Raw genomic sequence first — 104,066 nt, forward strand, 5'->3', positions numbered from 1 at the left:
GAAGAGGGATAGTCGAGAATCACCGTATCCCGTGTGCGCATCGCGTAGCGAACAAGTGACTCTGGTAGCGCGGCGGCGTTGCTTGCACGGTGTTGCCCTACATGGACGGCCAGGTCCTTCCCGTACGCCGTGGCTTCCGCATCGATCTGCAGTTCCTCGCCGTTGGGGGAAATCAGGAGGCCCCGCTCAGCGCCGGCGTGCTCGACAGCCAAGCGCATGAGCCTGTCGACCAGCTTTTCCAAGATCATCTCGCTCGAGATTGCCTGAGAGACTTCGATGACCGTCGCGAGATCGAGATGCTCGACGGGTGCGGTGATCGTAGACGTAGGGGCGGGGGTCGGCTGCTCATGCTTGAGATCAGGGTACAACCGCTCGAGTTGCCTCACTTTTCCATCCGCGCCCCAGCGGAGATAGCCGTAACGGGCATCTCGTAGATACGCGTGCGCAACGGTTTCGAAGCCGCGGGCAGCCCAGAATCGCGCGGCCAGTTCGTTGGCCAGCGCTTCCGTGTGAATAAAGCTTTGCTCCCGTGCCAAGCGTACCGCTTGCTCGTAAAGTCGCATCGCTTCGTCTTCTCGTCCTTCGAGTCGAGCCAATTCGGCGCCGAGCAGCGCTGCCCGATTAGCGAAATTCTCAGGCCCGTTCTGTGACCATACGGCGATTTGCCCCTTGTGGGCCCTCAACTCCTGCAATGCTTGGTGCCGCTCCTCGGCTGCGGTGGAGTCACAATGCCCTGCCCAAGCAAGAGCCGCATAGAAATGATATTCGGGCAGCTCCTGTTGAGCTGGCAGCGTCCACAACAGCGATGCTGACTTCGAGGCAGCTTCCACCGCGGCGGCGTAGTCGCCGGCATGGACTTTGGCTTGCAGCTTTCGAATCCAGTACCGCGATGCCGCGATGGCCAGGCGGGCGTCGCCTTCCAGATGTTGCTCGAAGTCGCTCTCGCGAAATTCCTCGTCATCGAACGAGCCTAGGTTGGGGGTTTGTCCGCGCAGCGTCCGAATAAGACCAAGCTGCGTCACGATGACATCGCCAATCAGTCCGAACCCTACACTTTGCACGAAAGCGAGCGCGCTTTTTGCCTCTCGCTCTACGGCGTCAAGCGCCTCTCCAGTTGCCAGAAGATTGGTGACCAAGTCGACGCGGGCGAAGGACGCGATCGTGAGATCCCCGACATCGCGAGCGGCTTCGAAGGCGCGTCGGAACAATCCTTGGCAGGTGGCCAGGGGCTGCGTCCAGTGTGCCGTGAACAGGGTAAATCCATAGTAGGCCATACCTCTGATACGGTCGAACCCGTGTCTCTCGACAAGATCCAGCGCCATTTTGCCGACGCGAAAGCCGGCCTGGGATTGGTCCGGATAGAAACTTGGCACGCTGCCAAGCACAGCGTAGGCGAGGCACGAACCTTCGATGTTGCCGTGTTCAAGGCTGAGGGCCACCATCCGAATGATGATGAGATGGAAGAGATTCAAGTCAGTGAACTGCGCCGCCCCAATCAGCGCGGTGAGCACATTCATTGTCGCCCGCTGCTCTGGATCGCTCATCAATGGCAGATCGAGCAACGCCTCGATCGAGCGGGCTTCGATCCGCCGCCATAATCGACTGCACTCCTGCCTGACCCCTTCGGATGTCGGATGCAGCGACCATCGAGGTTGATGCTGCCTCAGATATGCAAGGCCGATGACGACGGCATCGTCGCTTCGGTCCAGCACCATGTAGAGATTGACCTGCAGATGGACGACGGCGCCAGAGTCGGTGGCATTTTGCGCCTTCCTCGACAGCGCTGTGAGGCGTTGCTCCGCGTCCGCCAGCCGACCGATAAGATACTCGCACTCCGCAAGATGAAGCTCAAGGTCGAAGACGAGCCTGTACTGTCGTGTCCATCCGTCGTTCCCGAGCAAGGACCGGCCGGTCGCGAGATACCGCAACGCATCGCTGGCGGCGCTTGCCGCCTTGGCCCGCTTGCCCGCGATCAGGTTGAATGCGGCGACCTGCTCGCGTTCCTCCTCATCAGTGATCAATGTCCCGGCTCGATCGAACTGGCTGGCGATGGTGAAGATTTCGTCATCTTGCCGTTCTGGGGGGATATGCGCCGCGAGCAGTCGCCCTATTCGCAAATGCGCCAAGGAGCGCGGCTCCTCGGGGATCAATGCGTAAGCGGCTTCCTGCACACGGTCGTGCACGAACTTGTAGGTACGATCCAGACGGTCGATCAATTGTTGTCCCAGGCCCTCCCACAGAGTCGCATGCACCTGTTCCTCTGGCATCTGCAGAACCAGCGAGAGCGTTGCGAGATCAGCAGTGTTGCCCAGGCAAGCGAGCTGGCGCAAAGCGGTCTGCGTATCGAGCGGTAGTCGCGTCAGCTGTGGCGCCAGGAACTCGACAACGTTGTCCGTGTATTGTTTGGCGTGGATGCCAGCGAGATTCCAGGACCATCGCCCCTGCACGTGTTCGAAGACTAAAAGATCCTCCTCGGCCAGCGCCTGAAGGAATTGGATCACGAAGAATGGATTGCCATCGGTTTTCGCATGCACCAGCTGTGCGAGCGGGGTGGCGTGCTCCGCAGTGCAATGAAGCGAGTCGGCGACAAGCCTTCCCAAATCTTCGACCGTCAGCGGATTGAGCCTGATGCTTTGAACACGGCCGGTTGCCCGAATAGCCTCCAGTTTAGCCATGAGAGGATGTGATGCCGTGACTTCATTGTCGCGGTAGGCGCCAATAAGCAAGAGATTGCGCAGGTCACGACTTAACAGGTCTTCCAACAGATCGAGCGTTGCCGCGTCGAGCCATTGCAGGTCATCCAGGAAAAGCGCCAACGGATGCTCGGGCCGAGCGAAGAGTTCGATGAATCGTTGGAACACCAGCTGGAAACGCCGTTGCGTTTCCTGTGGCGGAAGCTCAGGGATCGGTGGTGGCTCTCCGATGATGAGCTTCACTTCAGGGACGAGATCGACAATCAGTCCTGCATTCGGTCCGAGTGCCGCCCGCAATGCCTCGCGCCAGGACGCGAGGTCGGCCTCGCTTTTGCCAAGCAGCGGCCGGAGGAGGCTTTGAAAGGCCTGTGCCAACGTCGCGTAAGGAATGTTGCGGTTGTACTGATCGAATTTGCCGGAAGCGAAAAGGCCGCGTGGTGGTACCAGCACCGGCTGCAATTCATTGACGACTGAAGACTTGCCGATACCGGAATAGCCCGACACAAGGACCAATTCCAGCGGGCCGCCTTTGACGACGCGATCAAAGGAAGCGAGCAGGGTCTCCACTTCGCGCCGCCGCCCGTAGAGTTTTTCTGGAATCAGCAGCCGGTCGGGCGTGTCGTGTTCGCCAAGCGAAAAGTCGTTAGCCCGGCGCTGTGCCTGCCATTCCCTCTGGCAGCGGCGAAGATCGCGTTCGAGGCCGGTGGCCGTGTGATAGCGGTCTTCCGCCCTTTTCGCGAGCAGCTTCATGACGATCGCCGAGACGACGCCTGGAATTTCTTTGAGCCGTTCGGTAGGTGCCATCGGCCGCCTGGCCAGATGACAGTGGACCCATTCCATAGGATCCGAAGCGGCAAACGGCAAAACGCCGGTGAGCATTTGGTAGAACGTGACGCCGAGTGCGTAGAGGTCGCTGCGGGAGTCGATTGACCGGTTCATCCGTCCCGTCTGCTCTGGCGCCATAAAGGCGAGCGTGCCGGCGATGGTCTCCGGAGGGTGAGGCGGCTGCCGCTCGCGCGATAGGCGAGAGGCGATGCCGAACCCGGTCAGCCGCACCTCGTTGCTCGGCGCGTTGACCAGAATATTGGCTGGCTTGATGTCCTTGTGGACGAGACTGCGCTGATGGAGCTTGCCAATCGCCGTCGCGATTGCGATGGCGAGGCCCAGGAAATGTCCCATCTCCATGGGGACGCCAAGCAGCGTGTCGAGTGGCTCGCCACCTGCATCTTCGAGTACCAGCACGACGCGGCCGGCGCCGTGCACAAGGTCCAATGGCCGCGCTGCCCACGTCTCGTCGAGCTGATCCTTGAGTTCGTATTCATGGGCGAGACGATCAAGGCTTGAACGGGAAGGGTGGTCGGTTGCGGGCTGCACAAACAGCACAGCGTGCTGCCTTCCGCTCTCATCCGGTCGCCAGCCACGGCGGAAAACGCGTTCGCCGTCCTCCCAGACGGCCTGAGAGCCGATACCCGCACGCGCGCCACTGGGTGGATCGGACACCATATCGCGAACTCCGGCGGCCACGGATGGAGCCAGGCCACTCAGGAGAAATCGTATCGCGTTGCCGGGGAAATGCCAGTCGTCCGTTGCTTTGCCGGTCGCCCCATATGCCTCTCTCTCTCTCTCGAGAGCAACGAATTTGCGCGATCCTTTGCGTCTCTTCGTCCCTCGGAATCTTGGCTGGGAAGATTAGGCCGTATCGATCAATGTGCGCGCCGAGGTCCGCAATTGCTCACGCTGTCCAAGCCGGCAAAATAGGTCTCGGAAGCGACACCAGCCCGTTGAATACCGTGGCTGATCGACCTGGGATAATCGCCGGCGCGTGGAGGTTCCCGCGCGTGCATCCAACGTCGACCGATATATAACGCATCATCGCACTCCAAGGGTGGAATCGTGTACACCTACCACAGGACGTTAGCCGAGACGGTCGTGGACGTCAGCGGACCCATACCTAGCCCGGTTGTGGCGGCCGCCGGAAGACGAGTTGCCTGACAATCATTACCTGAACGACCTCATCCTTCTGGTTGAACGTCTCGATTTTCAAGGTGAGCATGCCGCGGTCGGGCTTTGACCGCGAAGGCTGGACGTCGACAATTTCCCCGGTCGCCCGCAGAACGTCGCCCGGTCGGGTGGGCCTGGGCCAGGATATCTCAGCTCCCGCCCCGATGTTGCCACCTGCTATCGGAAGCCCGCTGCTGACGATAAGCCGCATCGTTATGGCAACTACTTGCCAGCCGCTGGCGGCGAGGCCATGGAAGAAGGTGTTGTTCGCGGCCTCCTCATCGAGATGAAACGGCTGCGGATCGTATTCGGCGGCGAACCGCTTGATCTGGGATGAATCGATGAGATGCGTGCCGGTGGCAAACCGACGGCCTACGGCCAAGTCATCAAGATAGAGCTGCTCCTGCATGATTTACCCGCGATGGTTACATTCGATCCGCCGGGAGTTCCGGCCGCTTTTCATACGGGGATCAGTTTGTCGGCCCGCGCGTCAAGCCGTTATTGGGACGTGCTCTTCAGATAGGCGATTACATTTTTTACATCATCGGAATTTCTGAGCCCGGCGAAAGTCATGCTGTTGCCGGGGACTTTGGTCTTTGGGCTTGCCAGAAATTCGGCCAGCGCAGCCTCGTTCCAAACCAGCCCATTCGCTCCGGCTTCCTTCATCTTTTGGGAAAAACTGAAGCCGGGCAGACTACCTGCGTTCCGGCCGACGACCCCCTTGAGGGTCGGGCCGATCTTGTTGCTGTCAGATTCCGCATTGTGACAGGCACTGCATCTCTTGAAGACAGTTTTGCCCGCCTCGACGTCCTGGGCGCGGGCAATCGCCGGCAGCAGGACCAGCCCCGCAGCAAGCGCCATGACAAATTCGCCCCGCATTAGTGATAACGAGATTGCCGACATGACTTCCCTTTTTGGATGAACGGTTTGGCTACCCACATAGTTTGAGGTTCGGCGAACGGATTCAATTACACTTAGGTGTATGCAGTACCTTTGAATTGATCTTACCGCGCTCAATGCGCGCCCCCCTGCCGCCAAGTTGGATTCTCGGTGAAGAGCAGCTGCGTGACCGATGCTGGTCGCCAGGGCGCTCAAATCGGGATTGGGAAGGCTGCGCAAACAGATCGACCAAGAGCCGCCGCAAATCCATTGCAGGAAGGTATCCGTGACGTCTTCGTGTCTGTTCAGATTGGCCGACCATGCAAAGAACCAGAACCGACACCAAGGGACTATAGACGCGGACAGAGCAGCAGCGCACTGTCACAGGCGCACATGCAGCTGATGAGGACGGCAATGGCGATCGAATTCGGTGGCCGCGAGCCCGACAGCGCCATGACTTGCTCGCGCTGTTTTTTGCCAGTCCGTCTTACGCTCTTGCAGCCCGGTCCGGCACCGTGTGTCTGATGCTTGGAGAAGCCATTGAACGGTCGCAGGGTCTTGGCCGTCAGTTTGATTTCAAACCGCAGCCTAAACCATTCCGACGCCGTCGCACTGAAGGGCAGGGCACTTTGAAGCAGTCAGCAGGGCCATCGACTTCGCACGACCGAAGAATAGCCCGAGCGGTCAGTTTCGCTGTTTGCGAGGCCTTCCAGAACAAAATCACGACCGATGACGCTGACGCCACGGGCGCCCTCGTCAGCAGGACCAAAAAAATGGTGGAGATTCATGAACGCTAGGCGTCCGGTTGTGTGCGTTGTCGATGACGACGAGTCTATACGCGAGTCTTTGCCGGATCTTGTCAAGGAGCTTGGTTATGGCGCTAAAGTTTTCTCTTCGGCGGAAGAGTTTTTGGCCTCGGATGGTATTGGAACCGCCGGCTGCCTTCTCCTTGACGTCGGTATGCCTGGCATGACAGGCCCAGAATTGCTGCGGGAACTGGTGCGCCTCGGCCGATCCATTCCCATTGTTTTCATCACTGCCCAGAGAGATGATGCAGTGCGCCAACGTCTTATAAGACTGGGCGCGGTGGAATGCCTGTTCAAGCCTTTCAGCGATATAGAGCTTAAGCACGCGCTGAACTTGGCATTACGCTAGGGTCAATCACTGGAGGATGGCTGCGATGCATTCGGAGACCGCACGAAACGAAGGGGGAACGGCATCCATGCCAGGAGAGACGCCTATTGTGTTTATCGTCGACGACGACATTTCTGTTCGCGAATCCCTGGAACTGGTAGTCCGCTCGGCAGGCTGGCAGCCGGAAATTTTCGGGTCCGCACGGCAATTCCTCGCTCACCCACGGGTGACAGTCCCGAATTGCCTGGTCCTGGACGTAAACCTTCCCGATCTCAATGGTTTCGATTTGCAGAAAATGGTTTCCGTTGAGCGCGCGGACATGCCGATTATCTTTCTCACCGGCTATGGTGACGTGCCGATGACTGTGCGGGCGATGAAAGCCGGAGCGGTGGAGTTTCTGACAAAGCCCTTCTCTGACGATGTTCTGTTGGCTGCAATCGAGCAGGCAATCGACCGCAGTCGAATTGCACTTGCCGCCAGTGCCGAGATGCAGTCGCTGCGCGACCATTACGCCTCTCTCAGCCGCCGTGAGCAGGAGGTTATGGCGCTTGTGGTCACTGGCCTTTTGAACAAGCAGGTCGCCTTCGAACTCGGGATCAGCGAGATCACCGTAAAGGCGCACCGGGGCCGGGTCATGCGCAAGATGGACGCCAACTCCCTTGCCGACCTTGTCAATATCGCCGCCAAGCTCGACATCGGGCACTAGAAGGTCTCTTCCGCGCCCAAGCGGGTGGCTCACACGATGGCCTAGGAGCCTCCTGCGGTCGGACATGCTGACAAACACCGCCCAATACCAAGGTATCGCCGACACCATCGTACAATCGATCCATGCGTGCTGCTCCTGCATCCTCGCATCAACGCGCGAGCCGCTCTCGCCACTATAGGGTCCAGGGAGGAAGCCATGCCCTTCGCCATCAAAGTCAACGGTGAGACGCACAACGTCGATGTCGATGACGACACGCCGCTTCTTTGGGTGTTGCGTGACGTGCTCGGAATGACAGGCACGAAATTCGGATGCGGCAAGGCGCTGTGTGGTGCGTGCACCGTGCATGTCGACGGCGAGCCACTCCGCTCATGCATCACCACAATCGACAGCATCGGCGAATCGTCGATCACGACAATCGAAGCGGTCGGTAAGACGGCGACAGGCGCCAAGATACAGCAGGCCTGGCTCGACCTCGAAGTGCCACAGTGCGGTTACTGCCAGTCGGGACAGATCATGTCCGCGGCGGCGTTGCTTGCCAGCAACCCCCATCCGACAGACAGCGACATCGATGACGCGATGTCAGGAAACATCTGCCGCTGTGGGACTTATGTTCGCATCCGCGATGCGATCAAACAGGCCGCCGCAGGTTGAGGGGAGGGTAGTCATGATCAGTCACGGTGAAGCTCAAGTTACCCCTCGGCATCAACCAAGGGTAAACGGCATCTCGCGGCGGGGCTTTTTGCAAGTAGCCGCGGCTGCGGGAGGCGGCCTGGTTCTCGGTCTTGGCCTGCCAATGGCAAACGGCGAGGCCGAGGCAGCCGACGCCGGCACGTTCATCCCCAATGCCTTCATCCGCGTCGGCAGCGATGGGCAGATCGTGCTGACGATGCCCTATGTCGAAATGGGGCAGGGAACCTACACGTCGATTCCGATGCTCATCGCCGAAGAGCTGGAGGTCGAATTGGGGCAGGTGAGGCTGGAACATGCGCCGCCCAATGAGAAGCTCTACGCCAACCCGCTCATCGGGGTTCAGGCGACCGGCAATTCGAATGCGATCCGAGGAGCCTGGAAGCCGCTTCGCCAGGCCGGCGCGGCCGCGCGTCAAATGCTAATCTCGGCGGCGGCAACGCGCTGGAATGTCGATCCCGCGACTTGCCATGCCGAGCGTGGTGAAGTGATCCATGCCGCGACAGGGCGACGTCTCGGCTTCGGCGAACTCGGCACCGACGCGGCGCGAATGCCAATTCCAGAAAACGTTGCATTGAAGCTGCCGCACGAGTTCAAGCTCATCGGCACACCGGCCAAACGTCTTGACCTGCCGGCCAAAGTGAATGGAACCGCGGTCTTCGGCATCGACGCCCGCCCGCCGGGCGTGAAGATCGTAACGCTATCGCAATCGCCTGTATTCGGCGGCCGTGTGAGGAGCGTGAACGATACCGCGGCAAAGGCGGTCAGCGGCGTGCGACAGATCGTTCGGCTCGCGGATGCCGTTGCCGTTGTGGCGGATCACATGGGTGCCGCGAAAAAGGGCCTCGATGCGCTGGTGATCGAATGGGATGATGGACCCAACGCCGCCCTGACCACGGAAGCAGTCGCCGCTGCGCTGGAGCAGGCGATACTGGGTCCGGGCACCGTTGCGCAGACGGTCGGTGACGTCGATGCGGCGATGGCGGGCGCTCTCGTCAAAGTTGAAGCAGGCTACCAGGTACCGTTCCTCGCGCATGCGACAATGGAGCCGATGAATTGCACTGTCCATCTGCACAAGGATGGCTGCGAAATCTGGGTGGGCAGCCAGGTTCTAGGACGCGTTCAGGCTGTCGCCGCGAAGGTGGCGGGTCTGCCGCTTGATCGGGTCGTCGTACACAATCACCTGATCGGCGGCGGTTTCGGTCGTAGGCTCGAAGTCGATGGTGTCGCTCGTGCCGTCGAGATCGCTAAACAGGTCGATGGACCGATCAAGGTCATATGGACGCGTGAGGAAGACATTCAGCACGACATGTACCGTCCAATGTTCGTCGACCGGCTGTCTGCCGGTCTCGACAAGGCAGGAATGCCGGTCGCCTGGAGCAACCGTTTTGCTGGTTCCTCGGTGATCGCGAGATGGGCGCCTCCCGTGTTCAAGAACGGGCTCGATTCCGACACCACCGAGGGCGCGATAGATCTTGTCTATGATCTACCCAATTTGCACGTCGAATATGTTCGGGTGGAGCCGCCAGGCATTCAGACCGCGTTTTGGCGCAGTGTCGGACCGTCCCACAATGTGTTCGTGACCGAGAGCTTCATGGACGAGCTTGCCGCAGCCGCGAAGCAGGACCCGGTGGCTTACCGGCTATCCCTTCTCGACAAAACGCCTCGCGCGAAGGCCGTGCTGCAATTGGCTGCTGAAAAAGCCGGCTGGGGCGAGAAGCTACCCGAACGTGTCGGTCGCGGCGCATCGGTCCAGCATGCATTCGCCAGCTATCTCGCACAGATTGCCGAGGTCGAAGTCTCGAAAGACGGCAAGGTTCGCGTCAGGCGCGTGGTCTGCGCAGTCGATTGCGGGATGGTCGTTAATCCCAACACGGTCGAGGCACAGATTCAGAGCGCAGTCATGTTTGGCATCACGGCGGCATTTCATGGCGAGATAACCCTGAAGAATGGCCGGGTCGAACAGTCTAACTTCGATACATATGAAATTCTTCGCATAGACGAAGCTCCGACCGTCGAAGTTCACATCATCCCCAGCACCGAAGCGCCAGGCGGGATGGGCGAGACCGGAACCTCGGCGATCGTCCCAGCCGTGGCCAACGCAATCTTTGCCGCCACGGGAAAACGCCTCCGAAAGATGCCGATCGACAGCAGCGCTCTCAAGCTCCCGGCCTGACCACCTACAGGCAGAAAGTCTCTGCACGCCATCTGGTCCGATCGCCGGCAACGACGACCAGAAGAACTTCGAGCGATCCCATTCTTCCGCCCGGCTTGGAGGCTTGCATCTGCGCCTCCGGGCTATGGCCGGCAGTGTCGATCTCGGGATTGACCTCCGATGTGCCATGGCAGGCGGATCGGGTCATTTGCTGCCACGCAAATCGAAAAGACAAGGGCTAGTGATCAGGCTCCATTGCATCGGTTTCATCGACTCATTCGAAAGTATCATCGACACCATCGTGTAATAGATTTCCCGTCGCTGACAGTTATATCCGTACCGAACAGATCGAATGTCTAGGAGAACGTTATGTCAGTAACTTCGTTACCGGCGACTCGCCGCGAAGTTGTCGCCGCCGCGGCTGCCGCCGCTGCTTTGGGACTATTCCCCAAAGCGCTTCACGCCGCACAAATTCAAAAGGAGAAGGGTATGGCCCAGGCAAGTGCAACAAAGGTCGCCGGGCAATCAGCCGGCAAGGATGCAATTCGTCCGTTTCATATACATTTTTCGGACGCGGAATTGACCGATTTGCGCCGGCGGATCAAGGCAAACAAGTGGCCAGACCAGGAGACTGTCTCAGACACATCGCAAGGCGTGCAACTCGCCACGATGCAGCAACTCGCGCGCTATTGGGCTACAGAGCACGATTGGCGAAAGATCGAGGCGCGGCTGAACGACCTGCCGCAGTTCGTGACCGAGATCGATGGACTCGACATTCACTTCATTCATGTGCGGTCGAAGCATGAAGGTGCCCTGCCGCTGATCGTCACGCATGGTTGGCCAGGGTCCATCATCGAGCAACTGAAGATCATCGATCCGCTCACCAATCCGACAGCCCATGGCGGGACCGCCTCTGATGCCTTCGATCTGGTAATCCCGTCGCTTCCGGGGCATGGCTTTTCAGGCAAGCCGACGGCGCCTGGTTGGCACCCAGTGCGCATCGCCATGGCTTGGGCCACGCTCATGCAACGCCTTGGCTATACGAAGTACGTGGCGCAGGGCGGCGATTGGGGGAACGCCGTCACGGAGCTGATGGCCCTGCAGCAGCCGCCGGGATTGCTCGGTATCCACACCAACATGGCGGCCACTGTTCCGGCAAACATCTCGAAAGCGCTCGCGTTCCACGAGCCGCCGCCTGCCGATCTGACGGCCGAGGAGCGCAAGGCCTGGGACCAGTTGAGCCTCTTCTACGGCAAAGGACTGGGCTACGCGATCGAGATGGGCAACCGCCCGCAGACGCTCTACAGCATCGCCGACTCGCCGATCGGCCTCGCGGCTTGGATGATCGATCACGACGACGCCAGCGAGAAACTGATCGCCCGCGTGTTTGCCGGTCAGTCCGAAGGGCTGACGCGCGACGACATCCTCGACAACGTCACGCTCTATTGGCTTACAAACACTGCCATCTCCTCGGCGCGTCTCTACTGGGACACCACACAGGTCTCGAACGGAGGCGGCTTCTTCGATGTAAGGGGCGTCCAGATCCCGGTCGCTGTAAGTGCTTTCGCCGACGAAATCTATCAAGTCCCGCAGAGCTGGGCGAAGCAGGCCTATCCCAAGCTTATCCACTACAACAAGATTGCCAAGGGCACGCACTTTGCCGCCTGGGAACAGCCGAAAGTCTTCTGTGACGAGTTGAGGACAGCCTTCCGGCCGCTACGCCAGGAAATCTGAAGTGAATGGGGTGCTTGCACCCCAGTCACCTCTCAGGGGGCGGACAGGGACGGTGGGCAAGGGCAGGGCCTGGTCACCGAACAGCGTCTGTATCAATTGATCCGTCAACCGACGCCGATCGCCGATCGAGAGTTCGAAATCCAGTTTTCCGGCCCCAGCGTGGAGGTCTTTGCCTTCACATTCGGCTAGAGCCTGTTCCATTCCGATAGAACCGGAATGAGGCCTATCTGTCTGTTTGATCATGATCCTCCGCCAAACCGGTACACTTCGGAGTCATGTCCTGGCCGTTCCGCAATCATCAGTGACGGGAGTGTCCAATGCAGCCGTTCGCAATAAACAAACATCGCCGCTACTTCTTTGGCTTGGCAGCGCTTTCGGTCGCCATGCTTCAATTCGGCAAGGTGACATCTGCCGCGACAACAGCTGCAACAGCGGCGCCTGCGGTCGGGGCTGGAGCCAGAGCATCGTTCGGAACGCTGAAGCAGATCAACGCCGGGCCGCTGAATGTCGGATACGCCGAAGCAGGCCCTCGCGACGGGCCTGCGGTCCTCCTCTTGCACGGCTGGCCCTACGACATTCATACTTATGTCGACGTGGCGCCGCTGCTGGCTGCGAAAGGGTACCGGGTGATCGTGCCCTATCTGCGCGGTCACGGATCGACACGCTTCCGGTCGAATGAGACAGCGCGCAATGGGCAGCAGTCGGTAATCGCCGCTGATGTGATCGCGTTAATGGACGCGCTTGGCATCGAAAAGGCCACGATCGGTGGCTGCGACTGGGGTGCGAGAACCGCGAACATCGTTGCCGCGCTCTGGCCGGAGCGCTGCCAATCGATGGTTTCAGTGAGTGGCTACCTGATCGGCAATCAGCAACTCGGCATGGTGCCTTTGCCGCCCAAGGCAGAGCTGCAATGGTGGTACCAGTACTACTTTGCCACCGATCGTGGCCGCGCCGGCTATGAGAAATACAGGCGCGATTTCGCGAGACTGATCTGGCAGACGGCTTCTCCGCGGTGGAACTTTGACAATCCGGATCATGTCCCAATAGTGATTCACAACTATCGCTGGCGGTTAGGCCTGGCTGACGGCGAACCGCAATACGATGAGTTGGAGCGGCGGTTGGCGAGGGCGCCGGTTATCACCGTTCCCACGATCACACTCGAGGGCGACGCAAATGGCGCTCCCCATCCGGACGCCAGCGCTTACGCCAAAATGTTCACCGGGAAGTATTCGCACCGCCCGATCAAGGGTGGCATCGGACACAATCTGCCACAGGAAGCACCGCAGGCTTTCGCCGAGGCTGTCATTGACGTCGGTCGCTTGTGACTTTGGGAAAACAGACCGCCTCGATGGATGGACGCCGCAGAGAGCAGCAGATTGCTGTTCGGCACGGGGACGTTGGCGGGATACTCGGAGATGTTGGGAAGTGCCCGCGAAATCGGCACCATTCGGTTGTGTCGGAGTTGGAATCAGGATCCCCGACAAGGCTTGATGAATTCAAGCCGTGAACCGTGGCAGCGGGACACGGGGGACGGCGGCCTTGCCCGCGCGGGAGAATGACGTCCGAAGGCGGTAGCGGTCGCCAGCGTAGCGGATTGTCGAGGACAGGAGCGGCCGACCGGCCGAATCGACGATGAGTTGGCGCATCACAAGGGTGGATTTGCCGACGTCAAGGTCGAGATGGCGCGCGAGTGCAGGATCGGCGCCGCGCGCTTCGATCGTGGTTTCGGCGCGCGCCAGGTCGACGCCGGCATCGATCAGCAGGCCGAACAGCGACGCATTCCGAAAGTCGATACGGCCAAGATCGGGAAAGAGGGCGACGGCGAAGAACGAGGTATCGACGGCGACTGGAACCTGGTCCAGGCGTCGGATTCTTTCCAGATGGAACAAGGTCGCGCCGGGCGCGATCGAGAGCTCCTCGGCCTCGTCCAGCGAGGCTGGCGCTTCCTCGGCGCGCAACACATCGGAGGAGGGCGTCAGGCCAAGACGTCTTGCGGTCTCGCTGAAGGATTCAAGCGTGTTGGGAAATTCCTTCGGCACCTTGGCTGATACATACCAGCCACGCCCATGCGAAGGAGTAAGCACACCCTCCTCGACGAGGCTCTGCAGCGCCCGGCGCAGGGTGACCCGGCTGATCGACATGCGCGTGAACAGATCGCGCTCGGGCGGCAGGCGCGCGCCTGAAGCAAGCTTGCCGGTAGCAATCTCATGCAGGATCGCGTCGGCCGCCAGCCGCCACAGCGGCTCTGGCCCATCCGACTGCAGCGGAGCGCCCTCCATCTCAGTCATCCATCCGCCTTTACCCTTTCCCACACGCCCGTTCGCATCGACCGATAGCAGGCGTCAATTATCTGGTTGACGACGACACCGTCCTCGAAGGTCTCTGACGGCGCCGTGCCTGTCGCGAAATGGTCGCAGAAGTGCCGCATCTGCTGCGAAAAGCCGTACGCCCTTGTTTCCTCCGGAACGGGATACACCCAACCGGTCTCGGCGTCCGCTTTCTCCACGAGGTAACCCACCGGTTTCTCGATGAAGCCCCAAACCGGACCGACGGACGTGTCCGTGACGATACGGCCGGCGGAGCCAACCAATTCGTGGCGCAGCTGCATGCCGCCTTTCTCGATCCAGGACGATTCGATGGTGGCGAGCTGGCCGCCTGCGAATTTCAACAGCGCGATCGCCGTATCTTCTCCCGTGGTCTTGTCACCATGGACCATGGTGGCGCCCCAAGCCATCACCTCGGTCACGAGATTATCCTTGCCGAAGAAATGGCGGGCGCTTTCGACGGTGTGACAGCCCATGTCGAGCAGTGCACCGCCGCCAGCGAGCTCAGCGTTCCAGAAGTGCGGCGCATGCGGCCCCGAATGCGCCTCGCGGGCCCTCATGGTCAGCAGGTCGCCGATGCCGCCTGCCTTCACCATTTGATATGCCTTTTCGATGTTGGGCGAGAAAACGGCGCTTTCGGCATAGCCGTGCCAGACGCCGGCACGCCGGACGATCTCAAGAATTTCCTGGGCTTCCCTTCCCGTGCGCGCCAGCGGCTTGGTGCAGATGACGGCTTTGGCGTGGCGCGCGGCGATCCTGACGGCTTCGAGATGGATCTCGTTGGGCAGCGCGATGACCACAAGGTCGACTGCAGGATCGATGCAAAGCGCCTCCATGTCTTTGTGGGCGGTGACCTTGGGGCCCCATTTCGTGGCGAAGGCGGCGGCACGCTCGAAGCCGCGCGAAGAGCACGCCACGAGTTCGGCGTTGCGCGCGTCGAGCAGGGAGTCCGCATAAGTCTCGGCAATGAAGCCCGAGCCTAGAATTCCAACTCCAATCATCAATTCCTCCTCAGAAATTCCATTCCAGTAGCGCGGCGATCCGGCTGTGTTCGACCCGAACGAGGTGGGCGCTGCAAAAAGACAACACAATACCACTTGTCACAAGATGTATCAGTAGGTATGGTCCGAGGCAACAGTGCAAAATCGTGAATCCACACGAAGCACCGTGTTGAGGGAGGAGCCCCAAAATGCGTTCGATACGGACAGCAATCCCGCTGGCAACGACGTTTGGCGTAATGTTTTCCGGCGGCGTCGGTATGGCCTATGCCGACCCTGTCACCATCACCTTGAACAGCTGGCGCACCGAGGACATCGCGGTCTGGCAGGACACCATCCTGCCCGCCTTCGAGGCCAAGCATCCCGACATCAAGGTCGAGTTCGCGCCCATCAACACCAACGAATACAATGCCGCCATCCAGTCGCAGATCGAAGGCGGCGCCGGCGGCGACCTGATCACCTGCCGCCCCTTCGACGTGAATCGCGAATGGATCAAGCGCGGCTATTTCGAGCCGCTGGAAGGGCTTCCGGGTCTGGCAAATTTCGACAAGACCTCCAGGGCGGCCTGGACCGGCGCCGACGACAAAACCTATTGCTTGCCGGTCGCCGCGGTGCTCGCCGGTTTCTACTACAACGCCGACATCTTCAAGGAACTCGGCCTCAAGGTGCCGACCACCAGTGCCGAGTTCATCGATGTGCTGCAGGCGATCAAGAAGGACGGCCGCTACACGCCGTTGGCCTACGGTTCGGCGGAGTCCTGGCAACTGGCCTATAATGGGCTCTACAGCATCGGCCCGGCCTACTGGAAAGGCGAGGAGGGACGGCTTGGCCTGATCGATGGCAAGAAGAAGCTGACGGATCCTGAGTTCGTCGATGCCATCGCCGCTTTCGAGGCCTGGAAGCCGTTCCTGCCCGCCGGCCAGGAGAGCCTGAACTATGCCGACATGACGCAGTTGTTCACGCTCGGCAAGGCGGCGATCCTTCCCGACGGCTCATGGGACATCAACCAGGCAACCTCGACCGGCCTCAACATTGGCGTGTTCGGGCCGCCGGTGCCCAAGACTGGCGACCAGCGCTATCTGCAGGAAATGCCCGACATGGGCATCGGCATCAACGCCAAGAGCACGCACAAGGATGCAGCAAAAACCTTCCTCGACTGGGTCGCCGGACCGGAGTTCCAGGAACTGTACGTCAACGCGGCCCCGGGCTTCTTTGCCATGAGCAGCAAACCGGTCACCTACAAGAACAAGCTGGCGCAGGATTTCGCCGATCTCAAGAAGGGTGCTCAACTGACCCCGCGCTTGGCTCTGGACCGCCTGAGTGCCGGTACGCCGCCGCTCGACGACGAGACCTGGCGTCTCCTGCAGGTGATGTTCACCAAGTCCGACGTCACGCCGCAGCAGGTTGCGACCGAACTCCAGGCGGGTCTTGCCTCTTGGTACGGGCCGCAGAAGAAGTAATCCGGCAATGCTTCGCGCATGCCTTGCCAGGTGGCGGGGCATGCGCAAGCTCCGGCACGCCGAAGCCATCCACGCCGGCGTGAACATGAGGTTCCCAGTTGATATCTCCTGCTGCCGCCCACCGAAACCTGCTGCTGTTCGTACTGCCGGCTCTGGCCGTCTATCTGGTCTTTGCAGTGCTGCCGCTGGCGACGTCGATCGTCATGAGCTTCTTCCAGACCAGCGGCGTCTCGGGTGACGTTTTTGTCGGCCTCGCCAATTACGAACGCCTGTTCACACACCCGACCATCAGTGCCCGTTTCTGGAATGCGTTGCTCAACAACATGCAGTATTTCGCCATCCATTTGATTGTCGAAGTGCCGATGGGGCTGCTGCTGGCTGCGTTGCTCACATCGGGCAAGCTGGCGCGCTCGGAAGGCATCTACCGCACGCTGCTGTTCATCCCGGCGACACTGTCGGTGGTCATCGTCGGCTTCGTCTGGCGTCTGATCATCAACCCGCTATGGGGTCTGGTCGGCTTTCCGTTGCTGGGAACGGAATCGACCGCGCTCACCACCATCTCGTTGATGTCGGTCTGGCAATATTTCGGCATTCCCATGGTCTTCCTTTACAGCGCCCTGCTGGCGGTGCCCAACGAACTCGTCGAGGCCGCCAACATCGATGGCGCCGGCGGCTGGACGACCTTCTGGAAGATCAAGTTTCCGCTGATCGCACCACAATTCGGCTTGATCGCCATCCTCACATACATCTGGACGTTCAATGGTTTCGACCTGGTGTTCGCGCTTAACGGTTCGGCGCCCGGCCCGAACTACAGCACCGATATTCTCGGTACCTATTTCTACCGGACCTTCTTCGGTTCGAGCGGACAGCTTGCCGATCTTGATCTGGGTGCCGCGGTCGCGACGGTCATTTTCTTCACGGTGTTGTTGGTGACCGCGGCCTATTTCCGGCTGATCCAGCGTCGCCTGAAATCCTATTCGGTCTAGGAGCTGGGATGAGCACCCCTGGCAGTATATCCGATCTCACAATACCGGCCGCCCGCCGCCAGCACCGCGAACCGTGGACGATGGAGCACGTGATCGTGCATGCGCTGCTGATCGTTTTCGTGCTGCTTGCTATCGGGCCGGTACTGATCGTCATCGTCAACTCGCTGAAGACGACGCCGGCGATCTTCGGCGGGCCGTTCGACCTGCCGACGGCCAAGAGCTTCAGCCTCGAAGGCTATAAGCGGGTCCTTACGCGGGGCAATTTCATCGTCAATTACCGCAATAGCCTGATCGTCACGGTGACGACGATCGTGCTGACGGTGGTGCTGTCGACGCTCGCTGCCTTTGCCCTGGTCGAATACCGCATTCGGCTGGCGTCGCTGCTCGGCGGCCTATTCGTGCTCGGCATCATGCTGCCGATCCGGCTCGGCACCATCCCGCTGATCCAGATGATGCTCGCCTGGAAGCTGATGGACACGCTCGCCGCGCTCATCCTCGTCTACACCGCCATGAGCATCCCGATCGCGGTGACGCTGATGGTCACCTATTTCCGCACCGTGCCCACCGATCTCAAGGAAGCGGCTCGCATGGATGGCGCGAGTGAGCTGCGCACCTTCTGGATCGTGGTGCCCCTTGTCAGGCCGGGCCTCGCGGCTGTTGCCGCGCTGACCATGCTGCCGGTCTGGAACGACCTCTGGTTCCCATTGATCCTGGCGCCAAGCCGGCAGAACCAGACGGTGACGCTCGGCGTGCAGCAGTTCGTTGGCCAGTTCATGAACGACTATCCAGCACTGCTCGCCGCACTCACGCTGGGTGCGGTGCCGCTGGTTCTGCTGTTCACTCTGTTCTCGCGGCAATTCATCAGCGGCCTCAGCAAGGGCTACAGCAAATAATTTCCCACGCACCAGCAATTTCGAACTGATGGAACACCAAGATGCAGATAGGCAATTACATCCGACGGCAGCCTTCAACCCTAACCGATCTACCCGCCGCGATCGGTGCGGATCTCGCCAGCTTCGACAGCCTGCGCCAGAGGCCGGCGCGGATTGTGCTACTCGGCACTGGCTCCTCCATGAATGCACTGCTGGCCGGCGCCGAGGCGCTGGAGGAGGGCACAGGCGCTTCGATAATCGCCAAGGAGCCGGAGGCTTTCTTGCGTCTGCCGCCAAAGGCATCGGACCAGCGCACGCTGGTTCTGGCCGCCTCACAATCCGGCATGAGCATCACCACGATCGAGGCGGTGCGCCTGTCGGTGGAGCGCGGCTTCCCGACGCTCGTCATCACCGGCGAGGCCGACAGCCTCATCACCCGGGCGGGTGCCGAGGTCATCGTCATGCCGATCGGTCCGGAAACGGTCGGGCCCAAGACCATGGGTTACACCGCAACCGTCATTTCGGTGCTGGCGGTCGCCGCAAAGCTTGCCAACAAGACGGTCGATCTGTCGGAGCTGCTCGCGCAACTGGAGCAGACGGCCGAAACCGGTCTTGCGGCAGCTAAGGATCTGGTCGCCCGGTTTGGTGTACCCGACTACATCCTGGTCGCCGGACAGGCGACACATCTCGGCACCGCGCTCGAGGCATCGCTCAAGATCGCCGAGATCAGTGGCGTACCGACCGCGGCCTTCGACACCGAGGAGGCTTTGCACGGGCATGTCTACGGCACAACCGACAAGAGCCTGGTGATCGCCATCGCGCAGACCGAGATCGAGGCGAAGGTCGCCGCCAATCTGGGCGAAGCCCTGGCCGAACTCGGGCCGCGCGCTGTCGTTCTCAACCTTTCCGGCCATCCGACCCGCTTCGACCTGGATGTCAGTTGGCCGCTCGCGCCGGAACAGCAATGGCTCGCCGGCTGCTGGGCGCCCATCCCGCTGCAATGGTATGGCTGCGAGCTGGCGATCGCGCGCGGTATCGATCCGGACAAGATGATCTACCCCAACCTGGGAAAGCGGCTCAACGTGCGCATCCGCAAGGAGGCCTGATGGTAACCGCGATCGGAATCGATATCGGCGGCAGTCTGGTCAAGCTCGGCGTGGTCGACGGTTCGGGCAAGGTCCTGGCGCGCGACACAGTCCCTGTGCATCGCGACATCGAATTCGCCGATTTCGTTCATCTGGTTACCGAGGCGACCGAAAAGCTGAGCAAGGCGCATCCCGGCATCGCCGCGATCGGCATCGGCGTTCCAGGCACGCCAAATCCCGAGACCGGCATGCTCAACGGGCGCTGTCCCGCGATCCCGGCGCTGCTCAAGGGGTCGCTGTCGAAACTGTTCGCCATTCGCTTCGGCGTGCCAGCCGTCGTCCGCAACGATGCCGTCAGCGCCACCCATGGCGAAATGCGCCACGGCGCCGGACGTCCGTTCTCACGCTTTGCGTTTCTCACGCTCGGCACCGGAATCGGTGGCGCCATGGTCATCGAGCGCAAGGTCATCGACGGCCCGGATGGGCTGCCGCCGCAGTTCGGCTGCATCTCGCTCGACCCGGCCCGCACCGATATCGCCGATCCGGTGCCGGGCATGGTCGAGAATCTAGCCAGCGCCCGCGCCCTGGTCAACCGCTACCGCCAACTGGAGCCGGACACCGACGCAAGGAACGCCAAGACCGTCGTCGACCTCGCCAAGGATGGCGATGCGGTCGCGCTGCAGGTGGTCGACGAGGTGGCACGCTGGCTCGGCCAGATGATCGGCATCATGTCGAACATGCTCAACATCGAGGCGGCGATCATCGGCGGCGGCCTGTCGCTGGCCGGTCCCTTCTTCACCGACCGCATCGCACTGAACGTCAGGGATTTCGTGCTGCTCAAGCCCGGACGCCCGCCGGTGATCGTGGCTGCCGAGCACGGCAATGATGCCGGCGTGATCGGAACCGCGGCACTGGCGCTCGACATGTTCGCGCCCACGGCAAAGGAATAGCGCCATGTCCGACGTCGAACTACGCAAGATTTCCAAGAGCTTCCAGAATCTGAAGGTCGTGCACGATATCGATCTCGACATCGACAAGGGCGAATTCGTCGTTCTCGTCGGACCGTCCGGATGCGGCAAGTCGACGACATTACGCATGGTGGCTGGACTGGAGAGGCCAAGCGGCGGCGAGATCCATATTGGCGGCAAGCTGGTCAACAACGTCCAGGCCAGGGATCGCGATATCGCGATGGTGTTCCAGAGCTATGCGCTCTATCCTCAGATGACGGTGGCGCAGAACATGGCTTTCGGCCTGCGCATCCGCAAGGTGCCGGAAGCGGAGGTGACACAGCGCATCGCCCGCGTCGCCGACATCCTCGACCTCAGCGAACTCCTGCAGCGCAAACCGCACCAATTATCCGGAGGTCAGCGCCAGCGTGTCGCCATGGGCCGCGCCATGGTGCGGCAGCCGAAAGTTTTCCTGTTCGACGAGCCGCTCTCCAATCTCGATGCCAAGCTCCGGGTCAAGATGCGCGCCGAGATCAAGAAGCTGCACCAGATGGTCGCCACCACCACCGTCTATGTCACGCACGACCAGGTCGAGGCGATGACGCTGGCCGACCGTGTCGTGGTGATGAACAAGGGCCGCATTGAACAGATCGGGCCGCCCAATGAGCTCTACCACGAGCCGGCCAGCCGCTTTGTCGCCGGCTTCATCGGCAGCCCCGGCATGAACTTCTTCAAATGCCGGCTGGAGGCGCGCGGCGACGGGCTGGCGGTGGTGCTGGGCGACGACACCGCGCTCGCCGTGCCGGCTTCCCGCACCGCGCGCTATGCTGGCCATGTCGGGCGCGAGCTCGAATTCGGCCTGAGGCCCGAGCACATCACCGAGCATCGCGAGCGGCCTGACACCGTCGGCATCAAGGTGCCGGTCGATGTCGTCGAGCCGATGGGTATGGAGACGCTGCTGCATGTTCTGATCGCCGGCGCCGAGGCGACGGCGCGCATCGACCCGGCGGCGACGCCGAAACCGGGCGAGATGGCGACGCTGTCGCTCGGCATGGGCCACATGCACCTTCTCGATCCCGAAAGTGGCAAGGTGCTCTGAAGGCTCCGCACAGACGACAACGGCTCCGCCACACTTTCACGTGTCAAAACCCAAAAACAATATATTATCCGTTGACAAATATAATTTTGGAGCGAATTTTTAGATGCGGCGCCAGACGACCGTGATGACCTTCGACGAGAGGGCCATCTCCATGCAGTCCCAGGAATGTGCCGGTCATGATCGACATCCAGAGCGTGTCAAAATCCTTCGTGACCAGGGACGCCGATCCGGTCCGCGCGCTGAATGAAGTCAGCCTGGAGATCTACGACAACGAGTTCTTCACGCTGCTCGGCCCGTCGGGCTGCGGCAAGACAACCTTGTTGCGCCTGATCGCCGGCTTCGAAGCGCCGAGTTCAGGCGCCATCCGCATCGCTGGCAGCGACGTCGCCGCGCTGCCGCCGCAGAAGCGACCGGTCAACACGGTGTTCCAGAGCTACGCGCTGTTCCCGCATATGAGCGTGGCCGAGAATGTCGCGTTCGGGCTGGAAATGCAGAACGCGCCGAAATCGCTGATCGATGACCGCGTCAGAGAAGCGCTTGAAATGGTGCGGCTGCAAGGCTTCGCCGCGCGGCGCCCGGCGCAATTGTCGGGTGGCCAGCAGCAGCGCGTCGCGGTGGCGCGCGCGCTGGCGCCGAAGCCCAGCGTGCTTCTGCTCGACGAGCCGCTTTCGGCGCTCGATCTCAAGCTGCGCAAGGGCATGCAGAGCGAATTGAAGCGGCTGCAGCGCGAAACCGGCATCACCTTCGTGCTGGTCACCCACGACCAGGAGGAGGCGCTGGCCATGTCCGACCGCATCGCCGTGATGTGCGGCGGCGACGTGCTGCAGATCGGTACGCCCAAGGATATCTACGACAATCCGCAGGACCGCTTCGTCGCCGACTTCATCGGCGAGTCCAACCTTTTGCCGGGTGCCGCCCTTGGCCGCGATCCGGCAAAGACGATTGTCGTGCGGCCTGAACACATCGTCGTCTCGCCGGCCTTGGATGGCGTCCGGGGACATGCCAGGGGCGCGGTCTCGGCCATCACCTTCCTTGGCTCCGACACGCTCTACGAGATTGTGCTGGAGGAGGGAGCAAAACTGCATTCGCGCACGCGCGGCGGTGCGACGCTGTCGACAGGCGACAGCGTCGTCGTCGACTGGGCGCGCCATGTCGAACGCGAACTGGCGAACTGAGATGGGTCCGAACCGCACCTATCTTTTGATTGCGCCGGCCATGCTGGTCATCGGCATCTTCATGGTCCTGCCGCTGTTCCTGGCGGTCGGTTATTCCTTCATGACCGCCAACCCCTATGGCGGCGTAACCCAGCCGCCAACTTTTGACGCCTATCTGCAATTCCTCTACCAGCGCGATTTCGACGACAGCCTGGTGTTCTCGCCGAGCTATGCGCTGATCATCCTGCGCTCGGTCTATCTCGCTGTCGCCACCACCTTGATCTGCCTCGTGCTCGGCCTGCCGGTCGCATGGTATATCGTCTGCCAGACGCCAGAGCGGCGTCGGGTGCTTCTGTTCGCCGTCACGCTGCCGTTCTGGATCAACACGCTGATCCGCACCTATTGCTGGATCCTGATCCTGCGCGACGAGGGCCTGGCCAATGGCGCGCTGCGTCATGCCGGGATCATCTCCGATCCGTTGCCGCTGCTCTACAATGACGGGTCGATCCTGCTCGGTCTCGTCTACACCTTCCTGCCTTTCATGGTGCTGCCGATCTATTCGACGCTGGAGCGCCTCGACTCCAGGCTGATCGAGGCCGCTTACGATCTCTACGCCAGCCGCACCGCCGTCTTCCGCCGCATCGTTTGGCCGCTGGCGAGACCCGGCGCGCTGGCCGGGGCTACCCTTGTCTTCGCGCCGGCGCTTGGCTCGTTCCTGGCGCCGGACCTGCTCGGCGGCGGCAAGAAGCTGCTGATCGGCAGTCTGATCCAGATGCAGTTCACCTCGTCGCGCAACTGGCCTTTTGGTGCAGCGCTTTCAACCGTGGTTACTGTCGTCGTGCTGACCGTCTTTGTCATCCGCTCGCGCAAAGCTGGGGAGCAACGGCGATGAATGGCGCAAAACCGTTCGACTGGCGGCACACGCCGGGCCTGTCGGTCTACACTGCTCTGATATTCGTGTTCTTCTACGCGCCGCTGCTGATCCTGGTGATCTACGCCTTCAATTCGAGCCGGCTGGTCACCGTGTGGTCCGGCTTCAGTTTCAAATGGTTCATCGCGGTCGCCAACAATGGCGCGATCCGCGATGCCGCCTTTAACAGCCTCATCATCGCTATCGTTGCCACCATCGCCTCGACGGCCATCGCCACGGCCGGTGCTCTGGCGCTCGAACGCGGCCGGCTGCGTTTCGGGCGCGGCGCGGCAACCGCCCTGATCGCCATGCCGCTGGTGGTGCCGGAGATCGTGGTGGCGATCACCACATTGATCTTCTTTTCCGGGCTCGGCATGCATCACGGGCTGATCAACCTGATGATCGCCCATACCGTCTTTTGCATCCCGTTCGCGTTGCTGCCGATCCAGGCGCGGCTGCGCGACATGGGCGGCACGCTGGAGGAGGCGGGACGCGACCTCTATGCCGACGAGTGGCGGCTGTTTCGCCGGATCACGCTGCCCTTGCTGACCCCGGCGATTCTGGCAGGCGCCATCATGGCCTTCGTCGTCTCGCTCGATGATTTCCTGATCTCGATGATGGTGTCGAGCGCCGGCTCGACCACTCTGCCGGTCTACATCTACGGCATGATGCGGCTTGGCGTGACGCCCGAGGTGAACGCCATCTCCACCATCCTTCTTACCGTTTCCATCATCTTCGTCGCGGCGGCCCTGCTCGTCGGACGGCGCAACCGATTTGCCTGACCATGATCCTGAAAAGTGGGAACCGGTTTTCGGAGGAGATCATGGTCAAACAAGAAGTCACAACAAAGAAACCAGTCAGAGGAGAACGACCGTGACCAAATGGAAGGAAGGACTTTCGAAAACAGCCTTGGCCGCCGCCATGCTGGGGGCGATCACCACCACCGCACTCGCCGATGCCGGTGAACTGCATATCTACAACTGGACCGACTATACCTCGGACGAAATGATCAAGAAGTTCGAGGCAGAGACCGGGATCAAGGTCACCATCGACACCTACGATTCCAACGAGACCGCACTCGCCAAGCTGAGTTCGGGTGCTGCCGGCTATGACGTGATGATCATCAGCAACGACTTCGTGCCGATCTTCGTCAAGCAGAAGCTGTTCCAAGAAGTCGATGCGGGCGCGATGCCGAATTTTAAAAACGTCGATCCGAAATGGCAGCACCGTCCCTGGGATCCCGATGCTAAATACACCGTGCCATGGGTGTGGGGTACCACCTCCTATTCGGTCGACACATCAGTCTACAAAGGCCCGACCGACAGCCTGAAACCGCTGTTCGATCCGCCGGCGGAACTCAAGGGCAAGGTCGGCATGTTCGGCTCGCCGACCGAAGTGATGTCGCTGGCGCTGGTCTATCTCGGCAAGGACCAGTGCAACAGCAATCCAGCCGACCTCAAGGAACTTGACGCCTTGCTCGAGGCGCAGAAGCCCTTTGTGAAGGTCTACAATTCCGATGGTATCGTCGAGCGCCAGGTTGCCGGCGAGACGGTCATGCACGAGCAATGGTCGGGCAAGGCGCTGGCGACGCGACAGCAGAAATCGACGGTCAAATACGTCTATCCCAAGGAAGGCGTTGTCGGCTGGATGGATAATGTCGCCGTGCCGACCAGCGCGCCCAATGTCGAGAACGCCAAGAAGTTCCTCAATTTCCTGATGGATCCGCAAAACATCGCGCTGCAGCAGAAATATACGGGCTACCAGAGCGCGATCGCCGGATCGAACAAGCTCCTGGCGCCGGATGTCGGCGGCTCGCCCGAATTCAATCCGCCGGCCGATCTCAAGATCACCTTCGCGCCGTCATGCGGCGAGAAGGCGATCCGCGCCTATGATCGCATCTGGACCAATCTGCGACAGTAGGCGGCGATGCAAAACGCCGTCCAGTTGCACGGACGGCGTTTTGTACTTCCGGAGAAAGTTGGATGAAACGCTACGCCCGCACCGTCGTCTTGCGCGCCGGAAGGTCGGAGGTCTCCGCCGCAAGCAGGATGTCGGTGGTGACAGCCAGATGCGCCGCCAGCAGTTCGGCTGCCTTTTCTGCATCGCGGTCGAGCACGGCAGCGGCGAGGTCCTGATGTTCCTTGCCGATGTTGCGGGCTCTTGGCGCCAGCGAGACCGAACGGCGGCGGTAGCGCTCGCTCTGGTCGTAAAGCTGGTCGCGCAGGCGCAGCAGCCAATGGCTATCGCAGCCGGCGACAAGCGCCTTGTGGAAGGCTGCGTGCGCGGTCGCCCATTCGTCGCTCGAATGCACGGGATCGTCGGGCGTGTGCTCGGGGGTGCGCGACAGCCTGTGGAGAGCGGCCACCAGTTGCGATTCCCAGACGACGTCGCCAACCTCGATGGCGCGGCGGATGCACAAAGTCTCGATCTGGATGCGCGTCTTGGTAAGATCGAGCAGGTCCTCGGCCGAGATCGGAGCGGCACGAAAGCCACGCTGCGGTTCGGCCACGACGAGGCCCTCGGAGGTCAGCCGCGACAGCGCCTCGCGTATAGCGCCAAGGCTGACGGACAGCCTGTCGCAGAGCTCCTGGACCTTGAGCCGGCTGCCCGGTTCGATCCGGCACGACAAGAGATCGGCGCGCAAATCTTCATACGCGCCCTGGGTGAGATTGATCGAGCCTTCCCTAGCCATCCGTTTGCCTGCGGGCGAATCCGTCCATCGAGGAGCCTTGATACATTATCTCTGGCAGAAGTCAGAATGCAAAATAATATATTCTATGTTGACAGATATATAATTTCTCAACAAAGTCCAGCCTTCAGAAGCGAGGAAAAGACCAGTGCGATTTGCAGCCTATAAATCGCCGCGGGGACCTGGGCTGGCGATCGCCTTGCCGGCAGGCGAGTTCCGCGGTATCGACGCAAGCGACGCGATGTTTCCAGGATGGCTTGACGAATTGATCGCTGATGGCGTGCAGGCGTTGCATGCCGCTGGCGGGCGGCTGGCCTGCGGGCGCCGGATCGATCCGGAATCGGTAGAATGGCTGCCGCCGATCTCAAGGCCCGGCAAGATCATCTGTGTCGGCCTGAACTATGTCGATCATTCGATCGAGAGCGGCTTCGTGCCGCCGACCTATCCCACCTTGTTCGCCCGCTTCTCGACGAGCCTGATCGGGCATGGTGCTGCCATCCGCCGTCCGGAAGCGTCGATCCAGCTCGACTATGAGGGCGAGATGGTGGCCGTCATCGGCAAGGCCGGCCGCCACATCGCGCCATCCCAGGCGTTGAGCCACGTCGCCGGCTATTCCATCTTCAACGATGCCTCTATCCGCGACTTCCAGACCAAGGCGCCGCAATGGACCGTCGGCAAGAATTTCGACGGCACCGGCTGTTTCGGTCCGATCTTCGTGACATCAGACGAGTTGCCGCCGGGCGGCAAGGGCCTGCGCATCCAGACGCGTCTCAACGGTGAGGTCGTCCAGAACGCCTCGACCGACGACATGATCTTCGACGTCGTCTCGCTGATCTCGATCATCAGCGAAGCCATCACGCTGGAGCCGGGCGACATTCTCGTCACCGGCACGCCATCGGGCGTCGGCGTGGCGCGCAAGCCGCAGTTGTTCATGAAGCATGGCGATGTCTGCGAGGTCGAACTCGAAGGCGTCGGCATCCTCTCCAATGTCGTGGCCGACGACGTCGCCGCCCGGCAAGCCGTCAACCAATAACCCCGCCAAACCCGAAAGGACGATGTCATGACAAGAGTGATGTTTAGAAATGCCATGATCTGGGACGGCACGGGCGCCGACGCCTATCCGGCCGATCTGCTGGTCGACAATGGCCGCATCGTCACCATTGCGCACACGCCAGGTCAATTGTCCGGCGACGGTGCGACGACGGTTGAATGCCGCGGTATGACGCTGATGCCTGGCCTCGTCGAAGGCCATGCCCATATCTCCTTTGGCGGCGCGATCAAGGATTCCGACCTCGGCCTGATCCCGCCCGAGGAGCATCTTCTGCTCACCATGCGCAATGCCAAGACCTTGCTCGACCATGGTTTCACCAGTGCCTATAGTGCGGCAACCTCGAAGCTCAGGCTCGACATCGTCATCCGCAATGAGATCAATGCCGGCCGCTTGCCGGGTCCGCGCATGCGCGCCGGCAGTCCGGAGATTACGGTCACCGGCGGCCTCGGCGACGAGCGCCAGCAGCATATGTACCACGAGAGCTTCGGCATGATCGCCGATGGCGTCGAGGAGATCACCAAGGCGGTGCGGCTCTGCTGCCGCGAAGGCGCCGACAACATCAAGATCAATATCTCCGGCGATGATCTGAGCCCGGCGGCGCATGGTGGCCTCACCGTCATGAGCGAGGCCGAAGTGCGGACGGCGGTGCAGGTGGCGCGTGACTTCGGCAAGAAGATCAACTGCCATGCCCGCGCAGCCGGCTCGGTCAAGCGCGCGGTGAAGTGTGGCGTCGACGTCATCTACCACTGCGAATCCGCCGACGAGGAGGCGCTGGACGCGCTGGAATCGGCCAAGGACCGCATCTTCGTCGGCCCGGCCATCGGCATCATCTACGGCACGCTCTATGAGGGCGAGCCCTTCGGCTTCACGCATGAGATGGCGGTGAAGTTCGGCATGCAGCGCATCCTGGACGACAGCCGCAAGGTTTACACGGAACTCCGCAAGCGCGGCGTGCGCGCGCTGATCGGCGGCGACTACGGCTTCGCGCAGACGCCGCAGGGCACCAATGCGCGCGACCTCAAGCATTTCGTCGACCTGCTCGGCTATTCGCCCAGCGAAGCCTTGCAGTGCGGCACACGGCTCGGCGGCCAGGTGATGGGCCTTGGCGATGAGCTTGGCATGGTCAAGGAAGGCTTCATCGCCGATCTCCTGCTGGTCAATGGCGACCCGCTGAAGGACCTCGACATGATGGTGCATGAGAAGAACCTCGTCGTCATCATGAAGGATGGCGAGCTTTACAAGGATCAGTCCGCCTCCGTCGCCGCGCAGCGGCAGGCAGCCTGAGATCATGCAGCCGCAAGTTCCGATCGATGTCGATGAGACAAGCGGCATCTGGCGGACCGACGAGCTGCCCATGGTCTATCTGCCTAGGCACTTTCTGGTGAACAATCATCTCGCGGTCGAGGAAGCCCTCGGTCGCGAGACCTACCGCGCCATCCTGCGTCAGGCGACGGCAAAGTCCGCCATCGAATGGTGCGAGGCGCAAGTCCGTGGCAAGGGGCTCGATCGCGAGGCGACATTCCGCCACTATTTCCAGCGCCTGTCGCAGCGCGGCTGGGGCCAGTTCTCGATCGATATGTTGGACGTTGCCGGCAGTCGCGGAAGCATCAGCCTCAGGAATTCGATCTTTGCCCTCGAGGCCGGGCACCAACCCGGCCAGCGCGTCTGCTACATGTTCGAGGGCTTTGTCACCGGCGCGCTTTCGTTTCTGCTTCGTCACTCGGCGGCGAAGTCGGGCAAGATCGAAGCGGAGGAGATACACTGCGCCTGCGAAGGCCAGCACGATCATTGCCGTTTCGACTTCTCGTTAACGCCATAAAATCGCACCACGAAGTGTATCTTCCGCGTTCTCGACTTCGCCCTTCAAGATTTCGGGATACTGCTTGGTCAGAAAGACGCGAACCTTGCACTGCAACGGGGATTGAGCGCTGCCAGCCTTCGCGGATCCAGACTGGCCCGCGCGAGGGGAAGCTTCAAGACAATCGAACACATCGCGGTGGCGCTTGTGATCGTACGGCAGCGGCCGGGGAGAAAAAGCTACCTGATAGCGACACCATCGATCGGGACGAACCAGACGGCAATTTCCGCGAGCCTTTCTGTTTTGACGTCGCCAAGTGTTGACCAAGCGATGGCCAGCGATGCGGGGCAGATTGCTCGGGAATGGCGTCAGAAGCCCGAGAGGGCATCGGACACGTTCTATCGCGTTCTCGCGTGTACATCGCACAAGGCGTCTGACGCGTGCTTCGGCGCGGACGGCAGACAGATTGTGCAATAGCCCGGACCCTGTTCGCGACGAGTTGCGTGGCTCGAACTCCGGTGACAGATCTACTGGCGTTCGCCAGGATCGGAGCAACTCGGCCATCAGCCGTTGGGAATTCCGGCGGCTACGCTGCGCGTAAACGGCGTATCGGACACTCCAGAGCATGATTTCAAGGCTGTCCCAAGGCACCGGAAGGGATTTGCGTCAGATCTGACCGGCTCAAGACATACTTTCAGTCATTATTTCATTGATCACTATGCATTTCTTTTAGTTATACGCAACTCCTACACTATCTCTCGCCGCCAACCCTGACGGTGATGTCAGACAAGGAGTGGGACCACCGACCGTTTGAGAAATAAAGCCGTTCGACTGGTGCGGATTTCTATCGAGTTGAATTACGTGACGCGACCAGAATGGCCGCCAATACCGTAGCAACGGAGAGGGAGAGGGTGCTCGATCTCGACGGTTCGATGCGAGACCGCGATGTCAGGTCCAGTATGCCGAGCAACGTCTGCAACTGCGCTTGAGCCTGGCGCAGCGTGAACGGCTAGCCGCAACCAAATGCCCCAAACCCGAACCCTTTCAGGAGGCGGCCATCGGAAGCCCTTCGAAGGGCGTCATGCCCTACACAGGGCCACAAAGGAGACCAGCAGTGATTATCACCACTATCCAGAACGACGGCTCCGGGCCGCCGACCATCCGAGAGCATCTATCCCGCCTCTTGAAGTTCATCTCTCTGTTTGCAGGAGCCACGATCATGACCCAATCTGCCCTTGCCGCCCCGAACGTCGTCAGCGACCCGAACATTGATCCGCAGGTTCGTTCGTTCCTGGAGCAGATCAACAAGGACCCTAGCCCCTTCTGGGAACTGCCTCAGCCGAAGCCGCAGGAGATTCTGACGGGACTCCAGAACCAGACGCAGGTTGACATGTCCGGCGTCACCACGGCGGAGAAGACCATCACGCAGAACGGGCACCAAGTGAAGCTTTACGTCATGAAGCCTGAGAAGGTGAGTGGGAAGACGGGTGTCTTGCTCTTTATCCATGGTGGCGTTTGGATTGTCGGCAACTACGAGAACCATAAGCGCCTGCTGCGCGATCTGGTGGTTGGATCGGGCCAGATTGGTGTGTTCGTCGAATATACGCCGCTGCCGACGGCCAAATTCCCGACCCAATTGGAGGAGTCCTACGCCGCGCTCCAGTGGGTTGCTGCCCATGCCGGCGAGTTCGGTGCTGATGGGAAGCACATCGCGGTCGCTGGCAACTCGGTCGGCGGCAATATGACTGCAGCCCTGTCACTGATGGCGAAAGATCGCAATGGTCCGAAAATCAGCTATCAGGTGCTGCTCATCCCCGCTACGGACGCCAGCGTCGATACCCAGTCCTATCTGGACTATGGCACGGACCGCTTTCTGGCGCGCTCATTCATGAAGTACGGCTGGGATCTCTATGCACCCGACGCCAAGACACGCGACAATCCTTACGTCTCGCCGCTACGCGCCACGCTCGATCAGCTGAAGGGCTTGCCACCAGCGCTCGTCATCACCGCCGAAAACGATCCTCTTCGCGACGAAGGGGAGGCCTATGCCCACAAGCTGGAGCAGGCCGGCGTCGACGTAGCTGCCGTGCGCTACAATGGTACGATACACGATTTCGTGCTTCTGAACGCGCTACGTCATGTTCCATCGACGGATGCAGCATTGCGGCAAATCGCCGATGGCATTCGCGAGCATATCGCAAAGTAGAGGAGCGATCCGGGGCGACACGGTTTGTCTCCGTGTCGTCTCTTTCGCTAGATGAGATTTTGGTTGGAGTGGTTTGGAAATCCATCTGGGAGATGCACTCAATCCACTTTAGGCGGGCACTAGCCTACCCGCATGGTATGTGCACGACGAACGCCGACGTTATCAACCAGGACCTGCTGGCCTTTGTGAAACGCTAGATCGCCGCGCGCTCTATCGGGCGCAAAGTGGGGATCCAGTTCTTAAGACGCGCCGAGGACGCGATTGCTGATGTGCCTATGTTTCTGCATCAGACGGTCAATTCCTGTACGAAATCTAGAAAGGCGCGAACTTTGGCGGAGACTAAATTCGACGCATGATGATAGGCATAGAGAGGGAAAGTCTCGTCTACCCAGTCCGGAAGCAACTGGACAACTCGCCCCTCCGAGAGCAGATCTTTGACATAGAGCTCCAGCAATTGCGCGATGCCAACTCCCCCGACGCAAGCCCCAACTAAGGAGGCTGTGTCGTTGACCATCAGCCGCCCGGGAGCCTCGAATGGAACAACTTCCCGGCCTCGCTGAAACTCCCACTCAAAGGGACGCCCCGTCGTCGGATCGCGGATTAATATGCATTGATGTCCTTTCTCCAAATCCCTCGGATGCTTGGGCTCGCCTCGGCGCGCAAGATAGGCGGTGGAAGCACACGTCAGGACACGCGTTTCGAGCAATAACCTAGCTTTTAGGGAAGAGGACTCCGGTTCTCCGAAACGGATCGCGACGTCGAAGCCGTCTGCGACCAGATCGCCCATTCTGTCGCGCACACTTATTTCGACGGAAAGATCAGGGAAACGGTCAAGGAATTCGTTCATTCGCCGCGCTAATATATAGTGACCGAATGTACCATCCGTGTTGACTCTTAGCCGCCCTCGAACAACCGCCTTTGACCCGCTGGCCGTCACTGATGCATCCTCGATGCCGGCGAGAAGTGGCGCGATTGCTTCATAGAAGCGCCGACCTTCGTCAGTTAGCGAGATAGCACGAGAGGTGCGATTGAAGATTCGGATGCCGACCCGCTCCTCTAGGCGAGCTACGGCGCGACTCACCGCGGGCTGAGTTAGGCCCATGGCTTCGCCTGCTCGGGCGAAACTGCCAGCCTCGACCACGGCTGAGAGAACGCCGACCCCGCTCAGCAATCTAGTGTCGAAAGCCATATAGGCATACTTTCAGTTATCCTTTCAGTGAAAGTTATGCATTTTTTTTAGCCTCACTCAAGTCCTAGATTGCTCCCGGCCACCGCCTTTGATGGCGATGCAAGACATGAAGGAGCAACACATGAGCAAGACTGGAAAGGTTGCACTAATCACCGGCTCATCGCGCGGTATCGGTGCAGAACTCGCCCTTCACCTCGCGATGAACGGGTTTAAGATCGTCGTGAATTATGCTGGCAGTGCGGGTCCAGCCCGGGAAGTTGCCGACAAGATTGCAGCGTCGGGCGGCGAAGCGATCGTCGCACAGGCTGACGTCGCCAATCCCGCGGCGGTCATCGCTATGTTCGACGCGGCCGAGAATGCCTTTGGCGGGGTCGATGTTGTCGTCAACTGTGCCGGCATCCTGAAGCTCGCTAAAATCGCCGACCTCGACGACAAGACATTCGACCAGACCATCGCAATCAATCTAAAGGGCACGTTCAACGTCTGCCGTGAAGCGGCAAAGCGCTTGCGAGTCGGTGGACGCATTATCAATTTCTCATCCAGTGTCATCGGCGCTCGCCTGCCGACCTATGGGGTTTATATCGCTACCAAGGCCGCTGTCGAAGGCCTGACCCAGGTCTTAGCTCAGGAAATGCGCGGCCGCGGCATCAGTGTGAACGCGATCGCGCCCGGTCCTGTCGCCACTGACCTCTTCCTGAGCGGAAAGAGCCCGGAACTCATCGATCACATGGCGAAGATGAATCCGCTCGAACGTCTCGGCCAGCCCCAGGATATTGCGCGCGTCGTCGGCTTTCTCGCTGGCCTTGAGGGCGGCTGGATCAACGGCCAGACGATTCGCGCGAACGGTGGAATGTGCTGACGGGAACCCCCTCAAGCTTATCCCCACTCACTGTCTAGGAGCCTCACCATGAAAGAAGTGATCCTTGTCACCGGCGCATCTAGCGGCTTCGGCCTGCTGTCCGCCCGAGCACTCGCTCAAGCGGGCCACACGGTCTACGCTTCAATGCGGGAGACCACCGGGCGCAACGCGCCGCGAGTTGCAGAGGTTGAGGCTTATGCAAAGGAGTTGGGCGTCGACCTGAGGACGGTCGAACTTGACGTCAGTTCTGATCCGTCCGTGACCGCCGGGGTTACCAAGATAATCGCGGACAATGGCCGGCTCGACGTTATCGTGCATAACGCTGGCCATATGGTGTTTGGACCAGCAGAGGCCTTCACGCCCGAGCAATATGCTGAACTATATGACATCAACGTTCTTTCGACGCAGCGCATCAACCGGGTGGCGTTGCCGCAGCTTCGCAAACAGGGGCGTGGCCTGTTGGTCTGGGTTTCGTCCTCATCCACGCGCGGTGGGACACCGCCGTTTCTAGCACCGTATTTCGCCGCCAAAGCTGCTATGGATTCGCTCGCTGTATCCTATGCGAGCGAAGTCGCACGCTGGGGCGTTGAAACCTCAATCGTGGTTCCGGGCGCCTTCACCAAGGGCACTAACCACTTCGCTCATTCTGGCACGCCGGCCGATAAAGGCGTGGTCGCGGCCTATGAGGGCGGCCCTTATGCGGGGGTCGCTGACCAGGCGCTGAAAGGTTTGGCCGCATTGGAACCCGCAGACGCCGATGCCTCGGCTGTCGCGATAGCAATTGCCGACGTCGTGAATGCGCCATTCGGAAAACGGCCCTATCGCGTCTTCGTTGATCCCTCACAGGATGGGGCTGAAGAAGTGTTCAGGATCGGCGATCGCATGCGCCGCGAGATGTTTCGAAACATCGGTCTCAAAGATCTTCTCGCTCCACACATTAACGGTTGAAAGACCACTGCGGCACACGCCTTCGCATCCGCCGCTCGGCGGCGACCGAGAGCGGGACATGGGGACATCAGCTTAATGCCGCGCCCATCCGCTTGGAAATCGAAACGATCCATGCGCGCAGTTCCGGGCCGAAGGGCTTTTGCAAGGCTGCACGGTCCCAGGCAAGGAAATAGGCCTGAGACAATTTTAGCCGCTGATCGAAAGGGACAATGAGCCGGCCGGATGCAATATCCTCGGCGGCCATCGAAAGTTGCGCCAGCACTATGCCCCTTCCGTTCGTCGCGGCATCGATCGCGGCGCTCGACAAGGAGAAGGCGACTTCGCCCGAAACCTTTCGGTACGATGCCCCGATGCTTGCGGCCCATTCCGCCCAACCTGGCGGCGAGCGGTGGTCGCGGGCCCACTCTATGCTGAGAAGCGGCAGATCGAGAATGTCGGCGGGTTTACGCACAGGATGCTTGGCGAGCAGCGCTGGCGAGCATGCCGGCACCACCCAATCCGTGAACAGTTCGGTGTAGTGGTTGAAATCACGATACTTGTCACCGTAGGAAATACGGAAATCAAACTCTTCTGTGTCCAATCGGGGCTCTGTCTCGGCGCCAACCAGGCGCACCGTCGCGCCGGCATGGCTGGCCTGCCAATCCAGCAGTTGCGGGCCGATCCATTTGCTGGCCAGCGATGGCAGGCAGGAGATGGTCAAAGTGTCCGCGGAGCGGGCCCGTTCGATGACATCCTGAGCCTCGCGAATCTGTTCGAATCCGACGGAAACCGCTGCGTGATAGACACGGCCCAACGCCGTGAGGGCCACGCTCCTGCCGCGCCGTTCCAACAGCCTCGCCTCCAGGGCATCTTCGGCCTTGCGTATCTGTTGGCTGACGGCGCCGACCGACACTCCAAGCTCGTTTGCCGCGGCGGTCACGCTGCCGCACCTGCCGAAAGCCTCGAAGGCCTGTATCGCACGCAACGGGGGCGTCTTGTTCACCTGGGCAACGATCCTGAGGTCAGCTTGATTTAGTTTTTCTAAAATAGAACGCAGATGCAAGCCCTATGTCGCCCCAGGCTCGCACGATATTCGTTTTCGTGTTCACAAGCTGGGGAGGACGCCATGTTTCTTCGAAACTGCTGGTACGTTGCCGCATGGGATCATGAGGTCGCCGACCGGCTGGTGCCAACCCGAATCCTCGGCGAGGACATTGTCCTCTACCGACGGACCGATGGCCAGGTGGCGGCGCTCGAAGACGCATGTCCGCATCGCAAGCTGCCTTTGTCCATGGGCCGCATCAAGGGCGACACGGTCGAATGCGGCTATCACGGCCTGACCTTCGACAGCACGGGAACCTGCACGCGTGTGCCGGGCGCGGAAAAGATACCGCATGTCGCATGCGTCCGCTCCTATCCGATCGCCGAACGCTACGGACTGCTCTGGATATGGATGGGCGAGGCGGCCAAGGCCGATCCCGCCTTGATTTTCGAGGTCGACCACTGGGGCGATCCGGCATGGGGCGTCAACCGCGGCGAGTCGATGTCGCTGGATTGCAATTATCTCTACATGACCGATAATTTGCTCGATCCCTCGCATGTGTCATGGGTCCACCAATCCTCCTTCGGCGGCGTCCAGGCTATGGAGGATGCGCCGCTCGAAACGACGGTCGGCGCGGACGGTGTGACCGTGTGGCGCTGGGTGGTCGATGCCGAGCCGGCGCCTTTCTATGCGCCCTTCCTCAAATTCACCGGCAAATGCGACCGCAAGCAGCATTATGAGGTGCGTTACCCCTCAAACGCGATCATCAAGGCGATCTTCGTGCCGGCCCGCACCGGCGGCGAAGGCAAGCCGCTGCACGAGGACGTGTTCCTCATGGACAGCTACAATTTCATGACGCCGGTCGATGAGAACCAGACGAAATACCACTGGTTCCAGATGCGCAACTTCGCGCCCGACGATCTGGAGGTTTCGCGCCAGTTCGCCACATCCGTGCGTGGCGCCTTCGACGAGGATCGCGTCGTGCTCAATGCCGTGCACAAGGGCATGGCCGACAAGCGCACGCCCAATCTCGATCTCAAGATCGATGTCGGTCCGCTGCGCTTCCGTCGCAACCTCGCCAAGCTGATCGCCAGCGAGAGCCAGGAATTGGCGGCCGCCGAATGAACGCATTCACCGCCCGCGACACTATCGCAAGCAGCGGGTTTCGTGACCTGAAGGTGGTCGCGAAGGTGAAGGAAAGCGCTGTCATCACGTCGTTTCATTTCGAGCCGGTCAATCCACGCGACTGGCGCGCTTTCGAGCCGGGCCAGTTCCTGGTGTTCCGCATTCCGGTGCCCGGGAGTGCCGCCGGCGAAAGGGGATACGTGCTGCGCAACTACAGCGTCTCCTGTTCGCCGGCCAGCGAGGCCCGTTACCGCATCAGCGTCAAGCGCGAGGTCGCACCCGCCCCGGGGCTTCGCGACGGGACAGGCTCGTGCTTCCTGCATGACCAGGTCGACGTCGGCGATGTGCTCCAGGCGGAAGGGCCGCGCGGCGATTTCGTGCTCGACAGGACCAGCCCCCGTCCGGTCGTGCTGCTCAGCGGCGGCGTCGGGCTGACGCCGATGGTGTCGATGCTGCATGCGCTGGCCTCGATGCCGGGCCGCCGTGCCGTCTTTATCCATGCTTGCGAGAATGGCGACGTGCATGCCTTGCGCGACGAGGTGGCGGGCCTTGTCGCCACCCGGCCCGGGCTGATCGCCCATTACTGCTACCGATCGCCGTCCGAACACGACAGGGCCGAGCGGCGCTTTCAAAGCGAGGGCATGATTTCGCGAGACGTGCTGCAGCGCCTGCTGCCGATCGACGACTATGATTTCTATCTCTGCGGGCCACCGCCGTTCATGCAGGCGATCTACGGCCTGTTGCGCGGGCTTGGCGTGCCGAAGCATCGTATCGCTTACGAATTCTTTGGCCCGGCGACGGTGCTCGAGCCGGATGCGGTGCGAGTCCTCCCGGGTCCCGTGCAGCCGGCAAGTATCGAGGCGACCGGCGAGGCGATAACAGTGGAGTTCCGAAAGTCGGGCCTCCGGGCTGTCTGGGATGGCTCGGCGGCATCGCTGCTCGACTTTGCCGAGGACCAGGGCCTGTTCCCGGAATTCAGCTGCAGGGCCGGCATTTGCGGGACTTGCAAGTCGCGGCTGGTCTCGGGCGAGGTCGCCTATTTCGAAGAACCGCTGGACGAACTTAGGGCAGGCGAAGTGCTGCTGTGCTGCTCGAAGCCGCGCGGATCAGTCGTCCTGGATATTTGACAAGATCGTCGTGCCGCGCGTGGCCGGGGGAAACGGAAGTCGGGATTTGGAACAGTCGGTCAAACCAGCGTCAAGCCTGCCACTCAATCCGCATGTCGCGGCATTGCCGTCCTACAATGCCGGCATGAACATCGCGATGGCGCGGGCTCTGAGCGGGCGCCACGACATCGCCCGGCTTGCCAGCAACGAAAACCCCGACGGTTGTTCTCCCGCCGTCACCGCCGCGCTGGCCTCCTCGTCGTTTGAGCCATGGCGTTATGCCGATCCGGCCTGCACGGCGTTGCGGGCGGCACTTGGCGATAGACTGACGGTCGACCCCAACCTGATTGTCGTCGGCAATGGCTCCGAGGAGATGATCGCCGCCATCTCGCGTGCCGTCCTGGTGCCGGGCGCCTCGGTGGTGACGACGGTGCCGAGCTTCGGCTTGCATGAGATAGAGCCGCTGGCGGCCGGTGCTGATGTCGTCAAGATCGCCATGACGCCGGAGATGAGCTTCGACCTTGCCGCGCTCGAAACGGCGATCGCCGCCGGGCCGCGAGTGGTCTTCATATCCTCGCCCTGGAACCCGGTCGGCCCCGGTCTCGACCGCTCCAGCTTGCGACGGCTGATCGGCGCCGTTCGGCCCGGCACGCTTCTCGTCCTCGACGAGGCGTATTTCGAGTTTGCCGATCCCGGCGCGCCGGACGGCATCGAGGTTCTGCGCGACAGCTCTATCGACCATGTCGTGCTGCGGACGTTTTCGAAGGCTTATGGCCTGGCGGGACTGCGCGTGGGTTATGCCGTCTGTTCCAGCCTTGAACTGGCGAGAGTGATTGCCGCCGCGAAGACGCCGTTCAACGTCAACGCCGCGGCGCAGACCGCCGCTGTGGCTGCCCTTGCCGATGAAGGTTGGATGAAGGCGTCGGTGGGGCGCATCAGAGCCGAGCGTGCCCGCACAGCCGCCGCGCTTGCCGGCCTTGGCTTCCAGATTGCGCGGTCGCAAACGAACTTCCTGTTCTTCGACGGCAAGGTCGACAGTTCGAGCCTTGCCGCTGGTCTCCTCAAGCAGGCGATTATCGTCAAGGCGTGGCGTGAGGCCGGCTATGAGCGCTTTTTGCGCGTCACCATCGGCTCCCCGGCGGAAAACGACCGGCTGATCACGGCGCTCCAGGGATTGGTGGCACAATGACCGGCCTCGCTTCTCCAGGGCAAACGGGCTGGATCGGCCAGGCGGTGCCATTGCCTGTTGTCGACAGCATCCGCGGTGTCGTCGGCGCCTCGAACGTGCGGACCGGCGACGATGCCAGGGCGATCGACCTTGGGTCGAACGGTATGGATTGCGGCGCCGGCATTGTCGTCACGCCTTCGTCGACGGAGGAGGTCGCGGCGGTGGTGCGCATCTGCCGCCGCAACGAGGTTCCCATCGTGCCGCAAGGCGGGCGGACCGGCCTGGTCGGCGGCAGCATTTCGCGGCCGGGCGAGATCGTCCTGTCGACGGCGCGCTTGAGCCACATCGATCGGCTCGATCCAATCGAGCGCGTGGCGGTGGTCGGCGCCGGCGTCACTCTGGAAGCCCTGCAGCAGGCCGCGCTCGAACACCGGCTGGAACCGGGCATAGACCTTGCAGCGCGCGGCTCGGCGACGATCGGCGGCATGGTGTCCACCAATGCCGGTGGGGTGATGGCCTTTCGCAACGGCGTCATGCGCCATCGCGTGCTTGGCCTCGAGGCCGTGCTGGCCGACGGATCGATCTATTCCGATCTGACCCGGGTGGTGAAGAATTCCGCCGGCTACGACCTGAAGCATCTCTTCATCGGTGCCGAGGGCACGCTCGGCATCGTCACCCGCGTGGTCGTCAAGCTCGATCCTTCGCCGCGAGCCACCGCCACCGCGCTTTTCGGCCTGCCGTCGGTCGACGCGGCTTTGCAGATCATCCGCATGGCGCTGGAATCGGATGTGGGGCATCTGCGCGCGGCGGAGGCGATGTGGAACTCGTATTTCAGGCTGGCCGCCGCCGTGCATGGATGGTCCGAAGCCGGCGTGGCGCCCGGGCAGCCTTTGTTCCTGCTGCTGTCGCTTGGCGGCGCGCGCGAGGACGCGCTGCGCGAGGATTTCGAGCGGATTTATTCGGAAGCGATGGAGCGTCATCCCGAAGCGACCGGCATCATTGCCGGCTCACGCCGGCAGGAGGACGATTTGTGGCGGCTGCGCGAGGATACCGGCGTGCTTTACCGCGCTCATCCCGATGCGCCTTCTTTCGACGTATCTGTGCCATTGTCGGAGATTTCAGCCTATCTCGAAAGGATCATACCCGGCCTTGCCGCGATCGAATCGGGTCTTGCGCCCTATGTCTTCGGACATCTGGCCGATGGGAACCTGCATATCGTGCTCAACCGCCAGGGTCCGCTGGCTCCTCACATCGCGAAGGCGGTCGAGGACGTCCTGTATCAACAGCTTCGGGAGATTGGCGGTTCCTTTTCCGCCGAGCATGGCGTTGGGTCGAAGCGCATCCATTCCCTGGTGGCGACAGCCGACCCGACGAAGCTCGCTGCGATGGAGCGGGTGAAAAGAGCCCTGGACGATCAGTCGATCATGAACCCCGACAAGGTGCTTGCCTGCGATGCCTGGTTCGTCCGGTCCTCCAGGCCGCTCCCTTCCGGCAGCGAGCGCCGACTGCCCCTTAAGAACGCGAGCGATCTCAACGATGAATAGCCCCACGGCGGAACGACAGGGAATGAACGGATTGACCGCGGCTGCCAGTCGCCCGGCGGGACCAATGGTACGCCATGAAGAGCCGGCGCCCTATGCCCCGGATTTCGCCGGCTTGCGCCAGGGCTTCCGCGAGGCGGCCAAGCGGGCGGGCGCGGAACTGTCTGAATATATCCATCCGCTGAACGGACCGGATGGCGAGGCCCTGGCGACCGATGTGGCGCTGCTTGGCCGCCGCGATGCGCCGAAACTGATCGTGCTCATCTCCGGAACGCATGGCGTTGAAGGGCCGTTCGGCTCGGCCTGCCAGACCGCGTGGCTGGGCCAGAAGAACCTGCGGCGTCTGCCCGACGACATAGCGATCCTTGCCATCCACCTCATCAATCCCTGGGGCACGGCATGGTCGCGGCGCGTCAATGAAGACAATGTCGACCTCAACCGCAACTTCATCGACTGGGCGGCGGGTGCTCCCGTCAACAACGGCTATGCCGGCTTGCACGATGCGCTTGCCTACCATGAATGGGAAGGGTCGGACCGCATAGCGGCCGACGAGAAGCTCGCCGCGGCACGCAGGAAACTTGGGCATGCCGGACTGGCGGCGATCGTCGAGGCCGGCCAGTATGAATTCGCCGACGGGCTGTATTACGGCGGCGGCGGTCCCGTCTGGTCGAACCGCACCTTGCACGAGATCCTCAAGACCTTTGCCGGCGGGGCACGCCAGGTCATCGTCTTCGACCTGCATACCGGCGCCGGGCCCTATGGTTATCCGGCTCTGCTCTCGGTGGCGAGTTCCGAGCATCCCGGCCTTGCCTGGGGCAAATCCATCTTCGGGCCAGCGCTAGCGACAGTCCTTACAGGTCCGGGCGCCAAGACGGGCACCGGCATCGCCGCAACTGCGACCGGCTATGTCTCCGATGCCGTCCGCAAGGCAATGCCGAGGGCGCGCGTGCTGCCGCTTGTCATCGAATGCGGCACGCTGGACGGCCCGACCGTGATGGAAGCGGTGCAAGCCGACAATTGGCTGCATCTGTTCGGCAAGCTCGATTCGCCGCTGGGCAGGCGGATCCGGGACACGCTGCGCTCGGCCTTCATTCCGGCCGACGCGGATTGGCAGCGGACCTGCCTGTCGAGCAGCCTGCGATACTTCGACCGTGCGCTGGCGGACCTGCAGGCTGTCGAGATCGGCCAGGACGAGGCCGTCGCGAAAGAACAGACGTCGCCGGCCGTTCGCGCCGCGATGGTCGCCCAGGCCCCCGCCCAGGAACCGAGGCCCACGACACCAGCCGTGCAGATCGACGAGCTTCACAAGAGCTTCGGCTCCCTTCTGGTGTTGAAGGGGGTCAATCTCACGGCGCATGCCGGGGAGGTGATTTCCATGATCGGCTCGTCCGGATCCGGCAAGAGCACGTTCCTGCGTTGCATCAACCTCCTGGAGCAGCCGGATGGCGGCAAGGTCGCCATCGACGGCGAGGTCATCAAGATGAAGCCGCTGTCGAACGGCCGTGTCGGGCCGACCGACATGGCGCAGGTCGAACGCATCCGCGCCCGCGTCGGGATGGTCTTCCAGAACTTCAATCTCTGGCCGCACATGACGGTGGTCGAGAACATCATCGAGGCGCCCCGGCATGTGCTGAAGGAGCCCCGCGAGAAGGCCATCGAACACGCCCACGCCCTGTTGAAGAAGGTCGGGCTCGCCGACAAGCACGCCCATTATCCGGGCCAGCTGTCCGGCGGCCAGCAGCAGCGCGCGGCGATCGCGCGGACGCTTGCGATGCGGCCCAAGGTCATCCTCTTCGACGAACCGACATCGGCGCTCGATCCCGAGCTGGTCGGCGAGGTGTTGCGGGTGATCCGTCAACTGGCGGAGGAAGGCAACACCATGATCCTCGTGACGCATGAGATGCAGTTCGCGCGCGAGGTCTCCCACAAGGTCCTGTTTCTCCACCAGGGAAAGGTGGAGGAGGAGGGTGCGCCCGCGGAGCTGTTCGGCAGCCCGCGCTCGGAGCGTCTGCGTCAGTTCCTGGCGCGCACGCTGTGAGGAGAAACCGCACCCTCGAAGCGTTCGGTTCGCACCGGACAACGGCAATGAAGATCAACAACAAGGGGAACTGACATGAAACTGAAAGTCTTGACGCTGCTCGCCTTTCTCGCGGGAAGCATGGGCAGCGCATTGGCCGCCGAAGGCGAATTGTCCATCGGAACGGAAGGCGCCTACCCGCCATGGAGCATGTCCGACGCCAATGGCAATGTCACCGGTTTCGACGCCGATGTCGGCGCATTGCTCTGCACCAAGCTCCAAGTGAAGTGCCACTTCGTCGTGCAGGCCTTCGACGGGTTGATCCCGGCGCTGAAGGCCAAGCGCTTCGACGTCATCATCTCCGGCATGTCGATCACCGCCGATCGCAAGAAGGAGATCAATTTCAGCGTCGGCTACGCCGAACTGGCCAATATGTTCGTCGCGGCCAAGGGCTCTGATCTCGCTGTCATCACCGACGTCGACACGCTGCTGAAATCGCTCGACGGCAAGAAGGTCGGCGTGCAGGCCGGCACGACGCACGCGCATTTCCTCGAGAAGCGCGCGCCGAACGCCGACCTGAAAACCTACGATACGCTCGACCAGATGCAGATCGACCTTGCGAGCGGCCGTATCGACACCGCTTTCGCCGATCAATCCGCCTTGCAGGACTTTCTGGACAAGCCGGATGGCAAGAACTTCCAACTGGTCGGCGTTGAGATCAAGAGCACATATGATCCGACGCTCGGCGAAGGCATCGGCGTCGGTATTGCGCAGGACAATACCGAGCTCAAGGCCAAGATCGACAAGGCGCTTTGCGAGCTGATCGCCGATGGTTCGGTCGGCAAGGCCAGCCAGAAATGGTTCAAGACGGACATTTCCCGGCCCTGCCAGTGACGGCTTGGGTTTCCAGCGCATGTGCCCGGGCAACCGGGCGCATGTATCCGGGCTTCGTCTCATTCGCTTAGCAGACTAGGACGCTCACATGGAATTCGGTCTCTGGCAAGTTTGGGAAGCGGGTTGGGTTCCCGCGATCTTGCGCGGCGCATCGATAACGATCTTCGTCGGTCTCGTCAGCATGGCGGCCGGGCTGGTCATCGGCACTGTCTGCGGCCTGATCAAGTGGGCCCGGATATTTCCGCTTTCGCTGCTGGTCGATGCCTATACGTCGCTGGTGCGTGGCGTGCCCGAACTGCTGATCATCTACCTGCTGTTTTTCAGTTCGGTTGAATTCGTGACCAGGGTCGTGACCGCTTTCGGCTATGCCGGCGTCGCCGAGAGCGGCTATGCGTTCGTTATCGCGGTCATCGCCATCGGCGCCATTTCAGGCGCCTATTCGACCGAGGTCGTGCGCGGGGCGCTCGGCGCCATCCCCAATGGGCATATCGAGGCCGCTCGCGCGCTCGGACTGCCCGGCGGCCGGATCTTCCGCCGCATCATCGCGTCGCAGATGCTGCGCATCGCCGTTCCCGGCATCAACAATGTCTGGCAGACCACCATCAAGGACACGGCGCTGGTCTCGGTGGTCGGCCTTCAGGAATTGATGCGCATTTCATTCATCGGCGCGAACTCCACCCGCCATCCGTTCATCTTCTATCTGATCGCGGCAGTGGTTTATCTCCTCATCACGCTTGCAAGTCAGGCCGGGTTCGACGGGATCGAACGCCTGCTCAGGCTGCGGACGAGAAAGTAGTATGATGGACCTCATCCAGCTTGCGGTTCCCGTTCTGCTCAAGGGCCTGTGGGTCACGGCGGCGCTGACGTTCGTTTCGGTGCTGATCGGCTTCAATCTGGGTCTCGGCCTGGCGCTGATGCGCCTGTCCTCCAACCGCCTCCTGTCAGGCTTCGCCAAATATTACAGCAACGTCTTTCGCGGGACCCCGCTGCTGGTGCAGATTTTCCTGTTCTATTACGGGCTTGGCCAGCTTGCCCTGATCAAGGACAACGCGGCTTTGTGGTGGGTGATCAGCGACGGCGCGCGCTGCGCCGTGCTGGCGCTGGCGCTGAACACGGCCGCCTACACATCCGAGATCCTGCGCGGCGGATTGATGTCGGTTCCGGTTGGTCTTGTCGAGGCGGCCCAGGCGTGCGGCATGTCGCGCATCTTGCGGTTCCGGCGCATCGAGTTCCCGCTCGCCATCCGCCAGGCGCTGCCGGCCTATGGCAACGAACTCATTCTCGTCGTCAAGGGCACCAGCCTCGCATCCACAATCACGGTGCTGGAAATCACCGGCTATGCCAAGCGGCTGATGAGCCAGACCTTCGCGATCTTCGAAATTTTCGCCATCGCTGGGGTGCTCTATCTGGTGATCAACCTGCTGTTGATCGCGATCATCCGCTCCATTGAGCGTTTTCTCATGCGGCACGAGGCCCCCTCCCGCCAGGATTCGGCCGCACCGTCTCCGGCAGCCTCGTGACGGTGCTTCCCTCGTTGTGCCACTCCGACGCGCCAGTCGCGAGCGAGCTACAAATCCGGATGGTTCAATCGTGCTCCCTGGGATTGGGCTCAGCGCCCGGAGGCAGCGTCATGACGTCGGCCCACTCGGGATGCTTGCGATATTGCGCGCGGACATAGGGACATATCGGCAGAATCCTGAAGCCGTTTCTGCGTGCGTCTTCCACCATGAAGGAAACCAAGGCAGCGGCAGCGCCAGTTCCCCTATCGTCTCCGGCGCACCCGTGTGATCGGCGCTGATCAGATCGGCGCCCCTCTTCGTGCAGGTGATCTCGGCCTCTGCGTCGATCCCCTCTATGCGGGCCACATAGCGTCCATGCCGCTCCCCGGTTTGTTCCTTGCTGATTTCAATGTCAGCCATGATCTTCTCCGTTGTTCCTGCCAAACCATTCCTGTGCGACCACCGTATCCTCCGGTGTAAGCTCATGCGCTGCTTCGACGACGCGCATGTCCAGCGTCGCGCCGGATGCTGCGAGCCAATCCGCCAGCCGGGAGCCGTCACCCAACGGATCGCGCGAGCCGGAGACCATCAGAACGCCAACGTTGCCCAGGTCGGCCGTGGGCAAGGTCTCCAGCACCGCCATTGATCGCAAAAGGATCGCCCGGCGGATGACTCCCGGTTGCAGACCAATCATCGCGGCGGCGAAATTCGCGCCGTTGGAAAATCCGAGAAAGCTTATGCGTCCGGATTCGAGCCCATAACCCGTGATGGCGCCTTCCACGAAGGCCGCGAAGGCCTCAGCCTCGGCTTGGATGTCAGCCTGATCGAAGGTGGTGGCCGTCATCCGGCGGAACCAGCGCGCGCTTCCCTCTTCGTGGCTGCGTCCGCGCACGCCGAGCAGTGTCGCGCGCGGCGCCACCCGGTGCGCCAGCGGCATCAGATCCGCCTCCGTCCCGCCGCTGCCATGCAGCAGGATGATCGTGCTGCCGTCCGGATTTTCGGGTGTGTGAAAGCGATGCACGAATGGCAGGTCGCGCCGTGGCAAACGCGCCTCTCCAGGCAAGGCGAACTGCGGCAACATGATCCGAAGATCATCGGCGCGGTCCTTGTCGGCCGGAGGCAGCATCAAGGTTGTCCCCAGTTGCTCCGCTGTTTCGTCGACGGTGAAGCCCGGCCCGTCCGTTGCCACTTCCAGCAAAGTGCCCGCGGGCTCGCGCACATAGAGGGACGTGAAATAGCGCCGGTCGTGGACATTGGTGGGCGACGAATTGAGCCGCGACAGTTGCTCCCGCAGCGCATCAATGGCCGCGGTGTCCGGGGCACGGAATGCAACATGGTCGGCCGTACCGGTGCCGGGAATGCGAGGGACATAGCCAGAGCCGTCACGGATATCGATGGCATCGGTATCGGACAGAAGACGCGTGATACTGCCCCGGCCGGGACCACGCCGATAGCCGAACCTCTCGATGAAAGCGGCGGACTGTTCCGGAACCTCCGACAGGATCGTCACGGCCCGCAACCGACGCGGGGCAATCTCGGCTTTGCCCCACGAATGCGTCGCGGAAAGATCGGAAGCGACCAGTTTCACGATGATGCCATCCGGGTCCTTCAGTCTCAGGACAGCTTCGCCGAATTCGTGCATCGGCCCGTCAACCGCAACGCCATATTTCAAGGCGCGCGTCATCCATTCGCCAAGGCTGGCCGGAGGGACTGCGAAGGCTATTTCAAAAACCTGGCCATTGCCCACGCGCCCCGGCGCGCCGTCTTCCCAGACAAGGAAGGTGACGAGTGAACCTGGAGATCCAAGCCCATCACCATAGAAAAGATGGAGCTGTTCGGCATCCTCGTAACCGCCTGTGCGCTTGACCAGCCGCAAGCCAAGGAAACCGACATAGAAATCGACATTCGCCTGCACATTGCGGGTGATCAGGGTGACGTGATGGATGCCGCTTGGCTGATGGCTGCTCATGTCGGCATCCTGTCTGTCGGGTTTATCTGCATGAAGGCGTCCTCGTCGGCGCATCGAGGGATTGCTTAAGATCAGTGACCTGAAGCGTCGATAGTCGGGACGAGAAAATTCGGCATCGTCTCCGGGCGGCAGGCGGGATCCAGACCTGTCTTGCCGCATTGAGCCTCTTGCCTGCCCGGCCTCAAATTTCTGGCCCCAATCGAAGTGGACACTCGCGTTCTCGATTATCCTTGGGGTGGCAGCGACCGGGGGGTATTGAGGAAACCGGTCGCGCAAGGCGCCTTATGGGCCGGGGGTCAGGAAGGTAGCGACGGCATCGATCTCCTGCTGCCTGACCTCATGCCCGCCATCGTGCAATTTCAAATCGACCTTTGCGCCCTGGCCTTCGAGATAGCCGGCCAACGCCTCTGTCAAGGGCAGCGGGCAGATCGGATCGCGCCTGCCGGCGGTGATCAGAACCTCAAGCGATCGCAGACCCGGATTGGGTCGCGGCGACCAGGGGATCAACGGGTGCATCAGCACCACCCGGTCGAAAAGCTCTGGTGCATCGAAGATCACCGAAGCGAGAATGTTCGCGCCGTTGGAGTAGCCGAGTCCGAAGACCGTTGCGCTTTCATTCGCTTCCCGGTGCGCACGGATGAAATCCGTCATCTTCCTGGTACGGGTCGCAAGGTCCGCCATGTCGTAGACACCTTCCGCCTTGCGGCGGAAAAAGCGGTTTGCGCCATGCTCCGACACGTCGCCTCTCGGCGAGACGATGCCGGCTCCGGGCAATATCTGCCCTATCAGGCCGGTGAACTGATGTTCGTCACCGCCGGTTCCGTGGAACGCGAAAACAAGCGGAGCCCCGACATCGGGCTGCTTTGCGAAATGGTGGTAAGCGTCACGAGACATGATGTTCTCCTATTTCACCGAAGGCCGCCGGCCGCAGCCGGCGGCGGGATTTCCGATGTCAGTCGACGATGGGTGGGAGGATCTCTTCGATCCGGTCGCGTAGGTTGGCGTGCTGAAGCGGCAACTTCAGTGCCTCGCCGAGATGGGCGGTGTCCTCGTCGCGATTGAATCCGGGTTCATGCGTCGCCACCTCGAACAGGACACCTCCGGGCGTGCGGAAATAGATGGCCCAGAAATAGTCGCGGTCGATGACCGGGGTGACGTGATAGCCCGTGTCCATGAGTGCCTTGCGCACCTCGGCCTGGGCCGCCCTGTCCTCGACCGCGAAGGCGACGTGATGCACCGAGCCGGCACCCTGGCGCGCCGCCGGCGCGCCGGGCAACATCTCGATATCGACGAAGTCGGCGCCATTGCCGCCCTTGATGGCGTAACGGGTCAGCGCTCCCCGCCGATCGGCTTCCTCGTAGCCCATGTATTTCAGGAGTTCGCCCGTCGCGCCGCCGTCACGCAGCCGCATGGTCACCCCGTGAAATCCGTGGACACCCTCGTCGGTCGGCACCGTTCCGCCAGCGAAGGGCTGACGCTTGTCGCCATCGACTTCAGTCAGGGCAAATCCGTCGCCGTCGGGGCCGAGGAAGCGCAGGCGCTTCTCACCGAAAGCTTCGTCCTCTTGCAGTCCGAGCACGCCCTTGCCGGCAAAACGTTCTTTCCAGTAGCCAAGTGTTTCCTTCGGCACCGAAAACACGGTCTCGGAGACCTCACCGGCGCCGCGATTGCCTTTGGCGATATGCGGGAACGGGAAATAGGTCATGACCGTGCCCGCGGATCCGACCTCGTCGCCGTAATAGAGGTGATAGACGTCGGGCGCATCGAAATTGACGGTTTTCTTGACCCGGCGCAGGCCCAGCGTCTTGGTGAAAAAGTCATTGGTTTCCTGTGCATCGGCAGCCATCGAAGTGACGTGATGCAGTCCTTTGATCTGGGTAAGCATGGTGCTGTCCTCGCTCTTGGTTGTCTTCGTCGAGCAAACAGATAGCCTCCCTCTTTGGCCCCCGGAATAGACATAATCTTGCATTGATTGTTGCTCATATCGTAATAATCTCCGAATGGGTGAACTTGAATCCCTGCGCGTATTCCTGGCCGTCGCCGAACGAGGCAGTTTCGCCGGCGCGGCTCGCCAGCTCGGCATGACACCAGCGTCGGTGACGCGCACCATCGCCGGGCTTGAACGGCAGCTCGGCGTGCAATTGCTGGTACGCACGACGCGGCAGGTGTCCCTGACATCCGCCGGAGCCGTCTACGCGGCGCGCGTGGCGCCTCTTTCCCAAGGTCTCGTCCGTGCGGCGGAGGAAACCCGCGAGGCTCAGGGGATAACGTCCGGTGGCATCCGCATCAGCGCCCCGCTTTCACTAGGGCTGAAGGTGCTACCCCCCGTACTTTCGCAATTCGTGACCCTGTATCCGCAGACGCACGTCTCCCTGGCGCTTTCCGACGGGTTCGTCGATATCGTCGAAGAGGACTACGATCTCGCGATCCGGATTTCCGGGCCGCCCGTCGACAAGTCGACCATCTGGCGCAAGATAAGGGAGGTGCCGCGGGTGCTGGTTGCTGCCCCAAACTATCTGACCTCCCGCGGTACCCCGCAGTCGCCCGACGATCTGGCGGAGCATGCTTGCCTCAGCTACGCGTCGGATGCGCGCGACGAGCATTGGGAACTCTCGAAAGGCGGCGGCCGGCGAACCCACAAGGCAACCGGCGTCTTCAGCTCCAACAGTGGCGATCTGCTCGCCCGACTTGCCCTCAATGGCGAAGGGATCGTGCTCTTGCCCCGGTTCATCGTCGATGATGACCTCGCCGCTGGAAGGCTGGTGGAGGTTCTTGCGGACTGGAGCACTCCGCAGATCTGGCTCACGCTCTACTATCCGCCTTACGAAAAGCTACCGCTCCGGGTTGCCACCTTCTCCGATTTTTTCGAAGCTTATATCCAGGAAATCCGCTCGTTCTGAGCCGGAGAAAGCAGGCCGATGTCATCGTTTCTACCTGAATTCGCATTCTCCCAGGTAGCAGTCCGGGTCCGGTTTGCCCCAGGGGTTCGCCATGACACCGGCGCCGAGGTCGAGCGCCTCGGCTGCAGGCGCGCGATCATAATTTCGACCCCCGGTCAGGTCGCGATGGCGCACGACCTGAGGACGGATATGGGCGAATTCGCCGCAGGCGTACTGCCGCTCGCGCAAATGCACACGCCCGTGCCGGTGACCCAGGAGGCCGTGCTACAAGTTGGACAAATGGACGGGGATTGCCTGGTCGCGATCGGCGGTGGATCAACCGTTGGGCTTGCCAAGGCGCTTTCACTGAGAACCGGACTGCCACAAATCGTGCTGCCGACCACCTATGCCGGCAGCGAAGCCACTCCGGTGCTCGGTCAGACCGAAGACTGGGTCAAGACGACGTTGACGGATGCCCGGGTTCAGCCCCAGGTCATCCTCTACGACGCCGAACTTATCCGTTCGCTGCCGGTTTCGACGACCGTGGCAAGCGCGCTCAACGCCATGGCGCATGCTGCCGAGGGGCTCTATGCGCGCGATCGCAATCCGATATCGACGCTTCTCGCGACAGAGGGGCTTCGAGCGTTCCGGAGGGCGTTGCCGGACGTCTGCCGCAATCCTCGGGATCTCACGGCGCGTGGCGAGACCCTCTATGCGGCATGGCTGTGTGGCACTGTGCTCGGGCAAGTCGGCATGGCCTTGCACCACAAGCTATGCCATGTGCTGGGCGGCTCCTTCGGCCTGCCTCATGCCGAGACCCACGCGGTAATGCTGCGCTATACGATCGCTTTCAACGCGACCGCCACGGGTGCCCTTCTGGATCCGATGCGCGAAATCTTTGATGACGGCGACGTCGGTCATGCACTTGCAATCTTCGCGGACGGCGTCGGAGCGCCACGGGCCTTGCGTGACCTCGGAATGCGCGAAGCGGATCTCGCCGGCGCCGCCGATCTTGCAATGTCGGCCGCCTATTGGAATCCGCGGCCGCTGATACGCGACGAAGTCCTCGGTCTGCTGAGATCAGCGTGGGCCGGGGAGGACCGTAGCCAAGGCGGCAGGGGCTGAAAGACAGTCCCAAGGACAAATGGCTGCGGCCGTACGACGACGTCACCGGTGATCCCGAACGGCTGGCCAGTTTCGTTCACACCAGCGCGCGAGAGCGCCGGTCCTGACCGATTTGCAGGGACAGCGATGTACCCAGCCGCTTGAACCCGCGCCTCACCGTAGACAGTGGGTTCGCAGTCGCCACGCACATGCTGCTGACCCGCAAGTTCGGGGAATGAAGAACCCGGCCGTCATTGTCGAACCAACAGCGGCCGCCGGTGGCTTTGGACAACCGCAGGGCTAGGCCAGCCGTGCCCGAGTTGTGCGCGGCGTTGCCAGGAGCAGGCTCGTCTCGCTGCCCGTTATGCCGGGAATGAGGCGGATGCGGCGCAATACAGCATCAAAATCGGTCAACGAGGCCGTCCCAAGTTCCACCACCAGGTCCCAGCGGCCATTGGTCGTGTGGATGTCCGAGACCTCGGGGAAGCCCCCTAACGAGCGCACCACCCGATCAGCGGCGTGGCCTTCGATCTCGATCAGCATGATACCCCGAATGCGCTGATCGACCGCATCGGCGCGGAGCACGACCGTGTAGCCGATGATCTGGCCGGACCGTTCAAGCCGCTCCATACGCGCCCTGACCGTGGCGCGTGAAACGCCGAGATCCACGGCCAGATCAGAGACGCTGCGCCGCCCGTCGTGGCGAAGCAAGGTCACGAGCCGTTCGTCTAAGGAATCCATCCGTGCTGCCATTTAGACCAAAATCGGTGCCGATATGATAAAACAGCCTTGCCGGATTGCCAATTTAATATGTTCACGTCGCCATGCCGCCATGGTTTTTTCCCGGACCATTCAAGGTTGCCAGCAGGAGAAATCATGCGTTGCAGAATCGTCGGGGCGCCGGTGCAGGACGGCGCTGGCAGAATGGGATGTGAAATGGGGCCGAGTGCGCTGCGGACCGCCGGACTTTCCCAGGTGCTGTCGGGCCTCGGCCACACTGTCGAGGATATGGGCGCCGTCCAGCCGGTTCCGACAAGACGCCTCGTGCACGGCAACCTGGCACTGAAAGCCCTGCCTGAGGTATCGGCCTGGACATCCGCCATTGCCGAGGCCGCCTACGCTGCGAGCAAGGATGCCATGCCGATCTTTCTCGGCGGCGACCATTCGATCTCGGCCGGCACCGTATCGGGCATCGCCCGCCGCGCCGCCGAAAGCGGGCGCCCGCTGTTCGTTCTGTGGCTCGATGCGCATCCGGACTTCCACACGCTCGACACCACCGCCAGCGGCAACCTGCACGGTGTTCCGCTCGCCTATGCCAGCGGCCAGCCGGGTTTCCGCGGCTATTTTCCGGATCTGCCGGCAGCGGTCGATCCCTCGCGTATCTGCACCATGGGCCTGCGCAGTGTCGACCCGGCCGAGCGAACGGCGCTCAACGAGGCGGGAGTAACCGTGCACGATATGCGCGCCATCGATGAGCATGGCATCGCTCCGCTGCTGCGCGCTTTCCTGGCGCGCGTGTCGGCGGAAGACGGCCTGCTGCATGTCAGCCTCGATGTCGACTTCCTCGACCCGTCTATCGCCCCGGCGGTCGGCACCACCGTTCCCGGCGGTGCCACTTTTCGCGAGGCGCATCTGGTGATGGAGATGCTGTCCGACAGCGGTCTCGTTTCCAGCCTCGACCTGGTCGAGTTGAATCCCTTTCTGGACGAGCGGGGCCGAACCGCGACGCTGATGGTCGACCTGACCGCGAGCCTGATGGGTCGCCGCATCATGGACCGCCCCACCCGCAGCCATTCCGGGAGCTTTTGATGACGACCACGGCAAAGCTGAACATCGTCCCCTTCGTCAGCGTCGACCGCATGATGAAGCTGGTGAATGCCATCGGTGTCGAGCGCTTCCTGACCGAGCTTGCAAGCTACATCGAGGAAGACTTCCGTCGCTGGGAACTGTTCGACAAGACACCGCGTATCGCCTCGCATAGCCATGACGGCGTCATCGAGCTGATGCCGACAAGCGATGGGCGCCTCTACGGCTTCAAATACGTCAATGGCCATCCCAAGAACATGCGCCAGGGCTTGCAGACGGTCACGGCGTTCGGCGTGCTCGCCGATGTCGGCAGCGGTTATCCGATGCTGCTCACCGAAATGACCATCCTGACCGCGCTGCGCACCGCTGCCACCTCCGCTGTCGCGGCCAAGTATCTGGCGCCGAGCGGCGCGCGCACCATGGCCATCATCGGCAATGGCGCCCAATCGGAATTCCAGGCGATCGCCTTCAAGGCGCTCACAGGCATCGACCGGCTCAGGCTTTACGACATCGATCGGTCCGCCTCGCTGAAATGCGCGAAGAACCTTTCAGGCATGGGATTCGATATCATCATCTGCGGGACCGGGCAGGAAGCGGTTGAAGGTGCCGGGATCATCACGACCGTTACCGCCGACAAGCAGAACGCCACCATTCTCACCGACAACATGGTCGGCTCCGGCGTCCACATCAACGCTGTCGGCGGCGATTGCCCCGGCAAGACCGAACTGCACAAGGATATCCTGCTGCGCTCGGATATCTTCGTCGAGTTCCCGCCGCAGACACGCATCGAGGGCGAGATCCAGCAACTGGCCCCTGACCATCCCGTGACCGAACTCTGGCAAGTAATCACCACCAAGGCCCAAGGCCGCCGAGACGCCAAGCAGATCACGCTGTTCGATTCGGTCGGCTTTGCGATCGAGGATTTTTCGGCGCTGCGCTATGTACGCGACCAACTGCAAGCGACCGGCCTCTACGAGGAACTCGACCTGCTCGCCGATCCCGATGAACCACGCGACCTGTTTGGCATGTTGCTGAGGGCGGCCATGCAGCCAGCAGCTTGAGGGTATCTAAGGTAACCCGAATTTCACCCATCCCGAGGAACTGGGCAGCCGCGACGTTGCTGTCAAATCCGTCCTGCCCGCTGCGGTTGACCGAAGACCGGTTCGCTCCGATCGTCTTCCTGCGATACAGCTCATTTCTGGTCCAGTCAGATTTCTGGATCGCGGTGCTGAAAGAATTGGAGAAAAAGCTCTCGCTCAGTCGTTATGTCGAGCTTTTCGTAGATGCGGCGGCGATGGTTCTTGACCGTGCCCACCGTGATGCCGAGCCGCTCGGCGATGTTGGCGGTCGGGTGGCCGGCCAGGATGAGTTGCACGAGCTCCCTTTCCCTGGGCGAGAGTTCCGGCCACAGGCTAACGGGAATTGTCGGTTTCTGTCGCGGTGAAGCGCCGGGACTTGTCGGCGCTGAGGTGCGGGAAAACTCGGCTCCGCGCGCCTTGATGTCGAGCGCGTGCAGTGCTTCGAACACCGGCAGCCGTTCGTCCAGCAAGGCGATCTCGCTTTCCTTGAACGAACTGGTCGAGCGATCGAGGAAGATGCCAAGGCACCAGTCGCCGCCATCGGCCAGCATGATGCCGACCTCGTCGCAGATTTCCGACTGTGCCAGGAAGCCGGCTATGTACTGGCCGCGCTTGGCCTCGTCATCCGCCAGTCGCTTGAGCGGCATGATGCCCAACCGGCGCTCGCGCCGCCACGAGGCATAGAACGGGTCGAATACATAGTAGTTGTCGAGATAGCGCCGGACCATTTCATCCGAGAAGCGCCGGTGCTTCACGAATTCCGGTGTCTGCGTCGTCGAGTAGCGCGTCACCGTGACGAGGTCGTGCTCGATATCCGCGCCGATCAGGTCGATCAGGCAATCGACATGCTTGTCCGTACCGGTAGCGGCGATCGCTTTGGCGAGCGGCGCCCAGATATTGCCCATGCGCATGCCTCTTTGTCGGCGACGAGTCTTCGCCCGTCATTGTGCCTTTAGGCATATGGCGCGATCCGGCCCGTCGAATCTAGCCTGTGGTCACTCTCGGCAAGGGAAGGCGACCCGTGGACCAGATCACCACCAACCCCATCGTTATCGGCATCGACGCCGGCGGCACCATGACCGACACCATCCTTGTCGATCAGGACGGCCACTTCAAGATCGGCAAATCGGCGACCACGCCAAAGAACGAGGCCGAGGGCTTCCTGGCCTCGGCCGAGGATGCGGCCGCTGCCTGGGGCATCTCGCTGCAGGACCTCTTCTCCGGCGTCAATGTGGTGCTCTACTCCGGCACCGGCATGCTCAACACGCTGCTGTCGCGCACCGGCCGCAAGCTCGGCCTGATCACCACCAAGGGCCTCGAGGACATGATCCTGATGGGTCGCGGCCTGCAGGCCTGGGCGGATTACTCCTATGCCGACCGGCTGCATGCGGTGACGCACCACCATCCCGATCCGCTGGTGCCGCGTCGCCGCACCCATGGCGTCACCGAGCGCATCGACCAGTTCGGCGACGTCATCCTGCCGCTCTACGAGCATGAGGTGCATGCCGCCGCGAAGAGGCTGATCGCCGACAAGGTCGAGGCGATCTGCATCATGACCGTCTTCTCCCACGTCAATCCGGCACATGAGAAGCGCATCGCCGAGATTTGCCGCGAGGAGATCGCCGCTGTCGGCGCCGACATCCTTGTCTACACCAGCCATGAGGTGCGGCCGGTGATCCGCGAACAGTCGCGGCTGAACTCGGTGCTGATCGAGGCCTATGCCACTTCGCGCGGCCGCAAGCAGCTCAAGGGCATCGAGGATGTCTCGAAGAAATACGGCTTCAAATATGGCGTGCAGACGCTGTTGTCCTTCGGCGGCCTGACCTCGATCAATCATCCGCGCCTGCACGAGACCATGATCTCCGGCCCGATCGGCGGCATCCTGGGCGCGGCCTATGTCGGCAAGCTGATCGGCAACGACTCGCTAATCTGCTCGGATATGGGCGGCACCTCCTTCGACATGGGCGTCATCACGCGCGGCCAGACGCGGATCGAGAACGAGCCGCTGATGGACCGGTTCAAGCTCAACGTGCCGACGCTGCATCTCGACACGATCGGCGCGGGTGCGGGCATGATCCTCAAGGTCGACCCGCTGACCAGGAAAGTCTCCCTCGGACCGGAAAGCGCCGGTTCCGATCCCGGCCCGATCTGCTTCGCCAAGGGCGGAACCGAGCCCACCATCGCCGATTGCGACGCCATCCTCGGCCGTCTTAATCCGCATTATTTCCTCGGCGGCAAGGTCGTGCTGCAGGTCGAGAAGGCGCGCAAGGCCTTCGAGGAAAAGTGTTCCCGTCTGCTTGGCGTCGGCGTGGAGGAGGCAGCCGAAGGCATGATCGACATGCTGGAGGCCGACGCCAACAACGCGCTCCGCCGCGTCATCTCGGGCCAAGGCATCCATCCGTCGGAGTTCACGCTGCTCTCCTATGGCGGCTCGGGTCCGCTGCACCTGGCCGGCTGCTCGCGCGGAATCGGTTTCAAGGACATCATCACCTTTCAGTTCGCCGCCGCCTTCTCCGCCTTCGGCTGCACCACGGCGGATTTCATGCGCCGTCACTCGGTGTCGACGCAGATCGATATCGGCGCGCGCGCAAGCGATGACCAGCTGGTGGCCTTCGGAACGAAAGTCACCGCCATCTGGGACGATCTCACCAAGGCGGCGGTCGATGAGATGATCGCCGATGGCCACGCCAAGGACAAGGTCAAGACCGTCCCGTTCCTGATGATGCGCTATACCGGCCAGCTCGAGGATGTCGAGGTGATGGCGCCGCTGTCTGCCATCAACTCGGCCGACGACATGCGCAAGGTGATCGACGAATTCGAGGCGGTCTACGCCAAGGTCAATCATCGCGTCTCGCGCTACGGCGAAGCCGGCTTCTCGATCACCGAGCTCGGGCTCATCGCCACCGCCGACAAGGTCAAGCCGGTGCTCCTGAAGCGCCTGCTCGGCAAGTCCGATCCAGCGTCCGCCCACAAGGGGGTGCGCGAGGCCTATATCGGCGGCCGCTGGCACAAGGCCAACCTCTACGAGATGGACCTTCTGCAGCCCGGTCATGAGGTGATCGGCCCGGCCATCATCGAACACCCCGCCACGACGCTCGTCGTCCATCCGCAAGACCGTGTCCATGTCGATGAGTGGACGCTGCTGCACTATACCCACGCTTGAGAAGGGCGAACGCCATGCTGGACAAACCCGCTTCCGCCCTGCGCATCCGCGAGCGGCTAATCGAATCCGAACGGCTCATGGAAGAGACCGGCTGCTACGACGGCATCACGGAACTTTCGCTGCGCAACCAGGATCCGCTGAAATTCGAGACGCTGCACACCAAGCTGCGCGCCTACTGCGTGTCGGCACGCGAAATGGCGCGCCGCATCTCGGCCTCGCCCGGCGTGCGCGAGGTCGGCGAGATGGTGGTCGCCATCTACACGCCGGAAGGCGATGCTATCGCGCTCTCCAACGGCATCATGGTGCATGTGCACACGATGAGCCGCTTCATCAAATGGATGATCAGACAAGGCTACGAAGAGAATCCTGGCATTGTCGACGGCGATATCTTCGCCAACAACGACGCCTTCATCGGCACCGTCCAGGTGCCTGATGTGATGGACGTGGTGCCGATCTTTCATTCGGGCAAGCTCGTCGGCTGGGCCGGCGCCGTCTGCCACGAGCTCGAGGCCGGCGGCATCACGCCCGGTGGCGACGTGGCATTGGCGCAGGAGCGCTTCACCGAGGGCCTGTTCGTCTGCGCCGAAAAGGTCGGCAAGAACGACGAGCTGCGGCGCGACTACGTGATCCGCTGCGAGCGCAATCTGCGCATGCCGATCTACTGGGTGCTGGACGAGAAGGCCAAGGTCGCCTCCTGTATCGATATGCGCGAAAGCGTCAAGGCGCTGATCGACGACATCGGCCTCGACTACTGGATGAAGATCTCGAAGGAATTCATCGAGGAGGGCCGCCGCGCCCAGCTTGCCCGCACCCGCCAGCTGACCGTGCCGGGCATCTATCGTGGCCACACCTTCTACGGCCATGTCACCGCGGGCAAGCCGGGTTATCAGCCGCTCGGTGACCCCGACTGGCTTTACAATATGCCGATCGAGATGGAGATCACCACCGATGGCAAGATCATCATGGACTTCGAGGGCACGCAGCCCTGGGGTTACCACTCGATGAACTGCACGCCGGCCGGCATGGACGGCGGCATGTTCGTGACGCTGACCCAGCACATGAATTTCGAGGGCCTGGTCAATGACGGCGCCTGGATGGCGACCGAACTGAAGCTGCCGCACGGCACCTGGACCAATCCGGACAACGAGATGGTGGCGACAGCCACCTCATGGGCGCTGCTGCTGCCCGCCTATGGCGTCTTCCAGCGCCTGTTGTCGCGCTCGTTTATCGCCCGCGGTTTCGTCGAAGAAGCCTTCGTCGGCCAGGTCAACAGCCCGATGATCGAGATGGGCGGCACCAGCCAGTACGGCTCGCTGTTCGGCATGGCACATTTCGAATGCGCCGCCGCCGGCTCCGGCGCGCTCGCCATCAAGGATGGGCTCGACACCGCTTATGTCGGCTGGAATCCTGAATCCGACATGGGCAATATCGAAATCTGGGAACAGAACATGCCGATGGTCTATATCGGCCGCTCCATCGTCCCCAATTCTGGCGGCGCCGGCAAATATCGCGGCGGCTGCTCCTTCCTGTCGACATGGCTGGTCAGCAAGACCGACCATCTCAGGCTGGTCACTTCCGAGCATTCCTCGCGCGTCTTCGACAATGGCGGCATGTGCGGCGGCTATCCGGCGCCGACCTGCCAGAAGCACCGAGCCGTGCGCGACTCGAACATCTTCGAACTGGCTGAAAAGGGCGCGCCGCTGGCACATCACACCGGCACCAACCCTCACCGGTCCGAACTCGAAGTCCGGCTGCAGGGCGAGCATGTGACCATGGAAGGCCCCTACATCACCGCGCCGCACAAGACCGGCGATGTCTTCACCCATTCCTACAATGGCGGCGGCGGCTATGGCGACGTGCTGGAGCGCGATCCGATCAAGACGGCATCGGATGTCGAGAACGGCTATCTCACCCGCGAAGCCGCCGAAGGCATCTTCGGCATCATGCTGGATGAGGATGCGGATGGCTATCCTGTCGCTAACCTGGAGGCCACCAAGCGCCACCGCGCCGAGATGCGCGCGAAGCGGCTCGCCCAGGCAAGGCCGGTATCGGAGTGGATCGCGAAGGAGCGTGTCCGGGTCGAAAAGGCCGACTTCGCACCTGAGGTGAAGAAAATGTATGCCAGCGCGATCAAGCTGTCGCCGCGCTTCACCAAGGATTTCAGCGCGTTCTGGAACGTCGACGCCAGATCGATCTTCATGCCGGGAGCAAAGCCATGACCTCGTACAGCAAGGAAGTCATCGCCGATCTGGTCGCGGGCACGCTGCCCTGGCCGCAGACGCGCCGCGTCATGAGCGCCTACAAGGACGACGACCGCTTCTTCAAATATGTCGCCGTGCTGCAGGACCGCGTCGGCTGGAAGGATCCAATCCTGCTGCCGGTCTCCGATCACCTGTTCATCTGCCAGAGCGGCGACGAGCGGGTGACCCGGTGCGAGTGCGGCCACTCCTTTGGCGACTACCGCAAGAACTGGAAGCTGAAGGCCTCGATCATCGTGCGCAATACCGAAGAGTCACTGCGCGAGATCTATCCCAACAGCGATCTGCCGGATCCCGAATGGATGGAGATCCGCGAGTTCATCTGCCCGCAATGCGGCACTATGCACGAGGTGGAGGCTGCCGCACCTGGCTATCCCATCGTGCACGATTTCGAACCGGACCTCGAAGGATTCTACCGCGACTGGCTGGGCAGGCCGCTGGAGTCAATGAACAAGGGAAGCTGATGGCGAAAACAGGTCGCGTTGCAGACAAGGTAGCGCTCGTCACCGGGGCCGGTCTTGGCCTTGGGCGGGCGTCCGCGCTGCTTTTGGCGGCGGAAGGCGCGACGCTGGCCGTCAGCGACATCGATGATGCGCTTGCCGCCGATACGGCGATGCAGATCGAGAAGGCGGGCGGCCAGGCACTGGCACTTCGCCACGATGTCTCGAAGCCGGAGGACTGGCCTTCCGTCATGGCCGCGATCGAGGGGCGGTTCGGGCGGCTCGACGTTCTGGTCAACAATGCCGGCATCGCGATTGCCAAAAACATCGAAGACACCACGCTTGCCGAATGGCGGCGGACCATGGCCATCAACCTCGACGGTGTCTTCCTCGGTTGCCAGGAAGGCATCAAGCTGATGAAGCGTTCTGGCGGCGGTTCGATCGTCAACCTGTCGTCCATCGACGGCATCATCGGCGAGGCCGAACTTGCCGCCTATTGCGCCTCCAAGGGTGGCGTGCGCACGCTGACCAAGGCGGTCGCCGTGCACTGTGCCGAAAAGCGCTACGGCATCCGCTGCAACTCCATCCACCCCGGCTACATCTGGACGCCGCAGACCGAAAACTATCTGCGCGATCTCGGCACGCTCGACCAGGAAAAGGCCAAGGCGCTGTCGCGCCACCCGATCGGCTTCCTCGGCGAGCCCGACGACATCGCCTACATGGTCCTCTACCTCGCTTCGGATGAATCGAAATTCGTCACCGGCTCCGAGATGGTCGTCGATGGAGGCTATCTTGCCGTGTGAATTCCCGCCCGGCCTTGCCGCCCGCACCAAACCTTGTGGAGATCTCGCCTGATGACAAACCTTTCCGGCCGCAGCGCGATCGTCACCGGCGGGTTCTCCGGAATGGGTTTTGCGATTGCCACCGCCTTGGCAAGGGCCGGCGCCAACGTCGCCGTGGGCTCCTACATCGCCCCCGCGGGCGCCGACAAATCCGATGCCGCCTATTATCCCGGCGCCGATGAGATCGAGCGCGTGTGTTCGGCCCTGTCGGCCCACGGCATCAAAGTTTATGCTGCCCATCTTGATGTGCGTGACAGCGACGTGACCAACCTTTTCGCGGCCGAGGCCCAGGCCGCTATCGGTCCGGCCGACATTCTGGTCAACGCGGCCGGCACCACCGCCGAGCAACCGGTCTGCGGTCATTCCGACGCACTGTGGGACAAGATCGTCGACACCAATCTGACTGGCGCGTTTCGCGTCACCCGCGCCGTACTGCCAGGCATGATCGAACGTGGCTGGGGCCGCATCGTCAACATCGGCTCGACCGCCGCCACCGTCGGCTGGAAGGACAATCCGGCCTATTGCGCCTCCAAGGCCGGGTTGCTCGGCCTGACCCGTTGCGTGGCGCTGGAGGGTGCGGCGCATGGCGTCACCTGCGTCATGATCAGCCCAACCTGGGTCGAGACCGAACTGATGCGCCGCAACGTGGCGCAGGTCGTCGAGCGCGAAGGCAAGGGGCGCAGCGCCGAGAATGTCATGGAGGAATTCAGGAAGAGCAATCCTCAGGGACGCATGATGCAGCCGGAGGAGATCGCAGCACTTGCCGTCTTCCTCTGCTCGGATATCGCCAAGGGCATCACCATGGAAAACATTCAGATCACCGGCGGAGCATTGTGGTAGCATCCGCGCGAGATGGCTGCGGGCCTTCATGGGAGGAGGTCGGCAAAAAGTAAGGAATAAAAAAGTCCAACCGACAGGGGAACTGACATGACAAGAACAAATGCCTTGAAAGGCGCCGGCGTCGGGCTGGCGCTTCTGCTTGCTGTAACCGCTCAGGGACGAGCCGCCGATCTCGGCGCCAAGGACGAGCCGATCAAGCTCGCCATGCTCGAATGGACCGGATCGCACGTGTCTACGCACATCGCCGGGCAGTTGCTTCAAAAGCTCGGCTACAAGGTAGAATACGTCACCGCCGGCAACTTCCCGCAATTCTCCGGCCTTGCCGACGGCACGCTGAGTGCCTCGGTCGAAATCTGGCTGAACAATGTCGGCGACATCTATCCCAAAGTGCTGGCCGAAAAGAAGATCGAGGACATCGGCAAGCTGGATCTGAAGACGCAGGAGGGCTGGATCTATCCAAAATTCATGGAGAAGGTCTGCCCCGGCCTGCCGGATTGGAACGCGCTGAACAAGCCGGAGTGCATCCAGGCGCTGTCGACACCCGAGACCGCGCCCAACGGCCGCTTCCTCGACTATCCGGCCGACTGGGGTTCGCGAGCCGCGACCATTCTGGCCGACAACAACATGCAGTATACCGCCGTGCCGGCCGGCTCGGAAGGCGCGCTGGTTGCCGAACTCGAGGCCTCGGAAGCTGCCAAGTCGCCGCTGGTGATGATGTTCTGGGGGCCGCACTACGCGTTGGCCGAGAACGATGTCGGCTGGATCACCATGCCGCCCTGTAAAGACAAGACCAACGAACATTGCATCACGCCACCCGATGTCGACAAGATCGTCTGGTCCGGCTTCGGCGCCAAATGGCCTGCCGCCTATGCCTTCCTCAAGGCATTCAAGATGGATGCCACCGAGCAGCAGAAGATGATGCTGGCGGTCGACAAGCAGGGCAAGGACCTCGACGCCGTCGTCAAGGATTGGCTCGACAGGAACGAAGCGGTGTGGAAACCCTGGGTCGACGCGGCCAAGGGGTGATCTCGGCCCATGCCTTGCCCAGGCACTGACGAGAATTGCTGCTCGGTTCCCGGTGATCCGGGAACTGGACGCTTGCTTGATGCGGACGGCCGACGATGAGCAAGGCGGTCCGAGAGATAAAACTAGCCTGCCGCAACGTGTGGAAGGTCTATGGGCGGCGTCCCGCCTACTATTTTGATTCACGCGGCTACATCATCGAACCCGACGCGCTGGCCGAACGGCTGCGTGCCGAAGCGCATCTGCCCGCCGTGGTCGACGCCACTTTCGAGGTCGCCACCGGCGAGATCTTCGTCATCATGGGGCTGTCCGGCTCAGGCAAGTCCACGCTGGTGCGTTGCCTGTCGCGGCTGGTCGAGCCGAGCGCCGGCGAAATACTGCTCGACGGCCGCGACCTCTCCAAAGTCTCCGGCAAGGAACTGATCGAACTGCGCCGCCACGCAATGGGCATGGTGTTCCAGAATTTCGGCCTGCTGCCGCACCTGACCATTCTGGGCAATGTGGCTTTCCCGCTGAAGATCCAGGGCAAGCCGGTGAAAGAGCGCGAAGCCCGCGCCCGCGAGATGATCGCACTGGTCGGTCTCGAAGGCCGCGAGACTTCGTTTCCGCACCAGCTTTCCGGTGGCCAGCAGCAGCGCGTCGGCATCGCCCGTTCGCTCGCCGTCGGCCCGGAGCTGTGGTTCCTGGACGAGCCGTTCTCTGCGCTCGATCCGCTCATCCGGCGGCAGATGCAGGATGAGTTCCTGCGCCTGCAGCGCATGCTGCAGAAAACCATCGTCTTCATCACCCACGACATGGCCGAAGCTTTCCGGCTGGCCGACCGGCTCGCCATCATGCGGGCCGGCAAGATCGTCCAGATCGGCCGCCCGGCCGACATCGTGCTCAGCCCGGCCGACGACTATGTCGCGCAGTTCACCGAGGACATGCCGCTGCTGCGCGTCATCAAGGCGGGCGACCTGGCGGCGCCGGCGAACGGAGCCGCTATGCCGCACGAGAGCATCGCTGCCGACACCAGTATCGAGGAGCTTATCCCACGCCTGGCGTCTGGGATCGGCGCCTTCACCGTCCCGGGCGAGGGCGCCAGTCCGCCACGGCTGCTCAGCGCCAGCGCGGTTCTTGCCGTGCTCGATCGCGAACAAGCAAGACGGACACGGCCATGACGGCGCCTGCCGCGACATTGCGATCCTCGCCGAGGGTCGTTGTGGAGCCGGCCCTTCTGCCCTGGTGTGGACTGACCGTTCTGGCCGTCCTTTGTCTCGCGCTGAAGACGGATCTCCCCTGGCTCGTGACATTTCCGAAGGAATGGACGCTGCCGTTCGCACCGGCCATCAATTTGGTCACCGATGCGGTCGTGACGGTCGTCCAGCCCGCATTCCGCGCCCTGTCCGCCGTGCTCGATGCACCCATGCGCGGCGCGCGCCTGGTGCTGGTATGGCTGCCGTGGCCGGCGGTGATGCTGGCGGTCGCGGCGCTTGCGCTGAAATCGAGCGGCATTCGGCTGGCGGTCTTCGCCGTTCTGGCGCTCGCCTACATCCTGCTTGCCGGCTACTGGCCGCAAAGCATGAGCACGCTGTCGCTGGTGCTGCTGGCCGTACCGATGTCCGTTGTGCTCGGCTTTTGGCTTGGCGTGCTGGGTCATAGCAGACCGCGCCTGCGGCCGGCACTGCTCGGCGCACTCGACCTGATGCAGACCGTGCCAGCCTTCGCCTATCTCATCCCGCTGCTTCTTCTGTTCGGCTTCGGCCCAGTCGTCGGGCTGATCGCCAGCGCCATTTATGCGACGCCGCCGATGGTGCGCAACACCATGCTCGGCCTCGACCGCGTGCCATCGGACATCAGCGAAGCCGGGCTGATGAGCGGCTGCACGCGCCGGCAGCAGTTCTGGCACGTCGAAGTGCCGACCGCGCTGCCGCAAATGCTCGTCGGCTTCAACCAGACGACGATGGCGGCGCTCTCGATGGTCATCGTCGCCGCCATCATCGGCGGTTTCGAGGACATCGGCTGGGAGGTGCTGTCATCGATGCGCAAGGCCGAGTTCGGCCAGAGCATTCTGTCCGGATTGGTCATCGCGCTGCTCGCCATCCTCGTCGATCGCCTGACCATCGGCTTCGCCAGGGAACGGCCGACCGGGCCGACCGCCGCCATGACATGGATGACCGGCCGCAGGCTGGTAATTGCGCTCGTGCTCGCCGTGGTGCTGGCGGTTGCCATTCGTGTCCTGTGGCCTGACGAGACCTTGCTGCCTGCCACCGGGTTGCGCATGCAGGTCGGTGGCGTCAATCAATGGCTGCTCGGCCTGGTCCGCGATTATGCCTGGTTCTTCGACGATGTCCGCAACAGCGTCCTCTATTGTCTGCTGCTGCCGCTCAGGATCGGCATTTCGGGAGCCGCCACGCCTACGCTCTGGGGCTTTGCGCTGTCGCCGTCGATGGCGGCCGGATATTGCGCGCTGATCCTGGGCGTCGCCGCGCTATCGACACGCGGCTTCGGGTGGCGGGCTGGCTTGGCCGCACTGGCGGCCGGCCTGGTCCTGTTCACCGGCTTCCTCGGTCTGCCCTGGCCGGTCTTTATCCTTGGCGTCGCCTTGCTTGCCGCACAGGTGGCGGGCATCCGGCTTGGCCTTTTCGCGCTCGCGGGCTTTGCTCTCATCCTGGTCAACGGGCTGTGGCCCCAGCTCATCCAGTCGCTCTACCTCTGTACGCTGGCGGTGCTGCTCTGCTTGGTCATAGGCGGTGCGCTTGGTATCTGGGCCGCCTATAGCGACCGCGCCTCGCGCATTCTGAAGCCGATCTGCGACGCACTGCAGACCATGCCGCAATTCGTCTTCCTCATTCCGGCACTGATGTTCTTCAAGGTCGGCGAGTTCACGGCGCTGATCGCCATCATGCTCTACGCCATCGTGCCGCCGATCCGTTACATCGAGCATGGCTTGCGGCATGTGCGCGTCGATGTCGTCGAGGCGGTCGAGCAGATGGGCGCGACGCCTACCCAAACATTGTTGCAGGCCAAGCTGCCGCTGGCGCTGCCGGTGGTGATGCTGGGGCTCAACCAGACCATCATGGCAGCCTTGTCGATGCTGGCGATCGCGGCCCTTGTCGGCACGCGCGATCTCGGGCAGGCGGTCTATGTCGCGCTCGGCAAGGCCGATGCCGGCATGGGCCTGATCGCCGGCCTGGCAATCGCGTTCCTGGCGATTCTGGCGGACCGCATGGTAGCGGGGTGGGTAGAGGGGCGTATCCTGGTCCCTGATCGAGGCGCCTAGATGTTTAGTCCTGGCAAATGGTGGAACGCATCGTGGATGAAACGCTCAGGGTTCCTTGCAGATGAGTCCGCGGCCAAAGTTGTGGGCCGCGACGAAGTCGGCAGGATGCCGACGCAGGTGTTCGTGGCCCGGCTGGGATCCAGGCATGACATGCAGACTGGAACCAGTGTGGAAGGCCTCAGGCTTGACCATTGCAACTTCTGCACCACCTTATTGAAATCTATGGACAATTTGTCTCTCGGCCATGGCAAAATGTCCAGCAGCGAAGCGAGGCCGGCTTAAGCCATTGAACCACGTCCAGCACGGATCGAAGTCATCGTCAGCACAAGCCAAACGCAGGAGGTATGAATGACCAAGCACAAAGTCGGCTATCTCATCGGCAGCCTCGCGCGCGAATCCATCAACCGCAAGCTCGCGAAGGCGCTGGTGCAGCTTGCCCCGCCGCAACTCGATATGTCGGAGATCTCCTTTAAGGACTTGCCACTCTACAGCTACGACTACGATGCCGACTTTCCGGCCGTCGCTCGCGCCTTCAAGGATGCCATCGCCGCTGTCGACGCCGTCCTTTTCGTGACGCCGGAATACAACCGCTCCATCCCCGGCGGTCTGAAGAACGCCATCGACTGGGCAAGCCGTCCCTATGGCAAGAATTCCTTCGCCCGCAAGCCGTCCGCTGTCATTGGCACGTCGCCCGGCCCGATTGGCACCGCGGTCGCCCAGCAAGACCTGCGCAGCGTGCTGAGCTTCTGCAACTCGCCGCAGATGAACGCCCCTGAAGCCTATATCCAATTCACGCCTGGCCTGGTCACCGACGCCGGGGAGGTCACGGTTGCATCCACCCAGGAATTCCTGCGCAACTACATGGCCGAATTCGGCATGTTCATCGCCAGGGTGCTCCAGGTGCTGCCGAGAAACGCCTAAAGCAATTGCAGGAAGGTGTGCGCAGCGGTTTTTCCGATCTTGGTGGCATCCTCCGGCGTCTTCAGACCTGGCGCGAAGGGTTCGCATTCGTCATGGCCGAAATAGGCATGGCGAACCCCCGTCGCCAGGATCATAGTATCGAAAAAGCTTGGCTCCTCGCCGCGTGTTTTCCTCGTCACTTCAGCAAGCACGTCCTTCAAGGCGTCTGCCGCTCGAACTCGGCCTCCGCCCGCAAGCTGTCCAGGTCACGCCCCACGGTCGCCACGGCAAGCCGCTTGTCGTTGCGCCAATAGGTGACCATGCAGTCGCGCGCGGCAGGATCGCCATCTATGTCCAGCCGATCCCACTGTTCGGCATGTCCCACATAGTTGATGGTCGTGTCGTAGTGCTGGCTCCAGAAGAACGGAACCGCACCGAAGCGCTGCCGCTGCGCCAGAATATTGCGCGCTGCAACCGCGCCCTGGCGCTCCGCAACCACCCAGTGCTCGACGCGAATGCGGTCTCCCGTTCTCGGGTCCGGCCAGCGCGCGATATCGCCAGCCGCGTAGACTGCCGCGGCGCTTGTTTGAAGAAACCCGTCCACCAGAACCCCGCCGTCCATGGCGAGGCCGGCATGCTTCGCCAAATTTACCTCGGGATGCACTCCGATCCCTACAACCACCAGATCGGCGCTCAAATCCACGCCTGTCGAAAGTCTGACGCCATCCTGGTGGATTTCGGCCACGGCGGTCCCGAGATGGAAGACAACCCCATGCGATTCGTGAAGTGTCTTGACCATGTCGCCAAGCGCTGCGCCGAGGAGGCGTTCCATGGGGCGTCAGCCGGGCGCGACGACATGGACCTCCAGTCCGCGCTTTCGCAATGACGCCGCTACTTCGAGGCCGATGAAGCCCGCGCCGACCACGACGCAGTGTCGTGCCGTGCCGCAACACGCGATCAACGTATCGCAGTCTGCCAGGGTGCGCAGCACTTCCACCTGCGGCAAGGTTGCGCCGGGAATAGTGAGCCGGACGGGTTCGGCGCCGGTGGCAAGCAGCAGTGCCCCATAGGTCACCTCGCTGCCATCCGAGAGCGCTATCGTTCTCCGCGCGGGATCGAGCTTGACGGCGCGTTGATCACATCTGACGTCGATATGATGATCCGCGTAGAATTTCGGCGACCGCAAAGGAAGCCAGGCGGCCTTCGCCGTCCCGGCGAGATAGTCTTTCGACAAATTCGGCCGATCGTATGGTGGCGAACGATCGGTGCTCAACATCGTGACGGGTCCCTGATAACCCTCGCGGCGCAACGTTTCGGCGGCGGCGTTTCCGGCCGCGCCGCCGCCGATGATGACCACGGATTCAGGCAGCCCCGCGGCCGCCAGTTTGGGCGGTTGTGGCATCGGCAGCCCGTCGCCCACAAATGCATGACCGGCTCGGCGCGCCACATCCCAACATTTGAGATCGCTCAAAGCGGGTGATCGAAGAACCTGGCCGGTGCGAAGGCTGAAGCAGGCATGGTGCCAGGGGCAGCGGATCGTGTCACCGACCAGCAGCCCCTCGGCCAGCGGCCCGCCATAGTGGGTGCAGGTTGCGCCGACGGCGAACAGTTCTTCGCCTTGGCGCACGAGCAATGCGGGCTTGCCGTTCACGTGGCCGGACAACATGCCGCCCTGGGGAATATCCGCCAAAGCGACACCCTGGGTGAAATCGGGGCCGGCCGGCGACGATGAATGCTCAGTCATCCCTGTCTCCTTGCCCCTTTGGCGCTCCTGGAATGAGAAGGCCACCTGCCGCCGTCGGCGCGCAGGGCTGTGACGATAGGGAGTTCCCCGGCACAGCACATGGAATGACATAGGACGAGCAATCTTCGTGCCAACGGCCACCCATACAAACTGCCAGAAAAGTCACCGAAGAGCTTGACTCCATGGGAAGACCTCCCGGTTCACCATGCTCTCCGGCAGCCCGGCTCGCGGCAGCCCAATGCCTCGGCCGCCTCTAGATGTGCGTGGTTTACTTCCTGCCGCGCGGTTGAGCCGCTTCTTCAGCCGCGAGCACCACAACCGCCTCGGTTGTCAGAAGCCTGAAGGTGAAGGTCTCCTGGAGATAGAGTTCAACGGCCGTGCCGGAATGGTTGAGGTAGCCAATAGAGATGTCCTGGCCGATATCCAGCTCGAAATCGCCGCCACGCGTGGAAAGCACGAACGCACCCTCGATGGCCGGCGCCCAGATGACCCCTCCCTCGACCACACGCTCGAGATGATGGAATACCGGGTAGCCCTCGTCGCTGCCACCGCTCGCGGCCGTGTACGCGGCGGCACCCAGCACGAGCGCGTAGGGACCATTGACGCCGGCCAGCCGCAACTGACTGACCGCGTGTCCGACAGCTTCCGCATAGTTCATCACATTGGAAGGGAGCCTCAAGGCTGGATTGCTGCTTCCTTGTCGGATGCCTGTATGCCAGCCGCCGCGTATCCATCGAAAACAGAGCGGTCCTCGGCGAAGGCGATCTTGCGCGCGGCTTCCTTCACGGGTGACCAGTCCGAATCCGTCGCGCCGCGCTCGACATCATCGATTGCCTGGCGCGTGAGTTCGAATGGAACGCGCAATTCGACCAGCGCCTTCACCTCGCGTTGTGCGGATTGGACCCCGTCACCGAAGGCGGGAAGCGGCTTGAGATGACCGGTGCCCACAGCCGAGAAGTCGACGCCCTTTGGGCCGACAACGTCGACAACACGCCGCGCCGCCAGATGGCGCTTCAGGGTACGGGCCGCCTCGTCTTCGATTTGCGCCCAGGCCGCGTCGGAGATGGGAGCCAGTTCTCGATGAAGATTGTTCATGTCCGCCTCATTTCTTCAGTGATCCAATGCCGAGTGAACCATCGTTGGGAAGCGCGTCCGCCCGAGGCGCCTCCGGCGCTTGCGGCAACTTCGCGTCGGTGTCGGCAACCGGTCGTGCCTCGGGGTCGACATCGTCGAGGAAGGTCGCGGTCGGCACGAAGAACAGCGTGCCGGTCACTGCGCGGCTGAAATCCAGCAGATGGTCATAAGTGCCCGGCGGGTTGCCGATAAACATGTTCTCCAGCATCTTCTCGATGCGATGAGGGGACCGCGCGTAGCCGATGAAATAAGTGCCGAACTCGCCCTTGCCCACCTCGCCGAATGGCATGTTGTCGCGCACGATCTGAAGTTGCTCTCCGTTTTCTTCAATCGACGTCAGGACATTGTGTGCATACGGCTTCTTCACCGAATCGAGCTGTTCGATGTCGGACAGCTTATGCCGCCCGATGATGTTTTCCTGTTCCTCGACCGGCACCTTGTTCCACCGCTCCACATCGTGCAGGTATTTTTGCGCGATCACGTAGCCGCCGCCGGCAAAGGCGGCGTCCTCATCGCCGACAAGGGTGGCCGCGTCCGCGGCCTGGCCGACCGGGTTTTCGGTACCGTCGACAAAGCCGATCAGATCGCGGTCGTCGAAAAACTTGAAGCCGTGCACCTCGTCCACGGTCGAGACCGCGCCGGCGAGCCGCGACATGACATGTGTCGCGAGTTCGAAGCAGAGGTCCATGCTCGCAGCGCGGATGTGAAAGAGGATGTCGCCAGGCGTCGAAACGGCGGTATGCACGCCGCGAATTTCGCGAAAAGGATGCAGGTCTTTCGGCCTCGGCGCCCCGAACAGCCGGTCCCAGGCATCGGACCCGAACCCCATGACGCACGACAGCTGTCCGTTGAGATTGCGGAAACCCACGCCGCGGAGCAGGCTGGAGAGATCGGCGCACAAGCCGCGAACCGTTTCCTCTGCGGCCGATCCGGGATTGATCGTCACGACCAGGAATATCGCTGCCCGCGTAAGCCTGGCGGCGACCGATTGAGAGACGGGAGGTGGCAAGCTTGAAACCATGTTTTATCCGTTGATGATGGTTTGAAGCGCGATGCCGGCATTGGCCGTGGCGCTCAAGCCAGGTCAGCATATGCGGGACTCGCGACGACGAGCCCGTCTGTCGACCATAAGACATTTGCAGCGAGGTCCGCATGGGAAATCGGGGAGCACGGGAAATCAGGAACACTGGCCAATCGCGCTGGGGACGGACTTCAAGAGCGGAGCTCTTCGGTCGCGGCATTTCCCGGCGATAGGCAGCCTCCTGATCCAGGGAACGCGTGCCGTTTGGCGACTGCCATTTCCGACCAGGTCAAGCGAAGGCGAGGGGTAAGCACCGCCGGAATTCCCTGTGCATATAGCGGTCCAAACATATAGTTTTGGTCCTGCTGAAATTAATCGCGGATAGCGCTGAACCAATGTCCAAGAAGTTTGCATTCCTTCTGGTCCGCGACTTCACATTGTCACCCCTGTCGCTTTTCATCGACACGCTGCGCCTGGCGGGTGATGAGGGCGATCGAAGCCGTCGCGTGGAATTTGACTGGCAGGTGATCGGAGAGCGCGGTCTGCCGATCAGGGCCAGCTGCGGCGTCGAACTGCTGCCGACAAAAGAGATTGGACATCCCGAGGATTTCGACAATGTTGTTGTGGTTGGTGGCCTGCTCGACACCAACCGCGGCTTGAGTTCTGAAAAGGAGGCATTCCTTTTGCGGGCTGCCGAGAAAGGCGTGCCGCTCACCGCCCTTTGCACGGGCAGTTTCGTGCTCGCGCGCTACGGGTTGCTGGACGGTTATAGTGCCGCGGTCAGCTGGTTTCACATCAAGGACTTCCGGGCGGAATTCCCCGACGTGAACGCCCATGCGGACAGTCTGTTTTCCGTCGACCGCAACCGCTCTACTTGCGCCGGAGGCACGGGTGCAGCCGACCTGGCCGGCTATTTCGTGTCGAAATTCATTGGTCACAAGGCAGCGGAAAAGGCCGCCAAGATTCTTGTCCTCGATCGAATCCGGAACATCCGTGACGTTCAACCGGTCGGGGATCTGTTTGCCGGAGCCTCCAGCCGTCCGGTGAAGCGAGCCTTGCTCTTGATGGAGAGCAATCTCCAGGAAAAGGTATCGGTTACCGAAATCGCGGCCAGATTGAACTGCTCCAGGCGCCAGCTGGAGCGTCTTTTCGGCATCGAGTTGGGCATCAGCCCAATGGCCGCCTATCTGGCGCTGCGGCTGCACTACGCGAAGTCGCTCCTCGAAGCCAGCGACTTGCAGATAGGGGAGATTGCGTTCAGGTGCGGCTTCGGCAATGCCGGGCATTTCAGCCGCGTCTTCCGCCAGCACACCGGCATCACGCCAACGAACCTCAGACATCCAGGCCGCATATCTCGCGAGGCCTGATGCGATGATAGTTCCGCGCTTGGCTGGGATTGAGGGGGGTGCCACAGCTCAAGCCGGGACCAATAACGAGCGGGAGTAGGCAAAAGTTTTAAGACTATGCCGGGAAATCCCGCTCAAGGATCTATCCAGCGGCAACCGGAAACCACATCCACGCCGCCTTCGGGCTCTCCTGTTGCCGACGTAGTCGGCACGCAATCATTCAGTGTCGGGATTTTCGAGCACTTCAAGCATGGTGGTCAACATGCTTCCGACTTCTTCCGATATTTCCTCGGGGCGAATTCCCGCCTTGATGGCGTCCGCCGTCGCTTGTTTGGCGAGTTTCGCCGCAAGCGCCGGATCGGACGTCGAATAGGGTGGAACATTTTCCTCCACCCAGTTCTGCAGGAATTCGATGCCGCGTGCGCTCATGACGAACTAATGTTCATCGAAGCGATTTCGTTCCGCGGAGGTATATTCAAGAAAACGTCAGACCCTTTTGATGAGGGCCTGACGGTTCCAAAGGTTCACGTCACGACGAACGAGGATGCCGTCAACGACAGATGCGGAGAAACAGCGGCAAACTGGATCTGATGCGCGCCGCCGGCCCCATCGCTGTCGAAGGAGAGGGCGCCGGTCGAACTGTTGTAGATAATGTGGTCGGTATGGGTATGCGCGCCCCTGCCAGTGTGAAACGCATCAGCGGGAAGGGCGCCCACCTGAAGCCCGGCAAACACAGTGTGGTCGAGATGGATCTTGTCCTGCGTCACATTGAAGTCGGTGATCTTGTCGATGTTGCCTGTCTTGAGGGCGGAATTGAAGACGAAGACGTCCTTGCCTCCATTTCCTGTCAGCACATCTTGCCCGCCGCCGCCATTGATGACGTTGTTGCCGGCGTTGCCCTGTATGGTCTGCGAGAACTCGTTTCCCGTGAGGTTGATGGCAGTGGTGCCGGCCCGGCTCGTGGTGGCAAGCTGCTCAATTTCCGAGCCGGCTGACAGTGCATAGCTCACTGATGCCAGCACGGTATCGTGGCCTGCGCCCTTCAGTTCCACCACCTTATCGCCAGGGTTGTTGACATAATAGGTGTCGTTGTAGCCGCCACCGATCATTGTGTCGGCGCCGGTGGTGCCGTGAAGTACATCCGCGCGGCCGGTGCCGTAGAAAACGTGATCGCTGGTCGAAGGCGCGGTGCTGGTCGGAGGTGTGGTGCTGGTCGGAGGGGTGGTGCTGGTCGAAGGTGGGGTGATGGACGAAGTCGTATCGCTGGTCGAGGGCACAGTGGTGCCGGACGAAGTCGCGCCGCTGGTCGGAGGCACGCTTGCGGTGCCGTGGTTATGTTGAAGGAAGAGGGCTTGCAGCGCCGGCGAGTTTCCAAGCGCCGTGTCGCCCTGCTGGGAACCCCATGCATAGGCATAGTCGAAGGCGGGCGACGGAACCAGCTTGGACCAGTGGTCCAGCATGGTCTGTTCCTGGGCGGCGGTGGGAAGGACATATTGGCCGCCCGTATCGGTCGTGTAGCTGCCGCCGCCGAACGTCTGATAAACCGGAACGACCTGGTTGAGCGGGACCCCCGAAGCGACAGCCGCGGCCACGGTCCTGTCGATCATGTTGTAGTCGACCGCACTTGTCCCGGTGCGCACCGGATAGGGGTCCAGCCCGTAATAGTCGATATGTGTGTTGGCGGGATTATAAGTGTTTGAAAAATCGGGATTTGCGGAAGACCCCATGTTCATCATGGTGATGAAGGTTTTGGCGCCCGGCACGTTGGTGTGGATCCAGTCGGATTCCGCCTTCAGATTCGCGGCGGTGGCATAGGTTCCCCATTTGCCGGTGGGGTCCGGCTCATCGACAAGGAAGAATCCAAACGCTTTCGGATTGCCGATAAAGGGCGTGACTTTCTGGATAAAGGACGAGGTTGTCCCATTGGCTTCATCGAGCCAGACCAGACCTTTCGTGCCAGCCGGCAGGGCGTTGAGTTCGTCCACGGATGAAACGTCGACAAGATTGAATCCGGCGTTTGCGACCTCGGAGGCGGATCCACCCGAGGCGTAATGGAGGGTTGTCATGAAAATATCCTTCGTCTGATTCGGTAGGTGCCCCACGCCTGCCTATTGGAAAGGGTATATTAGAACCAAATCAAATACCGGCGCCCGTTGATAGAATCATTGATCACGGCGAGAAAAGGTCCACGCGATGGGACGTCGGCCCTGGTTCCGGGCTTGTTGATTGTTCAGGGATATTTCCGGCGCGGCAAGGCAGGACTGGACTGCCCCTGCCTCGGTAGCACTGCTGGATTTTGTTGTGGACCGCAGAAAGCGCAAGATCGCGCTGGTTCATTCCAGCCGCTTCGGAGCGTGCGGATGGCGGTCGTCCACGCGCTATGCGCCGCTCACCAGAAAGGCTCTTTCTATCAAAGGACGGTTGTGGCTCAGATACGGTTCAATGAGCATATCGAGGTGTCCGCCGAGGATCGGGACTATGCTCAGATCGGCAAAAAAGGCGCTCCAGCCAAGATCCGTCGGAACCCCTGTACGCCTGCATCGAAACAGGGTGGCGGTAATCGGCAACGCGGTCTTCGGTTGTGCGAGCCATTGGCCAAATGCGCGCATCCGCAGGATTTCCTCAAGCTCAAGGCGCAAAATGAACCGCACTCTGGCGAAGGCCCTCCATTTCAGCCAGTCGATGCCCCTGGCGAGCAGGGCTTCAGCGCCAAATCTGGCAAATGCTTTCGCGAGAGCCCGTAACATCATGCGATCCGCCGTCACTCTATGGGAACGGATGCGCTGGACGGTGCGTGCAAGAGTTTCACGGTAGTCGTGCTGCCCAGGCCCGATATTGGTGTCGAGGATTCCCAGGAACGTGACCGATCGACCCGCTGCAATAAGTTTGGCGGCAACCTCGAACGCGACGCCGCCGCCAAGCGAATAACCGATCAGCTTCACGTCGCCATCAGGCTGGATCTGGCTGATCTGGTCGACAACCGCGTCCACCATCCGCGGTATGGTGCCATGTCCCTTCAGTAGATCGTTCAGGTCCCCATAGCGAATGGCGACAACCCTGGCGACATCGCTCATCTCGACACCGAAAGCCGCCAGGCTTGGCCCGTAGCCGATCGATCCCGGCACAATAAACAAAAGCGGCCTCGGGTCGGACGCCTCGACAAGCAAGTCGCTTGTGTCTTGCTCTGCGGACGCTGCCCTGACTACGTCGGCAAAACTCATTCCGACGGTGAATGCGTCCAAGTTGAGTTCCCGTCCCAGAGCCGTCTCAAGTTCCATGACGAATTGCAGCAGCTTCAGTGAATCGCCGCCCGCGTCGTCCCAGTGGCTGCCAGCCGCCTTCTTGCCGGGAAGTATCCTCTCCCATACGGCCGCTGCCACGCCTTCGATATCGAGCGGGTTCAGCGCCTGCCGGACGTCTGGATTCTGGGCGTTTTGCGCGTTCAGCGCGCGATCCAGTTCCCGCAACTTGACACTGTCGACCTTGCCGCCCTTGAGCTGCGGTATCTCGGCAATACTGTGCAGTCGCGTTGGATGAACTGCCGGCGGCAGGGCTGTCCTGATCAAGTCTCGCAATTCGGGTATGATTTCGCTTGCGCCAGTTTTCACGGGAACGACAAAGGCCACCAGTTCGTTCGCGTCCGTCACCACCGCGACGGCATCACTCACTTGGGGCGCCCGGCGCAGGACGAGTTCCAGTTCGGCAGGCTCGACCCGCCTTCCGTTGATCTTTATCTGGCGTCCCTTTCGTCCGACGATCCACATCATTCCGGTGCCGTCGACCTTGACCAGATCGCCGGTTGCGAAGATCCGAAGCCAGGGATTGGTGGAGCTTGCACGAAGAGGAACATGTCCCCCGTCCGCCCAGTAGCCGAGCGTGGTGTAGTTGCCCCTGATCACCAACTCCCCTTCATCGCCGGGGGCGACCTCGTACCCATTCTCATCCACGACGGTGTATTCGATGCCGGGAAGGACGAAGCCGACCGGGACCGTCGCGCCTCGCTCCGGATAATCCCTCGGCAGGAACCACTGCGTGCCGGTCGTTTCCGTGGACGAATAGCTGATCTGGATAAGGCAGGACTCCGGGACATTGTCGCGAAGCCGGTCGATGTCGGACCACAACACTTTTTCTCCGCCGACCCGCACGACCCGCAGTGACGAGAATACGTCCGGCGCTGAATCGGTCATCAACACACGCAGCAGCGCCGGCACGAGATAGGCGATCGTCACCCGCCATTTTTGGAAATTGTCGCGCGCAGCGCGGATGCCGGCACTCTCAATGTCCAAAAGGTACAATGTGGCGCCGCAAAGCATCGGGGTCATCATCTCGCGGCAGCCCGCGATCGTCGCCGGGCCGGTCAACGGCATGAACACATCGTCGGGGCCGATGTGGCAAGCATCGACATATTGTTGCACCCGCTGGAGGATTGCCCGCTGGCTGTTCACGACGCCTTTCGGGGCTCCGGTGCTGCCTGACGTGTACAGGACGATCGCCGGCGAATCGACCGGCACGTCGGGCGGCAGCGCCGGTAAGCTGCCGTCCGGCGTTGCGGCCATGCAGCTTCCCGCATCGATCCATTTCAGGGACGAGGCATCAGGCCAGCCTGCCGGCTTGCCCGGCCCTGGCCTGACAATTGCGGCTAGCCCCGCGCTGGCGGCAATTGCCGCGAGGCGCTGAAATGGATCTCGGGGGTTTAGCGGCACGGCGGGCCTGCCCGCACGCATGGCGGCAAGCATGGCCACCGGGTACCAAAGAGTATTCCCGATCAGAAGCCCGACCGCCTTACCCATTGGAACTGAACCGGCAATCGCACCTGCCAGGTTTTGGACCGCGTTCAACAGCTCCAGGAAGCTGAGGGATGTCGAGCCGTCGCTGATCGCGATCTTGTCCGGATATTTCCCGACAATTTTCTCGAGGTGCCAGAACGCCGATTTTTCGGAGAAGTCATCGCACATCCTTTGGAAGACAGGGCTTGCCGGTCCGTCCATGTCCAGAGGACGGGTGGATGCCTGTTTCCATGTGAAACCGTCTTGAGGACCATTGTCGCGCGTTGTCGCGACATCCCGCTCTTTCGCCAGTCCCAGCACGGACTGCAAGGCGCGCAAAGGCAGGCCTTCTGAAGAACGCGTGCGATCAAACGCTTCCAACGCGACCCCCTTTTTTGCTGACCCGCTTTGCAGTGTCGTACGCGACCATCTTGGCCGTGGCATCGTTAGAACGAATGATTCCGACCGAACTCGCCGATCCGACATGAAAGGGGTCAGGTGCATCGCAGCATCATTGAAGCCCTGCTTCATTCAAACAGACGAGGACAGCGGGAAGGCCTGCTCCTAGCGTGGATTTGGGTGTCGTGCGCACAGGGGCAATGAAGCCGAACCATGAGAGCAGATCCTAGAGCCAGCCATTTTGCGCGACCGGGATACCGCCGGCATCCTGGAGGGGCAGGATGAACCCCCACCTGGTCTGTGTTGGAGGCGAGGATCATCGTCTTAGAATTCCGTTCCTGCTGGCGCTGCGCGAAAGGCGCTTCCGGGTCACTGCCGTATCGAGCGATATGGGCAACGCCTTCTCTCTTCATGGCATTGCGCATCGTCGACTGGGATTTGACCGCTTTACCAGCGGCGGCGGGGAATGGGGCGCTCTAGGTGCTGTCCGCGAATTGATCGCGGAACTGCGTCCGGACATCGTTCAAAGTTTCGACACCAAGCCCAATCTTCTGACCCCTTTGGCCGTGCGCGGGCAGGTGCCGGTTGTCCGCACCATCAATGGCCTTGGTTGGACATTCTCGTCCCTCGAACCACGGGCTCTGGCCTTGCGTCCGATCTTTTGCGGCCTTCAAGGACTGGCATCCTTATGGACAGCCATGACCGTCTTCCAGAATCGCGACGATCAGGTCTTTTTCGAACGCTATCGGCTGGTTGGTCACGACAAAGCGCGGCTGATCCGCAGTTCTGGCATCGACCCGAAGGCGTTCTCGACAGCAAGGTATCGTGGCCCTTCGGCCACGACGATGCGCGAGAGCCTTGGGCTTCAGTCGGCCGAAATCATAATCTTTATCGGCCGCCTGACCCGCCAGAAGGGAATTCCGACCCTCCTCAAGGCGGTTCCTCGTGTCCTTTCCGAAAGACCCAATGCGCGTTTCGTCCTTGTCGGTCCGCAGGACTCCGAGGGACCGTTCGCGGTCAACAGGGCCGATATCGATCGACACGCGCCTCACGTCATTGCCTTGGGATCGCGACAGGATGTTCCGGCCCTCCTTGGCATGGCCGATCTGTTCGCGTTTCCGACGCAATATCGCGAGGGTATTCCGCGTGTCCTGCTGGAGGCGGGATTATCCGGATTGCCGATCGTCGCCTCGCGGATGCCCGGCTGCAATGACGTGGTTGAGGATGGCTGGAACGGCTATCTCGTCGCGCCACGCGATGTGGATGGCTTCGCATCCAGGATAATCGAGATCCTGTCCGATCGCGCCCGTGGAAAAATCATGGGCGGCCGTTCCGTCGGACTCATCCGGGAGCGCTTTTCGCTGTCGTGGGTCGTCGATCAGTATTGCGAGCTGTACAAGACCGTCCTCGGGGCAACGTACCGGGGCAGTCTTGCTCGATCAGCCCCCGCGATCCTGATGGAAGAGGGCGCGCGGAGCCCCCGACTGGGGGAGGCGCGGCAATGATCCGTGATGTGCTCCTGGCCTGCGGCATCGCAATGTCCTATGCGGTCCAACTCAGCATTCCAGGCCTGCCGTTCGGCTACAGCGAACTGTTCCTCGCGCTTTGGATATTGCTGTCGATCGTGCGGGTTCTCGCGGGCGGCCGATTGGAGTTCACGCCGGCCCTGGCCCAGCTTGCACGTTTCTGGCTGATCCTGACGCTTGCCCTGAGTGTTGGGGCCATCGTCGGCTATCTGACGACTGTCCTGTTCATCGCTCCGTTGATGCATGACACGATGGCGTATGTGCTGTTGGTCTTCATCACCTGCCTGGCCGCGGCGGAGCCCGACGCCGGTCGCCATCTACGCAACATTGGCTGGTGGATCATTGCTGTCGCGAATGCATGCTTTGTTGTTCAACTGGGGCTTGGGTGGGGCTGGATCCATCAATCTGGCGTTAATCCCTGGTATTGGGACCGCTTCAGCGGTTGGTCCGACAATCCGAACCAGCTTGCGCTCTATTGCGCTCTCCTTGGTCCGCTGGCCTTGCATCTTGCCGTAACCACCCGCAATCCGTGGGGGAGGTGCCTTGGGCTAACCGGCCTGGTCCTCACCTTCTACGTCGGAAGGCTGACAAAGAGCGATACCTATCTCTATACGACAATCCTGGCTTGCCTGATCCTTCTCGGGCTGCGGATTCGGGCTTGGCTTGCAACTGATGGCGGCAAGGTCAGCCTTTCACGGCAACTTGCCCTCCTGTTCACGATTGCGTTCGTTCCGTTGGCGATCTCCATCGCGCCTTACGCCCTCAGCGACGCCGCCAGCGCCGAAAACTTCGCCAAGAGCCTTACCAAGGACAAGGGCGGGCAAGCGACCGCGGAAACCGCCGAGCTTCGCCTCTACCTTTGGGACGAGGCATTGGACAAGGGAGCAAGATCTGGGTCGCTCGGCCTCGGCCCCGGGCCTCACCTTGAACGCCCCCCCATCACCAATCAGCAGTTTCTACCTCGGCCTTTCGAGGCCCATAGCACGATCCTCGATCTCTATACCCAGGGTGGCTTGATTTCAGTCATGGCGCTCTTGTGGATCCTCGGCTCCGCCGCCTTGTCCGCCTGGCGTGCGAGATTGGATGCCCTCGTGGCGCTCATGGCGTCGATCGTTGTGTTCAGTGCCCCGCACCTGATTATCCGCCATCCGATCGTGTGGTTCTCTGTGACGCTCTGCCTTGTCGCCGGGACGCCTCAGACGATCCCCGCCATCGTTCGCCACAGGAGATATTAGGATGTGCGGGATCGCTGGAATTCTCTTGGCGCCCGATGCGGCCGATACGAACGCGCTGCGGGCGATCGGGCCGATGACGACGGCCCTTCGTCATCGTGGACCTGATGGCGAGGCATTTTGGATGAGCCGTGAAGCCGGGGTCGCCTTCGGCCACCGGCGTCTGGCCATCGTCGACTTGTCGGAGGCGGGCCGGCAGCCGATGCATTCCGCGAGCGGCCGGTATGTCATCACCTTCAATGGCGAGATATACAATTTTCGCGATCTGCGCCGCGAGCTGGAAGGGGCGGGCCACCATTTCCGTGGCACCAGCGACACCGAAATCATGCTGTGCGCGATCGAGAGCTGGGGTCTCGACGCGGCGCTCGCGCGCTTTGCCGGCATGTTCGCTTTCGCGCTGTGGGACCTGAAGAACCGTATCCTTCACCTCGCCCGCGACCGAATGGGCAAGAAGCCGCTCTACGTCGCCTCGACACGCGAGGCGCTCGTCTTTGCCTCGGAGCTGAAGGCGATCACTTGCTTCCCCGGGTTCGTCCCGGAACTCGATGTCGACGCCGCGGCGACAATGCTTTCGAAAGGATGGGTGCCGGATGACAGTTGCATCTGGCAGGGCGTGTTCAAGCTGCCACCCGGTTCCGTCCTGTCCGTGACGGCGGCGGATTTCGCCAATGCCCGCGGTGCTGTCTCGCTTGCGCGTCGCATTCGACGCTGGTGGTCGCTGGCCGATGTCGCCAGCACGGCGCTGCGGGAACCGCTCACCGGCAGTGACGAGGAACTTACGACCGAGCTCGATCGTCTGCTTCGCCTTGCCATCGGCGAACGAATGGTTGCCGACGTGCCGCTTGGCGCCTTTCTGTCGGGCGGTATCGACAGCTCGACGGTCGTCGCCCTGATGCAGGCACAGTCGCGGAAGCCTGTCCGCACTTTCACCATCGCGTTCGGTGAGAGCGGGTTCGACGAAGCCCCTCATGCGGCCGCGGTTGCACGACATCTGGGCACCGACCACACTGAACTTCACCTTTCACCGGCCGCCGCGCGTGAGGTCATTCCGGAACTGCCACGGATCTGGGACGAGCCGTTCGCCGATGAGTCACAGATACCGACACTGCTGGTGTCGCGCCTCGCCCGGCAACACGTGACCGTAGCGCTGTCGGGCGACGGTGGTGACGAGTGCTTTGCGGGCTATTCCCGGCACTTCCTGGCGGCCCGCCTCAGAAGACAGCATGAGCTTCCATCCCCACTTCGCCGGATGTTGGCGGCTGGGGCCGGATTGCTGGCCCAGGCCTCCCGGAAAGATATCTTCGGCAGGCTGCCGCTTTCGGCGAACGCGCGGCACGGATTGCGCAGTGACCGCCTGAACCGCCTCGCCCGCCTGCTCGCGGCTGCAAATGAGGACGAACTGCTTCAGCGGCTGACCGAGTCCTCGGTCAACAACCTTGTTCATCACAGGCCGCCGGCAATCAAGCCTCGTGCAGCAGAGCTCGACGACCTGCTATCCCGTCTGTTGTTCGATGATATGACCGGCTATCTGCCCGGCGACATCCTGGTGAAGCTCGATCGCGCCACCATGGCCAACAGCCTCGAGGGGCGGTGCCCGATCCTGGACCATCGCGTCGTCGAATACGCCTGGCGACTGCCGACCAATGCCAAGGTTCGGAATGGCAGGGGTAAATGGATACTTCGCCAGCTCCTTGATCGTTATGTCCCGCGGCGGCTGTTCGATCGGCCCAAGCAAGGTTTCGACGTTCCGGTCGGGGCTTGGCTGAAAGGGCCCCTGCGCGCCTGGGCAACGGATATCATCGCCACAATACGCCTCTCGGAAGACGGGGTTCTCGACTTTGCAAAGGTCGACGCCTGTTGGCGCGATCACCTGCAGGGAAAACAAGATCATTCCCGCGATTTGTGGCCTCTGCTCATGTTCCAGGCGTGGCGCAACGAAGCCACGCAGCCACCGGCGCCGGCAACGCGCCTCTCTCATCATATCGAACTGACAGGGGGTTGAGATGGAAGGTTCCGTAGCTGGCCGCGCCAAACGTCCGCGCACCACGCAAATGGCCGTCGCTGCGCTCGAAACAAATCCGCGGATGAGGCAACCGCTAAGCGAGCCCCTGGAGCCGTCGTCTCCTTTCCGTCAGCTTGTCGTCACCTTGGCGACGAGAAAATGGTTCTTGCTTGCCATCGCCGTTCTGGGTGGCGTCCTTGCTGGTCTCGCCGGTCTTGCTCGTCCGGTTCTATATGAGGCGACGACGCAGGTAATCGTCGACGCTCCAACTGGCGGTGCTTCCTCGGGCAGCGCAGGGTCCGTTCAGGATTTGCTGGATTCGAGCATCGATGACCATCTGACGATGCTCTCCTCGCAAGCCCATTTGCGTCGAGTTCTGGCGTCGCTGCGCAAAGCGGAGGCAGCCAACGCTGCCGGAAAAAGTGGCTCCAGCCTCGTTCCCGCCGATCAGCACACCGCAGGCTCGTTCCTGGGCGATCTCCTGAACCGGGTGTGGCCGCAGGGCAAGCCGGCGGCGGGAAGTCCGGAAGCGGCGGACGCGGCCGAACTGAAGGCGCTTCGGAACGGAATGAGGGTCGGACAAGAGCTGCGGTCGCGGGTCATCTCCATCGGCTTTACCGATTCCAGTCCGGCCCGTGCTGCGCTTGTCGCGAACACATTCGCTCAGGTCTATATTGACGACCTCATACAGAAACGACGTGCATTGGACCAGGTCGAACTGCAATCGCTGGTCGCCGGCCTGCCGCAAGTGCAAAGCGATCTGGTCGACGCAACCAACCGTCTGGAGACGTATCGGCTGACCCACGGCGCCGTCGATCAAAGTGCGGCCAACAATGCGGCCAATGAGAGAGCGGAACTCAGCCGACAGATTTCCCTGTCGAAAGCCGATCTCTCCGCCTCGGAAGCGCATCTTGAACGTATCGAGGATCTGCGGAAGGCGGGCGCGCCCGTTTCGGCAGTCGCTGAAGAAATCGGATCGCCGGTGCTGGCCGACCTGATGGCTCGCCAGCTGGGCGCTGGTGCGGACGAGGGTCAGGGGAATGCGATCAACCGTGAGATGGAACAGGACATCGCGCGCATCGCAGCCGAGGCAAAAGTCTACCGCGCCCAGGTTGCGGCGCTGGAAGAACACGAAAGAGTGCTCGACGCGGCGGTGTCCGACACTGCGAGCCAGCTTTCCGGCTTGCGTGCACTTGAGCCTCAGGTGACCATCGTAACGCAGCGATACAACGAGCTTCTTGGCCGGCGACAGGAGTTGATGCAGCACATCGCCGCTCCATCACCCGGAGTAGCGATCCTTTCGATGGCATGGCCGCCGTCAACTCCGAAGACGCTGCCGGCAGTTTTCCTGGTCCCGCCCGGCATGATCGTGTTCGGGCTGATGGGGGCGATTTTCGTCATGGTCCGCAACGCCTTCAATCAGACCTTGCGCAGTGAAGCCGAGGCCGAAGCCGAGCTTGGGATTCCGTGCGTGGGGTTGCTTCCCAAGGTTTCGGGACTTCACGCGAAACAGTTGCGGGATCTGGTTCTGAGCCAGCTGACCTCACCGTTCAGCCGTGCCGTGACGTCCGTTCTTGTCACCGCTGCGCCAACTCAGGGGCGGGGGCATCCGCCACACATCATCCTCGTAACGTCCAGCGTCCGGGACGACGGCAAGACCGAGTTGGCATGGAGTTTGGCGCTTGCGGCAACACGGCTGGGAGGAAGGGTGCTTTTCCTCGACCTTGACCGCAAGGACGTGCGGCTTACGAACGAGTTTCGGGGCGAATTCAGCACTGTCAAGGCTCGCAACTCCTTTGGGGACTATGTAAGTGACCGCTGTGTTCTGCAGGACGCAGTCACGAGAATGCCAGAAATCGGTATCGATTTCATGGCTGCTCCAGCACCCTCGGATGACCTGCTGACGCTTCTGTCGACCGTGGACAGGTCCCAGTTTACCGATGAGTTGCTCTCGGTTTACGACATCATCATCATGAACGGACCCTTGGGTCTCGGAGGGCCTGAAACCAGGCTCCTGAAGCGCTGGGCGGATGCGGTGCTTTTTGCCGTTCGCTGGGCCAGGACGCGGCGCAGCATTGCCCGCGGTGTTCTGGAATCACTGCGAGCCGGTGGGTCCGTCAGCGTTCCAGTGGGAAGTGTGCTCACGCAGGTGAATCTCAAGAAGCATGCTGGCTACAGTCTCGGAAACAGCGCCGACCTCCTGCTGACGAGGGTTTGATGAAGGCCGTCGTCTCTACCCTCGAAGGAATATTACCGGGAACCAAGTGCGTTCCCATGATGGGATATGATCCGGAATGATCATCGAATTTTTCGGATCCCCAGGATCCGGCAAAACAACGTTTGCGCACGCGCTCGCAGAGCAGTTGCGTGGGAAAGGCTATCACGCCAAGGTCGCTCTCAGCTACAAACCCGGCACCAGGGCGGGAAGCTTCGACCTCGGGATTTTCTTGTTTGTCTCAAGAATCGTATCGGCAATCTTTTCGACCGCACGAATATTGATTTCTTCCAAGGGAAGGCCGAACGATCTCTCCATTTCATTGTCGTTGGTACGGCTGATACCGCCAAAAAGGCGAATATGGCGCGCTCGAATCTGGCAATATATCTTGCACCTTTCACGTCGCTGGAGCCGTGCGAAGCAATCGTCCGAAATAATAATATTCGATCAAGGATACGTTCAAGCGATTGGATCGCTGGCGGCATTCAACGGGAGCGCTGATCATGCCACGCTCGCAAAGGCGCTCAGCCTCGCGCCGCCGGCCGACCTCACCGTCAGGCTGGTGGTGCCATCTGCGGTCGTGGAGAATCGCTTGCGGCGACGGATGGAGCGGGAGCCGCCGGCGGAGCGAATTTTCGAAGCTGACATGAACGTGAATATGCGTTCTCTTGGTGTGTTTGAATCTATAAATGATCTTCTCGCGATTTCCGGGCGAAAAGTCATTTCCGTGGAAAACGCCGACGGTCGATCAAAATTCAACAGCATTTGTAAGGTCGAGAAACAAATCATTTCCGCACTTTCGCGGACAGATAAGGAAGTCGCGGCTGGAGGCCAAAGACAACGCTCTCTCGATAGCAGTGCCACCGCAGGTCTCGATAATCACTTTTATGCAAAGTCTCCCACGGACGTTCCTCCTGCAATCGCCGCGCCTTTGCGGAACAAGGATGTGGGCTCCCGGCTCGCTCGGGCGAGCGTCTTCGCTCTCTTGATCTATATCGGAGGTGCCGGACTGACCAGCCTTGCACAGCTGGCCATTGCACGCCTCATCGGGCCTCGCAACTACGGGATCTATTCCTACGTTCTGGCATGGACGTCCGTGCTCGCTTACCTGGCAACGCTCGGTTTCAACGTATCCTTGTTGCGTTTTGTACCTGCCTATAGAGCCAATGGCAGGCTTGATCTGGCGCGAGGGGTGATAAAATTCGCGGTGCAAAGATCGCTATTGGCGGCGTCGCTATTCGGGATAACGGGCGCTGCCTTGGTTCTCCTTTTTTCGGACCATACGCAAAACGGACTTGAGACAAGCATTATGCTTGGCATGGCGGCGGTACCCTTGATTACCGCTTATGCTATCGGCGCTACGCTTGTACGTGCTTTTGGCGGCGTCGTCTCGGCGCTATTGCCGGAGCGCATCGTGCGAGACGGGCTCCTGCTGGTGTTGGTGGCGATGATGGCAAAGTTAGGATTGCGGGCCGTTCACGCGCCGGAGGTGATGCTGGCGGTGCTGATAAGCTCCGCGGCCACGGTTGGGCTGGTGTTCATCACGGCGGCGAAGTTTGAACCGCCCGGGCTGCGGCAGGCCCGGCCCAGTTACGAAGCGAGGGAATGGTGGCTTGCCGTGCCTCCGCTCATGCTCATCACCGGTCTCGATGTGTTTGTCAGCCGGGCCGGCGTGCTGGTGTTGGGGTGGACCAACCATATCCGCGAAGCGGGTATATTCGCGCTGGCGTTGAACGTCGCGATGCTTGTGGGGCTCTCTCGCATCGCCGTCGCTACCATGTTTTCACCAACAGCGGCCGATCTGCATGCCAGGGGAGACCGCAAAGGCCTGCAGCAGCTGTTCGCGCGGGCCACCTTGCTTTCTGCTGGCGGTGCCATCGCAGTCGCCATCCCGATGATGGTGATTGTCGAACCGTTCCTGAGCTATTTCGGTGAGGGCTACACCGCGGGAACGCCAATCGCTCGGGTTCTCATCTTGGGATATATCTTTGTCGCGCTGTGCGGGCCCCAGCAGAATCTTTTGGCAATGACCGGAAACGAATGGGCCGCCGCAACGACCATGATTGCCGGTGCGGTGGCCAACATCATAGCCTGTGCCTTGGGCGTCGCGATATACGGCCCGATTGGCGCTGCCGTGGGTGTCGCGCTTGCGCTGGGCATCTGGAGCGTTGCCATGGCTATCTATATCGGCAAGCGACTGAAGATCCTGCCTGGCTTGGTGTTTGTCCTGCTCTCGATCAGGCCAGGTGCGATCGGCGGCCAGCAATGGAATTGGTTCTTGAGGGTTGGCAAATGACAGCTGTCGATCCGCGGTGAACGTTTGCCGTTCTCGGCTGGCAGCCCTTTCTGCGAAAATTCCGGTATCATTCGACAAAACGGTGTAAGCCGTCCTCGTGGGCTGTCGCCGATGCGAAGCCGACAGCCCGGCGAAGATCGCTCGCATCGGCGCGGGTCTCCAGTGCATCGCCTGGAGGTAAGGAAACGTCGATGCGAAGGTCGCGGCGGCCAAGGGCCGTCTCGATGATGGCGATCAGGCGTTGATTTCTTCGGGCCGGTCATCGCCGATCTTGCAGATCCGGTGTGGTGCCGAACTCGTGGCGGGATCGACCATGCGACTGTCCCAATCCGGATCCGGATGCGGCGGCATGGCAAGCACGCGGCCCCCTTCGACGATGTCGTCGATATAGGTGAAATCCCGCCACACGTGGCTGTCAGTCCTACGATCTGTGCAACGCAGCCGCGCGGCTGCGTTGCAACGCCGATCTCCGATCGCGTGAACGCGGTGACACCCGGCGCCTATCTCATGGCAGGACCGAAATGCGCCCCAGAAGCGCCACCAACTCCGCCTGGCGCCTTGTCTCGGTCTTGGCGAACAGCGAGGCGAGCTGGGAGCGGATCGTCGTGCGGCTAAGGTGCCAACTGCGGGCGATCTCCAAAGGCGCGTCGCCATGAGCTAGGCGCAACGCCAGCTGCGTTTCCGCGCTGGTCAAGCCGAACATTCTTTGCAATGTCTGAGGGTTCGCCGCCGACGTGTTCTCCCGATCCAGCAATGCGACGATGCTTGTCCCGTCAGGAGCGATGACGCCCGTCTCGTTCAGGATCACCGGCTTGTCGCCTCTGCTGCGGATCACCACCCATGACAGTGAGCCTGGCTGGAAATGCACCGGAACATTCGCGACCAGCCGCCTTAACCCGGCAGAAAGCTCGCAGGCCGTATCGGCCGCTTCGCCCTGGCGTTCAAGCGTGTCTTGAGCGGCCGTGTTCCATTCGATTACTTTCTTGTCGCGGTCCAGCACGAGATAGCCGCAGCCGATGCGGTCAAGCATGCCGGTTATGGATTCCAAACTGCGTCGCTGCGGCCCGCCAATTCTGGCGTCTGATCGATCCGAGAAGTGTGTCGAGCGTGCATGCCCGGTATCCCTCAACACAATATATTGGCTACCTGCAACCGTATCGTTGCGCCTGTCAATCAGTGTCATCGCTTCTACCCCAACCCTTGTTGCATTTGACGCAAGTAAATGACGTGTAAATTTACCTGCTTTGATTTCCGTCTTTCGACAGGGATCACACTCCTCTGGCTTGAATTTCGACACGGTTATAGGAATCCGCGTCAGGTTTCTTTCGCAGCTTTCGTTGGATGCGCGTTCCTGATGAGCCCTTCCGCAATGATTCTAGTCCCCGGCAAAGGCGTGGCAATCCAGCAGTGGGATTAGGCTGCCCCCTCGCGGCCTAGTCTCGACGGGCTAGACGGAAGGTTGTAGTCTTGGGCATGGGTTCGCATCTGCGTTGGCTGGAATCGAACGTGTCAGGCACCCCGTTAGCTCATGTGGCTTCCCTATTGGTGCTGGCAGTATCAATAATATTCGAAGTAACAAGTACGGTATATGTTGGCCAGGACACGGCGTTTATGGCGTCTATTCCTGCTATTATTGTCGTTGTATACCTCGAAGGCCGTTTGGCTGGCATCGTTGCGACGCTTCTTATGGCCGCCCTCGGCTTGTGGGTACGACGCGTCCTGAACGCTCAACTCTCTGCCGAAGATTGGACCCGCGCCATCTTCCTTGTGGTCTCGGGCGGCCTGATAGCGCTTGTGTTCCACCGCCTGCGACAGGATTTGCGTGGGGCGCTTGAGGTTGCGGAGGCGAGGCTTGCCGCCATCGATGCGGCCGAGAGCCGTTATCGCTTGGCTTTCGAACGTGCCGCCTTGGGTTTTGCAAACACCAATCGACGCGGCGAACTGCTGCAATCGAACAGACGCCTCTGTGAGATGACAGGCTACGCGGAACGGGAACTTGCCCAGCAACCGCTCGAGGCACTTGTTCTTCCCGATGATCGAGATGCCGTGCGGGAGTTGTTGAGAGACGTGGACAGTGGCGCCGCATCGTCCGCCGCGGACATCCGCCTGCTGAGAAAGGACGGCAAGATATTCTGGGCGCGTCTGGCCGTGTCTTCATCGCGGCCTGATGAGGTCTCCACCGAGAGCGTGTTCGTGGTGGTTGACGACATTTCGGAGCGACGAGCGGCTCGCGAGGCGCTCCGGGCTCAGAAGGAGTGGCTTGATCTCGCTTTGTCTGCCGGACGCCTGGGAACATGGCAAATCGACCTCAAGGAGGGGACAGTCGCAGGCTCCGACAAGTTCTGGGACATTCTCGGTCTGCCGCCAACGCCCGTCCGCCGCTTGGAAGAGCTCTCGGCCGTGATTCATCCGGCCGATTGGCCGAAGCTGGCGGCTTCGACCAAACCCTCTTCGGCGGTGAACTACGACGTCGAGGTCCGTGTCCGGCGGACGGACGGTCATGTGCGCTGGATCGCTCTGCGCGGACGCCAGGAAAGACACGGCGATCGCCAGTTGCGCATCGGTGTGGCTGCCGATCTCACCGAGCGCCGACAAACCACGCTTCTGCGCGCGGCCGTAAAGAAACGCGAGCGCATCATGCGCGAAGAACGCCATCGGTTCAGCAACCTGTTCCCAGTGATCACAGCACTGGTGAAGATGATCAATGTTCCCGAGAACGACGTTGCCAAATACAAGGAGATGCTGGTCGATCGGATCAAAACGCTGGAAGCGACGCATCTGCTCCTGTCAGGTCATAGCAGTATTTCAGGGATGCTCCACGATCTCGTGGAGCAGGAATTGCGACTCTTCAAGGAGACCCGTGACATAACGATCAGCGGCCCCTCCATTGTCGTGCCAGTTGGCGCCGCCGAGAGCTTGGCAATGGTTCTTCACGAACTGACGACCAATTCGGTGAAATACGGCGCGCTGGGTAATCCGCAAGGCAAGGTCGACGTAAAGTGGGAGTTCGCATCCGACGGCGCAGGTGATGATGTCGTCCTAGACTGGGTGGAATCAGGACACCGCAACAATTCAGGCGTCGTGCGCCACGGTTTCGGCTCCATGATCATCGGCGTGGACGGCGCGCCGCTCGTCGGTCATTCCCCGAAACTGGAAATATCGGAGCACGGACTGCGATATTCGTTACGGCTGTCACGAAAGGAAATCGAACTGTAGAATGTGTCGTCCGTGAAACGGTCTCGTGGCGCTTTAGGTTTTCATCCTTGGGATGTCCCGTTCCCAACGCAGTTGCCCGCCATGGGCGACAGGCATCAGGTCACATCTTTCGATAGCCAGGTTTGCAGCAAAACCGCTGCTTCAGTCCGGTTCCGCACCCCAAGCTCGCGCAGAATGGCAGCTGCATGGATTTTCGTTGTCGCTTCGGCAATATCCAGATTGCGGGCGATCTCCTTGTTCGAATACCCTTCCGCCATCAGCTTGAGGACGTCCTTCTGCCTCGATGTCAGTCTAGCGAGGTTGCCTGAGTTCACGCGCTGACGGGTCGGATTTTTCGCGGAGGACTGCGGGGCGTAGGATCTCTGTCCGGCCGACGTCCGGGACAAGAGCGCCGGCACGTAGATCCGTCCCGACAGGATCTCGTTGACGGCCATCACAACTTCTTCATCCCTCTGAGATTTGACGATGTAACCGTGAAGTCCGATCGAAAGAGCGGTCAATATCTCAGAGCGCGAATCGTCCCCCGAAACGATCGCGAAGCGTGTATCAGGATAGGCGGACAGAACGTCGCCAAGAACTTCCTGATGAAACAGTCCGGGCATATTTAAATCGAGGATCGCAAGATCGATGGATGCCTGCTCCTCGAGAAGACTGACCACGGCGTCGAAACACGCAGCCTCGAAAATTTCGGCACTTGGAATTCCAGCCGTGAGTGCCAGCCGAAGGCCGCGCCGATACAAGCCGTGATCGTCGGCGATGACGATCCGATACATTGAACTACCCCAACACTTGCTCGGCTCCGACGAGAAAACCCGCTGAAGCCTCCCATTACTCTGTGATGAACCGAGCCGCGGTGTCCCAAAATCGCAGCCAACCACTGGTCATGACATCACGATGATATCCACGGCGCTCCCATCCGAAGATATCAAGTATGGCTAATATAGTCCTAAATTGCGAAAAAGCTTCTGTTATTTTTTCTTAACTTTCGCGTGAGGTGCCTGCCTCCCGAACCATACCGGGTGCCCGGTTCCGATGTCCGGACCAGTGGGCCGTACAGCCTATTGATGCCGGCATAACACATGCGAGCTTCGTTCGTCTCACGGTCAGGTCCTGAACGCTTAGATCTGCCCTTGACCTCGCGGCTATTTACTACCGGAAACGCGTCGGATCGTTGCCATTCGAATGCACGACGACAGCCACCCCGGCGGTCACATACCTTCACTCATGATGTTCGGATTGCCGCCGAGGGTCGGATCGGATCTGACCGGGTGCCGGATCCGGATGAACTCGAACACGAATGCCCGGATACGGCCAACTGCAAATCAGGAGGATCGGATGAAAGCGGTGATTCAATGCGGTGGGATGGGTACGCGCCTTCGGCCTTTCACGTCGGTCTTGCCGAAACCCTTGATGCCGATAGGGGCTCGGCCGGTTCTTGAGTTGCTTCTGAAGTGGCTGCGGCGCAACGGCATAGAAGAGGTTTATATCACGACCGGCTATCTCGGGCACCTGATCCGCAGCGTCTGCGGCGACGGATCGCAATGGAATCTGAAGATCAGATACACACAGGAAATGGAGCCGCTCGGCACCATCGGGCCTCTCTCCCTGATCAGGGATGAACTGAACGATACATTTGTCGTGCTCAACGGCGATGTTCTCACCGATCTAAGCCTCAGCCGGTTTGTCGCCGCGCACCGTTTGCACAAGGATCCGGTTACGATCGCCACGGCCTGCCGGCTGATCAAGATGGACTTCGGCGTCATCGACGAGATCGACAATGCCGTTCAGCTCTTTCGGGAAAAGCCGACACTTTCCCATCTCGTCAGCATGGGGATCTACTGCATGAACCCGGACGTCCTGCGGTTCATTCCTTCGGGCATACCATTCGGGTTCGATGACCTGATGCTCCAGATGATGCAGGGCGGCACGACCGTGCATGTGTACAAGCACGACGGTCTCTGGCTCGATATCGGTCGCGTTGACGACTTCCAGAATGCACAGGCGATTTCCTGGGAAGAGCAGTCGACCTCAATCGAGGTCGCCGCCGCGGCCGCATAGAGAATTCAGATGAGGCCGAACCGTAAATAAGAGTTCAGGAGGTCAAGATGCTCTTGGTGAGCGCCCCGATCCTAGGCGTGCCGGAGAAGGCAGCTCTATCAAAAGTGATTGATAGCGGCTGGCTTACAATGGGAGAGCGGGTAAGAGCTTTCGAACGGGCCTTTGCCGACATGCATGGCGCGCAGGATTGCGTTGCGGTCGGTTCCTGTACCGCGGCGCTTCATCTCATCCTGCATGCATTGGGAATTGGCCCGGGCGACGAGGTGCTGGTGCCATCGCTGACCTTTGTGGCGACCGCCAATGCGGTGCTGTATGTCGGGGCGACGCCGGTCTTTGTCGATATCGAGTCGGTCGACGTGCCGTTGATGTCGATTGCGGAAGCCGAAGCGCGGTGCACGCCACGCACAAAGGCGGTCATTCTTGTTCACTTCGCGGGCTATCTCGCCAATCGGGAACAATGGCAACGGTTCGCCCGTGCCCGAGGGCTGCATATCATCGAGGATGCCGCGCATGCTCCCGGCTTGAGGTCGGTGGGGACATTCGGCGCCGCTGCTGCCTTCAGTTTCTATGGCAACAAGAACATGACGACGGCGGAAGGGGGAGCCGTGATTGCCCGCGACCCCGATCTGCTCGACCGGGTTCGCCAGGCCCGCGGGCATGGGATGACCGCAGGGACGCATCAGCGGCTGAACAGTCGCACCCCGCAATATGATGTCACCATGCTTGGCTTCAACTACCGCATGGATGAGCTGCGCGCGGCGATTGGACTGGTTCAACTCGAGAATCTGCAGGAGTGGAACGAAATCAGGCGTATCCTGGCCGTCCTGTACCAGCGCCTCATCGCAGAACGTTGCCCTGCGGTGACAATTCCCTTCAGCGAACCCCGGACGTCGGCTTACCACATCATGCCGATCCTTTTGCCGCGCTATGCGAGGCGGCAGGACATTATCGATGAACTGCGGACTCAGGGCATACAGACCACGATTCATTATCCACCGGTGCACCAGATGACATTCTATCGTGAGCGTTATCCCGGGACCAATCTGCCGCGGACAGAGGATTTTGCTCAGCGAGAGCTGACAATTCCACTGCACCCCCAGATCACTTCGCCTGTCGCCGAGGCGGTTGTGGCCGCGCTCGCAGCCGCGCTCAACAGCGGCGCTCAAACAGGAACTGCGGCATGAATGCGACGGACCTTTCCTTTCACCGGCGTCTCGTCTCAAACCGCACGCATGGCTTCGCGAGACGTGCCATCGATCTTGCGGTCGCAGGCGCCGCAATTGTCATTTTGGCACCGCTGATGCTGCTGATTGCCGTAGCGCTTCTGCTCGAAGGCGGCCGCTCCGTCTTGTTCGTACAGACCCGCATGGGCGTGGGTGGCCAACCCTTCCGCATGTACAAATTCCGCAAGTTTGGCGTGGACTGCAGCCCCCATGGGTTCGCGCTGACCGTCGTGGGCGACAGCCGCATGACGACGGTGGGCCGGTTCCTCGCCGCGACAAAATTCGACGAGTTGCCACAGCTGTGGAATGTCCTCAAAGGCGAGATGGCGATCGTCGGGCCGCGACCCGAGAGCCTGGCGTTCGCCGATTGCTTCCGGGGTGGCCTGGAGGCCGTCCTGCAATACAAGCCTGGCCTGCTGGGCCCGACCCAGGTTCTTTTCCGGCACGAGGCGCATTTCTTTCCACAATCCGTGGATCCGATCCTGTTCTACCGGGAGGTTATGTTTCCCGCCAAGGCCAAACTCGACCTTTCCTACTATCCGCAGCGCACCATCGTCTCCGACATCGTCTGGATGCTGCGCGGCTTTCTGGCTGTTGTCGGCTGGGTTCCATCACCGCCGATCGACGTGTGAAACCCAAATGGGAAGCCCCCCAGTCAGCCAAGGGAATGCGCGGTCATGAGTTACAACGGCAAGAAAGTTCTGGTGACGGGCGCGGATGGGTTTATCGGCTCGCATCTCACCGAAGCGCTCGTTCGCAACGGGGCGGATGTCACGGCTCTGGCGCTCTACAATTCCTTCGACAGCCACGGGTGGCTGGACGATTTGCCGGACAACATTCGGAGCCGGCTGAATCTTGTCCGCGGTGATGTCCGCGACTGCGCGTTCCTGAACCGGATCATGCGTGGTCAGGCCGTTGTGTTTCATCTGGCTGCCCTTATCGCGATTCCATACTCCTATGCGGCTGCCCAGTCCTATGTGGAAACCAACATCCTGGGCACGGTGAACGTCCTCGAAGCGGCGCGCCAGTGGGAGACGGAGCGAGTGGTGCATACCTCCACGAGCGAGGTCTATGGAACCGCCCTGACCATGCCCATCCGTGAGACTCATCCACTACAGGGACAGTCGCCATATTCGGCCTCCAAGATCGGTGCCGACATGATGGCGGAATCCTACGCCAGGTCGTTTGACCTCCCGGTCGTGATCATGCGGCCGTTCAACACATATGGTCCTCGCCAGAGTGAGCGCGCCATCGTGCCGACCATCATCCGGCAAGCCCTCGACCCGAATTGCCCGGCGATCATGGTCGGCGATACAAGCCCGATCCGCGACCTGACCTTTGTCGAGGACACTGCTGCGGCGTTCCTTACCGCGGGCCTGGCCGGGCTTGAATTCGGCCACGCCTACAATGCCGGCAGTCAACGCGCCGTGACCATCTCCGACGTGTTGGATCTTGTCCTCGAGTTGAGCGGTTCCAAAAAACCGGTCCATCGCGACGAAAACCGTCTGCGGCCGCAAAATTCGGAGGTTCGCGCCTTGCTCGCGGATTCCTCGCGCTTTGAGAGTGAGACTGGATGGCGGGCGCAGACCAGCCTGCGCGACGGGTTGCAGCGGACGATCGCATGGTGGCGGGCGCGCCTTAGCGAAGGCCGGGTACGGCGCGAAAAGGGTTATATGACATGATCCTGCTCCGCCGGCATGTTTTGGCGCTGTTGCTGATCGCCGGTGCCGTATTCCTCAATATCTATACGGCCGGCGGACGGGCAAGCAGCGTATCGGAGCAGTCGGCCGCACCGGCGGCGAAGAACCTGCCTGACTATCTGCGCGAAACAAAGGATGCGGTGTTCGGCACCGCGCTCGTGCGGATCACCAGACCCGGAATCCTCGGCCACGGGATTGTATGCGGCAAGAAATATTGCACCCACCGTTATTCAAGCGCCCAGGCCTGGAACGCGGACCAGAGTCTTCTCCTTATCGTCAATGGTTGTGGTGCCATGTGCTTTCTCGATGGGCATACCTACGTTCCATTGTTCCGCCGCGACCGCTCGACCGAATGCGAATGGCATCCCAAGGATCCCAACCTGATGATTTGCGTTGGTGGCCGACGGATTTCCACCTGGGCGCCACGCACCAATCACGAGGATATCGTGTTCGTCTCGGCAGCCTATCGCAATCTGCAGTTCGGGCCCTACAAGGGCAATCCGAGCCGAGACGGCAACCGCATCGCGGTGCGTGCAATGCGCAATGACGGCAAAGCGGTGGTCTTTGGCTACGATCTCAAGCTGCGGCAGAAATTCCCGGATATCGATCTTGCACAACTTCCGGGGACCACCAACGCCTGCTCGATCTCCCCGTTCGGGATCAACATTCTGTGTTCCCAGGAATTGCCGGACGGCAATGAACCGAGCTTCATCTTTTCCATCGATGGCGTCTTGCGCCAGAAGTGGACGGAGCATCACCGGCCCGGTCACGGCGACATGACGGTCGATGCCGACGGCGCCGAAATCTATGTCGGGATCAGCAAATCGGACCCCGACAAGTATCAGGTGATCAAACGCAGGTTGACCGACGGCAAGGTCACCTCGCTGATGAAGTACGGCGAGGCCATGCATGCGTCCCTCAGGTCCGTGGACAGGCCCGGCTGGGTGTTTCTGAGCTATGGCGGGACATCGGCCGAAGTGTCGAAGCACCAGGATTGGGCGCCCTATGCGCAGCAGGTCATCGCGCTGCGCACGGACGGCAGCGGAGAGGTCCGCCCTATCGTCAACACACAGAACGCGCAGTTCGACTACTGGAACGAGACGCATGCCTCGCCATCTCCAGATGGCTCACAGGTGGTCTGGTCTAGCAATTGGGGCGTGCCTGGCGGCCCGGTGTACGATTTCGTTGCTCGTGTTGAATGGCCTTGGCAGCAGGTGTCGAACCAGAAGGAGATTGTTACAAATGGCCTTCACTAAACGAACCGTTCTTGCTTCCGTTGCCGTGATGTCCCTGACGTCGATGGCCGCCGCGGGCGACGTCGGGCCCTATCAACTGTCACCTGGCGATACCGTCGAAATAGGGATAGCGCCGATTCCGGAGCGAACGCAGCGCGCCGTGGTCCAGATGGACGGCAATATCGCCCTTCCCGAAGTCGGGATGGTCATGGTCGCGGGCTTGACGGCGTCTCAATTGCAGACGCGCATGCAGGCGCTGCTGCCGACCAAGATTTTTCATGCGCGCCTGCCCGATGGACGGGAGCAGATGGTTGTCGTCCAGCCAAGCGACGTCACCGCCGTCATCGCCGACTACCGTCCGATCTACGTGATGGGCGACGTGCTCACACCGGGACAGCAGGCCTATCGTCCGCTCATGACAGTGCGGCAGGCGCTCGCCGTCTCCGGCGGCTTCAGCCTTTTGCGGTCACGGGCAGGCCAGACCGGACCCGATCCGGTTGACCTCAGGCGCGACTACGAAACGCTTTGGGGCGACTACACCAAGGATTATTTTCACGCCGCCCGTATCCGCGCCGAACTTCAGGACCAGGCGGACTTCGACAAGCAGACCCCACAGGGATCGCCTCTTTCGCCTAGTATCGGAGCCGCGATCGCCCAGGCTGAAGCGGATGCGCTGAAGATTGCGCTGGGCGATTTCCAGCAGGAGCAGACTTTTCTCGAGAAGGGCGAAAAGGACGCGGCCGATCAGATCGACGTTTTGCAGAAGCGCGAACAGGTCGAGGCCGAGGGTGTGAAGGCGGATCAGGAAGACCTTGCGCGCGTCACAAAGGTGTTTGAGTCAGGCAACCTGACCAACAACCGGCTCGCGGACGTCCGGCGCGCCTTGCTTCTGTCTTCAAGCGGCGCGCTTCAGACATCGGTGGAGCTCATGAGGGCGCGACGCCAGCAGGAGGACTACGTCAGGCAGCACGAACGCAATGACAATCAGAGGAGGATTGGCTTGCTGACGGATCTGAGGGACACCAACGCGAGGCTCGCCGACGTCACCGCCAAACTCCGCGCCGCCAGCGAAAAGCTGCAACCGAGCGGAGCATCGGCCCAGCCATTGCCGATGGCGGGCGAAACGATCCGGGCCCAGGTCACCATCGTGCGCAAGGTCGGCGATGAGTGGCGCAAACTCTCGGCCGACGAGGACACGATCGTGATGCCAGGAGATACCGTCGAGGCCAAGTTCAGCAGTGATCTGCAGAGCGCGGCAATCCGGTAGGCGGCCACGATCGTTGGCCGATAGAAACGGGCTTGGGAAACTCACTGTTCGATCAGGCAGTCGAACAGAACCGAACGGGAGATCCTGGTGAGGCTCAATTCCAAGCGAAAGCCGACGCGGTCGATGAACGCGGCTCAAATGGCCCAGCCGGCAAGTTATGCTTTCGATCCGTCTTTGGCGGTGCAAAATCCCTTGATCGAGTCCCGGACCGGTGGGCCTGGACTCTGGCAGGACCTGGCGTCCAACCAGAAGGTCCACACGCAAGGCGACCGGGCGTCGGACAACTACAGAGCCAGCCATTGCGCGCGGGGCTATGGCGCGCATTACAACAAAACGCACGAATCCGGCTATTACGGCGCGCTGTGGGATAAAATCGAAAGGCCCCTGATCCTGGGTGTTCTTGGCCCAATGGGTGGAGCCGGCCGAAAGTGCCTCGATTTCGCATGCGGAACAGGTCGCATCACCAATGTCGCGGCTGGGCTCTTCGGCGAAGTGGTCGGCGTCGACGTCTCCAAATCCATGCTTGCCTGCGCGCGGGTTCCCCACAATGTGAGGCTGCTTCACATCGATATGACAATGGAATCCCTCGACGAGACCTTCGATATCGTAACGGCATTTCGCTTCTTTCTGAATGCGGAGGATCGACTGAAACAGGAGGCGCTGAGAGCGATAAATCTGCAGCTGAAAGACGGCGGACAGCTGGTGTGCAATATTCACATGAACGCGACGTCGCCCGTTGGCCTGGTCTGCCGGCTGCTCAACCGGTTGTCTGGACGCACAATTCGCAACACGCTAAGCGAAGCGAGGTTCAAGGAGCTCCTGACAGCGTCGGGATTCCTCGTCGAGGAGGTGATACCTTACGGTTATCTGCCCCGGCCGGGACGCCTCTTGCCAGGGCTGTGCGAGGCGTTGATGGAGCCTTTCGAGAAGGCGTCCAGAACCCTTCGCATCCCCGGACAACTGGCGCAGCATTTCCTGGTTGTTGCGAAGAAGCGCTAGAAAACGGAATCGCAAATGGCCCGGTGAAATGGCTACGAGCCGGGAACCCGGCCCGCCCGCGGAGCGAATCACCCCCCCCAAAAAAGCTAATGCGGCGTCGCTCTCATTGACTGGAACGCTATCGATCCAGGCTTCCGGAACACCCTAGATGGCGGTTTTCCCCCGATTTGACGCGTCAGTTTCGGGTTTCTCTGGCTGGCGTCACGATTTCGCTGCATTTTGACCGAAGGGCACATACGTTAGCGGGGCGTAATGTTAGAAAGCAAAGAGGGACAACGCTCCTGAAAACCAAAAATTTGTCCATGGCCGTCGGAGCCGATGGGCCTGCGCGACTATTTTTTGCCAAAGGTCGCAGGTCATGACCCCCGGTGGAAGACGCTCGCCCGATCTGCGCGCCGCCATGCTTGGCACCGCGCCTGGGCTGATAGGTGTTGGCCTGTTCTCGGCGGTCATAAACATTCTCGCCCTGACCGGCTCCGTCTATATGCTGCAAATCTACGATCGCGTTTTGCCTTCGCAGAGCATTCCGACGCTTGTCGGATTTACCATCGGAATGCTCGGCCTTTACGCGGTCTACGGGTTGCTGGATTTCGTGCGGCTTCGCCTCCTCGTTCGGATCGGCAATCGCCTCCACAGAAATCTGCAGCAAAAGGTCTTCGGCCTCTCGCTCTCCTTGCCGCTTATCGGCGGGCAGGATGCGAGCCGGATACAGCCACTTCGTGACCTGGATCAGTTGCGCGGCTTTCTTTCCGGATTGGGACCGACCGTCATCTTCGACGCCCCATGGATACCGTTCTATCTGCTGGTCATCTATCTCCTGCATCCTTCGCTCGGTCTGCTGGCAGCGAGCGGTGCGATTGTGGTCGTACTGCTCACCGTGGTGGCGGAGATCCTTGGCCGCGGACCTGCGGCGCGCGCGTCCGAGACACTTGTGTCGCAACGGACCCTTGCCGATTCCGGCCGCCGCAACGCGGAGGTTGTGCGCGCGATGGGCCTTTCCGGACGGCTCGCCCGTCGCTGGGCCGAGATCAATCAATCATATCTCACGCACCAGGAACAGCTCTCCGATATTGTCGGCGCCACCGGTTCCCTGTCGCGGGCGCTGCGGATGGCTTTGCAATCCTGCGTTCTGGGGCTAGGTGCCTATCTCGTGATCGGGGGTGAAGCGTCCCCCGGTGTGATCATAGCATCTTCCATACTGCTGGGCCGCTCGTTGGCCCCGGTTGACGCGGCCATCGCAAACTGGAGGGGGTTTGTGGCGTTCCGGCAAAGCTATTCCCAACTGGCGGCGGCGTTGGCCGCCTTCGGCAGCCAGGGCGAACTCATGGAACTGCCGCGTCCACAGGCAATGCTTGCGGTCGAGGAGTTGACAATAGTCCCGCCCGGTCAGCAAAGGCCGACCGTCACCAATGTCAGCTTCCACCTGTCCGGGGGAGCAGGGATGGCTATTGTTGGCCCAAGCGGCTCTGGCAAGACCACGCTCGTGCGCGCCTTGGTGGGTGTGTGGCAACCGCTTCGCGGAACGGTAAGGCTGGACGAGGCCTCGCTCGACCAATGGGGCCAGGAACAGCTTGGCGCTCATATCGGCTACCTGCCGCAAGATGTTGAACTGTTTGATGGAACGGTTGCCGATAATATTTCGCGATTTGGCGGCAAGGGCGACGCCAAGGGCGTGCTGGCTGCTGCCAGGGCCGCGGGCATCGACAAGATGATCATGCGCTTGCCGGATGGTTTTCAAACACGAGTAGGCGAGGGAGGGGCGGCCCTGTCGGCCGGACAGAGGCAACTTGTCGGACTTGCCAGGGCACTTTATGGCGACCCGTTTCTTGTCGTCCTCGACGAGCCGAATTCAAACCTGGATGTTGACGGCGATGCCGCCCTGGCCGGCGCGATCCTGGCGGTACGCCGGCGCGGAGGCATCGTCATCGTTGTCGCGCATCGTCCTTCCGCCCTTACCAATATCGACAAGGTACTCGTAATGTCGAATGGCATGCTGCACTCCTTTGGCTCGCGCGAGGAGGTCCTGGCCAACGTTATCCGGCCCTTCCCCTCGGCCGCTGAACGGCCAGCGTCGGTGGTCCCGATGCAGAAAGGGGTGAGCGGTCATGCGTGAGGTCCTGTTCCATGTCTGACGCGACGATGTTCTCATATGCGCCGATTGGCGATGGTAGCCGAAGGACCGAGGCCAGTTCGGCCGATACGCGGGATGATATCCGGGCCAACCTGATCCTGGGCGTCGCGGTCACGGTTCTGTTGATCGCCGGCGGAGGGCTTTGGCTTGGTTTGACCAAAATCGCCGGCGCGGTGATTGCGCCAGCCACGGTGGTGGTCGAAACCAATATCAAGAAAGTCCAGCATCTGAACGGCGGCACCATCGGCGGTATCTTCGCGCAAGATGGAGACCATGTGCGGGCGGGCGATGTGGTGGCCAGGCTGGACGACACGCTGACTCGGGCCAATCTGCAGATAATCAGTGAGGACCTGGATCGCGCGACCGTTCGTCTTGCGCGGCTGGAAGCCGAGCGGCAAGGTCTGCCGGATATGCAGCTTCCGTCCAGCCTTCAGACGCGGATGGGCGACCCGGAACTGGCTGCACTCGTCAGCGGCGAACGCGCCCTGTTCGAAAGCCGCGCTGCCGCGTTGACGGGGCAGAAGGCGCAGTTGCAAAGCCGCTCAAAACAACTTGAACGCCAGATCGATGGCCTCAAGGCACAGCAGGCCGCGGAAGATCAATCCGTGACCCTGCTGGACGCGGATCTTGTCGACGTCCAGGCGCTTTTTTCCAAAAAACTGGTGTCCAAGGAGCGGCTGAGCAACGTCAGGTTGGATGCTACCCGGGCGCACGGAGAGTCAGGGCGTCTCGCGGCGGCGGTCGCCGAGGCGCAGGCCCGGATCAGCGAGACCGAATTGCAAATTCTTCAGCTTGATGAACAAAGGCGCAGTGAGGTAACCAGCGAGCTACGCGAAACCGAAGCCAAGCAGACCGAACTCAACGAGCGCAAGGTTGTGGCGCAAGACGAGTTGACCAAAACCACCATCCGCGCTCCGCAATCGGGAACGGTGCAGGAATCCACCATCCACACAATCGGCGGCGTGATCGCTCCTGGGGAAGTGCTCATGATGATTGTTCCCGACGCCGACAACCTCGTCGTCGACGCGCTGATTCCTCCCTCACGCATAGATGACATTCGACCAGGCCAGCGGGTCTCGATCCGTTTTCCGGCTTTCGATTCCGGCACCACGCCTGCTTGCCAGGGATCGGTCAAACGCATCTCGGCCGATCTGATCAAGGATCAACAGCGCCAGCTCTCGTATTTCTCGGCGCGTATCAACGTCGAGAACAAGGCGGCCTGCCTGACCGATGCCAAGGTGCTCAAACCAGGCATGCCGGCGGAGGTTCACATAAGCACCGACGAACGCCGCGTCTGGTCCTATCTGCTGAAGCCGCTCACGGATCAGATGTCCAGGGCCTTCCGCCAATGAACCATCGGAAGCGAGCCGCAAATACGAGCGCCTCTTTCCCCCTGGAGCAATCCAGGAAAAGTGCGTAGCGGCTTTCCGTCCGGAACTATGTAAAAACAAGGAGTTAGAGCGGATCAACGATTCTATCAAACGCTGAACCGCTCTAAGACCCGGTGAGCGCCCTGCGACGAACACGGCGCGCGGCCCGCGCTGTTCGCTCTGCCGTTACGGGAGCCTTGGCCACATCGATCTTGTGCGGCAAGCCGTTTGTGGCCACATGGAGTCTCTCAAAGGGCAGCAATTCCCTGATCCGGGCGTTGACCAATGCAATTTCGGCCCGCAGGTCTTCGCATTCCTGCCGGCGGATATCGAGTTGTATCTGATCGGACGCCTGCTGCAGTGAAAGCTGTGAGAAATTGGCGGTTAGCTTCGAAAGGTTCTGCTTGTCGGTTTCGGCCTCCTTGGTGAGAGCAGCCAACCTTTCATCCGCGACCTGCTTTTCCGCCACGGCGTCGCTCCATTGATGCTTGAGCTTGGCGATCTCATCCGAGGCTTCTTTATTTGCGCTTGACGCGACCTCCAGTCGCGACTGGAGGTTCTGAATCTCGGAACGCAATCCTCTGATCTCGGCACGGTAGCGCTCGATCTCGGCGTTCTTGTCCGCCTCCGTGATACGGGCGGCTTCCGTCACCTCCGACAGTTTTGCCTGGGCGACCTCAAGCGACGTATGGAGCCGTGTCGCTTCCTTTTCGCTCCTGCCGAGCGCACCCAGCATTTCGGAGTTTCGCGCCGCTTCGTTGGCATGGATCGTGGAGAAGGCGTCGAGTCTGTGCCGCGCTTCATCTTCCCGCTTTAACGCTTTTTCGAGGTCGATCGACAGGCTGACATTCTTTTCCCGCAGCAGTTTGTTTTCGCGCGCGCGCCTGTCAGCCTCGACGGTTACGGCGGCAAGCGTGTTTGTGAGGTCTCCAAATTCCGCTTCGCTTTTTGCGTTCGCGTTTGCTGCCTCCACGAGTTCCAGCCTTGCCGCGGCCAGTGCGCCGCGAAGCGCGTCGCTGTCTTGAACCAGGCTTGTCTCGCGCTGCTGCAAAGTCTCCACAATGCTTTCCCGCTCATACTGCCTTCGGTTCAGGTCATTGAGCTTGTCCGACAGGACCCTTTGCTCCGCGGTCAGGCTCTGATTCGCCAGTTCCAGTTCGTTGGCGCGGAGAATGTCGGCGTGAAGGATATGGAAGAATTCGCGGGTCAGGTGATGCGTGCTTGCGATCTCCGACAGTCTCGCGTTGATTTCCTCGAAATGGACCTTCGCATCGCGAAACAGCCCATCGAAGGACGTCAAGGCGGCCATACGGCTCTGCGTATGAGAGGTCAGCCGTCGCGCGGTTTTCGGGGTGCTCGCGTCGTCTTCGGTTTGCGCGCCGTCGTCCTGCTCCATGGGCGCCTCGCCCGGGACATCGTTCTCTGCCGGCGCCGACAGATCATCCAAACCAATGCACTCGTCGACGGCGTCCGCCAAGTCAGCTTCGAGTTCCTCGAATGACTTCTCCGCGTTATCGGCTCGCCTGATCAGATCCCTGAGCTTCATGCCCTACATCCCCCTACGGCATGCCTGGACCTAGCAAGGCACGCGGACTGAGATACCTTTTGTATCGGGAGATCCGTTGAGCGTCTTCGTGCAATCAAACGATGCCAAGCTCCGGCGATCTAGCGCTGTCACCGCAGGAATCGTCGAGAAGTCGCGAGGCAGGCCTGAGGTTTGATGGTGGTCGATCACCTGCAAGGGCTGCCTGGAGGCTCTCGCGTCAGGCAGCCCTTCTTGCGTTCATCCTGACGTCACCTGTTGCCTGAATTCAGCGCCGCTTTATCGGGCGGCCCGACAGCCTCTTGGAGGGGGGCATCAGGCGGCCGGGCCTAACCGGCGGTTGGGTGTGTTTTGGTTTGCCGGCTGAGCCACCCTGCACCTCATTCGATGAACGCGCATCATTCAAACGAACACTGCCGTCGCGATAGGCACCACTCAACCAGCTGCGTCAGGCCCCAGCCCCGGACCAGCGTCCACTTGGATCAGTCGGTTTCAAGCACGAGAGTCCGGGCTCCGATTAACGCATTGGGCTCCTTCAAATGAACGATCAGCCCGTTATCAAGGAAGGATAATGTGGCTTTTACGGCAATAAGGCCGGGATTCTGCCGGCAATGGAGGCAACGCCATGTGCGGTATCGTTGGGATCGTCGGCCACTCACAGGTTGCGCCACTCATCGTCGATGCGCTGAAGCGTCTGGAGTATCGCGGCTATGACTCGGCCGGCATCGCCACCGTCGAGCGTGGCAAGCTTGCCCGCCGGCGCGCCGAAGGCAAGCTGGTCAATCTCGAGCGCCGGCTCAAGGACGAGCCGCTCGACGGCACCATCGGCATCGGCCACACGCGCTGGGCAACGCATGGCGTGCCCAACGAGACCAACGCGCATCCGCATTTCTCCGAAGGTGTGGCCATCGTCCACAACGGCATCATCGAGAATTTCGCCGAACTGCGCGACGAGCTGACGCGCGACGGCTATTGCTTCGCCTCGCAGACCGACACCGAGGTCGTCGCCCATCTGGTGGCGCGCGAGATGGCCAGGGGGCTGCAGCCGGTCGAGGCCGCGCACCAAGCGCTGAAGCGGCTGGAGGGCGCCTTTGCGCTGGCCATCATGTTCAAGGGCGACGACAACCTGATCGTCGGCGCCCG

84 protein-coding genes and 4 pseudogenes are annotated in these 104,066 nt (G+C 61.3%); 61 read left to right on the plus strand and 27 right to left on the minus strand.

Features of this window, described 5'->3' with window-relative positions; genetic code table 11:
- The 3 genes from FJ938_RS17410 to FJ938_RS17420 form a co-directional block, all read right to left on the minus strand.
- A partial coding sequence (locus FJ938_RS17410; protein WP_140695699.1) for a serine/threonine-protein kinase PknK occupies positions 1-4,196 on the minus strand: 4,196 nt, incomplete at its 3' end.
- Positions 4,197-4,644: 448 nt separating this feature from the next.
- The gene (locus tag FJ938_RS17415) at positions 4,645-5,103 is read right to left on the minus strand and encodes a MaoC family dehydratase (protein WP_140613479.1); all 459 of its coding nucleotides are present in this window, start codon (positions 5,101-5,103) and stop codon (positions 4,645-4,647) included.
- Between the two features lie 89 nt (positions 5,104-5,192).
- On the minus strand, positions 5,193-5,555 hold the full coding sequence (locus FJ938_RS17420) for a cytochrome c family protein (RefSeq protein ID WP_246673374.1): 363 nt from the start codon (positions 5,553-5,555) through the stop codon (positions 5,193-5,195).
- Positions 5,556-6,359: 804 nt separating this feature from the next.
- Here FJ938_RS17420 and FJ938_RS17425 point away from each other — a divergent pair.
- The 4 genes from FJ938_RS17425 (at position 6,360) to FJ938_RS17440 (ending at position 10,276) form a co-directional block, all read left to right on the plus strand.
- Complete coding sequence (locus tag FJ938_RS17425) at positions 6,360-6,728, plus strand: response regulator (protein ID WP_140613480.1); 369 nt, start codon at positions 6,360-6,362, stop codon at positions 6,726-6,728.
- 25 nt (positions 6,729-6,753) lie between these two features.
- Positions 6,754-7,413: a response regulator gene (locus FJ938_RS17430; protein WP_246671657.1), complete on the plus strand. Its 660-nt coding sequence runs from the start codon at positions 6,754-6,756 to the stop codon at positions 7,411-7,413.
- A 195-nt stretch (positions 7,414-7,608) separates the two neighbouring features.
- Positions 7,609-8,064: a (2Fe-2S)-binding protein gene (locus FJ938_RS17435; protein ID WP_140613481.1), complete on the plus strand. Its 456-nt coding sequence runs from the start codon at positions 7,609-7,611 to the stop codon at positions 8,062-8,064.
- A gap of 13 nt (positions 8,065-8,077) precedes the next feature.
- Complete coding sequence (locus tag FJ938_RS17440; RefSeq protein ID WP_140613482.1) at positions 8,078-10,276, plus strand: xanthine dehydrogenase family protein molybdopterin-binding subunit; 2,199 nt, start codon at positions 8,078-8,080, stop codon at positions 10,274-10,276.
- Between the two features lie 4 nt (positions 10,277-10,280).
- Here the strand turns inward: FJ938_RS17440 and FJ938_RS29695 are convergent, their stop codons facing one another.
- Positions 10,281-10,463 (minus strand): hypothetical protein, encoded by a 183-nt coding sequence (locus tag FJ938_RS29695; RefSeq protein ID WP_140776144.1) that lies wholly within the window; start codon positions 10,461-10,463, stop codon positions 10,281-10,283.
- A 161-nt stretch (positions 10,464-10,624) separates the two neighbouring features.
- On the opposite strand from FJ938_RS29695, the gene FJ938_RS17445 reads away from it, so the two are divergent.
- From FJ938_RS17445 to FJ938_RS17450, 3 genes and pseudogenes are all read left to right on the plus strand, one after another.
- On the plus strand, positions 10,625-11,989 hold the full coding sequence (locus tag FJ938_RS17445; RefSeq protein ID WP_140695702.1) for an epoxide hydrolase family protein: 1,365 nt from the start codon (positions 10,625-10,627) through the stop codon (positions 11,987-11,989).
- 39 nt (positions 11,990-12,028) lie between these two features.
- Positions 12,029-12,178, plus strand: a pseudogene (locus FJ938_RS29535) (hypothetical protein); the annotation flags it as partial.
- 128 nt (positions 12,179-12,306) lie between these two features.
- A complete protein-coding gene (locus FJ938_RS17450) occupies positions 12,307-13,314 on the plus strand; it encodes an alpha/beta hydrolase (RefSeq protein WP_140695705.1) in 1,008 nt (335 codons plus the stop codon).
- Positions 13,315-13,485: 171 nt separating this feature from the next.
- Here the strand turns inward: FJ938_RS17450 and FJ938_RS17455 are convergent, their stop codons facing one another.
- On the minus strand, positions 13,486-14,277 hold the full coding sequence (locus tag FJ938_RS17455; protein WP_140695708.1) for a GntR family transcriptional regulator: 792 nt from the start codon (positions 14,275-14,277) through the stop codon (positions 13,486-13,488).
- Entirely contained in the window at positions 14,274-15,314 is a 1,041-nt protein-coding gene (locus FJ938_RS17460; protein WP_140695711.1) for a Gfo/Idh/MocA family oxidoreductase, read from the minus strand. Before FJ938_RS17460 ends, FJ938_RS17455 begins: the two co-directional genes overlap by 4 nt.
- Positions 15,315-15,502: 188 nt before the next feature.
- Here FJ938_RS17460 and FJ938_RS17465 point away from each other — a divergent pair, with 188 nt between their 5' ends.
- From FJ938_RS17465 to FJ938_RS17510, 10 genes are all read left to right on the plus strand, one after another.
- The gene (locus FJ938_RS17465) at positions 15,503-16,771 is read left to right on the plus strand and encodes an ABC transporter substrate-binding protein (RefSeq protein WP_140695714.1); all 1,269 of its coding nucleotides are present in this window, start codon (positions 15,503-15,505) and stop codon (positions 16,769-16,771) included.
- A gap of 98 nt (positions 16,772-16,869) precedes the next feature.
- Entirely contained in the window at positions 16,870-17,757 is an 888-nt protein-coding gene (locus FJ938_RS17470; protein WP_140695717.1) for a sugar ABC transporter permease, read from the plus strand.
- An 80-nt stretch (positions 17,758-17,837) separates the two neighbouring features.
- Positions 17,838-18,650 carry a carbohydrate ABC transporter permease gene (locus FJ938_RS17475; RefSeq protein WP_140695835.1) on the plus strand — a complete coding sequence of 271 codons (813 nt, stop codon included), beginning with the start codon at positions 17,838-17,840 and terminating at the stop codon, positions 18,648-18,650.
- Positions 18,651-18,691: 41 nt separating this feature from the next.
- A complete protein-coding gene (locus FJ938_RS17480; protein ID WP_140695720.1) occupies positions 18,692-19,735 on the plus strand; it encodes an SIS domain-containing protein in 1,044 nt (347 codons plus the stop codon).
- Positions 19,735-20,664 carry an ROK family protein gene (locus FJ938_RS17485; RefSeq protein WP_181165760.1) on the plus strand — a complete coding sequence of 310 codons (930 nt, stop codon included), beginning with the start codon at positions 19,735-19,737 and terminating at the stop codon, positions 20,662-20,664. The genes FJ938_RS17480 and FJ938_RS17485 overlap by 1 nt, the downstream gene beginning before the upstream one ends.
- Before the next feature lie 4 nt (positions 20,665-20,668).
- Positions 20,669-21,760 carry a sn-glycerol-3-phosphate ABC transporter ATP-binding protein UgpC gene (gene ugpC, locus FJ938_RS17490; RefSeq protein ID WP_140613066.1) on the plus strand — a complete coding sequence of 364 codons (1,092 nt, stop codon included), beginning with the start codon at positions 20,669-20,671 and terminating at the stop codon, positions 21,758-21,760.
- A gap of 176 nt (positions 21,761-21,936) precedes the next feature.
- A complete protein-coding gene (locus FJ938_RS17495; RefSeq protein ID WP_140695723.1) occupies positions 21,937-22,935 on the plus strand; it encodes an ABC transporter ATP-binding protein in 999 nt (332 codons plus the stop codon).
- Position 22,936: 1 nt separating this feature from the next.
- Positions 22,937-23,806 (plus strand): ABC transporter permease, encoded by an 870-nt coding sequence (locus FJ938_RS17500; protein WP_140695726.1) that lies wholly within the window; start codon positions 22,937-22,939, stop codon positions 23,804-23,806.
- Entirely contained in the window at positions 23,803-24,606 is an 804-nt protein-coding gene (locus FJ938_RS17505; RefSeq protein WP_140695729.1) for an ABC transporter permease, read from the plus strand. The genes FJ938_RS17500 and FJ938_RS17505 overlap by 4 nt, the downstream gene beginning before the upstream one ends.
- 91 nt (positions 24,607-24,697) lie before the next feature.
- Entirely contained in the window at positions 24,698-25,744 is a 1,047-nt protein-coding gene (locus FJ938_RS17510) for an extracellular solute-binding protein (RefSeq protein ID WP_140695732.1), read from the plus strand.
- A gap of 70 nt (positions 25,745-25,814) precedes the next feature.
- Here the strand turns inward: FJ938_RS17510 and FJ938_RS17515 are convergent, their stop codons facing one another.
- The gene (locus tag FJ938_RS17515; protein WP_140613061.1) at positions 25,815-26,516 is read right to left on the minus strand and encodes an FCD domain-containing protein; all 702 of its coding nucleotides are present in this window, start codon (positions 26,514-26,516) and stop codon (positions 25,815-25,817) included.
- A 145-nt stretch (positions 26,517-26,661) separates the two neighbouring features.
- Here FJ938_RS17515 and FJ938_RS17520 point away from each other — a divergent pair, with 145 nt between their 5' ends.
- From FJ938_RS17520 to FJ938_RS17535, 4 genes are all read left to right on the plus strand, one after another.
- Complete coding sequence (locus tag FJ938_RS17520; RefSeq protein ID WP_140695735.1) at positions 26,662-27,546, plus strand: fumarylacetoacetate hydrolase family protein; 885 nt, start codon at positions 26,662-26,664, stop codon at positions 27,544-27,546.
- Between the two features lie 27 nt (positions 27,547-27,573).
- Positions 27,574-28,848, plus strand: a complete 1,275-nt coding sequence (locus FJ938_RS17525) for an amidohydrolase family protein (protein ID WP_140695738.1) — start codon at positions 27,574-27,576, stop codon at positions 28,846-28,848.
- Positions 28,849-28,852: 4 nt separating this feature from the next.
- Positions 28,853-29,383 (plus strand): 4-vinyl reductase, encoded by a 531-nt coding sequence (locus FJ938_RS17530; protein WP_140695741.1) that lies wholly within the window; start codon positions 28,853-28,855, stop codon positions 29,381-29,383.
- 1,093 nt (positions 29,384-30,476) lie between these two features.
- Entirely contained in the window at positions 30,477-31,568 is a 1,092-nt protein-coding gene (locus FJ938_RS17535) for an alpha/beta hydrolase (RefSeq protein ID WP_246673375.1), read from the plus strand.
- Positions 31,569-31,854: 286 nt separating this feature from the next.
- On the opposite strand, the gene FJ938_RS17540 is transcribed toward FJ938_RS17535, so the two are convergent.
- On the minus strand, positions 31,855-32,757 hold the full coding sequence (locus FJ938_RS17540) for a LysR family transcriptional regulator (RefSeq protein ID WP_140695744.1): 903 nt from the start codon (positions 32,755-32,757) through the stop codon (positions 31,855-31,857).
- A 121-nt stretch (positions 32,758-32,878) separates the two neighbouring features.
- Between FJ938_RS17540 and FJ938_RS17545 the strand changes: the two genes are divergently transcribed.
- Positions 32,879-33,616: an SDR family oxidoreductase gene (locus FJ938_RS17545; protein ID WP_140695747.1), complete on the plus strand. Its 738-nt coding sequence runs from the start codon at positions 32,879-32,881 to the stop codon at positions 33,614-33,616.
- A 48-nt stretch (positions 33,617-33,664) separates the two neighbouring features.
- Complete coding sequence (locus FJ938_RS17550) at positions 33,665-34,564, plus strand: SDR family oxidoreductase (protein ID WP_140695750.1); 900 nt, start codon at positions 33,665-33,667, stop codon at positions 34,562-34,564.
- A gap of 67 nt (positions 34,565-34,631) precedes the next feature.
- Here the strand turns inward: FJ938_RS17550 and FJ938_RS17555 are convergent, their stop codons facing one another.
- Entirely contained in the window at positions 34,632-35,546 is a 915-nt protein-coding gene (locus FJ938_RS17555; RefSeq protein WP_140695841.1) for a LysR substrate-binding domain-containing protein, read from the minus strand.
- 123 nt (positions 35,547-35,669) lie between these two features.
- Here FJ938_RS17555 and FJ938_RS17560 point away from each other — a divergent pair, with 123 nt between their 5' ends.
- From FJ938_RS17560 to FJ938_RS17595, 8 genes are all read left to right on the plus strand, one after another.
- A complete protein-coding gene (locus FJ938_RS17560; protein ID WP_140695753.1) occupies positions 35,670-36,710 on the plus strand; it encodes an aromatic ring-hydroxylating dioxygenase subunit alpha in 1,041 nt (346 codons plus the stop codon).
- Positions 36,707-37,837 (plus strand): 2Fe-2S iron-sulfur cluster-binding protein, encoded by a 1,131-nt coding sequence (locus FJ938_RS17565; RefSeq protein WP_140695756.1) that lies wholly within the window; start codon positions 36,707-36,709, stop codon positions 37,835-37,837. The genes FJ938_RS17560 and FJ938_RS17565 overlap by 4 nt, the downstream gene beginning before the upstream one ends.
- A 46-nt stretch (positions 37,838-37,883) precedes the next feature.
- Entirely contained in the window at positions 37,884-39,005 is a 1,122-nt protein-coding gene (gene hisC / locus FJ938_RS17570; RefSeq protein ID WP_140695759.1) for a histidinol-phosphate transaminase, read from the plus strand.
- Positions 39,002-40,528: an FAD-binding oxidoreductase gene (locus FJ938_RS17575; RefSeq protein ID WP_140695762.1), complete on the plus strand. Its 1,527-nt coding sequence runs from the start codon at positions 39,002-39,004 to the stop codon at positions 40,526-40,528. The genes hisC and FJ938_RS17575 overlap by 4 nt, the downstream gene beginning before the upstream one ends.
- Before the next feature lie 64 nt (positions 40,529-40,592).
- Positions 40,593-42,563: a DUF2817 domain-containing protein gene (locus tag FJ938_RS30295; RefSeq protein WP_281409099.1), complete on the plus strand. Its 1,971-nt coding sequence runs from the start codon at positions 40,593-40,595 to the stop codon at positions 42,561-42,563.
- Positions 42,564-42,638: 75 nt separating this feature from the next.
- Complete coding sequence (locus FJ938_RS17585) at positions 42,639-43,436, plus strand: transporter substrate-binding domain-containing protein (protein WP_140695768.1); 798 nt, start codon at positions 42,639-42,641, stop codon at positions 43,434-43,436.
- An 88-nt stretch (positions 43,437-43,524) separates the two neighbouring features.
- Positions 43,525-44,232, plus strand: a complete 708-nt coding sequence (locus FJ938_RS17590; RefSeq protein ID WP_140695771.1) for an ABC transporter permease subunit — start codon at positions 43,525-43,527, stop codon at positions 44,230-44,232.
- Between the two features lie 4 nt (positions 44,233-44,236).
- A complete protein-coding gene (locus FJ938_RS17595; protein ID WP_181169126.1) occupies positions 44,237-44,956 on the plus strand; it encodes an ABC transporter permease in 720 nt (239 codons plus the stop codon).
- Positions 44,957-45,020: 64 nt separating this feature from the next.
- Here the strand turns inward: FJ938_RS17595 and FJ938_RS29985 are convergent, their stop codons facing one another.
- The 4 genes from FJ938_RS29985 to FJ938_RS17615 form a co-directional block, all read right to left on the minus strand.
- Positions 45,021-45,164, minus strand: a complete 144-nt coding sequence (locus FJ938_RS29985; protein ID WP_246673376.1) for an N-acetyltransferase — start codon at positions 45,162-45,164, stop codon at positions 45,021-45,023.
- A 183-nt stretch (positions 45,165-45,347) separates the two neighbouring features.
- Positions 45,348-46,904: a VOC family protein gene (locus FJ938_RS17605; protein ID WP_140695844.1), complete on the minus strand. Its 1,557-nt coding sequence runs from the start codon at positions 46,902-46,904 to the stop codon at positions 45,348-45,350.
- Between the two features lie 282 nt (positions 46,905-47,186).
- A complete protein-coding gene (locus tag FJ938_RS17610) occupies positions 47,187-47,798 on the minus strand; it encodes an alpha/beta hydrolase (RefSeq protein ID WP_140695776.1) in 612 nt (203 codons plus the stop codon).
- 58 nt (positions 47,799-47,856) lie between these two features.
- Positions 47,857-48,789, minus strand: coding sequence for a ring-cleaving dioxygenase (locus tag FJ938_RS17615; protein ID WP_140695779.1), 933 nt, complete (start codon positions 48,787-48,789; stop codon positions 47,857-47,859).
- A gap of 115 nt (positions 48,790-48,904) precedes the next feature.
- Between FJ938_RS17615 and FJ938_RS17620 the strand changes: the two genes are divergently transcribed.
- Entirely contained in the window at positions 48,905-49,804 is a 900-nt protein-coding gene (locus FJ938_RS17620) for a LysR family transcriptional regulator (RefSeq protein WP_140612162.1), read from the plus strand.
- Positions 49,805-49,822: 18 nt separating this feature from the next.
- Positions 49,823-50,908 carry a maleylacetate reductase gene (locus FJ938_RS17625; RefSeq protein ID WP_140695782.1) on the plus strand — a complete coding sequence of 362 codons (1,086 nt, stop codon included), beginning with the start codon at positions 49,823-49,825 and terminating at the stop codon, positions 50,906-50,908.
- A 279-nt stretch (positions 50,909-51,187) separates the two neighbouring features.
- On the opposite strand, the gene FJ938_RS17630 is transcribed toward FJ938_RS17625, so the two are convergent.
- On the minus strand, positions 51,188-51,628 hold the full coding sequence (locus tag FJ938_RS17630) for an Lrp/AsnC family transcriptional regulator (protein ID WP_140612158.1): 441 nt from the start codon (positions 51,626-51,628) through the stop codon (positions 51,188-51,190).
- A 135-nt stretch (positions 51,629-51,763) separates the two neighbouring features.
- Between FJ938_RS17630 and rocF the strand changes: the two genes are divergently transcribed.
- Together rocF and FJ938_RS17640 are read left to right on the plus strand one after the other, a co-directional pair.
- A complete protein-coding gene (gene rocF, locus FJ938_RS17635; protein WP_140612156.1) occupies positions 51,764-52,696 on the plus strand; it encodes an arginase in 933 nt (310 codons plus the stop codon).
- Entirely contained in the window at positions 52,696-53,754 is a 1,059-nt protein-coding gene (locus FJ938_RS17640; protein WP_140695785.1) for an ornithine cyclodeaminase, read from the plus strand. The genes rocF and FJ938_RS17640 overlap by 1 nt, the downstream gene beginning before the upstream one ends.
- A 146-nt stretch (positions 53,755-53,900) precedes the next feature.
- On the opposite strand, the gene FJ938_RS17645 is transcribed toward FJ938_RS17640, so the two are convergent.
- Positions 53,901-54,683 (minus strand): helix-turn-helix transcriptional regulator, encoded by a 783-nt coding sequence (locus FJ938_RS17645; protein WP_140695788.1) that lies wholly within the window; start codon positions 54,681-54,683, stop codon positions 53,901-53,903.
- Positions 54,684-54,793: 110 nt separating this feature from the next.
- On the opposite strand from FJ938_RS17645, the gene FJ938_RS17650 reads away from it, so the two are divergent.
- From FJ938_RS17650 to FJ938_RS17690, 9 genes are all read left to right on the plus strand, one after another.
- Positions 54,794-56,935: a hydantoinase/oxoprolinase family protein gene (locus tag FJ938_RS17650; protein ID WP_140695791.1), complete on the plus strand. Its 2,142-nt coding sequence runs from the start codon at positions 54,794-54,796 to the stop codon at positions 56,933-56,935.
- Positions 56,936-56,949: 14 nt separating this feature from the next.
- Entirely contained in the window at positions 56,950-59,154 is a 2,205-nt protein-coding gene (locus tag FJ938_RS17655; RefSeq protein ID WP_140612148.1) for a hydantoinase B/oxoprolinase family protein, read from the plus strand.
- Complete coding sequence (locus tag FJ938_RS17660) at positions 59,151-59,657, plus strand: acetone carboxylase subunit gamma (protein ID WP_140612146.1); 507 nt, start codon at positions 59,151-59,153, stop codon at positions 59,655-59,657. The genes FJ938_RS17655 and FJ938_RS17660 overlap by 4 nt, the downstream gene beginning before the upstream one ends.
- Positions 59,657-60,436 (plus strand): glucose 1-dehydrogenase, encoded by a 780-nt coding sequence (locus FJ938_RS17665; protein WP_140695794.1) that lies wholly within the window; start codon positions 59,657-59,659, stop codon positions 60,434-60,436. The genes FJ938_RS17660 and FJ938_RS17665 overlap by 1 nt, the downstream gene beginning before the upstream one ends.
- A gap of 51 nt (positions 60,437-60,487) precedes the next feature.
- The gene (locus tag FJ938_RS17670; RefSeq protein WP_140695797.1) at positions 60,488-61,315 is read left to right on the plus strand and encodes an SDR family NAD(P)-dependent oxidoreductase; all 828 of its coding nucleotides are present in this window, start codon (positions 60,488-60,490) and stop codon (positions 61,313-61,315) included.
- An 87-nt stretch (positions 61,316-61,402) separates the two neighbouring features.
- Positions 61,403-62,341, plus strand: coding sequence for an ABC transporter substrate-binding protein (locus FJ938_RS17675; RefSeq protein ID WP_140695800.1), 939 nt, complete (start codon positions 61,403-61,405; stop codon positions 62,339-62,341).
- 95 nt (positions 62,342-62,436) lie between these two features.
- Positions 62,437-63,498, plus strand: a complete 1,062-nt coding sequence (locus FJ938_RS17680) for a betaine/proline/choline family ABC transporter ATP-binding protein (protein WP_140695803.1) — start codon at positions 62,437-62,439, stop codon at positions 63,496-63,498.
- A complete protein-coding gene (locus FJ938_RS17685) occupies positions 63,495-65,600 on the plus strand; it encodes an ABC transporter permease subunit (RefSeq protein ID WP_140695806.1) in 2,106 nt (701 codons plus the stop codon). Before FJ938_RS17680 ends, FJ938_RS17685 begins: the two co-directional genes overlap by 4 nt.
- Before the next feature lie 348 nt (positions 65,601-65,948).
- On the plus strand, positions 65,949-66,521 hold the full coding sequence (locus FJ938_RS17690) for an NADPH-dependent FMN reductase (RefSeq protein WP_140612134.1): 573 nt from the start codon (positions 65,949-65,951) through the stop codon (positions 66,519-66,521).
- Here the strand turns inward: FJ938_RS17690 and FJ938_RS17695 are convergent.
- The 5 genes and pseudogenes from FJ938_RS17695 to FJ938_RS17710 form a co-directional block, all read right to left on the minus strand.
- Positions 66,518-66,721, minus strand: coding sequence for a hypothetical protein (locus FJ938_RS17695; RefSeq protein WP_140695809.1), 204 nt, complete (start codon positions 66,719-66,721; stop codon positions 66,518-66,520). The two genes, FJ938_RS17690 and FJ938_RS17695, sit on opposite strands and share 4 nt — an antisense overlap.
- Positions 66,718-66,999, minus strand: a complete 282-nt coding sequence (locus FJ938_RS30395) for an oxidoreductase C-terminal domain-containing protein (RefSeq protein WP_348642284.1) — start codon at positions 66,997-66,999, stop codon at positions 66,718-66,720. The genes FJ938_RS17695 and FJ938_RS30395 overlap by 4 nt, the downstream gene beginning before the upstream one ends.
- Positions 66,991-68,355 (minus strand): annotated as a pseudogene (locus FJ938_RS17700) (FAD-dependent oxidoreductase); the annotation flags it as partial. The pseudogene FJ938_RS17700 and the gene FJ938_RS30395, both read right to left, overlap by 9 nt.
- 157 nt (positions 68,356-68,512) lie before the next feature.
- A pseudogene (locus FJ938_RS17705) lies at positions 68,513-69,339 on the minus strand (family 1 encapsulin nanocompartment shell protein).
- A gap of 7 nt (positions 69,340-69,346) precedes the next feature.
- Positions 69,347-70,399 (minus strand): Dyp-type peroxidase, encoded by a 1,053-nt coding sequence (locus FJ938_RS17710; protein ID WP_140695811.1) that lies wholly within the window; start codon positions 70,397-70,399, stop codon positions 69,347-69,349.
- Between the two features lie 395 nt (positions 70,400-70,794).
- Here FJ938_RS17710 and FJ938_RS17715 point away from each other — a divergent pair, with 395 nt between their 5' ends.
- Complete coding sequence (locus FJ938_RS17715) at positions 70,795-71,766, plus strand: GlxA family transcriptional regulator (RefSeq protein ID WP_140695814.1); 972 nt, start codon at positions 70,795-70,797, stop codon at positions 71,764-71,766.
- Between the two features lie 195 nt (positions 71,767-71,961).
- On the opposite strand, the gene FJ938_RS17720 is transcribed toward FJ938_RS17715, so the two are convergent.
- The 3 genes from FJ938_RS17720 to FJ938_RS17730 form a co-directional block, all read right to left on the minus strand.
- A complete protein-coding gene (locus FJ938_RS17720; RefSeq protein ID WP_140612124.1) occupies positions 71,962-72,174 on the minus strand; it encodes a DUF768 domain-containing protein in 213 nt (70 codons plus the stop codon).
- A gap of 95 nt (positions 72,175-72,269) precedes the next feature.
- Positions 72,270-73,811 (minus strand): calcium-binding protein, encoded by a 1,542-nt coding sequence (locus FJ938_RS17725; protein WP_140695847.1) that lies wholly within the window; start codon positions 73,809-73,811, stop codon positions 72,270-72,272.
- Between the two features lie 312 nt (positions 73,812-74,123).
- The gene (locus tag FJ938_RS17730) at positions 74,124-76,892 is read right to left on the minus strand and encodes an AMP-binding protein (RefSeq protein WP_246673378.1); all 2,769 of its coding nucleotides are present in this window, start codon (positions 76,890-76,892) and stop codon (positions 74,124-74,126) included.
- A 407-nt stretch (positions 76,893-77,299) separates the two neighbouring features.
- On the opposite strand from FJ938_RS17730, the gene FJ938_RS17735 reads away from it, so the two are divergent.
- The 5 genes from FJ938_RS17735 to FJ938_RS17755 all read left to right on the plus strand — a co-directional run bounded on the left by FJ938_RS17735 (position 77,300) and on the right by FJ938_RS17755 (position 86,181).
- Positions 77,300-78,415 (plus strand): glycosyltransferase, encoded by a 1,116-nt coding sequence (locus FJ938_RS17735; protein ID WP_246673380.1) that lies wholly within the window; start codon positions 77,300-77,302, stop codon positions 78,413-78,415.
- Complete coding sequence (locus FJ938_RS17740; protein WP_140695819.1) at positions 78,412-79,671, plus strand: O-antigen ligase family protein; 1,260 nt, start codon at positions 78,412-78,414, stop codon at positions 79,669-79,671. Before FJ938_RS17735 ends, FJ938_RS17740 begins: the two co-directional genes overlap by 4 nt.
- Position 79,672: 1 nt before the next feature.
- The gene (asnB, locus tag FJ938_RS17745) at positions 79,673-81,670 is read left to right on the plus strand and encodes an asparagine synthase (glutamine-hydrolyzing) (protein WP_140695853.1); all 1,998 of its coding nucleotides are present in this window, start codon (positions 79,673-79,675) and stop codon (positions 81,668-81,670) included.
- Between the two features lies 1 nt (position 81,671).
- The gene (locus tag FJ938_RS17750) at positions 81,672-83,888 is read left to right on the plus strand and encodes an exopolysaccharide transport family protein (protein WP_140695822.1); all 2,217 of its coding nucleotides are present in this window, start codon (positions 81,672-81,674) and stop codon (positions 83,886-83,888) included.
- Between the two features lie 76 nt (positions 83,889-83,964).
- Entirely contained in the window at positions 83,965-86,181 is a 2,217-nt protein-coding gene (locus tag FJ938_RS17755; protein ID WP_140612114.1) for an oligosaccharide flippase family protein, read from the plus strand.
- A 234-nt stretch (positions 86,182-86,415) separates the two neighbouring features.
- Here FJ938_RS17755 and FJ938_RS29990 read toward each other — a convergent pair whose 3' ends face one another.
- Both FJ938_RS29990 and FJ938_RS17765 read right to left on the minus strand, forming a co-directional pair.
- Positions 86,416-86,589, minus strand: coding sequence for a hypothetical protein (locus FJ938_RS29990; protein WP_246671587.1), 174 nt, complete (start codon positions 86,587-86,589; stop codon positions 86,416-86,418).
- A gap of 97 nt (positions 86,590-86,686) precedes the next feature.
- Complete coding sequence (locus FJ938_RS17765; protein ID WP_140612174.1) at positions 86,687-87,364, minus strand: helix-turn-helix transcriptional regulator; 678 nt, start codon at positions 87,362-87,364, stop codon at positions 86,687-86,689.
- Between the two features lie 290 nt (positions 87,365-87,654).
- Between FJ938_RS17765 and FJ938_RS17770 the strand changes: the two genes are divergently transcribed.
- Positions 87,655-89,397: a PAS domain S-box protein gene (locus FJ938_RS17770; protein WP_140695856.1), complete on the plus strand. Its 1,743-nt coding sequence runs from the start codon at positions 87,655-87,657 to the stop codon at positions 89,395-89,397.
- Between the two features lie 95 nt (positions 89,398-89,492).
- Here the strand turns inward: FJ938_RS17770 and FJ938_RS17775 are convergent, their stop codons facing one another.
- Positions 89,493-90,170 carry a response regulator transcription factor gene (locus FJ938_RS17775; RefSeq protein WP_140612110.1) on the minus strand — a complete coding sequence of 226 codons (678 nt, stop codon included), beginning with the start codon at positions 90,168-90,170 and terminating at the stop codon, positions 89,493-89,495.
- Between the two features lie 562 nt (positions 90,171-90,732).
- Here FJ938_RS17775 and FJ938_RS17780 point away from each other — a divergent pair.
- From FJ938_RS17780 to FJ938_RS17820, 9 genes are all read left to right on the plus strand, one after another.
- The gene (locus tag FJ938_RS17780) at positions 90,733-91,455 is read left to right on the plus strand and encodes an NDP-sugar synthase (protein ID WP_140612108.1); all 723 of its coding nucleotides are present in this window, start codon (positions 90,733-90,735) and stop codon (positions 91,453-91,455) included.
- A 47-nt stretch (positions 91,456-91,502) separates the two neighbouring features.
- Complete coding sequence (locus FJ938_RS17785; RefSeq protein WP_140612106.1) at positions 91,503-92,639, plus strand: DegT/DnrJ/EryC1/StrS family aminotransferase; 1,137 nt, start codon at positions 91,503-91,505, stop codon at positions 92,637-92,639.
- Positions 92,636-93,310 carry a sugar transferase gene (locus FJ938_RS17790; protein WP_140612104.1) on the plus strand — a complete coding sequence of 225 codons (675 nt, stop codon included), beginning with the start codon at positions 92,636-92,638 and terminating at the stop codon, positions 93,308-93,310. The genes FJ938_RS17785 and FJ938_RS17790 overlap by 4 nt, the downstream gene beginning before the upstream one ends.
- 45 nt (positions 93,311-93,355) lie before the next feature.
- Complete coding sequence (locus FJ938_RS17795; protein ID WP_140612096.1) at positions 93,356-94,360, plus strand: SDR family NAD(P)-dependent oxidoreductase; 1,005 nt, start codon at positions 93,356-93,358, stop codon at positions 94,358-94,360.
- Positions 94,357-95,634 carry a hypothetical protein gene (locus FJ938_RS17800; RefSeq protein WP_140612094.1) on the plus strand — a complete coding sequence of 426 codons (1,278 nt, stop codon included), beginning with the start codon at positions 94,357-94,359 and terminating at the stop codon, positions 95,632-95,634. Before FJ938_RS17795 ends, FJ938_RS17800 begins: the two co-directional genes overlap by 4 nt.
- Complete coding sequence (locus FJ938_RS17805; protein ID WP_140612172.1) at positions 95,621-96,880, plus strand: polysaccharide biosynthesis/export family protein; 1,260 nt, start codon at positions 95,621-95,623, stop codon at positions 96,878-96,880. The genes FJ938_RS17800 and FJ938_RS17805 overlap by 14 nt, the downstream gene beginning before the upstream one ends.
- A gap of 87 nt (positions 96,881-96,967) precedes the next feature.
- A complete protein-coding gene (locus FJ938_RS17810) occupies positions 96,968-97,879 on the plus strand; it encodes a class I SAM-dependent methyltransferase (RefSeq protein ID WP_246673381.1) in 912 nt (303 codons plus the stop codon).
- Between the two features lie 358 nt (positions 97,880-98,237).
- A complete protein-coding gene (locus tag FJ938_RS17815; protein WP_140695825.1) occupies positions 98,238-99,992 on the plus strand; it encodes a type I secretion system permease/ATPase in 1,755 nt (584 codons plus the stop codon).
- A 26-nt stretch (positions 99,993-100,018) separates the two neighbouring features.
- Positions 100,019-101,362, plus strand: a complete 1,344-nt coding sequence (locus tag FJ938_RS17820; RefSeq protein WP_140695862.1) for an HlyD family type I secretion periplasmic adaptor subunit — start codon at positions 100,019-100,021, stop codon at positions 101,360-101,362.
- A gap of 142 nt (positions 101,363-101,504) precedes the next feature.
- On the opposite strand, the gene FJ938_RS17825 is transcribed toward FJ938_RS17820, so the two are convergent.
- Positions 101,505-102,926 (minus strand): hypothetical protein, encoded by a 1,422-nt coding sequence (locus tag FJ938_RS17825; protein ID WP_140695828.1) that lies wholly within the window; start codon positions 102,924-102,926, stop codon positions 101,505-101,507.
- A gap of 622 nt (positions 102,927-103,548) precedes the next feature.
- Here FJ938_RS17825 and FJ938_RS17830 point away from each other — a divergent pair.
- A pseudogene (locus tag FJ938_RS17830) lies at positions 103,549-104,066 on the plus strand (glutamine--fructose-6-phosphate aminotransferase); the annotation flags it as partial.

It is taken from the genome of Mesorhizobium sp. B2-4-14, assembly GCF_006442155.1.
In the GTDB taxonomy this organism is placed as follows: domain Bacteria; phylum Pseudomonadota; class Alphaproteobacteria; order Rhizobiales; family Rhizobiaceae; genus Mesorhizobium.

Excerpts from the sequence above, each read along its gene's own strand:
- FJ938_RS17500 (WP_140695726.1), top strand. The coding sequence starts at position 22,937 with ATGGGTCCGAACCGCACCTATCTTTTGATTGCGCCGGCCATGCTGGTC.
- FJ938_RS17515 (WP_140613061.1), bottom strand. The coding sequence starts at position 26,516 with ATGGCTAGGGAAGGCTCGATCAATCTCACCCAGGGCGCGTATGAAGAT.
- asnB (WP_140695853.1), top strand. The coding sequence starts at position 79,673 with ATGTGCGGGATCGCTGGAATTCTCTTGGCGCCCGATGCGGCCGATACG.
- FJ938_RS17585 (WP_140695768.1), top strand. The coding sequence starts at position 42,639 with ATGAAACTGAAAGTCTTGACGCTGCTCGCCTTTCTCGCGGGAAGCATG.
- FJ938_RS17765 (WP_140612174.1), bottom strand. The coding sequence starts at position 87,364 with ATGACACTGATTGACAGGCGCAACGATACGGTTGCAGGTAGCCAATAT.
- FJ938_RS17675 (WP_140695800.1), top strand. The coding sequence starts at position 61,403 with ATGACAAGAACAAATGCCTTGAAAGGCGCCGGCGTCGGGCTGGCGCTT.
- FJ938_RS17430 (WP_246671657.1), top strand. The coding sequence starts at position 6,754 with ATGCATTCGGAGACCGCACGAAACGAAGGGGGAACGGCATCCATGCCA.
- FJ938_RS17770 (WP_140695856.1), top strand. The coding sequence starts at position 87,655 with ATGGGTTCGCATCTGCGTTGGCTGGAATCGAACGTGTCAGGCACCCCG.
- FJ938_RS29695 (WP_140776144.1), bottom strand. The coding sequence starts at position 10,463 with ATGACCCGATCCGCCTGCCATGGCACATCGGAGGTCAATCCCGAGATC.
- FJ938_RS17720 (WP_140612124.1), bottom strand. The coding sequence starts at position 72,174 with ATGAGCGCACGCGGCATCGAATTCCTGCAGAACTGGGTGGAGGAAAAT.
- FJ938_RS17530 (WP_140695741.1), top strand. The coding sequence starts at position 28,853 with ATGCAGCCGCAAGTTCCGATCGATGTCGATGAGACAAGCGGCATCTGG.
- FJ938_RS17605 (WP_140695844.1), bottom strand. The coding sequence starts at position 46,904 with ATGAGCAGCCATCAGCCAAGCGGCATCCATCACGTCACCCTGATCACC.
- FJ938_RS17505 (WP_140695729.1), top strand. The coding sequence starts at position 23,803 with ATGAATGGCGCAAAACCGTTCGACTGGCGGCACACGCCGGGCCTGTCG.
- FJ938_RS17640 (WP_140695785.1), top strand. The coding sequence starts at position 52,696 with ATGACGACCACGGCAAAGCTGAACATCGTCCCCTTCGTCAGCGTCGAC.
- FJ938_RS17820 (WP_140695862.1), top strand. The coding sequence starts at position 100,019 with ATGTTCTCATATGCGCCGATTGGCGATGGTAGCCGAAGGACCGAGGCC.
- FJ938_RS17590 (WP_140695771.1), top strand. The coding sequence starts at position 43,525 with ATGGAATTCGGTCTCTGGCAAGTTTGGGAAGCGGGTTGGGTTCCCGCG.
- FJ938_RS17680 (WP_140695803.1), top strand. The coding sequence starts at position 62,437 with ATGAGCAAGGCGGTCCGAGAGATAAAACTAGCCTGCCGCAACGTGTGG.
- FJ938_RS17750 (WP_140695822.1), top strand. The coding sequence starts at position 81,672 with ATGGAAGGTTCCGTAGCTGGCCGCGCCAAACGTCCGCGCACCACGCAA.
- FJ938_RS17660 (WP_140612146.1), top strand. The coding sequence starts at position 59,151 with ATGACCTCGTACAGCAAGGAAGTCATCGCCGATCTGGTCGCGGGCACG.
- FJ938_RS17625 (WP_140695782.1), top strand. The coding sequence starts at position 49,823 with ATGTCATCGTTTCTACCTGAATTCGCATTCTCCCAGGTAGCAGTCCGG.
- FJ938_RS17415 (WP_140613479.1), bottom strand. The coding sequence starts at position 5,103 with ATGCAGGAGCAGCTCTATCTTGATGACTTGGCCGTAGGCCGTCGGTTT.
- FJ938_RS17560 (WP_140695753.1), top strand. The coding sequence starts at position 35,670 with ATGTTTCTTCGAAACTGCTGGTACGTTGCCGCATGGGATCATGAGGTC.
- FJ938_RS17565 (WP_140695756.1), top strand. The coding sequence starts at position 36,707 with ATGAACGCATTCACCGCCCGCGACACTATCGCAAGCAGCGGGTTTCGT.
- FJ938_RS17715 (WP_140695814.1), top strand. The coding sequence starts at position 70,795 with ATGTCCAAGAAGTTTGCATTCCTTCTGGTCCGCGACTTCACATTGTCA.
- FJ938_RS17480 (WP_140695720.1), top strand. The coding sequence starts at position 18,692 with ATGCAGATAGGCAATTACATCCGACGGCAGCCTTCAACCCTAACCGAT.
- FJ938_RS17545 (WP_140695747.1), top strand. The coding sequence starts at position 32,879 with ATGAGCAAGACTGGAAAGGTTGCACTAATCACCGGCTCATCGCGCGGT.
- FJ938_RS17450 (WP_140695705.1), top strand. The coding sequence starts at position 12,307 with ATGCAGCCGTTCGCAATAAACAAACATCGCCGCTACTTCTTTGGCTTG.
- FJ938_RS17785 (WP_140612106.1), top strand. The coding sequence starts at position 91,503 with ATGCTCTTGGTGAGCGCCCCGATCCTAGGCGTGCCGGAGAAGGCAGCT.
- FJ938_RS17645 (WP_140695788.1), bottom strand. The coding sequence starts at position 54,683 with ATGCGCATGGGCAATATCTGGGCGCCGCTCGCCAAAGCGATCGCCGCT.
- FJ938_RS17525 (WP_140695738.1), top strand. The coding sequence starts at position 27,574 with ATGACAAGAGTGATGTTTAGAAATGCCATGATCTGGGACGGCACGGGC.
- FJ938_RS17670 (WP_140695797.1), top strand. The coding sequence starts at position 60,488 with ATGACAAACCTTTCCGGCCGCAGCGCGATCGTCACCGGCGGGTTCTCC.
- FJ938_RS17790 (WP_140612104.1), top strand. The coding sequence starts at position 92,636 with ATGAATGCGACGGACCTTTCCTTTCACCGGCGTCTCGTCTCAAACCGC.
- FJ938_RS17740 (WP_140695819.1), top strand. The coding sequence starts at position 78,412 with ATGATCCGTGATGTGCTCCTGGCCTGCGGCATCGCAATGTCCTATGCG.
- FJ938_RS17540 (WP_140695744.1), bottom strand. The coding sequence starts at position 32,757 with ATGGCTTTCGACACTAGATTGCTGAGCGGGGTCGGCGTTCTCTCAGCC.
- FJ938_RS30295 (WP_281409099.1), top strand. The coding sequence starts at position 40,593 with ATGGTACGCCATGAAGAGCCGGCGCCCTATGCCCCGGATTTCGCCGGC.
- FJ938_RS17440 (WP_140613482.1), top strand. The coding sequence starts at position 8,078 with ATGATCAGTCACGGTGAAGCTCAAGTTACCCCTCGGCATCAACCAAGG.
- FJ938_RS17595 (WP_181169126.1), top strand. The coding sequence starts at position 44,237 with ATGGACCTCATCCAGCTTGCGGTTCCCGTTCTGCTCAAGGGCCTGTGG.
- FJ938_RS17775 (WP_140612110.1), bottom strand. The coding sequence starts at position 90,170 with ATGTATCGGATCGTCATCGCCGACGATCACGGCTTGTATCGGCGCGGC.
- FJ938_RS17755 (WP_140612114.1), top strand. The coding sequence starts at position 83,965 with ATGATCATCGAATTTTTCGGATCCCCAGGATCCGGCAAAACAACGTTT.
- FJ938_RS17445 (WP_140695702.1), top strand. The coding sequence starts at position 10,625 with ATGTCAGTAACTTCGTTACCGGCGACTCGCCGCGAAGTTGTCGCCGCC.
- FJ938_RS17690 (WP_140612134.1), top strand. The coding sequence starts at position 65,949 with ATGACCAAGCACAAAGTCGGCTATCTCATCGGCAGCCTCGCGCGCGAA.
- FJ938_RS17655 (WP_140612148.1), top strand. The coding sequence starts at position 56,950 with ATGCTGGACAAACCCGCTTCCGCCCTGCGCATCCGCGAGCGGCTAATC.
- FJ938_RS29985 (WP_246673376.1), bottom strand. The coding sequence starts at position 45,164 with ATGGTGGAAGACGCACGCAGAAACGGCTTCAGGATTCTGCCGATATGT.
- FJ938_RS17465 (WP_140695714.1), top strand. The coding sequence starts at position 15,503 with ATGCGTTCGATACGGACAGCAATCCCGCTGGCAACGACGTTTGGCGTA.
- FJ938_RS17495 (WP_140695723.1), top strand. The coding sequence starts at position 21,937 with ATGATCGACATCCAGAGCGTGTCAAAATCCTTCGTGACCAGGGACGCC.
- FJ938_RS17610 (WP_140695776.1), bottom strand. The coding sequence starts at position 47,798 with ATGTCTCGTGACGCTTACCACCATTTCGCAAAGCAGCCCGATGTCGGG.
- FJ938_RS17475 (WP_140695835.1), top strand. The coding sequence starts at position 17,838 with ATGGAGCACGTGATCGTGCATGCGCTGCTGATCGTTTTCGTGCTGCTT.
- FJ938_RS17425 (WP_140613480.1), top strand. The coding sequence starts at position 6,360 with ATGAACGCTAGGCGTCCGGTTGTGTGCGTTGTCGATGACGACGAGTCT.
- FJ938_RS17420 (WP_246673374.1), bottom strand. The coding sequence starts at position 5,555 with ATGGCGCTTGCTGCGGGGCTGGTCCTGCTGCCGGCGATTGCCCGCGCC.
- FJ938_RS17550 (WP_140695750.1), top strand. The coding sequence starts at position 33,665 with ATGAAAGAAGTGATCCTTGTCACCGGCGCATCTAGCGGCTTCGGCCTG.
- FJ938_RS17780 (WP_140612108.1), top strand. The coding sequence starts at position 90,733 with ATGAAAGCGGTGATTCAATGCGGTGGGATGGGTACGCGCCTTCGGCCT.
- FJ938_RS17485 (WP_181165760.1), top strand. The coding sequence starts at position 19,735 with ATGGTAACCGCGATCGGAATCGATATCGGCGGCAGTCTGGTCAAGCTC.
- FJ938_RS17575 (WP_140695762.1), top strand. The coding sequence starts at position 39,002 with ATGACCGGCCTCGCTTCTCCAGGGCAAACGGGCTGGATCGGCCAGGCG.
- FJ938_RS17710 (WP_140695811.1), bottom strand. The coding sequence starts at position 70,399 with ATGGTTTCAAGCTTGCCACCTCCCGTCTCTCAATCGGTCGCCGCCAGG.
- FJ938_RS17460 (WP_140695711.1), bottom strand. The coding sequence starts at position 15,314 with ATGATTGGAGTTGGAATTCTAGGCTCGGGCTTCATTGCCGAGACTTAT.
- FJ938_RS17825 (WP_140695828.1), bottom strand. The coding sequence starts at position 102,926 with ATGAAGCTCAGGGATCTGATCAGGCGAGCCGATAACGCGGAGAAGTCA.
- FJ938_RS17435 (WP_140613481.1), top strand. The coding sequence starts at position 7,609 with ATGCCCTTCGCCATCAAAGTCAACGGTGAGACGCACAACGTCGATGTC.
- FJ938_RS17800 (WP_140612094.1), top strand. The coding sequence starts at position 94,357 with ATGATCCTGCTCCGCCGGCATGTTTTGGCGCTGTTGCTGATCGCCGGT.
- FJ938_RS17815 (WP_140695825.1), top strand. The coding sequence starts at position 98,238 with ATGACCCCCGGTGGAAGACGCTCGCCCGATCTGCGCGCCGCCATGCTT.
- FJ938_RS17685 (WP_140695806.1), top strand. The coding sequence starts at position 63,495 with ATGACGGCGCCTGCCGCGACATTGCGATCCTCGCCGAGGGTCGTTGTG.
- FJ938_RS17665 (WP_140695794.1), top strand. The coding sequence starts at position 59,657 with ATGGCGAAAACAGGTCGCGTTGCAGACAAGGTAGCGCTCGTCACCGGG.
- FJ938_RS17615 (WP_140695779.1), bottom strand. The coding sequence starts at position 48,789 with ATGCTTACCCAGATCAAAGGACTGCATCACGTCACTTCGATGGCTGCC.
- FJ938_RS17630 (WP_140612158.1), bottom strand. The coding sequence starts at position 51,628 with ATGGATTCCTTAGACGAACGGCTCGTGACCTTGCTTCGCCACGACGGG.
- FJ938_RS17725 (WP_140695847.1), bottom strand. The coding sequence starts at position 73,811 with ATGACAACCCTCCATTACGCCTCGGGTGGATCCGCCTCCGAGGTCGCA.
- FJ938_RS17805 (WP_140612172.1), top strand. The coding sequence starts at position 95,621 with ATGGCCTTCACTAAACGAACCGTTCTTGCTTCCGTTGCCGTGATGTCC.
- FJ938_RS17735 (WP_246673380.1), top strand. The coding sequence starts at position 77,300 with ATGGGCAACGCCTTCTCTCTTCATGGCATTGCGCATCGTCGACTGGGA.
- FJ938_RS17795 (WP_140612096.1), top strand. The coding sequence starts at position 93,356 with ATGAGTTACAACGGCAAGAAAGTTCTGGTGACGGGCGCGGATGGGTTT.
- rocF (WP_140612156.1), top strand. The coding sequence starts at position 51,764 with ATGCGTTGCAGAATCGTCGGGGCGCCGGTGCAGGACGGCGCTGGCAGA.
- FJ938_RS17455 (WP_140695708.1), bottom strand. The coding sequence starts at position 14,277 with ATGACTGAGATGGAGGGCGCTCCGCTGCAGTCGGATGGGCCAGAGCCG.
- ugpC (WP_140613066.1), top strand. The coding sequence starts at position 20,669 with ATGTCCGACGTCGAACTACGCAAGATTTCCAAGAGCTTCCAGAATCTG.
- FJ938_RS17620 (WP_140612162.1), top strand. The coding sequence starts at position 48,905 with ATGGGTGAACTTGAATCCCTGCGCGTATTCCTGGCCGTCGCCGAACGA.